At 57.5% G+C, this 80,951-nt stretch carries 54 protein-coding genes, 1 tRNA gene and 2 pseudogenes; 31 read left to right on the forward strand and 26 right to left on the reverse strand.

Annotated features, from left to right (window positions below; translation table 11 throughout):
- Nucleotides 1-491 precede the first annotated feature (491 nt).
- The 4 genes from BLT47_RS06575 to gatC all read right to left on the reverse strand — a co-directional run bounded on the left by BLT47_RS06575 (nucleotide 492) and on the right by gatC (nucleotide 5,782).
- Nucleotides 492-2,015 carry an NAD(P)-dependent malic enzyme gene (locus tag BLT47_RS06575; protein ID WP_083330140.1) on the reverse strand — a complete coding sequence of 508 codons (1,524 nt, stop codon included), beginning with the start codon at nucleotides 2,013-2,015 and terminating at the stop codon, nucleotides 492-494.
- A 348-nt stretch (nucleotides 2,016-2,363) separates the two neighbouring features.
- The gene (gatB, locus tag BLT47_RS06580) at nucleotides 2,364-3,866 is read right to left on the reverse strand and encodes an Asp-tRNA(Asn)/Glu-tRNA(Gln) amidotransferase subunit GatB (RefSeq protein ID WP_074663023.1); all 1,503 of its coding nucleotides are present in this window, start codon (nucleotides 3,864-3,866) and stop codon (nucleotides 2,364-2,366) included.
- Between the two features lie 3 nt (nucleotides 3,867-3,869).
- The gene (locus BLT47_RS06585; protein ID WP_074663026.1) at nucleotides 3,870-5,486 is read right to left on the reverse strand and encodes an amidase family protein; all 1,617 of its coding nucleotides are present in this window, start codon (nucleotides 5,484-5,486) and stop codon (nucleotides 3,870-3,872) included.
- Entirely contained in the window at nucleotides 5,486-5,782 is a 297-nt protein-coding gene (gene gatC / locus BLT47_RS06590) for an Asp-tRNA(Asn)/Glu-tRNA(Gln) amidotransferase subunit GatC (protein ID WP_049620467.1), read from the reverse strand. The genes BLT47_RS06585 and gatC overlap by 1 nt, the downstream gene beginning before the upstream one ends.
- 355 nt (nucleotides 5,783-6,137) lie before the next feature.
- Between gatC and BLT47_RS06595 the strand changes: the two genes are divergently transcribed.
- Entirely contained in the window at nucleotides 6,138-7,385 is a 1,248-nt protein-coding gene (locus tag BLT47_RS06595) for a phospholipase D-like domain-containing protein (protein WP_049620459.1), read from the forward strand.
- Nucleotides 7,386-7,586: 201 nt separating this feature from the next.
- On the opposite strand, the gene BLT47_RS06600 is transcribed toward BLT47_RS06595, so the two are convergent.
- On the reverse strand, nucleotides 7,587-10,298 hold the full coding sequence (locus tag BLT47_RS06600; RefSeq protein WP_083330135.1) for an NAD-dependent DNA ligase LigA: 2,712 nt from the start codon (nucleotides 10,296-10,298) through the stop codon (nucleotides 7,587-7,589).
- A 182-nt stretch (nucleotides 10,299-10,480) separates the two neighbouring features.
- Complete coding sequence (locus tag BLT47_RS06605; RefSeq protein ID WP_143021803.1) at nucleotides 10,481-11,377, reverse strand: SOS response-associated peptidase; 897 nt, start codon at nucleotides 11,375-11,377, stop codon at nucleotides 10,481-10,483.
- Nucleotides 11,378-11,665: 288 nt separating this feature from the next.
- Between BLT47_RS06605 and BLT47_RS06610 the strand changes: the two genes are divergently transcribed.
- The 3 genes from BLT47_RS06610 (at nucleotide 11,666) to BLT47_RS06620 (ending at nucleotide 14,613) form a co-directional block, all read left to right on the forward strand.
- On the forward strand, nucleotides 11,666-13,066 hold the full coding sequence (locus BLT47_RS06610) for a sensor histidine kinase (RefSeq protein ID WP_074663032.1): 1,401 nt from the start codon (nucleotides 11,666-11,668) through the stop codon (nucleotides 13,064-13,066).
- Between the two features lie 250 nt (nucleotides 13,067-13,316).
- A complete protein-coding gene (locus BLT47_RS06615; RefSeq protein WP_049620469.1) occupies nucleotides 13,317-14,015 on the forward strand; it encodes a response regulator in 699 nt (232 codons plus the stop codon).
- A 331-nt stretch (nucleotides 14,016-14,346) separates the two neighbouring features.
- Entirely contained in the window at nucleotides 14,347-14,613 is a 267-nt protein-coding gene (locus BLT47_RS06620) for a WhiB family transcriptional regulator (RefSeq protein ID WP_049620462.1), read from the forward strand.
- A gap of 286 nt (nucleotides 14,614-14,899) precedes the next feature.
- Here the strand turns inward: BLT47_RS06620 and BLT47_RS06625 are convergent, their stop codons facing one another.
- The 3 genes from BLT47_RS06625 to BLT47_RS06635 all read right to left on the reverse strand — a co-directional run bounded on the left by BLT47_RS06625 (nucleotide 14,900) and on the right by BLT47_RS06635 (nucleotide 20,043).
- Nucleotides 14,900-16,663, reverse strand: a complete 1,764-nt coding sequence (locus BLT47_RS06625; protein WP_074663035.1) for an MFS transporter — start codon at nucleotides 16,661-16,663, stop codon at nucleotides 14,900-14,902.
- A gap of 487 nt (nucleotides 16,664-17,150) precedes the next feature.
- Nucleotides 17,151-18,377 (reverse strand): amidohydrolase, encoded by a 1,227-nt coding sequence (locus BLT47_RS06630; protein ID WP_074663038.1) that lies wholly within the window; start codon nucleotides 18,375-18,377, stop codon nucleotides 17,151-17,153.
- 226 nt (nucleotides 18,378-18,603) lie between these two features.
- Nucleotides 18,604-20,043, reverse strand: a complete 1,440-nt coding sequence (locus BLT47_RS06635; protein ID WP_049620465.1) for a sensor histidine kinase — start codon at nucleotides 20,041-20,043, stop codon at nucleotides 18,604-18,606.
- A gap of 434 nt (nucleotides 20,044-20,477) precedes the next feature.
- Here BLT47_RS06635 and BLT47_RS06640 point away from each other — a divergent pair, with 434 nt between their 5' ends.
- The 4 genes from BLT47_RS06640 to BLT47_RS06655 all read left to right on the forward strand — a co-directional run bounded on the left by BLT47_RS06640 (nucleotide 20,478) and on the right by BLT47_RS06655 (nucleotide 24,358).
- On the forward strand, nucleotides 20,478-21,980 hold the full coding sequence (locus tag BLT47_RS06640; RefSeq protein ID WP_256332570.1) for an amino acid permease: 1,503 nt from the start codon (nucleotides 20,478-20,480) through the stop codon (nucleotides 21,978-21,980).
- Between the two features lie 63 nt (nucleotides 21,981-22,043).
- Nucleotides 22,044-22,511 carry a DUF2505 domain-containing protein gene (locus BLT47_RS06645; RefSeq protein WP_074663041.1) on the forward strand — a complete coding sequence of 156 codons (468 nt, stop codon included), beginning with the start codon at nucleotides 22,044-22,046 and terminating at the stop codon, nucleotides 22,509-22,511.
- Between the two features lie 416 nt (nucleotides 22,512-22,927).
- The gene (locus BLT47_RS06650) at nucleotides 22,928-23,734 is read left to right on the forward strand and encodes a thymidylate synthase (RefSeq protein ID WP_074663044.1); all 807 of its coding nucleotides are present in this window, start codon (nucleotides 22,928-22,930) and stop codon (nucleotides 23,732-23,734) included.
- Nucleotides 23,735-23,794: 60 nt separating this feature from the next.
- Entirely contained in the window at nucleotides 23,795-24,358 is a 564-nt protein-coding gene (locus BLT47_RS06655; RefSeq protein WP_074663047.1) for a dihydrofolate reductase, read from the forward strand.
- Between the two features lie 663 nt (nucleotides 24,359-25,021).
- On the opposite strand, the gene BLT47_RS06660 is transcribed toward BLT47_RS06655, so the two are convergent.
- Nucleotides 25,022-26,404 (reverse strand): class II fumarate hydratase, encoded by a 1,383-nt coding sequence (locus BLT47_RS06660; protein ID WP_074663050.1) that lies wholly within the window; start codon nucleotides 26,402-26,404, stop codon nucleotides 25,022-25,024.
- 677 nt (nucleotides 26,405-27,081) lie between these two features.
- Between BLT47_RS06660 and BLT47_RS06665 the strand changes: the two genes are divergently transcribed.
- Nucleotides 27,082-28,005: a coiled-coil domain-containing protein gene (locus tag BLT47_RS06665; RefSeq protein ID WP_074663053.1), complete on the forward strand. Its 924-nt coding sequence runs from the start codon at nucleotides 27,082-27,084 to the stop codon at nucleotides 28,003-28,005.
- 448 nt (nucleotides 28,006-28,453) lie between these two features.
- Here BLT47_RS06665 and BLT47_RS09335 read toward each other — a convergent pair whose 3' ends face one another.
- On the reverse strand, nucleotides 28,454-28,591 hold the full coding sequence (locus BLT47_RS09335; RefSeq protein WP_176764496.1) for a hypothetical protein: 138 nt from the start codon (nucleotides 28,589-28,591) through the stop codon (nucleotides 28,454-28,456).
- 80 nt (nucleotides 28,592-28,671) lie between these two features.
- Here BLT47_RS09335 and BLT47_RS06670 point away from each other — a divergent pair, with 80 nt between their 5' ends.
- The 5 genes from BLT47_RS06670 (at nucleotide 28,672) to BLT47_RS06680 (ending at nucleotide 33,194) form a co-directional block, all read left to right on the forward strand.
- Nucleotides 28,672-30,390: an OFA family MFS transporter gene (locus BLT47_RS06670; RefSeq protein ID WP_074663056.1), complete on the forward strand. Its 1,719-nt coding sequence runs from the start codon at nucleotides 28,672-28,674 to the stop codon at nucleotides 30,388-30,390.
- Nucleotides 30,383-30,550, forward strand: coding sequence for a hypothetical protein (locus tag BLT47_RS09340; protein WP_176764497.1), 168 nt, complete (start codon nucleotides 30,383-30,385; stop codon nucleotides 30,548-30,550). Before BLT47_RS06670 ends, BLT47_RS09340 begins: the two co-directional genes overlap by 8 nt.
- Before the next feature lie 22 nt (nucleotides 30,551-30,572).
- Entirely contained in the window at nucleotides 30,573-31,850 is a 1,278-nt protein-coding gene (locus tag BLT47_RS06675; RefSeq protein WP_074663059.1) for an MFS transporter, read from the forward strand.
- Nucleotides 31,851-32,154: 304 nt separating this feature from the next.
- Nucleotides 32,155-32,613, forward strand: a complete 459-nt coding sequence (locus BLT47_RS09435; RefSeq protein ID WP_218122552.1) for a Gfo/Idh/MocA family protein — start codon at nucleotides 32,155-32,157, stop codon at nucleotides 32,611-32,613.
- The gene (locus BLT47_RS06680; RefSeq protein ID WP_218122553.1) at nucleotides 32,511-33,194 is read left to right on the forward strand and encodes a Gfo/Idh/MocA family protein; all 684 of its coding nucleotides are present in this window, start codon (nucleotides 32,511-32,513) and stop codon (nucleotides 33,192-33,194) included. The genes BLT47_RS09435 and BLT47_RS06680 overlap by 103 nt, the downstream gene beginning before the upstream one ends.
- Before the next feature lie 210 nt (nucleotides 33,195-33,404).
- On the opposite strand, the gene tal is transcribed toward BLT47_RS06680, so the two are convergent.
- Nucleotides 33,405-34,514, reverse strand: a complete 1,110-nt coding sequence (tal, locus tag BLT47_RS06685) for a transaldolase (RefSeq protein ID WP_074663062.1) — start codon at nucleotides 34,512-34,514, stop codon at nucleotides 33,405-33,407.
- 461 nt (nucleotides 34,515-34,975) lie between these two features.
- Between tal and BLT47_RS06690 the strand changes: the two genes are divergently transcribed.
- The gene (locus tag BLT47_RS06690; protein WP_074663065.1) at nucleotides 34,976-35,941 is read left to right on the forward strand and encodes an alpha/beta hydrolase; all 966 of its coding nucleotides are present in this window, start codon (nucleotides 34,976-34,978) and stop codon (nucleotides 35,939-35,941) included.
- A gap of 225 nt (nucleotides 35,942-36,166) precedes the next feature.
- Entirely contained in the window at nucleotides 36,167-37,255 is a 1,089-nt protein-coding gene (locus tag BLT47_RS06695) for a hypothetical protein (protein ID WP_176764498.1), read from the forward strand.
- 43 nt (nucleotides 37,256-37,298) lie between these two features.
- Here the strand turns inward: BLT47_RS06695 and nrdG are convergent, their stop codons facing one another.
- The 3 genes from nrdG to BLT47_RS06710 form a co-directional block, all read right to left on the reverse strand.
- Complete coding sequence (gene nrdG / locus BLT47_RS06700; protein WP_256332571.1) at nucleotides 37,299-38,114, reverse strand: 4Fe-4S single cluster domain-containing protein; 816 nt, start codon at nucleotides 38,112-38,114, stop codon at nucleotides 37,299-37,301.
- A gap of 2 nt (nucleotides 38,115-38,116) precedes the next feature.
- On the reverse strand, nucleotides 38,117-40,318 hold the full coding sequence (nrdD, locus tag BLT47_RS06705) for an anaerobic ribonucleoside-triphosphate reductase (RefSeq protein ID WP_244924574.1): 2,202 nt from the start codon (nucleotides 40,316-40,318) through the stop codon (nucleotides 38,117-38,119).
- 420 nt (nucleotides 40,319-40,738) lie between these two features.
- Nucleotides 40,739-42,142: an OFA family MFS transporter gene (locus BLT47_RS06710; protein WP_083330136.1), complete on the reverse strand. Its 1,404-nt coding sequence runs from the start codon at nucleotides 42,140-42,142 to the stop codon at nucleotides 40,739-40,741.
- 226 nt (nucleotides 42,143-42,368) lie between these two features.
- Between BLT47_RS06710 and BLT47_RS06715 the strand changes: the two genes are divergently transcribed.
- Together BLT47_RS06715 and BLT47_RS06720 are read left to right on the forward strand one after the other, a co-directional pair.
- Nucleotides 42,369-43,250: a patatin-like phospholipase family protein gene (locus tag BLT47_RS06715; protein WP_049619448.1), complete on the forward strand. Its 882-nt coding sequence runs from the start codon at nucleotides 42,369-42,371 to the stop codon at nucleotides 43,248-43,250.
- Nucleotides 43,251-43,333: 83 nt separating this feature from the next.
- A tRNA-Ser gene (locus tag BLT47_RS06720) sits at nucleotides 43,334-43,418 on the forward strand.
- A gap of 578 nt (nucleotides 43,419-43,996) precedes the next feature.
- Here BLT47_RS06720 and BLT47_RS06725 read toward each other — a convergent pair.
- The 4 genes from BLT47_RS06725 to BLT47_RS06745 all read right to left on the reverse strand — a co-directional run bounded on the left by BLT47_RS06725 (nucleotide 43,997) and on the right by BLT47_RS06745 (nucleotide 48,505).
- Nucleotides 43,997-44,275 carry a hypothetical protein gene (locus BLT47_RS06725; protein ID WP_141670065.1) on the reverse strand — a complete coding sequence of 93 codons (279 nt, stop codon included), beginning with the start codon at nucleotides 44,273-44,275 and terminating at the stop codon, nucleotides 43,997-43,999.
- A 768-nt stretch (nucleotides 44,276-45,043) separates the two neighbouring features.
- On the reverse strand, nucleotides 45,044-45,730 hold the full coding sequence (locus BLT47_RS06735) for a response regulator transcription factor (RefSeq protein WP_049619450.1): 687 nt from the start codon (nucleotides 45,728-45,730) through the stop codon (nucleotides 45,044-45,046).
- Nucleotides 45,727-46,917, reverse strand: a complete 1,191-nt coding sequence (locus BLT47_RS06740) for a sensor histidine kinase (RefSeq protein WP_141670066.1) — start codon at nucleotides 46,915-46,917, stop codon at nucleotides 45,727-45,729. The genes BLT47_RS06735 and BLT47_RS06740 overlap by 4 nt, the downstream gene beginning before the upstream one ends.
- 388 nt (nucleotides 46,918-47,305) lie before the next feature.
- Nucleotides 47,306-48,505, reverse strand: a complete 1,200-nt coding sequence (locus BLT47_RS06745; RefSeq protein WP_049619452.1) for a GTP-binding protein — start codon at nucleotides 48,503-48,505, stop codon at nucleotides 47,306-47,308.
- A 524-nt stretch (nucleotides 48,506-49,029) separates the two neighbouring features.
- Between BLT47_RS06745 and rpsN the strand changes: the two genes are divergently transcribed.
- The 3 genes from rpsN (at nucleotide 49,030) to BLT47_RS06760 (ending at nucleotide 50,233) form a co-directional block, all read left to right on the forward strand.
- A complete protein-coding gene (gene rpsN, locus BLT47_RS06750; protein WP_049619453.1) occupies nucleotides 49,030-49,332 on the forward strand; it encodes a 30S ribosomal protein S14 in 303 nt (100 codons plus the stop codon).
- A 237-nt stretch (nucleotides 49,333-49,569) separates the two neighbouring features.
- A complete protein-coding gene (locus BLT47_RS06755) occupies nucleotides 49,570-49,950 on the forward strand; it encodes a carboxymuconolactone decarboxylase family protein (RefSeq protein ID WP_074663079.1) in 381 nt (126 codons plus the stop codon).
- Between the two features lie 34 nt (nucleotides 49,951-49,984).
- A complete protein-coding gene (locus tag BLT47_RS06760; protein WP_049619455.1) occupies nucleotides 49,985-50,233 on the forward strand; it encodes a mycoredoxin in 249 nt (82 codons plus the stop codon).
- Between the two features lie 195 nt (nucleotides 50,234-50,428).
- Here the strand turns inward: BLT47_RS06760 and nudC are convergent, their stop codons facing one another.
- Nucleotides 50,429-51,547 carry an NAD(+) diphosphatase gene (nudC, locus tag BLT47_RS06765; protein WP_053093604.1) on the reverse strand — a complete coding sequence of 373 codons (1,119 nt, stop codon included), beginning with the start codon at nucleotides 51,545-51,547 and terminating at the stop codon, nucleotides 50,429-50,431.
- A 134-nt stretch (nucleotides 51,548-51,681) separates the two neighbouring features.
- Between nudC and glgX the strand changes: the two genes are divergently transcribed.
- The 6 genes from glgX to glgB all read left to right on the forward strand — a co-directional run bounded on the left by glgX (nucleotide 51,682) and on the right by glgB (nucleotide 65,066).
- Entirely contained in the window at nucleotides 51,682-53,910 is a 2,229-nt protein-coding gene (glgX, locus tag BLT47_RS06770) for a glycogen debranching protein GlgX (RefSeq protein WP_231583088.1), read from the forward strand.
- Nucleotides 53,911-54,250: 340 nt separating this feature from the next.
- Nucleotides 54,251-55,351 (forward strand): tryptophan--tRNA ligase, encoded by a 1,101-nt coding sequence (gene trpS, locus BLT47_RS06775; RefSeq protein WP_074663083.1) that lies wholly within the window; start codon nucleotides 54,251-54,253, stop codon nucleotides 55,349-55,351.
- A 1,416-nt stretch (nucleotides 55,352-56,767) separates the two neighbouring features.
- On the forward strand, nucleotides 56,768-58,816 hold the full coding sequence (locus tag BLT47_RS06785) for a maltotransferase domain-containing protein (protein ID WP_420865595.1): 2,049 nt from the start codon (nucleotides 56,768-56,770) through the stop codon (nucleotides 58,814-58,816).
- A complete protein-coding gene (gene treS / locus BLT47_RS06790) occupies nucleotides 58,813-60,666 on the forward strand; it encodes a maltose alpha-D-glucosyltransferase (protein WP_083330137.1) in 1,854 nt (617 codons plus the stop codon). Before BLT47_RS06785 ends, treS begins: the two co-directional genes overlap by 4 nt.
- 7 nt (nucleotides 60,667-60,673) lie before the next feature.
- The gene (locus BLT47_RS06795; protein ID WP_074663095.1) at nucleotides 60,674-62,605 is read left to right on the forward strand and encodes a phosphotransferase; all 1,932 of its coding nucleotides are present in this window, start codon (nucleotides 60,674-60,676) and stop codon (nucleotides 62,603-62,605) included.
- Between the two features lie 103 nt (nucleotides 62,606-62,708).
- Nucleotides 62,709-65,066: a 1,4-alpha-glucan branching protein GlgB gene (gene glgB / locus BLT47_RS06800; RefSeq protein ID WP_083330138.1), complete on the forward strand. Its 2,358-nt coding sequence runs from the start codon at nucleotides 62,709-62,711 to the stop codon at nucleotides 65,064-65,066.
- 323 nt (nucleotides 65,067-65,389) lie between these two features.
- Here glgB and BLT47_RS06805 read toward each other — a convergent pair whose 3' ends face one another.
- The gene (locus BLT47_RS06805; protein WP_049619460.1) at nucleotides 65,390-66,271 is read right to left on the reverse strand and encodes a hypothetical protein; all 882 of its coding nucleotides are present in this window, start codon (nucleotides 66,269-66,271) and stop codon (nucleotides 65,390-65,392) included.
- A 375-nt stretch (nucleotides 66,272-66,646) separates the two neighbouring features.
- On the opposite strand from BLT47_RS06805, the gene chcB1 reads away from it, so the two are divergent.
- Nucleotides 66,647-67,399 carry a trans-4-hydroxycyclohexanecarboxylate dehydrogenase gene (chcB1, locus tag BLT47_RS06810; protein WP_074663099.1) on the forward strand — a complete coding sequence of 251 codons (753 nt, stop codon included), beginning with the start codon at nucleotides 66,647-66,649 and terminating at the stop codon, nucleotides 67,397-67,399.
- A gap of 205 nt (nucleotides 67,400-67,604) precedes the next feature.
- Nucleotides 67,605-68,945 carry an OFA family MFS transporter gene (locus tag BLT47_RS06815; protein WP_074663103.1) on the forward strand — a complete coding sequence of 447 codons (1,341 nt, stop codon included), beginning with the start codon at nucleotides 67,605-67,607 and terminating at the stop codon, nucleotides 68,943-68,945.
- A 129-nt stretch (nucleotides 68,946-69,074) separates the two neighbouring features.
- Here BLT47_RS06815 and BLT47_RS06820 read toward each other — a convergent pair whose 3' ends face one another.
- The 3 genes and pseudogenes from BLT47_RS06820 to BLT47_RS06830 form a co-directional block, all read right to left on the reverse strand.
- Entirely contained in the window at nucleotides 69,075-69,299 is a 225-nt protein-coding gene (locus tag BLT47_RS06820; protein ID WP_074663106.1) for a rhodanese-like domain-containing protein, read from the reverse strand.
- 203 nt (nucleotides 69,300-69,502) lie between these two features.
- The gene (locus BLT47_RS06825) at nucleotides 69,503-71,830 is read right to left on the reverse strand and encodes an ABC transporter permease (protein WP_143021804.1); all 2,328 of its coding nucleotides are present in this window, start codon (nucleotides 71,828-71,830) and stop codon (nucleotides 69,503-69,505) included.
- Between the two features lie 212 nt (nucleotides 71,831-72,042).
- Nucleotides 72,043-72,534 (reverse strand): annotated as a pseudogene (locus BLT47_RS06830) (ATP-binding cassette domain-containing protein); the annotation flags it as partial.
- A 535-nt stretch (nucleotides 72,535-73,069) separates the two neighbouring features.
- On the opposite strand from BLT47_RS06830, the gene BLT47_RS06835 reads away from it, so the two are divergent.
- Nucleotides 73,070-73,444, forward strand: a complete 375-nt coding sequence (locus tag BLT47_RS06835) for an SdpI family protein (protein WP_049619202.1) — start codon at nucleotides 73,070-73,072, stop codon at nucleotides 73,442-73,444.
- A gap of 355 nt (nucleotides 73,445-73,799) precedes the next feature.
- Here the strand turns inward: BLT47_RS06835 and BLT47_RS06840 are convergent, their stop codons facing one another.
- A complete protein-coding gene (locus tag BLT47_RS06840; protein ID WP_176764499.1) occupies nucleotides 73,800-79,493 on the reverse strand; it encodes a YPDG domain-containing protein in 5,694 nt (1,897 codons plus the stop codon).
- A 12-nt stretch (nucleotides 79,494-79,505) separates the two neighbouring features.
- On the opposite strand from BLT47_RS06840, the gene BLT47_RS09345 reads away from it, so the two are divergent.
- Nucleotides 79,506-80,201 (forward strand): hypothetical protein, encoded by a 696-nt coding sequence (locus tag BLT47_RS09345; protein WP_176764500.1) that lies wholly within the window; start codon nucleotides 79,506-79,508, stop codon nucleotides 80,199-80,201.
- A 505-nt stretch (nucleotides 80,202-80,706) separates the two neighbouring features.
- Here the strand turns inward: BLT47_RS09345 and BLT47_RS08985 are convergent.
- Nucleotides 80,707-80,855, reverse strand: a pseudogene (locus tag BLT47_RS08985) (IS256-like element ISAod1 family transposase); the annotation flags it as partial.
- Nucleotides 80,856-80,951 lie beyond the last annotated feature (96 nt).

Below are 80,951 nucleotides of genomic sequence, written 5' to 3' on the forward strand. Positions count from 1 at the left end.
GCAGAAAACAATACCCACCCCACCCCAAAAACACAAACCAAAACCCCAGTGACACCAAACACACACCCACAAAACCCCACCAACACAACAAAAACACAAACCAACCAGACTGATTTACTTCGGGTTCACCGGCCCGTAACCCAGTCTGACGGTCTCTTAGTCAGGCACAGGTTCATCTTTCTGCCTCCGCCCCACCCACACCCGCCGCTTCTTAGGGCAAAAGACTCTGCAAGCCCGAGGGGCCTGCAGAGTCTTCGTTATCTGGCAGCGACCGCTAATTTCGCTAGTACCAAGCTCCTTATAAACCTAGTAGTCGCTCATAACCGCCCAGTAACCTCCTATTGCATCCTCATCTTGCTGCTTTACTTCTACTTTGCCGGGGTGCGCTTCGCGTGATGTTCTCACTCTTTTAGTGGTATCCCAAGCCTCTCAGCTTTGTTGTATGCACTTTGCGACGCCCTTAGCGCGTTCGCATTTTCTAGGCCCAGCGCTTATCGTTCGCTCGCCGCTCCCGCGCTCTTTGGCGCAGCTCTTTCCACGCTGTCTTGCACAGCTTCAGCCACGGCGGGCGCAATACGCGAATCGAAGGCGGTCGGAATTACGTAGTCGGGCCGCACTTCATCGCCCACTACATCCGCGAGCGCGCGAGCCGCGGCGAGGAGCATGGCGTCGTCGATGGCGGCGGCGTCGGCATCAAGTAGGCCTCTAAACAGGCCGGGGAACACGAGAACGTTATTGATCTGATTCGGAAGGTCTGAGCGTCCGGTGGCAACTACCGCGGCGTAACGTCCCGCTTCTTCCGGGTCAACTTCGGGAACCGGATTGGCAAGCGCGAAGACGATCGCATTGGCGTTCATGGTGGCGATATCGGCACCGGTGAGCAGGTTCGGGGCGGAAACTCCGATAAAGACGTCGGCGCCGGCGATGGCTTCGCGCAAGGTTCCCGTAATGCCGGCGGGGTTTGTGGTGTGGGCGATTTCCTGCCACGCGGGGTTTTCGTAGGTAGCGTCGGTTTTCAGCACGCCCGCGCGGTCCACCGGCACGATATCGCGCGCACCCGCCACCGTGAGGAGCCGAATAATCGCACACCCGGCCGCCCCAATGCCGTTCACCACAATGCGAATATCGTCGATGTTTTTCCCGGTCACTTTCAGTGCGTTACGTAGTGCGGCGAGCACGACGACGGCGGTGCCATGCTGGTCGTCGTGGAATACCGGAATATCTAGTTCAGCACGGAGGCGTTTTTCGATTTCGAAGCAACGCGGCGCGGAAATGTCTTCCAGATTAATACCGCCGTATGCGGGAGCGATTGCTTTCACGATGCGGATTATTTCTTCCGGATCTTTGGTGTCGAGCACGACCGGCCAGGCATCTACCCCGGCGAAGCGCTTGAAAAGCGCGGCTTTCCCCTCCATCACGGGAAGCGCGGCGGCGGGCCCGATATCGCCAAGCCCGAGCACCGCCGTGCCATCAGAGACGATAGCGACCGTATTGCGCCGGATCGTATACCGGCGCGCGAGTGCAGGTTCGCGGTTAATGGCCGTGCATACCCGGGCCACGCCCGGCGAATAAACCCGGGCGAGGGTCGTCATATCTTCGAGTGGGGCACGCAACTCCGTGGTCAGTTTTCCGCCTTCGTGGAGGGCGAAGACTTCATCTTCGGTACCGCAAACTTCGGCCTTCGGGACGGCCTGCAAAGCTGCCACCACTTCCTCTTGGTGAGAGGCGGAAGCGCAGTCAACTGTGAGGAGCACCACGCGCTGGTCAGGATTCGGATCGGTGCAAGGTTGCTTTTCCGATTCGTCATCTGAGCTGCCTGCAGCATGCAGTTCGCGGCCTTCCGCATGCGGCAATTTCTCTGGGCTCTCTAGCTGCGTGTTTTTCTCTAGCCGTATATTCTCCAGCTGTGTGAGTTTCGCCCCGGTTTTTTCTACCGCGGTTGCGAGCGCGGCAGTGGTCACGGCCGCAGGGGACTTAACTGTAATTCGCAATGTGTAACTTACCGATACGCCCATCGGGCTTCCTTTCGTTTTCGTTTCCCCCGGCTCCGGTTTATCCCGCTTCCGGTCAATCCCGTTCCGGCCGCCGTGTTCCGGCCGCCCTGTTCCGGCCGCCATGTTCTGACAACCATGTTCCGGCCGCCCTGTTCTGGCTGACCCGTTCCGGCCACCCTGTGTAAAACTGTCTTACCTCATATAGAACCGGTCACTTTGTACAGAACGCGGCAAAGCCAGAAGGCCTTGCCGCGTTCATGTTTATCTCATCCGGGTCTGCCGGTATCTCATCCTGGCCTGCCGTTTCAGCTTTAGCGCCTGCAGATTCAGTTTTCGATACCGGCAGGTGCTGCTTTAGTGCCCGCAGGCTTAGCTTTCGATACCTGCTTTTTGCAGAATGATCTTATTTACCTGTGCGGCATCTGCCTTGCCCCGGGTGGCCTTCATTACGGCACCAACTATTGCACCAGCTGCCTTCACCTTTCCGTCCTTGATCTTCTCAAGCACGTCGGGCTGGGCGGCGAGGGCCTCGTCCACGATTCTTTCGATTTCTCCGGCGTCGGAAACCACCTCAAGGCCGCGCGCCTTTACCACCTCTTGCGGGCTGCCTTCTCCGGCGAGCACGCCGTCCAAGGCTTGGCGGGCAAGCTTATCGGTGAGCTTGCCGCTGGTTACTAGTTCGTCAAGTTCGGCCACAGCTTGCGGGGTGATAGGCGCATCTTCCAATTCGATCGCGTGATCCTTGGCATAGACGGCGATTTGCCCCATCCACCATTTGCGCGCCCCGGCCGGGCTGGCACCAGCTTGCACGGAAGCTTCGATCGGTTCGAGCGCACCGGCACTCACTACATCGCGCAATTCTTCATCCGAAAGCTCCCATTCCTTTTGCACGCGGGCCTTTTTCGCGGCCGGCAATTCCGGCATAGATTCGCGAATCTCAGCCACCATTTCTTCCGTGCAGATAACGGGCACCAAATCGGGATCCGGGAAATAGCGGTAGTCATCGGCGTCGGACTTGACCCGCCCGGGAAGCGTGCCGCTAATCGTATCGGAATAGTTACGGGTTTCCTGCTGTATTTCCCCACCTGCGGCCAAAATCGCAGCCTGCCGCTGAATTTCGTAGCGGATGGTGTTTTCGATCCCGCGGAAGGAATTGACGTTCTTCGTTTCGGTACGAGTGCCAAACGGAGCATCCGGGGATTCGCGTAGGGAAACGTTGACGTCGGCGCGGATATTACCGCGTTCCATGCGGCCTTCCGAAATGCCGAGTGCCCGCACAATCTCGCGGATCCCCCGCACATACGCCCCAGCAATTTCCGGCGCGTTCTTCCCCACCCCGGTAGCTGGTTCGGAAACGATTTCAATCAGCGGAACGCCGGCGCGGTTGTAATCAACGAGCGAATACTTAGCGCCCGCGAGCCGACCGTCCGCGGCGCCCACGTGCGTGTTCTTTCCGGCGTCTTCTTCCAGGTGCGCGTGTTCGATCGGGAACCGATACGGCGTGCCGTCAGCCAGTTCCACATCCAGATATCCACCCAAAATAATCGGGCTGAAGTTCTGGGTGATCTGATATGCCTTCGGTAAGTCCGGGTAGAAATAATTCTTGCGGTCGAAACGCGAACACGGGTTGATTTTCGAGTTCAGTGCCAGGCCGAGCCGTACCGCATATTCGACGGCGGCTTTATTCAGCACCGGGAGCGAGCCCGGCAACCCCACGGATACGGGCTGAATGTCCGTATTCGGTTCGTGGCCGAAAGCCACGGGCGCGGCGTCGAAAATTTTGGTTTCCGTGGACAGCTCCACGTGCACTTCCAGACCAATCACGGGATCGAACCGAGCAATGGCCTCGTCAAAATCCATCAATTCATCCATTACTTATTCCTCCCAGTTCTGTGCCGGCGAGGTGGCGGCCAAACGTCCGCACACCTTTTCCACGATTCCAGCCACCTTGTACATGAGTGCATCGGCCCGGGCTGGAGCCATTACCTGCAGGCCCACGGGCAAGCCGTCCGCCAGCCCGCTCGGCACGGACATGGCCGGCACGCCCGCCAGATTGGCGGGGATTGTCGAAGCATCATTGAGGTACATGGCCAACGGATCATCGGACTTCGCGCCGAATTCGAAAGCTACTTCCGGAGCGGTGGGCGAAAGAATCACATCAGCCTGCGTGAAGGCTTTCTCCAGGTCACGTTGCACGAGCGTGCGGACCTTGAGCGCGGCGCCGTAGAATTGGTCATAAGCACCGGCGGAAAGCACTTGCGTGCCCAAAATAATGCGCCGCTTCACCTCATGCCCAAAACCGGCCGCCCGGGTTGCTCGCATCACCGTTTCCGCAGTGACCGGGCCTTTCTTCGGTTCTACGCGAATTCCGTAACGCATCCCATCAAACCGCGCCAGGTTCGAAGAAACTTCAGCCGGCTGAATCAGGTAATAGGCTGGCAAAGCGTACGTAAATGACGGGCAGGAGATTTCCACGGTTTGTGCACCGAGCGCTTCGAGCTTCTCCACTGCGGCATGGAAGGAAGCCAAAACCCCTTCCTGGTACCCTTCGCCTTCCAGTTCTGCTACCAAGCCAATCCGCAAACCAGCAAGCGGTTGGGCGCTATCCGTGCCAGAAGCTGCGGCTGCAGACTCGGCATCCTCGGCGTCAGAAGTTCCGGCAGCTGCAACCGGCTCGGCGCCAGAAGTTCCGGATTCGGCAGAAGCTGCGGCAACAGACTGCGCGCCAGTGCGAGCAGCAGCTGCCAATTCTGCTACCGGATCAGGCAAGGACGTGGAATCGTGCGGGTCGTGCCCGGAGATGAGTTCTTGCAGGAGGGCGGCGTCTTCTACCGTGCGTGCCACCGGGCCGATCTGATCCAAGGACGAAGCCATGGCGATCAAACCGAAGCGCGAAACGGCTCCGTAAGTGGGTTTGGCCCCCACGGTTCCGGTTACCGCACCCGGTTGCCGGATGGAACCGCCCGTATCTGAACCGAGTGCCCAGGGCACCATAAATGCGCTGACCGCGGCCGCGCTACCTCCGCCGGACCCACCCGGAATACGGCTGGTATCCCAGGGGTTTTTCGTAGCCCCGAAAGCCGAATGTTCGGTGGAAGACCCCATGGCGAATTCGTCCAGATTAGTCTTTCCGACGATCGGCAACTTTGCCGCCTTGATCTTCTGAATCACCGTGGCATCGTACGGTGGTTTCCAGCCTTCCAGAATCTTGGAGGCCGCCGTCGTCGGCACACCACGCGTAACAATATTATCCTTAATGGCAATCGGAATGCCGGCCAGTGGATGCAGGGCTTCCCCTGCTTCCCGAGCGGCGTCAACCTCCCGCGCCGTGGCGAGAGCCCCTTCCCGATCTACATACAAAAAGGCATTGATTTTCGGGTCGACGGCGGCGATGCGCTCGAGCACTGCTTCGGTCAGCTCCACGGAGGTCAGTTCCCGCGCGCGGAGCAGCACCGAAAGCTCTGCCGCCGTTTTCTTCAGCACGTCTTTCACTATTCGCCTCCCAGAATTTGCGGAACCAGGAATTTACCGTCCTCTGCGGCGGGAGCGGCCGCGAGCAATTCGTCGCGATCGAGCGTTTCTCCCGGGACGTCCGGCCGCGTCACGTCTTCAATCGGAAGGGGGTTCACGGTTCCCGGAATATCCGGGCCGGCAACCTCAGAAACGGCTTTAACCCACTCTTCGACTGCTTCAAGTTCGGTGGACATCTGCCGAGCTTCGTCTTCCGTCAAGCTTATTCGTGCAAGGTCTGCGATATGCGCGACCCGTTCTTTGGAAAATGACGACATAACCCCAAGTGTAGATGACCGGGCGGCCCGTGGCGGAAACACACCGCATTGCGGCCGCACCAATTCCGCGGTTTGTGTTTTTGCAAATATCGCGGAATTAGCATTCGCAGGCACCAATTCCGCGAAACTGTTCCGCCCCAAAACCGGCACCCAAACTTCATCACGGCAACCAATTCCGCGAAATCTGCGGCGGCTCCGGCGGCTCCGGAAATAATCCCCAAACATTCTCCAAACATCTTCGGTGCTTCGGAAATACCATGAGCCCAGCTCAAACTGCCCTTCGGGCGAAAATCCAGGCCCGCCGATGTGAGGCATCTGTAGGCACAGAAAGCCGGCGGCGTCTAAAGTGAAGCCCATGGTCAAGCTAAACCCGCGAGCGCGGAAAGCTCTAAAGTGGGGCGCGATAGCCACGGCGGCAGCGCCAGTTATCGCTACCGGCGCTGTTGTAGCTATTGATGAAGCTCGTAAACGCCGCACGCCACCTACCGGTGAGTTTCCGCATTTGCCGCCGCAACCGGCAAACGTGGGCGAAAACGAGACCTTAATTTTCACTTACGGGCGCGATCTGTACGAAGCGATGCTGGCCGATATCGAAAAGGCCAAAGAATACGTGTACTTCGAAATGTTTATTTTGAAGGCAGACGCGTGGGGTTACCGTTTCCGAGAGGCTTTCCAGCGCGCGGCACGCCGCGGCGTACGCGTGCATGTGCTGCTAGACACCTGGGGAAACCTAAATCAAGATCCATGTTTCCGCCATCCCCCGGCGCAGAAAAATCTGCATTGGATGAACTTCCCGCTCGTGCGCACCGGAATCTTTACTGGACGTTCGCGCGATAAGGGCCGTGATCACCGCAAGATTATGGTGGTTGATGGCCGCGTGGGATACGTGGGCGGATACAACATCGGCACAATTTACGGCACCAAGTGGCGTGATACGCATATGAGGATTGCCGGGCCCGGGGTGTGGGAGCTAGAAGCGGCATTCACGGAAATGTGGAACTCCTATCGCCAACGCAAACACCCGCGTTTAGAAATCGAGCCGGGCCACAGATGGAATCCGGCGTTGCGGGCGGTGCATAACTCGCCCGCCCAAAATGTTTACCCCATAGCCGCGCTATACATTGACGCTCTAGCCAGGGCAAAGGATCGCGCGTGGATGACGATGGGCTATTTTATTCCGGACGATCCCATGCTCGATGCGCTTACTGGCGCTGCCCAGCGCGGTGTGGACGTGCGTATCCTCATCCCCCAATATTCAAACCATATTTATACAGATTGGGTGGGCCGGCCGCATTATGAGCGTCTTTTGGAATCCGGGGTGCGCATGTTCCTCTACCGAGAGGCGATGATTCACGCCAAAACGATGACGGTAGACGGACATTGGTCCACCATCGGCACCGCGAACATTGACCGCTTGTCCCTGCGCGGAAACTTCGAAATCAACATGTCGATCTTTTCCGACGATCTTGCGCGCGTGATGGAGAAACTCTTCCTGGTGGACCTCACAAACACCTTCGAACTTACCCTCGAAGAATGGAACAAGCGCGGCACGCTCGCACGCGTAACCGAATCGATTCTCCGCCCTCTCGCCCCACTCCTCTAGGTTTGGCTTTGCCTGGCCTGCCTACCCCGGAGCCAGCCCGGCCCCCTGGCACCTATTTCGCAGTGCCTTTTGCCGCGCCTTTTCGCAGTGCCTTTTGCAGTGCTTTTTTGCAGTGCCTTTTGCCGCGCCTTTTCACTGTGTCTTTTCGCAGTGCCTTTTAGCTGTGCCTTTTCGCTGTGCCTTTTTGCCGTGCCTTTTCGCTTAGTTTTCCGCGGCGGGTAATTCGCCGGTTTGCAAAAGCTCGTTGAACTGGGCTTCGGTAAGGATCGGGATTCCAAGTTTCCGGGCTTTATCCGCATTTGAACCTGGCTTTTCGCCAACGACTACCGCCGTCGTTCGCTTGGAAACCGAGCCGGGAGCACGCCCACCGTGCGCCTCGATAGTGGCCCGCACCGAATCGCGCGTGTAACCCTCCAGCCCGCCGGTAACCACAATCCGCATTCCCGCCAAAGTTTGCGCAACCGCACCGGTTGCGCTAGCACCGCTAGCACCAACACCGGTACTGCTAGCGCTAGCCCCACCGGTACCACCGACGTCCGTCCCGCTAACGCTAGCGGCGCTACCGGCTTCGGCCAACGCTGGTGCCGGTTCCGGATCTTGCCATACGACGCCCGCGGCCGTCCACCGCGCAATGATTTCGCGGTGCCAATCCACGGTAAACCAGTTGCGGAAGGATTCGGCAATAATCGTGCCTACACCTTCCACCTGTTCGAGTTCTTCTAGGCTGGCCGCCTGCAAGGCGTCTAAAGAGCCATACGCGCGGGCCAGTTCGCGAGCCGCGGTGGGCCCCACATGGCGGATCGAGAGTGCCACGAGCTTGCGCCATAGTTCTTTTGTTTTTGCGTTTTCGATTTCCTCGACCAAGGTCTCAATCGTTTTCCCAGGTTTGGAAGGAGTGGTTTGTTTATTTGGACCATTTTTCCGGTCGCTCCAGCGCGGGGCAAGCCACGCAGCGCGTTCATATTGCCAATCCCCCGCGCGTTTTATTTCTGTGCTGCCCTTCGCTTTGACATCCCGGGACAGTTCCCGCCAAATCCACACATCACGCACGGATTCCACGGTGATTTCAAAAAGTCCGGCCTCGTTTTTGAGAACTGGACTTTGCGGGGCTGGGATCCCCAGCTCGGCTTGTAGCGCGGGTGGAATTACCTCTTGGGAATCTTGCAGGGCACCTGTTTCATCGATCAATCCCATTTCGCGAGCGCCTTCGCGGCCAATATAAACGCGCCGGTCAGTACCGTCTTCCCCTTCGAACCAGAGGGCTTTGCCACGCGTCAGCGCGGTGAGAGCATCTTCACGGCGTGCCTCCGGATTAGTGAGCCACAACGCGGTTTCGGCGCCCAGGCGTTCGATATCTAGAGCGCCGCGCGAGCCAGCATGGGCAACGCGTTCAGTGAGCTGCGAAGGGCAGGATTTCGCGTTCGGACAGCGCAAGTCCACATCGCCTTCCTTGGCGGGCGCTAGTTTGTGCCCGCAAACCGGGCAGTTTTCCGGCATTTTCCAGGTGCGTTCATCGCCTTGCCGGCGCGCTTTTACCGGTCCGAGAATTTCCGGGATTATATCCCCAGCTTTTCGCAAAATTACAATGTCCCCAATTTTTACTTCTTTTCGGGCCACTTCTTCCTGGTTATGCAACGTAGCCTGGGAAACTGTGGAACCGTCCACAACCACGGGTTCCATAACTGCATACGGGGTGACGCGGCCGGTGCGGCCAACGTGAACGCGAATATCGAGGAGACGGGTTTCTACTTCCTCCGGTGGGTATTTGAAAGCGACGGCCCAGCGCGGCACGCGCGAAGTTTCGCCCAGGCTGCTTTGCAAGCTCCGCGTATTGACTTTCAGAACCGCGCCGTCGATACCGTGCAGTAAATCGCTACGGTGGGTGGCGAGGTTATTGACAAATTCTTCGATTTCTTCCCACGAATCAGCAAGTTGGTTATAGGGCGAAATCGGGATACCCCACTCAGAAAACGCCTGGTAGAGCCCCGTTTGTGTGGAAAGCTCGGTTTCCCGGGAAGCGGGAATACCGCGAATTTCGCCCACCCCGTGCGCAATAAAAGAAAGCGGGCGCGAGGCGGTGACAGAGGGATCTTTTTGCCGCAAGGACCCGGCCGCCGCGTTACGTGGATTCGCAAAGGGCTGCATATTTGCGATGACGGCGCGGGCGCGGCGGCGCTGCTCGAAACTTAGGCCTTCTTCGAGTTCCGCTTCCGCTTCTTCCACTGCGCGGCGCCGCTGCTCGTTGAGTTTTGCGAACTCGCGGAGGGGGAAAAACACTTCACCGCGCACTTCTATGAGTTCCGGCACGTCCGCACCGCGCAAACGTTTCGGAATGGCGCGGATCGTTTTGATGTTGGCGGTGGTGTCTTCACCGTTTACGCCGTCGCCGCGCGTAGCACCCACGGTAAGCTCACCATTTTCGTAACGCAGGTTGACGGCAAGGCCATCAATTTTTGCTTCCGTGGTTACTTCCAGGCTTTCGCCCGGTGTTTCTGCGGCGCGTTCTTCATACCATTCCCGCAGTTCCGCCAGCGAGAAAACATCTTCCAAGGAATACATTTGGGAAAGGTGCGGAATAGTTTTGAACGGCGAATCAGAAATCTTCGCGCCCACCCGCTGGGCCGGTGAGTCCGGACTGGACAGGTTTGGAAAAGCGGCTTCCAAGCGCCGCATTTCGTGGACCAGTTCGTCATAACGGGCATCCGTGAGCGGACTCTCGTTACTTTCTGCGTAATAGGCTTCCTGTGCACTTGCCGCAATCGGCGCGAGTTCGGCTAACCGCTGGCGCGCTGCTTCCTCCGTAAGATTTTCGGCCGGAGCTTCGCTAGCGGAACCGGTAGCAGAAGTGCTGCCACTACCAGGGGCAGCCGCAGGGCTATCAACGAACCGACGAGTATTACGCACTTTTTCCATCACGGGCCCTATTGTCCCTCATTTTCGTTCGCTTTTCCCTGCCGATTCCCGCTCGCACCAATTCCGCGGTTTGTGTTTTTGCAGATATCGCGGAATTAGCCCGCGCGGTAGGTACCAATTCCGCGGTTTGTGTACGTGGTGCTGCGCGCATACTCCCCCGCCCAGCGCCGCTAGATACTCACTCAATCGTGCAACGGACGCACATTTTCTGGCGAGTTATTTCGCACATTGTTCACTTCCTGCCGCACCGCTACCGCTTCCAAGAGCGGAGCCGGGCGCCGCAATAGTTCACGCGCGGCCGCGCCATCCTGCAAATTCGGATCTAGCCAAACCGCGTATTCCTCGGAGCGGAGCGCCACCGGTTCACGATGATGAATATGCCGCAGGTTTTCTTGCGTCGGCCGGGTCAAAATTGTGGCGGAAAGCAACCACGCACCGCCCGGCTTTCTCCACCAGGAATACAAACCTGCCATTCCCAAAAGTTCCGGTGTGGCTCCACTTCCCCGCTCTTGCACCTTTTCCGCGGTTTCGGTGCCAGGCTCTCCTACCTTTTCCGCGGTTTCGGTGCCATACTTCCGCACCAATTCCGCGGTTTCTGCTGCTCCCCCAAGTTTCGGAACCCCGCCGTTTTCCTCGGCCTCTCCGCGTAACGGCGTCGTAGGCACAGAAATATAAAACGGTTGTTTATCCCCTTGCCGTGTTTGCCATTCAAAATAGCCATTCATCGGGAAAATGCATCGCCGTTTTGCCATAGATTCCGCAAAACTCGGTTTCTCCGCTGCCGTTTCCAGCCGCGCGTTGAACAGCACCGGCCCGTTGCCACCCGCCCGTGCCCAGCCGGGCACCAAGCCCCAGCGGGATAGTAAAAGTTCACGCACCGCTCCCTGCGGTTCCGGTACGACGCCGCCGCGGGGCTCCCCCACCGGCCGCCCGTAATGTTCCACCACGATGGGGACATTCGCGGTCGGAGCAACGTTGTAATTCGGCGCAAGATTTGTGGCCGCAGGGTCCGCAAATTCGAATTGAAATTGGAGCTGCACGCCCTGCGTCGGCTGAAATAACGCATATCTGCCACACATACACCCAGCGTATCGCGCATGCCACGGGCCGGCCGGTACCGCGTACACAAACCGCGGAATTGGTGCCCAAGGAATACTAATTCCGCGAAATCCGCACCCACACAAACCGCGGAATTGGTACCTACGCGCGTGCTAATTCCGCGATATCTGCAAAAACACAAACCGCGGAATTAGTCCGCGCAGCGGCAAACCCCGCGCCCCTTACTACGACTTCGGGCCTACCTCTATCCGGCTACAGGCGGAGAAAACCTATCCATTCCGTACCCAAAAGCGCGTTACAGTAGCGGCGTGGAACGCGACAAAATTCTGCGGATCGCAGGTTTTAGCCCCTTGGATTTGGCCCTCGCCCTGTGCATTCTGATTTTCAAAATCGTGTTTGGGCCCATGGGGTTCTATCTGCTGGATACCGATATGCCGGCCTTCTCGCCGCTAGATTATGTTATGCAGGTACTGGTCTTCCTCGCGATTTTCACCTGCCTGCTCCTGCGCCGCACCCATCCGGAAATTGCGCTCATTATTATGACCGTTTCCTATAGCGCAAACTACCTATTGGGAACTTTTGCTTTCCCCGAACTGGACTATTTAGTTGCGGGAATGGTGCTCTACGGGGTTGGAGCCTACGGCAAATCTTGGACCCGCTACGGCGTAATAGTAAGCCTCGTCTGCATGATTCTTGCTTCCGCTTTTGCTTGGGGAAGGTCTTTGCAAGACGCCCAGGTTTTCTTCCTCTTAGAAGTAATCCTCTTCCTCACTTTCTCCTTAGCGGGTTTTATATTAGGGCGTTCCCGCGCGAACGATTTTGCGCGCTTGCGGCAGATCGATGCGGAAGCGGAAGCAGCTCGGCGTGAGGCTGAACAAAGCGCGCGGATCGCCGTCTTAGCGGAACGTAACCGGATTGCGCGGGACATGCACGACGTCGTTGCCCACACGCTTTCCGTAGTGATTGCGCAGGCGGACGGCGGCCGGTATGCCGCCCAGAAAGACCCCGCGGCGCCCGTGCAAGCACTCGAAAAGATCTCCAAAATAAGCCGCTCTGCCCTCTCCGATATTCGCACGATTATCGGAGTTTTACGGGAAGGAAATGATGGAGCACCGCTGGTACCCACCCCGGAGGTAAGCGATTTGGGCCAGCTGGTGGAAGACATTCGCGCTACGGGCCGCACTGTAGAATTCGCGGAAGTGGGCGATATTACAGTTTTGCCATCGGGCACTTCCGCTGCCCTGTATCGCATCTGCCAAGAAGCAGTGACGAATGTGCTCAAACATGCACCGCGCGATGCCCGGATTGCGATTACCCTCACCCAAACCTCGGAGGGGGTGACGCTCACCGTCGATAACGACCGCGGTGAGCACGCCCCCACCGCCGCTACTAGTTCCGACCCCGCTCCCCGCGCCGTCAAAAGCTCCGATTTAGTTACCCGCGCGGCCAAACGTTCCGATTCGACTCTCGCCTCCGCTGGTAACTCTTATTCGCCGCCCGCGCCCACTAATTCCGATTTAAATGCCCCTCACCTGCCCGGCAGAAATCGCGGAATTGGTAATTCTGCGGGTGGGAACGGGATTATTGGGATGCGAGAACGGGCCGCGGCCTTTGGCGGCACGCTTATGGCTGGCCCCTTAGGCGATTACGGGTGGCGCGTGCAAGCACACCTCCCCACCCCGGGGCAGAAAAGTACCGATTTCCGCTAACCTATTGGGCAGGGCACATGGCAGGCTAAACGCACACCAGGCTAAACACGTGCCAGGTTAAACGCACACCAGGCCAAACATATGGCAGGTTGAACACGAGCCTGGCAAGGGCATCTGGCAACCGGCGTGCATATTGCGCAAAGCACATAAACTGGCTGCCGTGTGAGGTTAGCGCGATACCGCCGGCGGAGGCGGTAAGGAGGTCACCGTGGGAACTGTAAAGGCGCAGGATCCGGCAGAAAGTTCGGAAATGGCCGCGCAAAAACCACTGATCCGCGTGGGAATTATCGATGATCAGCAGCTTGTTCGCACCGGTTTTTCCATGGTTATCGATTCCCAAGACGATATGAAAGTAGTTTTGGAAGCTCCCGATGGGGAACTCGCGCTGCAACGTCTTGAAGTTGTGCCCGTGGATGTAGTTCTCATGGATGTGCGCATGCCCAAACTCGACGGCTTAGAAGCCACCCGGCGCATCACGAGCACCGAATATTCTCACGGCGCACACCCTAAAGTTATCGTGCTCACCACCTTTGACCTCGATGAGTACATGATAGGCGCGGTTACCGCGGGCGCTTCCGGGTTCCTCGTCAAAGATGCACCGCCGGAAGAAATGTTGCGCGCCATTCGTACTGTCTTTTCCGGCGACGCCGTTATCGCGCCCACTTCCACCAAGCGCCTGCTGGCACATGTGGCCGCGCGGGAAGCCCAGGACCAACGCATCGATCCTTCCGTCCTAGACGGTTTGACCGAACGTGAGTTGGAGGTCTTGGCGCATATGGCCCGCGGGGAGTCAAACACGGAAATTGCAGAATGCCTCGATGTGGCCGAAGCAACCGTAAAAACACATGTGGGCCGCATTTTTGCGAAACTGCATGTGCGTGATCGGGTACAAGCAGTGGTCCTAGCCTTCGCCTCCGGGCTCGTAAACCCCGGCGACATGTCCTTCTAAGCATTGCGCATCGGCGCTTCCAACCACCGGCAATATTACGGGTGGGCTTGGAATATACGGGCGGGCTTGAAATATACGGGTGGGCTCGAGGAGGGTCCAGGAGTGCAGAATAAATTCTGCGGGAGGGTAACTACTTCCCTTATCACTAATTCCGCGCTTTCGGCGCTGTCAAAACCTCACACATTCCACCTCTTTACCTGGCCCGTGCCCTCTGCAATGATCGGTTGTTGCATTTTTGTTGACAGCGCCCCAACCGGGCGATGTGGCGCCGCGCGCCAGATAATAATCGCGCGGGTCAAACGAACGCCCACACGCGGGCGAAGGAGGCACTATGGATTGGCGCGTACGAGCAGCCTGTCTGAAAGAAGATCCCGAACTGTTTTTCCCAGTTGGAAGTTCGGCGTCCGCACTAGCACAGGCAGAGCGTGCCAAAGCAGTGTGTTCACGCTGCACGGTCCGCGAACAGTGCTTGGATTACGCCCTAGCCTCTTGCCAAGATTCGGGTGTGTGGGGCGGCGCTACAGAAGACGAGCGCAAAGCGCTGCGCCGGCGGCGCAGCCGGCAACTTCGAGCCGCAGCCGCTGCGGCACACGCGTAATACAGCTTTAGTACTAACAATGCGAGCCGTGGGAGCGTCTGCTCCCACGGCTCGCATCGCCATATTCACCGGTTTTTGTTTACAACCAATCCGGTAGTTACAACCAATCCGGTAGTTACAACCGCTCGGGCGTCCGCTATCAATCCAGCGTCCACAACCGATCCGGCGTCCACTACCAATCCAGTGTCCACTATCAATCCAGCGTCCACTATCAATCCGGCGTCCACAACCAATTCGTTGTTTACTACCAGCCCGGCTTGGCCTGGATAGTCAGAACCTCGCGGTTCTAACTCTGATATTCGTCCACTATTTTGACTAGCACTTCTCTATCTAGATCTTGAAGCCGGTTTGTCAAGACTTGCCGCTCCAGAGCTTCTAGTTCCGCCATAGAGAGTGTGGAGAGGTGGGCGATAATCTGCTGACGTTGTTCGTCGTCGGTAGGATGCGGTTCCGGTGCGGCGCTCGGTGCCACCACACCCAGATCCCGCGTGCCGCCACCCTTAGGTACCGTCACCGCAATCGAAATAATGGCGATCAAGGTGAGCAGGATATTGAAGAGCATCACCACCATGCCGGCAAACCGCAGCGAGGTATTGTCCTGCACGCCAGACATTTGCAGCGCATACGTAACCGACTGGCCTTCACCACCCTTGAGGGCGTTGAAGATAGAAAGAGAAAGCGCCAAACCGATTGCCCCGCCCAGCGAGGAAGCCATCTTGTAAATACCGGAACCAGAACCGGACTTTTCGGACGGCAAGTTGGACAGTGCGGCGTCGGTGGAAGGCGTGGCGTAGAAAGCCAAGCCCAAACCGAACAGACCATAACCAATAACGGCAAGAATCTTGTAGGTGCCCAGGTTGACGAAGGTCGGGGTGAGGCAGGCGCCAGCCAAAATCACGATGCACGAACCCCACAGCATGGGCTTGCGCGGGCCGAAACGCTGCAGGAGTTTTTCACCCACGCGAATGAAAGCAATAATCGTGATCGCGTAAGTGATCGTGAGCAGACCAGCATCCCAGGTGGTCATGAACTGGTCATGAATCCCATCGCCGTTCAGATCCACAAAGTTTTGCCGGCACAGTTCCGTACCGCAATCTTCGATCGTGCGCGGGCGTGCCCCCAGGAATACGAGTTGGGAAACATTGAGCAGGCCGATGGTCGCGTTGATCATAAAGTTCGAAATCGTCGCCCCGGTGAACGTGGTGTTCTTGAACAGCGAGAAATCAATGAAGGGGTTCGATTGGTGCATCTCCCAGCGCACAAAAATAATAATCCCCACCACGGCGATCGCGAACAGGGCCAGCGTAATCGGGCTGCCCCAACCGCCATTGGGCATTTGTGCGCCAAACATGAGCGCCACCATCAGGGCCAGCAAGGCGATCAGGAAGACCACGAGGCCAACGACGTCGAACTTCTTCTTCGTTACCACTTCGGCCTTCGATTCCGGGGTACCCAGAATCATGAAGAAGGCGAACACGCACACCACGATGGAAATAATGAAAATCCAGCGCCAGTTCAGTTGCTGGGATATGAGGCCGCCGAACAGCGCGGCCAGGCCCGAACCACCCCAGGAACCGATCGACCACATAGACACCGCGCGCTGGCGGGCCGGCCCATCCCAGTAGGCCTTCAACAGGGCCATGGTGGAAGGCATAATGCACGCCGTGGAAAGGCCCTGCAAGGCGCGGCCCACGAGCATCAGCGGGGTAGCCAATGGTCCCATCGCCAAAACCAGCATGAGCGAACCAATTGCGCTCAACACAATGCCAATAAGCGTGACCTTGACGCGCCCGATTTTATCGCCCAAACCGCCCATTACTACGATAAAGAGGCCGGAGAACAAACCGGCTAGCGGGGCAGCCAGCGAGACTACCGATTCGGAAATGTTTTCCGTGCCAATATCGGCAACTACAACGGTTACTAGGTTTCCGAGTGTCCCCGCAAACAGCCAGTAGGTGAGCACCGCGAGCACGATACCCCACAGAAGTTTTTCACTTCCTACAAATTTGGTTTCACCGCTACTAGCGGTGGTTTCTTTCGTTTTTGCCATTCTTTTTTGTATCTTTCCGTGGTGAGCAATACCAATTCCGCGATTTGTGCGGTTAAGTGAGGGGCATGGGTGCCGCGCGGCTCCCGCACTCGCCGGCCAGCGCGCGTTAGCGGGCACCGGCTGGTAATAGCGCGTCCAAGCAGGTTGTGTACCGTGCTCCAAGCAGCTGGTTACGTACCGTGTGTCAAACAGTAGGTTACGTACCGTGTGTCAAGCAGCTGGTTACGTACCGTGTGCCAAACAGTAGGTTACGTACCGTGTGTCAAGCAGCAGGTTACGTACCGTGCGTCAAGCAGCCGGTTGCATACCGTGCGTAGCGTGTGCGTGGTGAGCGATGCACAACGCCTAGCCCCTGGTGAGTGAAAGTCTTCCAAGCATCCGTAACTTGGTCTAGACCGAAGGGGCAAATCCCCAGTGCGCGCAAGTCTTCGGCTACGGGTGCCGGTTGCGGACCGGGCTTCCCGTTAGCCCCTAGTGTGCCGGAGCTTTACTTTCCGAGGAAGGAAAGGATGGATACCGCGGCAGCTTCCGCGCCGGTGCGCAGGGTTGGCTGCATAATCGGCCCAAAGTGCGGATTGTGGTTCGGGTAGACCTGCTGGTCCTTAGCAAATCCGCCAAAGCCCCAGTAGCAGTACGGCACGCCGAAAGCATCCGGCACGATCGAGAAGTCTTCAGAGGCAGTGACCGGGTCGAGGTGTTCTACGCGATCTGCACCGAAGTATTCGATGAAGCCGGCGCGCACGGTGCTGTGTACATCGGCGTCGTTATTGGTGAGCGGGAAAACGTCATAAACTTCGATTTCGGGAGCTTCTGGGGCATCCGATGCTTCGCATTCCGCGGTTACGATGCGCTTGATTGCGGCAATAATCTGTTCGCGCGTTTCGTTCGAGTACGCCCGCACGTTGAGTTGCAAGGTTGCGCTATTGGGGATGATATTTGCTTGCGTGCCCGCGTGGATGGAGCCTACGGTCACGACGCCGAACTCCGCCGGCGCGAGTTCGCGGGCCACAATTCCCTGCAAGCGGGTAACAATCGAAGCTGCCAGCAGGATCGGATCCACACCCAGGTGCGGCATGGAGCCGTGCGAGCCGCGCCCGGTTACGGTGATGCGAAGCGAGGCCGCGGTGGAAAGCGCCGGACCGGCCGTGGTTCCCACTTTGCCCGCTTCCGGATCGGTAAGGACGTGCTGGCCGAGGGCCACATCCAGCTTGCCAATCTTGGCATTCACCTTTTCAACCAGGCCATCGTTGACCATCGAGCGGGCCCCTTCCGCGGTTTCTTCCGCCGGTTGGAAGAGAGCCACATAAGTGCCGCTCCAGGCGTCCTTATTTTCTGCCATTACCCAAGCCGCGCCGATCGCGGCTGTCATATGCATATCGTGCCCGCAGGCGTGCATTACCGGTTGCACAGTGCCGGTGCGGTCTTTCATGGTTTTCGTAGATGCGTACGGCAAACCGGTTTCTTCTTTCACCGGCAAACCATCAATATCGGAACGGAAAAGGACCGCCGGGCCGTCCCCGTTACGGAGGATGCCTACTACGCCTCCGCCGATGCTCATTGTTTCGTATCCAAACTTATCCAACAGCCCTTGCAAGCGGGCCGCGGTTTCGGTTTCGAGCATAGAAAGTTCCGGATTCTGGTGGAGCTCTACATATAGCTCTTCCAGTTCCTTTTCCACTTTCGCAAGCGACGATACCGCGCTGAATCGGCTCATTCTTCCTCCTTAAGTGGCCACTTTGGCCACACACTACCGATTCTAGCGCCGTAAATAACCACGCTCAGCACTGTTTTTTCGGCTCCATTATTCGCCCAGTTCAAAAGCGTGTAAGCGCGCTATCTTGGGCGCCCTCCCGCAAACGTCGCGCACATAAATGGTGCTCGATTACACCGGTTAGCAGGGGGCATTTTTCCGGGAAATCCTGCTCAAAAAGCCCGCGCGGTCAATCCGTGACGTCCACATCAAAATCAATCAGGACTGAAGTCCCGCCACTGTCATTGCGTTTCCATTCGATATTGCCGCGCAGCTCGCCTTCTACCATGGTGCGCACAATCTTGGTGCCCAATCCTGGCCCGGGCCCTTCGCTGCCCATGCCCACGCCGTCGTCGCGCACTTCTACCGCCAGATGATCTCCGGTGCGTTCGACGATCACGTCGATGCTCCCACCCTCCGGTAGGCCGTGTTCGACGGCGTTCGAAACCAGCTCGTTGAGGACCACCGCTAAAGTGGTGGAACTGGAGGCACCCACGTTTCCGAAACTGCCGTGTTGGCAGGCTTTTACGGGTACACCGGTGGCTGCAATGTCAGTAGACATGGCAAGCAAAGGCGAAAAGATTTCGTCGAAATTCACCGATTCGGTGATCGACTGGGAAAGAATCTGGTGGACGAGGGCGATTGTTTCTACCCGCCGTTGGGCCTGCACGAGGTCTTCAATAACTTCCGGGTCGGTAGCGCGCCGGGCTTGCATCCGCAAAAGCGCGGAAACCGTTTGCAAATTGTTTTTGACGCGGTGGTTGATTTCCCGGATGGTGGCGTCTTTGGTAACCAGTTCCATTTCCCGACGCCGCAGCTCGGTAACGTCGCGAGAAAGAAGCACCGCGCCTATGCGTTTACCGTCTTCGATGAGCGGGACCGCGCGGAAAGTGACCACTACGCCGTGTAGTTCAAGTTCGGAAAGCCACGGCGCCCGGCCCATGAGCACAACGGGCAAAGATTCATCCAGAGTCGTCTTATCATCAATGACGGACACGATTTGTTCCGCCAGAATTTGGCCTTCTGCGGTGGCGCGCACGCCCAGCCGATGCAGATTAGAAGTGGCGTTCGGAGAGGAAAAAATAACCGCGCCTTCCGCATCAAGTTGGGTGAATCCGTCAGTGACGCGCGGCGTGCCGTGGCGGTACCCGGTAGGCGCATCCTCCAGCGGGAATTCCCCTTCGGTAACCATGCGCAGAAGTTTTTCTTCAATGTCTGCATATGAGGGATGTGGCAAAGAAACCCGCCGGCCCGGAATGTCCGAACTAAGTTCAGCCAAAACCGCGATCGGTTCCTGCCCCTTTTTTCGTACCGGGTAGCAGGAATAGGTTATTCCGTGCAGGTCAAATTCGCGGTGTTCCCCGGTTTCCAGAACCTCGAACAAAATCGCGGAAGGTTCCGGGGAGATATGGGTGCCCACGACGTCGTTATCCAGCACCGTAGAAGCCGTAGCCGGGCGCGCGACCGCACCGATCATAAATCTCCCATCCATCATGGGGACGAGGAGAGTCAAATCCACAAAAGCAAAATCGGCGATCAGTTGCCAATCCCCCACCAACTGGTGGAGCCATTCACGTTTTTCCGTATCCAGCTCGGTCGCGCGATCGAGGATGTTACTCAAAGACGGCATAAGTACACCTTACCGGCCCGCAACCAATTCCGCGGTTTGTGCTCCCCACGTTTTGTGCCCCAACCTCCGGATTTACCAATTCCGCGGTTTCGGTTCCCGCAACCTCGCGCCCACCTCCCGCCCAACTCCTGCCCAACTCCTGCCACCAAGCGCCACCCAATCACCAATTCCGCGGTTTGCGTTTTTGGGGCCCCATTTTTGGAGGCCCCATTTTTTAGGGCCACAAAAATTGGTGCTTCGGCATGCTTGGTGGACTATAAGCGCACGTTCCGGTACTTTTCACTAGTCTGGTCCGACCGGGGAAAGCGACGGGCTGGCGTAACATTGCCTTGCGAAATATCGTCACGCGCTTTCGCACAAACCTCGGAATTGGTAAAAAGACGCGCGTAGCAGCAGCTCGTAGCAGCAGCTGACGAGATGAGGGATAGGAAACAGTGGCGCAAAAGAATCTTGGCAACAAGAAAGCGGGCATGCACACCGAGCTCTCCCGCCAGCTCACCAGCCCGCAGATCGCGATGATCGCACTTTCCGGAGCACTGGGTACCGGACTGTTTTTGGGCGCGGGAAGCACCATTCAGCACGCCGGCCCGGCTACCGTTATTTCTTATATGCTCGCGGGCAGCCTGGCCCTCGCCGTCGTGTGGGCCCTGGCTGAACTCGTATCTGCGCACCCGGTACCGGGCGGGCACGGCACCGTAGCAGCGTCGTACCTGGGCCGATTTGGCGGTTACCTCACGCGCTGGAATTTCGCGGTGACGATGCTGGTCGCGGTGGGCGCGGAAGTGACCGCGAGCGCGAAATATCTGCATCGGTGGTTGCCCTGGCTGGATCAGGGGCTGGGCACGGTGCTGTGCTCGCTGTTTATTGTGAGTTTGAATCTTGCCACGGTGCGGCTGTATGGCACCTCCGAGTATTGGTTCTCGATGATCAAAGTGGTAGCAATCTCGGTCTTTATTTTGCTCGGCTTGGTTATCGTTTTCTTCGGTCTGCCGGAGCAAGAGCCGATTGGTTTTGTCAATTTGACCGGCCACGATGGGTTTATGCCTTACGGGGTGCCGGGTATTTTGGCGGCGGCGTGCATGGCCGTCTTTTCCTTTGGCGGGATTGAAAACGTTTCGGTTTCGGCGGCAGAATCGCAGCATCCGGAGCGCGATATTCCGCGCGCCGCGCACACCATGATTTGGCGGCTCTTGCTGTTTTATGTGGGCGCTATCTTGGTGGTGGTGATGATCCAGCCGTGGACGGTGACGGCCCAGCCACTGGCGAGTATTGAGCAGTCGCCTTTCGTAATCGCTTTGGATGCGGCGGGGATTCCGGGTGCGGGGCATATTATGAATGCGGTGCTGTTGGTGGCGGCGCTTTCGGCAGCGAATGGGTGTTTGTATTCTTCTTCCCGGATGATTCACGCGCTGGCAATCGATGGGATGGCACCGGCTTTTGCGGCGCGTTCCAGCGCGCATGGGGCCCCGCGCGGAGCGGTTTTGATCGCCACTTTGGGAATGGTGATTGCTTCCGTGCTGGCGATTGTTTCCCCGGATGCCGCTTTTTCCTATCTTTATGGTTGTGCCACGGTCGGCATTTTGGTGACCTGGGTGCTGACGATGCTCACGCATTTGGCTTTCCGCCGGCACCGCGCCCAGCTTGGTTTGCCGGATGCTCCGGCACGTTTGTGGGGTGCGCCGGTGGTACCGGTACTGGTGATTGTGGCTTCGATCGCGATTTTTGTGGCCCTGTTCTGGTTAATACCGGTGGCTTGGTATGCCGGGATTCCCTACCTGATTTTGTTGAGTGCTTCTTATTTGTTGGTACGACGCTCGCCGGCTTTGGCTCCGGTGCGAGACCTTGCCGCGGAGGAATACGCGGAACTGCACGGCCATAAACCCGGCCCTCTCTCACCTGGTGCCGCACAGGCGAATACCCAGAACACAAATGAGTAAGCGGTCAGCCAGATTTTTGGGCTTAGCTTGGCAGGCAGGGGGTAAATAGGGCACAGTAGTTTCATGCAAATTTCTCACACTTACACGGTAGAGGCAGAGCCCGCAGCCGTGTTGGACGCATTGCTTTCGACCGAATTGAATACTGCCCGGATGGAAAAGTTCTCCATCTCGGATTACGAATTTAACACTGATGGCGCCCAGGCCACTCTCGACATCACTGTGGCAGCCGACCGTTTGCCGAAAACCGTTGGCAAGCTGTTACGTAGCGGTGCACAAGCAACGCTGACGATGCGGCGCGAGGATGACGTTGTTCACCTCGAAGTTTCCACCAAGGTTCCGGTTAAGGTGGAGTTGACCTTGCGGGTTGCTCCCCAGGTGGATGGGACGACGTCGGCCGTACAGGCAACCGGCGAAGTCAGTGTTAATATGCCGTTGATCGGCTCGAAGATCGAGGATGCGGTTTCGCAACGGGCCGCCCGTGCTTTGGAGAGCGACGCCGCTCTCATCGCCAAGGTTGCTGCGAGCAAGTAAAAAATTCGGCACGCTACATGTGCAAACAATCAGCTCGCTACATGCGAATACGAATAGCTAGTAGCGGGTGGCGAGCATTCGCATACAAGTAGCAAGTAATAATAAAATAGCAAATAATCCGCAAGGAACCGGCTGGTACTCGCAATGATGCGAATTCCAAATAGCAACTAGCTATGGTCGAGGCCTTGCGGATTATGCATGTGCGCTATCACGTTACATATGCGTGCTATCACGGTCGCGGGGCGGATAATACGGCGCTGGCGGGCAAGACGACTCCCCCGGCAACCGGTCCCCCGGCAACCGCTCCCCCAGCAACCGGCGGAATGCCTATCACGGTGGCGGGCAAAACGATACGGTAGCGGGCAGCGCGCTGGTACGGCGTCGATCTTCTTCCCAAAAACTTCTACACTGGCGGCATGGCAAAAGTGAACCGACAGTATGAAGACCTGCTTGCTTACACCCTGCGGGAGGGGACGCGAAAGGGTGACCGCACAGGAACCGGCACACTTTCGGTGTTTGGGCAACAGTTGCGTTATAACTTGGCGGAGGGATTCCCGCGCGTTACCACGAAATTTGTGCCCATGAAATCCGTGAAGGGCGAGTTGCTGTGGTTCCTTTCGGGTTCGACGAATATTGCTTGGCTCCAAGAAAACGGGATTTCTATCTGGGATGAATGGGCGGATAGCGAAGGCGAACTCGGGCCGATTTACGGGTATCAGTGGCGGAGTTGGCCCACGCCCAATGGCGGTCATATTGACCAGATCGCGAACCTGATTTCGGAGCTGCGGGAAAACCCGGATTCGCGCCGCCTCATTGTTTCGGCATGGAATGTGAGCGATTTGGAGGCGATGGCGCTACAGCCGTGCCACGCGCTGTTCCAGTTTTATGTGGCAGATGGAAAGCTTTCTTGCCAGCTGTATCAGCGTTCGGCCGATTTGTTCTTGGGAGTTCCTTTCAATATTTCCTCGTATGCCTTGCTGACGCATATGGTGGCGCAACAGGTTGACCTAGAAGTGGGCGAGTTTATTTGGACCGGCGGGGATTGCCATATTTATTCGAACCACGTGGAGCAGGTGCGGGAGCAGCTTTCCCGCGAACCGTACCCCTTCCCCACTTTGCACCTGCGCAAAGCCCCTTCAATTTTCGAATACGAAATGGATGATATTGACGCTTCTGACGGGTACCGGCACCATCCAAAGATTTCCGCACCGGTGGCCGTATAGGGAGACGCCGTTGCCGCTAAGGCTGTTGCGATATAAGGCTGTTACTGCTTAGGAGGTGCCGTGCGCATTGGCATGATTTGGGCGCAGTCCGCGAATGGGGCGCTCGCGCAGGGAATGGATTTGCCCTGGGATATCCCGGAAGACCGTTCCTTCTTCCGGGAAAGTGTACGCGGCCGGCCGCTCGTTATGGGCCGGCGTACCTGGCTGGCTACCGGGGCGCGCGTAATTAAAGGCTCCCCCACTTTTGTGCTAACTACGAATCCGGATTTTGACGCGGGAAAAGCCCGGGTGGTTACGAGCTTCCCGCAAGCGCTTAGCGAAGCGGCGGCGCTGGGCACAGATTTGTTGTGGGTAGCGGGAGGTGCCCGGATTTATGCGGAGGCAGAACCGCTAGCCGATATTTTGGTACGTACCGCGGTAGATATGAAGGTGGACGACGCCGATGTGTTCGCGCCGCCGCTATCGGGAACCTGGCTTTTGCGGGCCGCAGCGCCTAGCTCGGAAAGCTGGCAGTTTTCCAAAACTGGCACCCGCTACCGCTACGAACTGCTAACCCGGCCCGGCGTGCAGCTCCCCTCCGGAGTTCCCTTCGACCCACCCGAAACAGCTTTTCGTACGAACTAAGCGCATGCCTTCCACATGTGGCTAAGCGCACGTCCTTCCGCCTGAGCTAAACATGCATTTCCGCCTGAACTAAACACGCAGTGAGATATTGCGCTAAACCAGCGGCTCTCGCACCCCTCAGAACTAATTCCGCGGTTTGTGCGAAAGGTATCGAACCACCAATTCCGCGTTTTCTGCGCTGGTTACCACGCCACTAAACCGCGGAATTGGTGCGTGCCACAACCCAAAAAAACAGAAACCGCGGAATTAGTGAAATCGATGGGGATTTTTGGACGGGTCTTGACTCTCTGTTGAGAATGATTATCATTTAGCTAAGTGGGTTCTCCGCACAACCTGCTTTACGTGTGGCGCCACGCGCGTCAGTTGCGCCTTTCGCTGAGTGAACACCGGCGCGCGGGGCGTAGTGTTTTTGTTTTCGCAATATAGGCCTGCCGCGCATTTGCGCTGGCCAGCCTCGGTGATTCGAAGCAACTTGTGGTTTGTTTGCTTCGAAAATACGGGTCTCGAGGCTGCTTCCCGCGGCGCTAGCACCCTCCGGTTAGCACCGCACCCGCCCGGTGGGGTTCTGCCCCGCCGGGCTAAGCTTTCTCTCAGTCCCGCCGCCGGGTGGCCCGGGCGCTACCCCGTCCTGCGGTTCGCTAATTACCTACGGTTTGGTAATTCTTAGACCATGGCCTGCGGGTCTACCCAGCGGTCGAAATCATCTGCACTTATCCCGGCCGCCAGCGCCGCCTCGCGTAAAGACTGCCCGGATGCTTCGGCGTCGCGCGCGATTTTTGCGGCGGCCTCGTAACCAATATGTGGCGAAAGCGCTGTTACGAGCATGAGATTATCGGCTAGATGCGCGGCGATATTCTCCTTTTGCGGAGTAATTCCCACCACGCACCGCTGTGTGAAGGACGCGATTGCCTCCCCGAGCAAAGAAATCGACTCCAATGTGCACCACGCCATTACTGGCTTATACACATTGAGCTGGAAATTCCCCTGCGACCCCGCAAATGCCACCGTGGCGTCGTTGCCATAAACCTTCACGCACACCATCGTCAACGCCTCGGCCTGCGTCGGATTCACCTTTCCCGGCATAATCGAACTGCCCGGCTCATTTGCCGGAATATGCAACTCCCCGATGCCCGTGCGCGGCCCGGAAGCATACCAGCGAATATCGTTCGCAATTTTCAGTAAGGCACCTGCCAAGGTGCGTAGCGAAGCAGAAAGTTCGACGACGGCGTCGTGCGCGGAAAGGGCGAAGAAAAGATTATCTTCTCGCCGGAACTCGATCCCGGTTTCTTGAGCAATCACGCTTGTCACTCGGGCCCCAAAGTCCGGGTGCGTATTTAGCCCGGTTCCCACGGCAGTGCCGCCGATTGCCAGCGCCAACACTGCTTTTTCTGCCTGCCGGATGGCGGCGAGTGCGAAATCGACCTGCTGTGCCCACCCGGAAAACACTTGGCCCAAGGTGACCGGAGTCGCGTCTTCCAAATGGGTGCGCCCCGTCATCACAAGGTTGGCATACTCTTTTTCTTTAGCGCGCAATGCTTCCGCCAGCTGGGTAGCGGCCGGATACAGTTTTTCCCGCAGCTGTTCGGCGATTGCCACATGCATGGCCGTGGGGAAAGTGTCATTGGAAGATTGGCCGCGATTCACGTGATCATTGGGATGTACCGGCGTGTAGGTGCCCGCACTCCCGCCGGCCAGAATATTGGCCCGGTTCGCAATCACTTCATTGGCATTCATATTGGTTTGCGTGCCCGAACCGGTTTGGAAAGCCACGAGCGGAAATTCGGCGTCGTGCTCGCCAGCAGCTACTTCGCGGGCGGCACGGCTAATAAGTTCTCCTCGAGTTGTGTCTAGGCGCCCCAGTTCCATATTGACCTGCGCGGCCGCGTATTTGAGGAGCCCGAAAGCACGAATGAGCGGCCCGCCCCATACGAAACCGGGCCGCCCGATCGGAAAGTTCTCCAAACTTCGCTCGGTTTGTGCACCCCACAGGCGGTTGGCGGGAACCTTTACGGTTCCCAACGAATCATGTTCCTCACGTGTACCCATGCCTCCTAGCATAGGAGGTAGGCGCAAACGCAGCGGGAGGCATCTGTGCCAAGCGCGCCGCAAACGCAGCGGGAGGGCACTTTGCTGGAGCGGCGCGCAGCCGGAGAAAAGGCGCGACGCGGGGACAGCGCGAAACCAGCAAAAGGCACGACGCTAGCTATCCCAAAGCCGCTCGCGATGCTAGGCGCAGCGCACGCGCCACAGGCGGGCGTGAAGTTGCACGCGGCGCATGTGCCTCCGAGGAAAACGGGCCGGCCGGTTCGTACTTTCGCCCCGCGCAGGGGAAATCACTAGCTGGTAAGTTGAGCTAGTCGATTTTTTGGCAAATAAGGAACGGTAGGTTAGCCGGAGCCCTGGCGGCGAAATCCGCACCGCGCGAGCAGTGCTTTGCCGCGCGAGCTGGGATTAGCCGCGCGAGCAACGGCTCCCAAACTAGCTCCGCAACATGCGTGGTAACCGGTTCTCCGGGCACATAGCCAGGCCGATGCCACATTGACGCTCCAGCCGCGAAGCCGGTGCGTCAAGTAAAGTCGGACCTAACTAGCGGCGCTCGGGGCGAGACCGGTTGAGTTCGGGGTAAGTCCCGGGCGAACGAGTTCGGGGCAAGTCCGGTAATAACTTAATCAAGCCGGTGCGCCACCTGAGGTGTGCGAGGTTTTATCCGTAGAGGAGGAAAGATGGCTGAACGGGAAGTTTCTGGCAGGCGTGCCCGCAGATCCCGTAGCTATGCGTCTGCGCAAGCCAGCGAAGAGCCGCGGGCAGTTCCCGGGCATACGCGTTTGCGTGAACAACTCAATGCGGAACGCCAGGCCCGCGCCAACGCGGAAGCAGCCGCGGCGCAACTCGAAGAAAACCATCGCATACTCAAACAGCAAGCCACAGATTCGGCGCAACGGGCTTCCCAGTTGACAGTCGAACTGGCCCGGGTCCGCGCCCAAGAACAACAACGCACCCAAGAACTCGCGATTGCGCAAGAAAGGGAACGCCAAGCTCGCGCCGCCGCAGCTTCGGCCCAAACTCGGGCAGAAACCGCCGAACACCGCGCCCGTGATTTTGAGGCCGAACTCAATCGCGTCACCTCCGAACTTTCGGCTGCCACCGAAAAGTTTCAAGACTCTTCTGACGAGGCCGATGTTTTGCGTGGCCAAGTAGCGCAACTGGTTGCCGTCCAAGATTTCCGGCAAGGCGAACGTAGCGCCCTCGAACACGCCCAGCAACGGCTTGATGATGCCAATAAGCGCGCCGCCGAACTTTATACTCGCACTACCCAGCTCGAAAAACTCTTGCAAGAAGAAGAGGAGAGGACGGCGCTCCTGGAACGCGAACGCGATGCTTCCGCTTCCAAGTCCACGGTTCTCACCGCTGATCTTTCCCAGTCGATCCGCAACCTAGAAGAACGCGAGAGGATTGCCCAAGAACGCACCGAGCAAGTAGCCGGTTTGGAAGCCAGTCTTGCTGACGTACGGAGTGAACTGGCCGCCGCCCGGCGCAGCCTCACCACTGAAAAGGAACGCAGCGCCGCTCAGCGTCGCATTATGGTGCTCCTCGGTATCGGCTTTGCGTGTGCGGTAATCGCCCTGGTGCTTCTGGTTGTCTTGTAATTAGGTATCGCGCAGTTTCGTACCCGTGCACCGCGCTGATTATCTTAGGTATAGCGCAGTTTTACAAAATTTCACGCCGCGCCGATGACGCCACCAGCACTTCCATAAAAGTGACACAACGCAAAGGAATACCTCTAGAATCCACCCCGCCCTGGGTGATTAGAATGGCATCGTCCATCCAATGTTGTATTCGGATGGGCTTTTTCTTGTCTGCACAAGCATCTTGTTTACACAAGGCTCTTGTCCGAACATGTTTCCTGTCTGAACAGACTTCTTGTCTGTACAAGTTTCTTGTTCATACAAGGCTTTCTTGTTTATACAGGGCAAACTAATCGTCACAAAAAGTCGAGGTCAGCTCCGCAAGACGGATCCACAACTTCCGTTTCAGTGGCTCACGGCTCGCAACTCCCGGTTCTGGGGTAAGGGTTCCTGGGTAACGGTTCTACAACTATCGTTCCGCGTCTAATAGCTCCGGAGCGGCTGTTTTCACAACCTCCGGTTCCATTATTTCCGGTTCCGCAATTTCGTATTCCAGTACGACGATCCGCGTTAGGCGTACATAAAACGCCAGCCCGGTCCGCATCATTCATCTTTTCGATTACAACCAGCGTTTTCATTGGTTACAACCAGCGCTTTCACACCTATTAGTTATGTTAGGAGGCCTTCGTGGCACGTTTTGGCACTCCCGTGGCACCTCTACGCACGGGTCTAAATCGCGTCGGACGGGGCGGCATCGTCACCGGCGCCAGCTTCGTCATCTTCTGTCTGTCCGCGGTCAGCGTGCTTTCCGTCGTCATCCCGGCACTGGCGGAATCCCACGGTTGGGACGTGGCCGCTACCGGTTGGATTTACCCGGTCTTCCAAACTTTCCAGGTGGCCGCTGGACTTCTTGCCGGGAGCCTTTCTGACCGTGTAGGCCCGCGCCCGGTACTGTTCTGGGGCGGCGTGTTGTACGGGGCGGGGTGGATTCTCACCGGGTTCGCTAACTCAGTACCGGCCGTATATTTCGCCTTCTGTGTGCTTGGTGGCATCGGTAACGGTTTCGCCTACTCGCCCTCTCTTTCGACGGCGCAACGCTGGTACCCCGATAAGCGGGGCGCAATTTCTGGACTGCTCATTGCCATTTCTAACCTGGCTACCGCGGCATTTTCGCTGGTTTCGGCTTCCCTTTTGCTGCCGCTAGTAGGCGCGGCCGCGACCTTCAAGATTATTGGCGTTTTCGCGCTGATCTTCACCTGTGGTGGAGCCCTGCTCACCCGCAATCCGCAACCCGGATGGCAGCCCGAAAACTGGCAGGCCCCGCAGGGAAGTAGCGCGACTGTAGGTTCTTACGGCGATCTGAGCCCCCGGCAAATGCTGCGTACCCGGCGCTTCTACTTCCTCTTCGTCATCTTTGCCTGCGCCTCCACCGCCGGCGCCATGATGATCAGCGCCTCCTCCCTAATCGCTCGCACCCAGCTTTTCCCCGACCCTTCCGCGCCCAGCGCGATTGCGGCCGGCGGGCTCGTCGTCTCTCTCACTACCATTGCTGGAGCGGTAGGTTCTTTCCTGGGTGGTACGATTTTCGATCGCATTGGCGGGCACCGTTCTTTGGTGATTATTTTTACGACGACGATCATCGCTCTCATCGGGCTGTCGATGGCACCCGTGCTGGGGTTTTATATTTGTGCTGCGGTCCTGCTCGGCATGGCGAATGGGGCACTCGGGGCTATCTACCCGCCTTTTACCGGGCAGACTTTCGGTACCACGCATCTGGGTTCGAACTGGGCCACCATGTATTGGGGGTATGCCGTGGCCACGTGGGTTTCCGCCCCGCTTTCCACAGCGCTCTACGACGAAAGCGCGGGCCGCTGGGCCTACCAAAATACTTTCTACGGCGCGGCGCTGATCAGCTTGGCAGGTCTGCTACTGACCCTGTACTTGATGCTCGCTGCCCGCTTGCATAATGCCACCCGGCGTCTGCTTTCTATTCTGCGGGTCTGGGACTACGCGCGCAGCCGGCGCAGCGAAACGCGCGCGGAATCGCGCCGTGAATCTCGGGGTTCACGTCAACTGCCCGGTACCTCGATAGCTCGGCGCTGGCGGCAGGCAACCACATGGCTACTTCAGCAAGCTGTGCCCGCCCGAATGCAAAAGCCCGGCGCCCAAGCGGGGCCAGAACCGTGGCCGGCGGTCGAACCGCGGACGGCCACAAAGCCGATCGCAAAGCCTACCGCTATGCCAACCACAAAGCCGGCTACGCGGCCCGATGCTTTGCCGGCAACGCAACCCGCAGCCCGGCAACAGCCCGCACCGCCGGCAGCTCTGCCCGAAACACAATCTGCCGCGTATTTTGACGCGCAGCCCGCCCGCGAAACTAAGGAACCATGCCTTTCGTGTGAGTGACCTCAAAACGGATTTTCTGCGAGTAACCAAGCTCCAGGCCGCGCGCGAAGCCGGTGGCTTCTCCCCTATGATGGGCGGCATTGCACCCAAACCGGGCGCAATGGATCCGTTTATGGCACGTGCGGTCCACGCTTTATTACTAAACACTTCGCTCACATAGAGCGGGCTATAGAGAAAGAAAAATGGCAGAAACACATACTGAGCACCGGCATACTAACCGCGCGCTCATTATTGGCGCCGCGTGCGTCATTATGTTCTTCAGTTCTTCAATCGCCCTATACTCGATCATCCAACAGGCAATAACTGCTATCCATCCGGAATGGGAAAAATCTTTGGCCTATGCCTTCCCCATGTTCCAAACCGCAATGGCCGTGACAGGAATTTTTGCGGGCCGGATCTCCGATAAACTCGGCCCGCGCAATGTCGTTTTCGTGGCTGGGATTAGCTACGGCCTCGGCTTTGGCCTTTCCGGCTTCATCACCGCGCCCTGGCAGTTCTACCTCACTTTCTCGCTGCTTGGCGGCATCGGTAACGGGCTGGCTTATACCCCGGCACTCACCACCGGGCAACGGTGGTTCCCCGATAAGCGCGGAACCATTGCGGGTATAACTTTGGCCGCTGCCACGCTTGGGCCGGCCGCCCTCTCCCCATTCCTTTCTTCCTTGCTAATCCCGCACCTAGGCATCTTCAATGCCTTGAAGTTCCTAGGGGTACTCTTCTTCATTACTATTTCTGTTCCGGCGCTGTTTATGCGCAAGCCGGCCGATGGCTGGCTACCCGAAGGCTACACGCCGCCGCAAACGGCCACGGGCTCGGTTACCGCGGGCGTGTACGGCGATTTGGGCCCGGGTGCCATGATCAAAACCGGCCAGTTCTGGCTTATGGTTGTCACTTTTGCGTTTGCTGCAATCGCTGGCACCATGATGGTGGGCAATATGTCTACCATTGGCGGACTGCAGATCTTTGGGGATCCGAAAATTACCGCCGCCGTAGCCTTCTCCGGCACGATCGTGATGACAAATACGATCGCCAACTTCTTTGGCCGGCTCTGCTTCGGCTGGCTTATCGACAGAATTGGCGGTTTCAAGGCTCTCTTAGGCATGCTCGTAATTACTACGGCAGCCCTGCTGTTGATGACAGTCTCTCACAGCCAAGCCCTCTTCCTGTTCTCCGTGGCTCTGTTCGGGTTTTCTTTCGGAGCGCTCATGGTAATCTACCCGCCGCTCACCTCCTCCCAATTTGGCACCACGAACTCCGGGGTGAACTACGGAATCATGTTCCTCGGCTACGCCACCTCCACCTGGATTCAGTCACTTTTGGTAGCCACTTTCCATGATCCGACCGCCGGGCAAAAGGCTTACCAGCCGGTGTTCCACGCCGCGATTGCCATCATGATCGTTGCCTTCGTATTGGTATTGATCATGATGCGTAACGAAACTCGCGAAAAGGCACGGGCCTGAGATATGGCCGGCCTAAGAAGGCACGGCCCTGAATTAAGGCCGGCCTAAAAAAACGCGGGCCTAAAGCCAACCGCAAGGGGCTACATAAACCAATACTCGCGAACCTAGAAGGAAAACGGTAACAAGCCTAAAACCACCGCCGCGTATGCGGCCCCAGCCTCGTACGCGGCGGTGGCAGGGCGAGCGGGGCAAGCCGGACGATCTCAACGAGCCGAACGAGCCGCTATTTATAGCCCACAACCTGGCAAACACCACACAATTGATCTAATGTTGAATTACTTCACAGAGCCAAAGGAGACTTCTGATGAATAACCCTGTACGTATTGCAGTTATTGGCGCTGGCGCCATGGGCCGAAACCACATTCGCTTCGTGCAAGAAGAACCTGAAGCGGAATTGGTAGCTATTGCAGATGCTTTTGAGGCTGCCCGCCCGGTAGCCGAAGCCGCCGGCGTTCCTTTCTATTTGGATAATGAAGAGATGTTCAAGGAGGCGAAGCCGGACGGCGTCATTATCGTCACGCCGAATCACCTCCACTTGCCGGTAGCGCGTCAGGCGCTCGCGTACGGCGTCGTACCCCTGGTAGAAAAACCGATTTCGGATGATTTGGACGATGCGCTCCGCTTCGCGGAAGAAGCTGAAAAGCCGGGATTCCGGTGCTCGTGGGTCAGCACCGCCGCCACAACCCGAAGGTCAATAAGGCGAAGGAGATTATTGCTTCGGGAGTTTTGGGGACGCTCACAGTTTCGTCGTTCCACTACCTGATTTACAAGAATGATGAGTATTACGACTTCGAATGGCGGCGCAAGAAGGGCGCCGGGCCGATTCTCGTAAACCTCGTCCACGATGTGGATCTGATGCGTTACCTGATCGGAGAAATCTCCGAGGTGCAAGGCATGCAGTCTTCGAACGGGCGTGGTTTCGAAACGGAAGATTCGGCCGTCCTGACGGTGCGCTTCGAAAACGAAGCACTCGCCGCGGTTTCCATTTCGGATGCCACTGCCTCCCCGTGGAACTGGGAAGCTACCGCACGGGAAGATCCCCAGTACCGCCCCTTCGACGCCGATGCTTACTTCATTGGCGGCACCAAGGGTGCGCTGTCCTTGCCGCGTTTGCATCACTTCTCTTACGACGGCGCTTCCAGCTGGCACAAGCCGCTGAATATGGACATCCCGGGTGTGGATGAAGCGCTCCCGCACAAGATGCAACTCAAGCACTTCGTGCAGGTAGTGCGCCGCGAAGTCGCGCCGATCGTCACCCCGGCCGACAACGTCAAGACCTTGCGGGCAATCACGGCCATCAAGGAAGCTACCGAAACCGGCAAGCTCGTCAAGATCGAAAACTAGCGAGCGGCCGGCTAGCGGGTGCGGCTGCGGCTGCCAGTTAGTAACCCGCACTCGCATACGGCCACAGTACTAACAAATAAAACGGCGGCTGGGCTACACCTGCGTTCTGTTTTCACGCATGTATAGCTCAGCCGCCGTTTTGTATTAATTCCAGCTCTGCCGCGGTGGGGAGCAGCCCGGGTTAAGCCCGGGCGCCCCGCCGCTAAAAATCTAGGCTTGTGCCTTATCGATGGCAGTGTTCACAGTGTTTTGCAGTTCCTTCCAAGACACGATGAACTTTTCCACGCCTTCCTTTTCCAGCAGGTCGGTTACGTCCTTCATATCCACGCCTACCGCGGTGAGGGCGTCGAATACTTCATGGGCGTCCGTGAAATTCGCGGTAATGGTGTCCCCGGTTACTTCGCCGTGGTCATATACCGCTTCGAGCGTTTTCTCCGGCATCGTGTTGACCGTTTCGGCAGCCACGAGTTCCGTCACGTACAAAGTATCCGGATAAGCGGGGTTCTTGACCCCGGTGGAAGCCCAGAGCGGCCGCTGGAGATGCGCACCGGCGTCGGCAAGTTTCTCCCACCGTTCGCCCGAGAACTTGCGCTGGAACAGTTCGTAAGCAAGCCGAGCATTTGCCACCCCGGCCTTGCCGGCCAAAGCCTGCGCGGCGGGCGTACCCAGAGCTTCCAACCGCTTATCAACTTCCGTATCCACGCGGGAAACGAAGAAGGAAGCCACGGAACGAATTTCCGCGAGCGCTTTACCATTGCGCTGTGCCTTTTCGAGGCCTTCCAGGTAGGCCTCGATGACTTCCGCATACCGTTCCAGGGAGAAAATGAGGGTGACGTTTACCGAGATGCCCTCCCCGATGGCTTCCGTGATTGCCGGTAGGCCTTCGCGCGTGGCCGGAATTTTGATCATCGCGTTCGGGCGGTCCACCTTGGCCCACAGTTCTTTGGCCTGCGCGGCAGTTGCCTCGGTTTCGAAAGCTAGATCCGGAGAAACTTCGATCGACACCCGGCCGTCTTCGCCCGAGGTCGTATCGTAGATCGGCCGCATAATCGTGCACGCGTTACGCACATCTTCCGTAATGATTTCGAAAATTGCGGCGTCCCCGCGCAGTCCTTGCGCGGCAACTCCTTGCACCTGCTGGGCATAGGATTCGCCGTCGGTTAGCGCGGCGGCGAAAATTGTTGGATTCGTAGTAACGCCAGAAATATCCCGCGTTTCGATGAGCTCAGCCAAATTGCCGGAAGTGATCCGCTCCCGAGAAAGGTCATCCAACCAGATGCTGACGCCCTGTTCGGCAAGTTTTTGTGTACGCCGTACCATGTATGCTCCTCACTGCGCGCCGCGCGCGCTTCAGGCTTAGTCTTCCCGGCGCCGTGAAAAAGTGCGCCACCCCCATCGTAGTTCGCCGCGCCCCGAAAATGCGGCCCTCCCAATCAGCGGCCAGCGGCGAGCCCTGCGAGCGGGCAACTTGGTGGCACCAATTCCGCGGTTTTGGTCGCTGGCGCGGCGGGGTTGGCAGACACGTTTCGGGCACACGTTTCGGTTACACGTCCTGGGCACACGTTTTGGTTACATGTTTTCGGCGCACCTTCTGCAGGCCTACTTTAGGAGGCACGCTTTGGACGCCTGTTCCTGTGTTTCTGCTACCGCATGTTTTGGGTGCACGTTCCTGCTACGCGGTACCAGCTGCCGGTTCCTGCTACGCGGTACCAGGCCGCTGGCTCGCAAACCGAGTAGCCTAGAAACCAAATGCTAAGCCAGGCAAACGATCGAGGGGAAAGATGACGCAAGAGCAGACGCCTTATTCCGTTAGCAACGCGAAGTATCCGGAAGGTGCGCAGGTGCGCGGGCAGGAACTACGCCGCCGCAAAGTCATTTCTTACGGAAAGGTGACTTACCGGCAGTGGTTCGATACGCATTGGCCCCGCCAGCTCACGATGGACATTCTTACTCCCGATGAGGTTGGCCCGCACCCGGCCCTGATTTTCTTTACGGGCGGTTCTTTTGTGCGTTCTCACACCGGTAATTTTCAGCAGTTGCGCACGGCTTTCGCGGAAGCGGGGTTCGTGGTGGCGTCTGCCGAATACTCCACGATTCCGCATCCTTTCCCCGCCCAGATTGAGGACGGTAAGGCCGCCGTCGCTTTCTTGCGCACGCACGCCACCGATTTCCAGATTGATCCGGAACGTATCGCGGTGCTTGGCGATAGTGCTGGTGGGTACCTGGTGCAGATGCTGACGACGACGAACGGCACCGCCGAGTTTCTGCCCGCCGGAACTAGCGCGGCCCAGGCCTGGATTGGGGCCGCGGTTTCCCTCTACGGGGTGTCATATTTCATGGATCCGGCTGCCTCTGATGCGGACGTGCAAAAGGCCGCGCTTTCCGATTCGGAATTAGCCGCGATCGGGTTGGCTTTGGTGCGCGGGGTGGAATCTCCGCTTCCCTATGCGGGTTTGGCTGAGGCTGGCCATCGGGCCGCGCCAATTTTGCATGTACATGCGGACCAGCCGCCGCTGTTCTTGTTACATGGTGGGAAGGATGATTTGGTTTCGGTACGGCAGTCCACGGATATGTATCAAGCTTGCCGGCGGGTCGGGGCCGCGGCGGATTTGCGCATTATTCCGGAGGCCGGGCACGGGGATGCCTACTGGTATCAGGATGAAATAATTCAGGAAATTATTGCGTGGACGGCAGAGCGGCTCGGCTATGACCCGAGTTTCCGGCCGGGCGTACCAGTAATTTCCTAGGGCGCGGCCGTGCAAATTTTCGGTGGCGAATTTTTCGCTCCCTTGGACGCCGCGTTTCTGCGTACGAACTCTGCAACCTGTGCGGATTCTGCACTCTGCGCGGACTTTACACCCCGCACGGACGCGGTGACCCACGCGGACCCGGCGCCGCGCACAGACCAGGTGCCCCACATAAACCCGACGCCCCACACAAATACGGCGCCGCGCACAAATCGCGGAATTGGTGTGGCGGGGGTGGCTTCGGGCCGGCAGGGCATTTCTCTGCTCGCACAGACCCTGCGGGATCTGGGTGTGCGCCGGGTGGGGATCGCCAGTTTTGCGTGCTGGACGATGGTCGAACCCTGGGAACTGGAAGGAATCGGAATAGATTTCCTGCCCGTGGGGGCCGATTTGCTCCCCTGCCCGCGTGCCCTTGCCGAGTATCCGGGGCCCGCCCATGCCCTGTTTTTTGCCACGGTTTTCGGGATCCAACCCGGCTCCGCACTGCGCCGCGAACTGGCGGCTTTTCGCTCCCGCGGCGGGGCCATTGCCCTCGACCTCACCCACGAAGCACTCACCCACAAACCGCTCATGTACGAAGCACTCACCCACGAAGTTCTCACGAGCGAAACGTTCACCACCGCAGCACCACCCCACGAAGCACCCGCCCACGAAGTTCTCACGAGCGAAACACCTGCTCCGAAACAGCTCACGCACAAAGCTTTGCAGCCGCAGCTTCCTGATTATGCGGATTTTGCGGTGGCTTCTTTACGGAAGTGGTTACCGATTCCAGATGGCGCCTGGGTGGCCGGGCCGGGTATAACACAACCGCTTTCCCGGAGCTCGCACGACGCCGCCGTCACTTCCCGCACCTGGCAGCAAATCTGCACGGGGCAAGATTGCGGCGCGGAGGCCTTGGTAGATCAGGCGCTTACCCCAGCTCCACTGAGCGAGATCAGCCGTGGCATACTCCGCCGGTTGGATACGCGTGCGCTATTAGAGCGACGCCTGGAAAACAGCCGCGCCTTGCGCGCAGCTTTAAAGGCACGAATCGCGGAATTGGTAAATCCGGGGGCACGCGGCGCTTTGCGTTTTCTGGGAGATGGCCGGTTTGCTGTGGTTATAGATTTGCCGGTGCCGGCCACCAGAGCCTTGCAATATGCGCAAACGCTAGCCGCGCAGGGGGTTTATTCGCCGGCTTTTTGGCCGCCGGTGCGCAACTCGTTAGCGGACACTTGGCCGGCAGTGCTGGCCTTGCCTATCGATCAGCGCTATACGCCGGCTGACATGCAAGTTTTAGCGCGCCGCGTGGTGCGCGCCCTGCATGATAGCTAGGCATCTCGGTTATATGCGCGCATGCGCCCTTGGCGCAATTGGGTTAGGCATAGTCGCCGCCGCGCCAGAGGCGGATGCTGCCGGCTTCCCGGGTGGCGGGCACGTCAATGATCCGCTGGTTTTTGGAGCCGCGGAAAGTTAGTTCGCGCACGAAAAGATTTTTGATGAATGGCCCATCTACCAGCACGTCTACCAGGGAAAGCAGTTCCTGTTTGTCTGGGGTTTCCCCTTCTGCCATTAACTGTTCGTAGGTGTAACCCGTCCAGCACCAAATGGTTTTGGTATTGCCAAAACGTTCCCGGAAAGCTTTGGCCAAAGGTAGCAGCACCGGAGTGTTGAGCATAGGCTCACCGCCCACGAAGGATATGCCAGCCACGTAACTGTGGGCGCAGTCTGCCAGGATGCGTGCTTCTAGTTCGGGCGTATAGGGCGTGCCGTAGCGGAAGTTTTGGGCCGCCTTGTTGTAGCAGCTGGGGCATTTGAAGGGGCAGCCGGAAACATAGAGCGCGCAACGCACTCCTTCCCCATCCACCATGACGAAGGGTTTGTAGTCCGCCACATAGCTTTGACTCATGCGCCGGCCATCCCAAGCCCCGGGCTGGCGCGGTTGGCGCACCCCGTGCTCGCTGGCAGCCTGGGCCGGGTGCACTACTTCCTCTTGGTGGGCGGCCGTTAAATCCGCCCGGTATTCAAAAGCGCTTTGGAGCTGCTTACCGCTATCAGAAACCGAAAGCCCGGGCCGTTCCCCCTGTGCGAATGCTTGTGCCGCACTGGAATACTGCCCGGCAGGCCGGGGCGCCCCGGAAGTTTCCGGGGCGCCCCCAGCGGCGTCGTCAATTAAATTCAAGTGCCGTGCCACGGCTACTCCATGAGCTCCTGTGCTTCCGAAAGCGGGCCGTCCATGTGCTTGACGCGGTGCACGATTTCTTCGTGCCGGCCGTGAACCATTGGGCGCTTCTGCGGGTTACCCAGGTAACCGCAGGTCCGCTTCACCACATCGCAACGATCCGGATCATCATTGCCGCATTCGGGGCACTTGAAACCTTCTGCGGTAGGCGCGAATTCGCCGTTGTAACCGCATTCGTAGCACCTATCAATCGGCGTATTCGTACCCAGGTAAGCCACCCGGTCGTAGGCATAGTCCCACACGGCTTCCAAAGCCTTGAGGTTATGCGTCAACTTCGGGTATTCGCAGTAGTGGATGAAACCACCGGCCGCGTACTGCGGGTAGTCCTTTTCGAAGTCGATCTTTTCGAAAGGCGTGATCTTCTTCCGCACGTCATAGTGGAAGGAGTTCGTGTAGTAATCCTTATCCGTAATATCGGGAATGGAACCGAACTTTTCCTTATCCATGGAGCAGAACCGGTTGGTCAACGATTCGGCCGGGGTGGAGTAGACGGAGAACCAGTACGGGTACTCCTGCTTCCACTCATCTGCTTTCTCCTTGAGCGACTTCACAATATCGATCGTGAACTGCTTCGCCTCCGGGTTGTGTTCCCAAGCCGGCCCATAGAAAGCGGTAGCGGCTTCGTAGAGCCCGATGTAACCGATCGAAAGCGTGGCCCGCTGGTTACGGAAGAACTTGGTGACGTCTTGATCGTCATCGGCCTCCCGAATTCCGAAAGCTCCGTGCCGGTACAGAATCGGCGCGTTATCTGCCACCGCTTCCTCGCACCGCTGCGCCCGGTAAACCAGTGCCTTCTTCACGATCTCCATGCGTTCGTTGAAGATCTTCCAGAAGTTTTCTTGGGAACCATTCGCCTCAATAGCAATACGCGGCACGTTCAAGGTAACGACGCCGAGGTTCATCCGGCCCGCGTTCACCGCTTCGCCCGTGGAAGGATCCACCCACTTGGGCAGGAAGGAACGGCACCCCATGGGAGCCTTGTAATCACCTTCCAGCTCCACGAGCTTGTCATAGCTGAGCACGTCCGGGTACATGCGCTTGGCCGAACATTCCAGAGCCAGCTGCTTAATGTCATAGTTCGGGTCTTGCGGTTCCAGGTTCACGCCCCGGCGCAAACCGAATACCAGCTTCGGGAAGATCGCGGTGTGGTGATCGCGCCCAATCCCTTCGATCCGGATCTGCAAAATCGCCTTCTGAATTTCGCGTTCCAGCGGCTTGGTTCCCATCCCAAAACCGAGGGTCACGAACGGCGTTTGCCCATTCGAGGAATACAGGGTGTTGATCTCGTATTCCAGCGACTGCATGGCGTCATAAATATCCTTGCGCGTCTTTTCCTGGGCGTATTCCACGCGGTTTTCTTCCGGCACCCAGCGGTTCGCGTCCGCCATGTGCTTTTCAAAGTTGATCTGCGCGTACGGGGCCAGCACTTCATCAATGCGATCCACCGAGCACCCGCCGTACTGGCTGGAAGCTACATTGGCAATAATCTGCGCGATTTGCGCCGTGGCAGTGTTGATCGACCGCGGCGATTCCACCCGTGCGTTACCGATCTGGAAGCCGTCTTTGAGCATGCCCTTGATGTCAATCAGGCAGCAATTGGTCATCGGCTGGAAGGGGTTGTAGTCCAGATCGTGGAAGTGAATATCGCCTTTGAGGTGAGCGTTGGCAACTTCCGGGGGCAGCATGTGCTTGAGCGCATAGGCCTTGGCTACCGAACCGGCGGTGAGATCACGCTGGGTGTTGAAAACTCCCGAATCCTTGTTCGCGTTCTCATTCACCACGTTCTTATCGCGGCCGAGTAGCTTCTCCACGGCAACTTCCACGTCCATGGAACGTTCCCGCGCCTGATCACGATCATGCCGGTATTCGATGTATGCCCGGGCAACTTCCGGATACTCCGACTTCATGAGCACGTTTTCCACGTGGTCCTGGATGGTCGGAATGTCCAGTTCGCCACCGCCCAAGGAGGCGACGACGGCGCGCGTAGCTTCTTCCTGGAAGGTCACGTTTTCTACGCCTTGCGAATTCATCGCCTTACCGATGGCGCGATAAATCTTCGCGGCATCGAATTCGACAACGCGCCCATCCCGCTTGCGCACGCTCCCGCTCTGCTGCGTGAGTTTCGCCGGGTCTTCCACCATTCTCCGCTCTGTCACTGACATGCGATCTCCAACCCCTTAAACTCTTACCTACTCCCCGCTTGGCGGCACCACCCGCGGGGCAAAACTATTCGTACTTGGGTGCGACATACGGTTTCTAACGCATCCCACACGCCCGAAGTAAAGCGTTAGCAACATTCTGGTAACGCCCAATTGACTACATATTGTGGTCGATCCTCCGCGTGAACACAAGATAGCGTAGCGCAGAGAAATGACAAAGGTGTAACTTCATTGCGTTACCGGCGTGCCCGGCGCGTCGCCACGCACTCCCCCGCGGCCATGCCAATGTTTGCGCGGAAAGAGCGACTACTGCCAAAAAACTTCGGCGTCGTCATAAAAACACCAGCAGCCAAACTGTGCCATTACGCACAATAAGACCGCTAGCCAGTTTGCTCCCTTTTAGTGAGCTTTCCAGGTTTACCGGGCTTTGCCGCGCGCAGCTTCCACAGTTTCGCCGCGGCTGGCAGGTTGCGGAGCCAGGCGGTAGAGAATCGTTAGCCCCAGGCCTACCGCTGCCAAGATCATGCACACGATCAGCGCGCCGGTGAAATCTCCGCCGGCGGTGGCGGCCATGCTCGCACCCCACCGCGGGGCCAAGAAGCTTGCCAAGCAGAAGGCGATGAAAACGATACCGTAGTTGACGCCGTTAAATTTAGGGCCGAAGTTTTCCACGGTGAGCGGGGCGAAGAGGCTCATAATCCCGCCGAAAGCGCAGGAAATGATCACCACGCCCACTGGGGACACCCAGGTACCGGTACCAAATGCGAGGATCGCGAGCGCGAGCACCCCCAGGCTGAAAACCGCGGCGAGAGTATTGATAATGCCCCAGCGGTCGGCGATACTGCCCCACACAATCCGGGCCGCGGCATTGCAACCGGCGAAGAGCGAAACGTAGAGCGCGGCGGTGGCTGGCGCCAGGCCAAACATGTTTTGCCCAATGCTCGCCAGGCTAGACATAATCACCGCACCAAAGCATCCACCCAGGAAGAACATGCCGGCAATAATCCAGAACCTGGCCGTGCGCAGTATTTCCCGCCACTGCAAATTTTGCGGGGCGCTCGCTCTGGCGCTCGCCCTGGCTCTCGCCTTGGCGCTCCCCCTGTTGGCGGCAGGGTTTTTAGCGGCCGGTTTTTGGGCGGCCTTACCTTCCACATTCTTAGCCGCAGCCTTTGCCGGCCCGGTGTAACCGGCGGGTACGTATCCGGCCGGGCAGGAACGTACGAGGAAAAGAGCTGCCCCGAGGTTTAGCACCGCAAATGCCAGGCCTAGGGCAATGAAGGTGGCCGAAACTCCCATCTTCGCGATGAGGCTCACGGCAAGCGGGGCCACCAAAACCGCGCCCAGACCCATGCCGGCAGTAATCAGCCCGGATACTTGCCCGCGCCGATCCGGGAAATAACGCATGGTATTGGTGAGCGCCGAAGAATAGAGCAAACCTTGGCCGGTACCCGTAACGAGTCCGTAGCCGAGTACAAAGAGCGGCAAGTTCGGGGCCAGCCCGGCCACAATATGCCCCAGTCCGAACAGGCCGCCACCGATGAGCATCAGCGTGCGGGCATAGCCGGCGTCGAGCCACTTGCCGGAAAGGATCATAACCACCGGAACCAACAGGGAAGTAAAACCGAAGGCGAGCATAACGTCTGGCAATGCCCACCCCTGCGTGGCGGAAACCGGCGGTGCGAACACGGAGAAGGCCTGCAATGCCCCGGTGGTCAGCATCATGAGAACGGTACCCACGAGCACCGCCCAACGGTTGCCAGCCAGCGCCGCAGTGCCTTCTTTCCGCCCTCCGGCTGTTACTAGAGTCGAGGCTTTGTTCATAACTTCCCCCCCCCCCTTTGAACTCGCACAATTCGGATAGCAATGGGTCCCAAGGTACAAAACCGGGCAGTTACTTCCTAGTAGGCACCTCTCTGTTTTTAACTTGCATTTTGGCCGGCGCTGTGAATTTGGCGCGGCCGGTGGGCTTGTGTGCAAATGCGCGAGACTGGGACGGCCGAAATAAGCAGATCATTGATAGCGTTGATGCGAACAAGATTGGGGAGACATGCCGAAAGTAGAAGAAACTGCGGTCATATTTGAAGGTGGGGCGTTTCGGGCTGTGGCCACGGCGCCCGTCGTCGAAAAGCTAATTGCGCTGGGCATTGAGTTTCCGTACGCGGCGGGTATTTCCGCGGGAGCCACGCATACCGCAAACTATATTTCCAAGGATGCGGGCCGCTCGCGTGCCTCGTTCATTAACCTAGCTGCCGACAAGCGTGCCGGTTCCTGGCAGAGTTTCTTACAGGGACGCGGGCTTTTTGATTCCGAGTACATCTACCACCATACTTCCGCGCCGGGCGAGCTCCTGCCTTTTGACTATCCGGCGTTGGAAAACTCTTCGCAGGACTACCGCATCCTGGCTTTCCGCATTGCCGACGGGCAAACCGTGGCCTGGGGGCGCGAGGATGTGCATTCGAAAGAAGATTTTTTGGTGCGGGTGCAAGCTTCTTCTTCGATGCCCGGGCTGATGCCTTTCACAGCGGTTGATGGGGAGTTTTATGCCGACGGCGGGATCGGGGCCACGGGCGGGATTGCCATCGATGCGGCGGAAGCGGACGGGTATGAGAATTTCTTCGTGGTGATGACGCGCAGCCGGGACTACGTGAAAACTTCCAACCCGGTTTCCGATCACCTCATGCGCACGCTATTCCGCAACGCTCCCAAGGTGGCCGAAGCGATTGTGGAACGGCCCGAACGTTACAACCGCACGCGGGAACACCTGTTTGAACTTGAACGCCAAGGGCGGGCCTATCTTTACTTCCCCGAACATGCACTTCCGGCCAACCGGGAACGCGATCCGGAAAAGCTCACCGTCGCCTATGAAGCTGCACAGGCCCAGGTAGAAGCCGAATACCCGCGCTGGCTGCGTTTCTTGGAACTGGACTGAATTTGAAATGTGCCCGACGGCTCACATCTAAAAACTCGCCAAAACTGCCTGTTATCGGTTATCCTATTGGGGCGCTAATGCGTGGAGGATTCGCCTAGTGGCCTATGGCGCTCGCCTGGAACGCGGGTTGGGTTAACGCCCTCGGGGGTTCGAATCCCCCATCCTCCGCAGTAAGCCGCTCCTAGAATTTCTGGGAGCGGCTTTTTCATGCGGTTTACGGCGAGACAGCGCGGGAAACTTGGGTCAGTCATCCAATTCGCGAATATGCTTCCATATTGCTCTATGCACTCCTGTGTACATAGTGAGGGATACGTCCAGGGACACACGCAAGGGATACAAAATTCGAACACCCCTCCCACCAAAAGGTTATGACCCTATTTTTATTGGAGCGCCAGGCGGAGCAATGGTCCAAATATGGTTGCCAGCTAAGAACCTTACCCAGGCCTTAACAAAGGCTATCGCACTATTAGAGCCCCGCGTGCCCATGGTCGGGCTATCAGCGTTGTCTAAAGCCATTGCTGACGCGGGCTAGCCCATGCCCACCAACAAGGGCTCAGGCCCCGATTTATGTTAATAAGACAAATCGATGTTTTACGTATAGAAGGCGTTCCCTTTGGTTTTGCGGCAAAAGTGCCGGCGAGGAGATGATTAACCTCGCCGGCACTTTCGTAGTAACTATCATACAATCTCTTGTTACGAGTTTTTATACATGCAGCATTCCGCAAACGGCACTTACCTTATGAGGACTACTCAGTGGGAGTAGCTTCGGAGAGCAGCATCTTGGTGGTAGTGAAATGGGTCGCCCACGTTTTCCCGACCCCAAGTCTTACAGCCTCTTGTAAGTAATTCGAAACTACATCGAAGTGTCCGGTAGTGGGGTAGTGGATCCCGCGCATACCGTGCGATTCCGGGATCAGCAATTCTCCGCGTTCCCATTTGCCGCCGAAGGCTCGTCTCAATCCTTCACCCAAAAACATGGTGTATTTTTCTTGCACCCATGCCGATGCTGGATCTTGAGTTTGCAAGAATAGCTTCTCGCACTCGTGCAAAGAGCTCGTGGACCAGGGTGAATCGTGGTCCGCACCGGGGATTACGTACTTAAAATCTCCCGAGTCTATAAACGTTTGAGCTATGTTAGCGAACTGTTCCATGTTTTACCTCGTTAGGACCCACACCTTGCCCCTTTTTCTGCACTTTAGCTTAGGCTTGTCAGGGAACTGGTTATTGTAAAAGGCACGTGCAGCCTCGCAGGCGGGCTTTGAAAGAAGAACTCTAAATACTGCACCCCAGGCAAAATTAGGCTGTACACGAGATGATTCTAGGTCAAATCTTTCGCCATGATGTAAGCTGCCTGGTTCATGTACGGGGTACAGCTTAGCGAATTCGAGAAGAAGATCATCGCTTTGAGAGCTTATGGCGTTCGAAACGATTGGCGAAGGTTGCGATTCCACCTCTATGTGAGCGTCGGTAGACGCAACAGCGGGGGTGATATTCACGGTGGTGGCAAATAGCGCAGATGCGACTGCAGTAGCTACCGAGGCTTTCGTTAATTTTCTTTTCATATCCAGAATGTTCCTTGCCATCGTGCCGCTCCTACGGCGGCTCGGTTGCGTTTGTGTATCTAACGTTACGGCCGGAATTATCCGAGCGATATAGATGTTTTATAGAGTCTCATACCGATTTTCTTCGGTACGGAAAAGTGCCTGGCGGGCGGGTGCGGAGCCGACGATGTAAATAAAAAGGCTAGGGGGCCGGACTAAGGGGAGCTCGTGCATCTACTTTCTGCTTGTGTACTACTTGTGTAATCCAGCCTTCAAAGCGGTCACTACCAGTTCGACGCGCGTATTACAACTCATATGCGCAAGGATGTCGGAAACGTATGAACGTACAGTTGTTTCCTTGAGATTTAGCCGGCGCGCAATCGTCTTATTAGTGGCTGCTTCCAAAAGGAGATTGAAGGTGGGCTGCAATCGAGCCGGTAAGGACTGCACGGCGGCAATGAAATCGGCATATTTTCCCTGGCTAACGTGTGACTGAAAATACGCTTCGGCTAAGATTTCTGTGGGCCGCGCAGACATTATTTTTTCGCCCTTATATGCTTTTCTAATGGCCTGCACAAGATCTGGTATTAGAACGTCTTTCGTTAGGAAGCCGCGTACGCCCGCTCCGATAGACTGGGCAAGAGATTCTTCCTGATGAAAAGCTGTGAGCATAATGATCGCGATATTCGGATATTGAAAACTCACTTCTCGAGCAGTCTCAACTCCGTCTTTTATGGGCATATCAACGTCTAAGAGTAATACGTCTACGCTTTGCGTACATAAAAGGCGGAGGGCTTCTGCGCCATCCTGCGCCACCCAGGCGATCTCAATACCTTCCTCGTGTGCCAAGAGTCGTTGCAAACCCTCACGCATGATGTGGTCATCGTCGGCGATCGCAATTTTTAAAGTAATCTTTTCTTGTTTCGCTTCGACATTCATTGTGGCTCCACATTCCTAAGTATCATTTTCCTAAGCGAAATGCTGCATGGCTGCCAGTTGTTTGGCAAGCCAGTTTTCACGGTATTCTCTGCGGAGATGGGCAGAGTTATGTAGGTGAGCCATTTCTCTCCGGGGAGTGCTCCCGCTTCTAATGTTCCACCTTGCGATTCCACTAGTTCCCGCAAATTACTCAAACCGAAACCACTTGTTACCCCGGGCGCGGGCTTACCGTCCGCCACGTCATTGCTGATCGAGAGAATAAGTTCTCTAGAAACAGGATGGAACTTTATCACGAGGTCCGCTTTGGAATGCTTAGGAGCATATTTCAGAATATTGGAGCCGCACTCCCTTAGTACAAGGATGCCCCCTTTTAATTGTGCAGGGCTGATTTTATTCTCGATATTCTCGGGCAGCGTGTATTTGAGGGTGATTTTACGCGTCGCGAGCATTTTCTGGATTTGCCTTACTACCCGGTTAATATTTTTTTCGGATGGAGGAGAAGAAGCGTGTTGGGCTGAAATGATGGATCGCACTCGGCGTGAAGCGTGAGTTGCGATATTCCCCAGAGCCTCCATTCTCGGAGCTGTTTCCGGGTGTTCCCGCGCGATATCTTGCGTCAGGAGAATTATGTGGGCGAGGTCTTTGGCCGTGTTGTCATGCAGTTCTTGGATTAGTTCTCGGGTATTTTGTGCGTTTGCTTCGCGAGCGTTTTCGAGTTCCTCTTCTGCACTGAGGAGCCGCGCGCTTTGCCATCGCAGCAATAATCCGATAGATACAGCAAGCAGCCCAAGAAAAACGGAGATAAACATCTGCGCTGTTGGGTTAGAAGTGAGCAGTAACTTCGTTACCTCTACAGTCAACAAGAGAATCGCAGCACCTAGCATCCAAGCACGCACTATCCATATGATAATGACGAGATAAACACCTAAGGGAAGCATTCCTGGTTCGGACGGAGTGCTCAGCTTCAGGTGCAGTACGCATAAGCAAAAAGTAATCTCGAACAGTATTGAGCGTGAGGCCAAGGCCAGCAGTAGGGCAAGGGTGATCTCAATGCCAGCCTGTACACGGGAAAGGTCAACCAGGCCGAGGATGTGTCCATATATGTCAAAACCGATCAGCAATACGGCACCTACGGCATAGATTGGCGCATATCGCGTCCGGGTTAGCTTTGGTAACCACTCACTCATGGAGTCAGTATGACATTCGTGCAGTTGGAGAGTCAGGCGGTCCACTATGGAAGATGCTGTCCAGAGCGGGCGAGTCATTAGAGAAGCCTTTCGGTAACGGAGGTGGATGCCGTATTCTTGCCGGCTTTGTGGCTAGTTGAAGATGCGTGCAAAGCCGGCCAGGCAGCCGCCGCGGGAGGCCGCGAAATCACCGGAGGAACTGTTTCGATCTGCACGTCCAAAAGATTGCGCACGATTCGTCGATCGGGGTGCTCAGTTCACCTCTTATACTCCGCAGTCAGCCGCTCCTTGATTTCCTGGGAGCGGCTTTTTCATGCGGTTTACGGCCATTCCCCCACTTCCCGTATTCGGTTCCCTGCTTCCCGCAGCCATTCCCCGCTTCCCGCAGCTAGTCTCCACTTCCCGTATTCGGTTCCTCGCTCCCAGTAACGGGCCCGAGCCAGGTTTCAAAACCGTCTTCGTTCACGTCCCAGCTAGTTCCGCACACGTCCATTTCGGTATCGGTGAGCAGTGTTTCCGTAAAGACTTGCTTGATTTCTTCACGCCCCGGCCCGCGGCCCACAAATTGTAGACGCGTATAAGGTGCCTGCGTGGTAGACCCCATGCCAATTGCTAGGCCGCCGCCCACACCATCCCAATATCCGATCTGACCGTGCCGGGTGGGAAGCCAAAAGTTGCCACGGGCCCGCACCTGCCAATGGGCGAGGGAGGCCAGGTTCCGCAAAAGCCGTTGCGGGTGGAAGGGACGTTCCGATTCCAGCCGCAACGTCCAGATTTCCCCGCTGCATGCCTCGCCATATTCGCCGTTGCCGAATTCCAACCAGTTTTCAGTGGCCTCGGAATTAAAGCCGTCCGTGAGCACCTCCGGCATTAGGGCGAGCGGAGTGGCAGCGTCGGCAGTATCGAGCGGGGCGTGGATAACGGCGTCGGGCCGGGAAAGGATTTCCAATAGTTCCTTCGCACCGGTACTGAGGGAACCGTGGACGTCGATCACATCCGCTCCTTCCACCAGGGCCGTTACCACTTCGGCAACCCCGCGCTCATCGTGGCCGAACCGCTCCTCCGGATACTCTTCCGCCAATAGGTTGTACCCGAGCGCGTCTTCGAGTACGCGGGGGCCCGCCACCGCAACTACCACGGAACCTATCCGCACGTGCGGCGCGGCCTGCGGCTCCGCCATCAGTGAATAGCAAAGCGGTACCGCTTCAATGGTAGGCGGCATCTCCACAATAATTGCCGGCCAATTACCCAGCCGTGCCAGCTCTTCCAGCACGCCCGAAATATCGGCACGTACGGTACACGCCACACACCCGTGCTCCAGAAAACGTTCCGTTTCATCAAGCACGCCGGTCAGTTCGATGATGCTGCGCACCAGCAACTCGCGCTCAGCGTCCAGGTGATAGCGCACCACTACCGCTTCCGGCATCAGCAACTGCGCGCGCGTACTCGTTTGCGCGAGTTCTGTTTCTCCCATCCCGCACACGAAAACCACCGGTACCGTTGCGTTCCACTGGCCTTGCGCGCGTTCTATTTTCGACGCCGCCGCGCGCCGCTGGCGCCCGGCCGAACCGGAAGGATTTGCACTCATCTACTACCTCACCTCATACCCGTACATTACATATCCGGGCTACTGGATACAGCGGCCGCCGTATACCGGCCGCGCGCCCCGACCGTCGCACGCTCCCGGGCATCACAACTGTATGCCCAAGCCGCTGTAGCTGTTATATCCGGGACTCTGACTGCCTGTTTATCTAAAACACTCCGCGCGGCTTCCCGCCTCACCAACTAGCTAGTCACAAGTTGGCTCGTAACCGCGCGGTGGTCTTTTCCATTCCTCGCACCCTACTTGAGAATGATTCTCACTCTCAAGTAGAGTTCGGGTGAAGTTGCGCCCGGGCCGCGAATCGCTATCGAAAAACACGGAACTATTCGCGGTGCGTGTACGCAATATTGTCCACTACCTGGGGGTATAGCGCGCTCTCGCGTCCGCGTAGCGGGCACGAGCCAAAGTGGCTAGAACTTGGTAGCGGGCGCGAGTCGGGGCCGAACAGCCAGAAAGGCATGCACCGACCAAAAAGAATCACTAGTTAGATAGGTAAACGTAGAGGAATAATGGCTAAGAAGTCGAAGATTGTTGCCAATGAGCGGCGCCGGGCTACGGTAGCGAAGTACGCAGAAAAACGGCGGGAATTGAAAGAAAAGGCACGTACCGCGAAAACTGTGGCCGAGGCAATGGATTTCCATCGCCAACTTTCCCTATTGCCACGCGATGCTTCGCCCACGCGGGTGCGAAATCGCGATCGGATTGATGGGCGCCCGCGCGGATATATTGGCAAGGCCGGCCTTTCCCGGGTCCGTTTCCGGGAACTAGCACTGCGCGGCGAACTACCCGGAATCAAGAAGTCTTCCTGGTAAAACTGCCGGCCAGAGGCATCCGCCGGCTACTCGCAGAACCAATTCCGCGATTTATGCGGGCGCGGGCGCCTTTCGCGATACCAATTCCGCGGTTTGTGTTTTCACGCCGGTGGGACCAATTCCGCGGTTTGTGCCCTTGCACCCGCAGGGCCGTTTTCGCGCAAACCGCGGAATTGGCTGCACCCGCAAGTTATGCACGACCTCGACACTTCTTCGCTTTCTGGATAGCCTGAACTCATGTATGACGTTGCAAAAGGACGCCAGTTTGAAGAAGAAACCGCAACCCCGGAAGGTACCGCTACCTGGAAAGGGCAACTTGATAAGTATGCTGCCGGCAATCCTTCCGAATGGGTAACGGGAGCAGTTTTCGGTGGTACTTATGAGCGCCCGGGCCTCGAGTTGCGTGACCGCCAAATGCTAACCATGGCCGCGCTGGCCGCTATGGGCGGCGTGGAGCCACAACTCACCGGCCATATTGCTACCGCTTATAAGCACGCCGGGATGAGTAAAGAAGAAATCGCGGAATGCTTCGTGCACCTAATGCCATATATCGGGGTGCCCAAAACCTTGGCCGCTATGCGGTGCATGGATGCGGCCTTGAAAGATATTGACGAGTAGCCCGGCCCATCTGCTCCCGGGCTAGACTAGCCGCATGGCCAATATGAAGATGTATACCACCACTTGGTGCGGGTACTGCAAAGTTTTGAAGCGGCAGCTCGAACGGGCTGGCATCACCTGGGAAGAAATCAACATCGAAGAAGCTCCCGGGGCCGCAGAGCATGTTGCCCGCATCAATGGTGGTGATCAAATCGTTCCTACCCTGGAGTTTGCGGACGGTAGCACGCTAACTAATCCCAGCCTCAAAGAAGTGCAAGAGCGCCTCGCGAGCCTCGGCGAATAACCGCCCCGCTTTGCCAGCCACTTGCCGGCCAACCTACCGTCCAACCGCCGGTACACCCGCCGGCCGTTTTTTTGCCGCCTTACCGGTCAGCTTGCCGCCTTACCGGTCAGTTTGCCAATAGCCTTACCGGTCAGTTTGCCAATAGCCTTACCGGTCAGTTTGCCAATAGCCTTACCGGTCAGTTTGCCAATAGCCTTACCAACCGAAGAGTTCGGCGTAGGGCAAGGTTAGGCCAGAACCGGTGCCGCCGGCGCCGGTTCCTGCGGCGGCGTCGTTCCCGGCGCTTCCCGCACCGTAGCGCGAGAACCCGGCACCGCCACTACTCATTCGCGTGCTGCCTCCAGGGAACTCCGTATTTTCTCCGACCAGCCATTGGGAAATCATGAGCGCAGCAATCGAAGTGCGGCCCGGTAGGCTGATCCGCCCCGCGCGGGCGGCGTCGAGGAGAGCTTCGCGGCTATAGAACCCTGCGCTTTTGATTTCGCGATCGTCAACGCGAATATCGGCCGTGCTCTGTTCGGTGCGCGCAAAGAAAGCCACCATGAGCGAGCGCGGGAACGGCCAGGGCTGCGAACCAAAGTAGCGCACGCCCGTCACCTCGATACCAACCTCTTCGGCCACTTCGCGGCGCACGGCTGACTCCAGGGGCTCCCCGGCTTCCACAAAACCTGCGAGTACCGAATGCCGATTTCCCTCCCACCGCGCATTGTGGGCGAGCAAAATCCGATCCTGGGCATCGAGCACTGCCATAATCACCGCCGCGTCCGTACGCGGATAAGTTGGATGCGAATCCGGGCACACAGCGAGCCACCCGGATTCGAGGATGCGCAGCGGCCTCCCACACATTTCACAAAAACGTTGCTGGCGCCAAGCCGCGCACAAAGCCACCGCTTCCGTAGCCAGAGCCACGTCGGAATCTTGCCAAAGGCCACCGTAAGAAATCAGCGCACACCATTCGACGCCGTCTACCGTGCGGCGCGGGCGCTCCCGGTTCACCCCGGTTGCGAAACTATCCGTAAGATCCAAGGCGAAAAAGGCCGGTGTAGTGTTCGCCGCCGGCACCGTGCTTTCTTGCGCCGCCACCGTCCCTAAATAGTAGGCATCTTCGAGGTTGTATCCGCGCGCGCGAAGCTCGCTCACCGAGTAGAAAACCGGCCCGGCCTCCCCCGCGGCAGCCACGGCTTGGCCGCTCACTAACAGGTAACGAGCTTGCGCAGATTCTCGTAGCTCCGCCACCCGGGTGGGGTGCAGGCGCGCATTTTCGTCACGATCTATAAAACCTCGCGAGAGCGCAGGTACAGGCAGTTCTGGCATAGTTCAAACTTTAGCTTTTGTGCGCATTTCATGTAGCAGATGTTCACCGCAAGCCGTGCACTTGTGGGCCACCTACACCGTTCATAGAGAGCCCCGGCGTTCACTTTGGAGAGGTTCTCTGGAATAATTGGACGGTGACTTCTTTCCAATCTTTACCGCTGACTTCCACGCGTTACGTGGCCCGCGCCTCCGAGCGAGCTTTTCCGCCTCGGAATGCTCCAGTGCGCCTCGGCGCCCACATCGCGGATAGCGGTGTAGATTTTGCGGTCACCGCGCCCAATGCCACAGCCGTGGACCTGTGCCTGTTTACCATGTCTGCCGGGCGGCTGCAGGAAACCCGGTACGCTTTGCACCGCACGGGTGAAGTGTGGGCTGGGCACGTGGCAAATGCGCGGGCCGGCCAGGAGTATGGCTACCGCGTCCACGGCCCGTGGGAACCGGAACGCGGCATGTGTTTCAACCCGGCCAAGCTCCTCCTCGATCCGTACGGCCGCGCGGTCACCGGCACGCCAAAGCTGTGCCGGGAGCTATACGCACATAAAGTAGACGATACTTTAAAACCAGCCAGTTACCCGCTAGCGCGCGACGACGCCGATTCAGCCCCCTATCAGGCGCGCAGCGTGGTGATGGCCCCGCGAGCCTCGGAGCCGCATCACCCGTACACGCCCTGGGATGAAACGGTTATTTACGAAGCTCATGTGAAAGGTTTTACCGCACAGCTGGATTGCATTCCGGAACCTTTGCGCGGCACCTATTCGGGTTTCGCCCATCCCGCGGTAACGGACTATTTAAGAGCAATCGGGGTAACCGCCGTCGAACTTCTTCCTATTCATGCCAAGATGAGCGAACCGTTTTTGACCCAAAAAGGCATGACCAACTATTGGGGTTATTCCACGCTTTCCTATTTTGCGCCCGAACCTAGTTACGCCACAGAAACCGCGCAACTTGCCGGCCCGGTCGCGGTAGTGCAAGAAGTGAAGGATATGGTGGCGCGCTTGCACGACGCCGGCCTTGAGGTCATTTTGGACGTGGTATATAACCACACCTGTGAGGGTGGGGTGTACGGTCCGGCGATTTCGTGGCGCGGTTTTGGGCAGACGTCGTACTACATGCAGGCCCCCGATAATGCGGGCGCTTTTTACGACACTACCGGCACCGGGAACTCTTTAGATTTCCGCCGCCAAACGGTTTTGCGGATGACGCTCGATTCTTTGCGCTATTGGGTGCAGGAAATCGGCGTAGATGGTTTCCGTTTCGACCTGGCGGCCACGATGGCTCGCAAGGGCGAACAGTTTGATCCGCACCACCCGTTCTATATGGCCCTGGCTACCGATCCGGTACTCAGCAACGTAAAGCTAATTAACGAACCTTGGGATTTGGGGCCCAATGGCTGGCAGACGGGTAATTTCCCGCGCCCTACCGCGGATTGGAATGATCGTTTCCGCGATACCGTGCGTTCTTTCTGGGTGAGCGATCAGCGGGCTATTGCCCACGGCGGCTTGGGTGGAGATTTGCGTGATCTAGCTACACGGCTCTCCGGTTCGGCCGATATGTTCGGGCAGGGGCGTTGGCCGGGTGGCCGCGGCCCGAATGCTTCCATCAATTTCATTACCGCCCATGATGGTTTTACCATGCGCGATCTAGTTTCCTACGATCGCAAACATAATGACGCCAATGCGGAAGATAACCGCGATGGAACGGATAATAACCGTTCCTGGAATCACGGTTTTGAAGGCGATGGGACGGCCGAAAACCCGGTACCGCCAACAGTTCTGCAGGCCCGCGCGCAAACTTGCCGCAATCTGATTGGCACCTTGCTTTTCTCTGCGGGCACTCCGATGCTTCTCGCCGGAGACGAATTTGGCAACACCCAGCACGGCAATAACAATACATATTGCCAAGACAACGAGATTTCTTGGCTGAATTGGGATCTTACGGAAGAACAGCGTAATTCGCAGGCAACCGTTGCCTATTTGCTGCGTTTGCGGGCGGAGCATCGGGTTTTACGGCCGGCAGATTTCTTCACCCAAACGCCCTCGCGCAGCGATTCCCTCCCGGATCTCACCTGGTATGCCGATACCGGGGAGCCCATGCCCGAACATCGCTGGTTCGATCCCGCTAACCGAGTTCTGCAAATGCTCCGTTCCGGGCGTGACCGCGACGCCGACGCCCTCATTGTCATTAATGGTTCGGCCCAGGAAGTACGGATTGTGCTCCCGGAAGGCCGCGGGAATCCATACAACTTGGCTTGGGATTCAACTTGGGAAAAGCCGCGCGAATCCGAGCAGGCCTACCGGCCCGGAGCGGCCACGGTAATCGCCCCGAATTCCATGCGGCTGTACTTCGCCAACCCCGTCCGCTAGCACTACTTCCGCAAGGTGGCGGTAGCGCGGCAGGTAACGACGCCGCAGCCGGTAACTGTTTCCCCGCCGGCGCCACAGCGGGCAGCTGATTCCCCGCTGGGTGGCTGTCTTCCCACCGGGTGAGGCACAGCTGGTAGCGGTGCCACGGCGGGCACCGGCGCCACAGCGGGCAGCTGCTTCCCCGCCGGGCGGCGGCACGGCCGGCAGTTGCTACCGCCGCCCAGAATGTGATGCGTTCGCCGGCGGGCACGGAGCCGCGCGGGCGGCGTCGGCAATATAGTTACTGATAGTTACTAGGCGCTAGCACGCACTAGTGGGAAAAGAAGAACGAAAGGTAGTCATGGCGGTTGAAGATACGCTCGCACCGGCAACATCGGACGCTTCCTTGCGGCACGCACTGGAGGTAAGCGCGAAAATCGACCAAAAGATCGATGCAGATCCAAGTGAGTTCCGCGTGCTCACGGGTGATCGTCCCACCGGGAATCTGCATTTGGGGCACTACTTTGGGAGCCTGCGCAACCGGGTGAAGTTGCAGCGGCGCGGCGTGGAAACCTGGCTGGTGATTGCTGATTTCCAGGTGATTACTGACCGCGATGGCACCGGCCCGATCACGGAACGCGTAATGTCTTTGGCCACCGATTATTTGGCGGTGGGAATGGACCCGGAAAAGAGCGTGATCTTCACCCATTCGGCCGTGCCAGCGCTCAATGAGCTCATGCTCCCCTTCCTTTCTTTGGTTACCGATTCGGAGCTGTACCGCAATCCCACGGTGAAGGCGGAACATGATGCTACGGGTGGGCGGCCTATGTCTGGCCTTTTGCTGACCTACCCGGTACACCAGGCTGCAGATATTCTTTTCTGCAAGGCCAATGTGGTACCGGTAGGTAAAGACCAGTTGCCGCATTTGGAACAAGCCCGCGTAATTGCCGACCGTTTCGAAGCCCGTTACGGCCATCCCGAAGGCACTAGCGAACCCGTGTTCCCGCGCCCGCAAGCGTTACTTTCAGGTGGTGCCTCTATTCTGGGCCTGGATGGGCAGAAGATGAGCAAATCGCGTGGCAACACGATCGAACTGGGGATGAGCGCGGATGAAACCGCAAAGCGGCTGAAGAAGGCCGTTACCGATTCGGAGCGCCACATTACTTACGATCCGGATAATCGCCCGGAAGTTTCCAATTTGGTACTCTTAGCCGCCCTCGCGCAAGACCGCGAACCAGAAGCCGTGGCAGCAGAAATTGGCGACGCCGGTTCTGGTGCCCTGAAGAAGCAGGTTACGGAAGCAATCAACGAAATGTTGGCACCGATCCGGGCACGGCGTGCAGAACTTGCGGCAGATCCTGGCTATATCGAAGGTATCGTCAAGCGCGGCAACGAAATTGCTAATGCGCGCGCGGAAGAAACCCTGCGCGAAGTCCGCGCCGCGATGAATATGAACTACTAAATACTTGTGTGTTAGCCCCTGCGTCCGTGCGAAACGAAGGAATTCGCGCGGACGCAGGGGCTAACGCGTAGCAATGGCTCGCGCGCATTTTTATCCCGCGCATTCCGCGAAGGCACTTTCCGCAAAACTTCTCGCGCCCAAATCCCACTACTTGTGCACCGGTAGCCACTAGCTCGCGCCCGGCCCGGCCTGCCGGTGGGTTGCGCGGCAGGCCGTGGGTTCCGCGGCGGGCTAGTGGATTGCGCGGCGGGCTAGTGGATTGCGCGGCGGGCTAGTGGATTGCGCGGCAGCCTAGTGGATTGCGCGGCGGGCCGGCGTGCAGGAAAATCTCAAACCGTTTAGGCTAGTACCTGTGAGCACTGCAACACCTTCGCGGGCGGTTCTGAGTAGTGCCGTTGTGCCTGCTCCTTCCGCTTTTGTGCTTCGCGTAGCCACCTACCTCACTCTGTTTTTAGGGCGAGATGGCGGACGTACCTGTGGCGGGCGGGAATGTAATGCCCACCCGTTTCCGCAGCACGCTTCTGCCACGCAACGGGCGCGAAGTAGCGAAACAGCGCAGTGGAAACCCCGGTTAGAAAGGATTTAGCCATGGATGCCTCGGGAGCTAAGAAGGAACCGTCAACCACAGGCAGCGCCGCGAAGGGCGCGGCAAGCCCCGCTGCAAAGGCCGGGGATTTACCGCAGGCCGCGACCGCCAAGGCCACTACTGCCAAAACCGCTGCTGCCAAAACCGCTGCTGTCAAGACTACGGCCACCGCCAAGGCCGCTACAGCTAAGACCTCGACCACGCGGCCCGCGGCTGCGAAGGAAGCGGACACCAAGCCAGAGGCCACGCAGACCACAGCTAGGAAGACGGCGGGTACCAGGACCGCGAGCGCAAAGACCGCGGCGAGCAAGAGTACTACTACCGCGAAGAAGCCCGCTGCTACCAAGACGGCTACAGCGAAGACCGCCACCACCAAGGCCCCCGCTACCAAGGCCCCCGCTACCAAGACCACCGCGAAAGCTGCCACGACCACGGCCGCCGCGAAGTCGGCAGATACCAAGGCTGCAGATACCAAGTCCACGGCGGCAACGACTACAGCGGCAACGAAGACTACAGCCGCAAAGAGCACAACAGCTAAGACCGCAGCCGCCAAGACTACCGCCGCGAAAGCTGCTACCGCCAAGGGCGCCACCGCGAAGGCTGCTACCGCTAAGTCGGCGGCGGCGCCGGCGGCCACTAAGACTACCGGCCGGCGGGCGACAGCTAAGACCACCGCCAAGGCCACCACCAAGACCGCTACTAAGGCCACCGCCAAGACCGCGGCGAAGCCGGCTGCCAAAACCGCAGCAAAACCGGCCACCAAGACGGCAGCAAAATCGAGCACCCGGACGGCCGCAAAAACCGCGGCTTCTCCGCACTTTGGGGAGCGGATTCAGGCTGCGGCCGCCAATGATCCGGCCGCCCCAACCGCGCCGATTCCGGCGCCTTATGCGGCGATTGGTCGCATTCCGATTATGGATGTGATGCCGCAGGTGCAAAATGGGTCCTGGCCGGCTAAGGCCACGGAACGGGAAGCGTTCCCCGTGCAGGCCACGGTGTGGCGCGATGGTCATGATCTGTTTGCGTGCGAAGCCGTACTCGTTGGCCCGGACGGTACGGAAGTGCAGGCCTCCCCGATGGAGCTCATCCGCCCCGGGCTAGGCCGCTACCAGGGTTGGCTCACACCGCCAACCACCGGCAACTATGGGTTCTTTGTGCGTTCCTGGTCTGATCCGCTGGCCACGTGGAAGCACAATGCGGAAGCCAAGTTGCCGCTCGATCAAGATGTGGCACTCGTTTTCTTGGAAGCTGAGCAGCTTCTGCACCGGGTTTTGGAACGCATTCCGGAAGATACCCCAGAGCACACGGTAATTAGTGACGCGCTGGGCGTGCTAACTTTGCAGACCGTTCCCAAGGAAGTGCGTTATGCCGCGGCTACTTCCAGCGCGGTGGAAGATGTTATCCGCCGCTATCCCCTGCGCGATATGCTCACCGAATCGGCGGTGTTCCCGTTGGAAGTGGATCGCGAACGCGCGCTGGTGGGTTCCTGGTACGAAATGTTCCCGCGTTCTGTGGAAGCCTGGCAAGACGACGAAGGCGAATGGCATTCGGGCACTTTGCGCAGTGCCGCAGAAGATTTGCCGCGTATCGCCGGCCTGGGCTTCGACGTCGTCTACCTCACCCCGATTAGCCCTATCGGGCTTACGGCACGCAAGGGGAAGAACAACTCTTTGACCGCGCAACCGGGCGAACCGGGCTCGCCGTACGCGATCGGTAGCGAGGCAGGCGGCCACGATGCGATCCACCCGGACCTCGGTACTTTCGAAGATTTCGATTACTTTGTGGAGCAGGCCCGCAAGGAAGGCCTCGAAGTTGCGCTCGACCTGGCTTTGCAGTGTTCCCCAGACCATCCGTGGCTGAAGGAACACCCGGAGTGGTTCTTGCACCGCCCCGATGGGACTATCGCTTACGCGGAAAACCCGCCGAAGAAATATCAGGATATTTACCCGCTGAACTTCGATGATGATCCGGAAGGTATCTATCAGGAAATCAAGCGCGTGCTGGAAGTGTGGGTGAGCCACGGGGTGACGATTTTCCGGGTCGATAATCCGCATACGAAACCCCTCCCCTTCTGGCAACGGCTCTTGGCCGAATTCCGGATTGAACATCCCGAGGTTATTTTCTTGTCGGAGGCTTTCACAGCCCCGCCCATGATGCAAGGTTTGGCAGCGATTGGTTTCCACCAGTCGTACTGCTACTTCGCCTGGCGTAACGAAAAGGAAGAGATCGAAGAATACCTGCTGGAGTTGGGGCGGGAAACCGCGCACGTACTACGGCCCGCATTCTGGCCCACCACGCACGATATTCTCACGCCGTACATGCAAACCGGCGGGCCGAACGCGTGGAAGATCCGCGCAATTTTGGCGGCCACGGGATCTCCCACCTGGGGTATTTACTCCGGGTATGAATTTGTGGAAGATGTGCCGCGGCCTGGTTTCGAAGAAATGATCGATAACGAAAAGTACGAATATCGGCCACGTGATTACAGCCAGGATCCACACGGCATACAGGCGCTCTTCGCGCGCTTGAACAAAATCCGCCGGGAACACACGGCACTGCAACGTTTGCGTGGAATCAATATTAACGAGACCACTAACGACCAAGTGCTTTCCTTCACCAAGCACGCACGGGCGGAAGAAACCCCGGATGGGGTGGCCGATTCGGTGATCGTGGTCCTCAATTTGGATCCGCATAACACCCAGGAAGCCGTTCTCCATCTGGATCTGACCCCGCTCGAGGTAGAACCGCGCAATGGTGCTCCAATTATCGAGGTGACGGATGAGCTTACGGGTAACACCTTCTATTGGAATGAAGAGCCCTTCGTGCGGCTTGACCCGTCGGCACCAGCACATATTCTGTCCGTGAAAGTGTTGAAGTGAGTTTCCTGCCAAATATAAATCCCGCCAAATCCCAGCCGCATCTACAACCGGGCACCGCCCGCGGGCTTTCTGCCGATCCCGAATGGTACAAGCACGCCGTGTTTTACCAGGTATTGCTGAAAGCCTTTGGAGATTCGGATGGCGATGGGGTGGGCGATATTCGCGGCCTGATTTCACATTTGGATTACATCCAATGGTTGGGAATCGACTGCATCTGGATCCCGCCGTTCTATCCCTCCCCGGGCCGGGACGGCGGGTACGATGTAGCCGATTACACCGCGATCGATCCGCGCTACGGCACCATGGACGATTTCCGCGAATTGGTGGAACAGGCCCATGCCCGCGGCATCCGCATCATCATTGACATCGTTATCAACCACACTTCGGTTGACCATCCGTGGTTCCAATCCTCGCGCTCTAATCCGGACGGACCATACGGGGATTTCTACGTTTGGGCCGATGATGATTCTGGCTACAGTGACGCCCGGATCATCTTCGTGGATACAGAAACTTCGAATTGGGCTTTTGACCCGGTTCGCAAACAGTATTACTGGCATCGTTTCTTCTCCCACCAACCGGATCTGAACTTCGAGAACCCGAAAGTGCATGAGGCCGTGCTCGACGTAGTGCGGTTCTGGTGCCAAATCGGGGTGGATGGTTTACGGCTAGACGCTATCCCCTATCTTTACGAGGAAGAGGGAACAAATTGCGAAAACCTGCCGCAAACCCACGCTTTTATTGCGAAGATTCGCCGGCTTTTGGATACCGAGTTTCCGGGCACCATTTTGGTGGCGGAAGCTAACCAGTGGCCGGAAGACGTCGTCGCCTATTTTGGTACTCCGGAAGCCCCGGAATGCCATATGTGTTTCCACTTCCCGGTAATGCCACGTATTTTCTATGCTTTGCGGGACCAGCGGGCGAACGCGATCGTCGATATTTTGCGGAAGACGCCGGACATTCCGGAAGGTGCCCAGTGGGCCACGTTCCTACGCAATCACGATGAGCTCACCCTCGAAATGGTGACCACGGAAGAGCGGGCCGCCATGTATGGCTGGTATGCGGAAGATTCGCGGATGCGGGCCAATGTGGGGATTCGGCGCCGTTTGGCACCGCTCCTGGGAAACTCGCGGGCGGAAATCGAACTCGCGCACGCCCTCCTGCTTTCCCTTCCCGGTTCACCTTTCCTGTATTACGGGGACGAAATCGGCATGGGGGATAACATTTGGTTGGCAGATCGCGACGGCGTCCGCACCCCAATGCAGTGGACCCCGGATAGAAATGCCGGTTTTTCCACGGCTGACCCCGGCAAGCTTTATCTGCCGGTAGTTTCCTCCCTGGCATTTAATTACCAGGCGGTGAACGTGGAATCCCAGCTTTCCCAGCCGGCTTCCCTCCTGCATTGGATTCACGGAATCTTGGACGTGCGAAGCCAACATTCGGCCCTGGGGAACGGCGATTTCGCTTTGCTGGAAACCGATAATGAAGCAGTTTTGGCTTTCCTGCGGAGCGATGAAACGGAAGTTATTCTCTGTTTGGCGAATTTGGCGAACACGGCCCGGGCGGCCCGCGTGAAGGTGCCGGTGCGATATGCCGGTTGGCATGCCACCGACGTGTTCGGCGGGGCTGGATTCCCAAATATTGGCCCCGGCGGTGCATACACGGTAACGCTCGGCCCGCGCGATTTCTTCTGGTTGCAATTGCAAGCCCCGCGCACGGCCACACCGGCCCCGCGCGAGGGGGCTCGCGCGGATAACCGCGAAACTCGCCCGGTCGATTACACCGCACTTTCCCGGCCCGATCCGCAGCCCACGAATCTGGCCGCGGCCACTCCCCCTGCGAAAGAAAGCTGAACTGCGCATGCTCGAAAACACCGACCAGGCCGGCTGCGCCGACCACACAGACCCCGCAGACCATACAGACCACGCAGGTTACGTTGGCCCCACCGGCCGCGCAGACTATTCCAGCCCGCAGATTCACCGCGCGCTGGCCCTGGCGATCACGCCGTGGGTACACGCGGCCCGTTGGTATCGCGGTAGTCCGCAAGAACTGCAAATCCGCGAGGCCATTTGGCTCGCCCGCGAACCGGCTCGCACAGCCCAGACGGCTTGCCCGGCCCCGGTAGCTACTCCGGCCCCGGCAACTAGCCCGACCCCAATGGCTCATACTTGCCCGGCCCCAATTGCTAATACTGGGCAGTCGGAGGCCGCGAGCGCGGCATCGCCGGATGCGGGTGGACGGGATCTGCTGTGGTTGCTCGTGGCGGCGGGCGAAGTGGTGTACAACGTGCCGGTAGTGGTTGATTTTGCCCGGCTGGCGGCTGCGTGCCCGCAGTGCTCCGCCTTGCCCGCAAACGCAACCGGTGTTCCTGCCGCGGGCCTGGCCCACTCGGCCCTGGTGCATTCGGACGCAGCAGATTCGGGCCAAGCATATTCGCACCCGGCTAACGCAGAGCCAGGCCGTTCGCACCCGGCTAACGCAGACACGGCCAGCCCAGACTTAGCCCGTGATGCCTGCCAAGACAGTTTTGGCCAAGACTATATTTTCCGGGTAGCTACCTCTGGGGCCCGCACTATTGCGGCCCCCAGCATTCCAGTAGCGCAATCCCCGGCAGCTGAAGGGCCGCACTCAGACTTAGTCCCGGGGCCAACAATCCCGCAGGCGGCAAATTCGGACGCAACCCAGCAGGTCGCAAGCCGAACGGCTGTATCTTACTCGCCCGCAACCAAGCCGGCTCTAATCCAGCCAGCCACAACCCAGCCGTCCACAAGCCAGGCGGTCGGATCTGCGGCGGGAGTTATTCGCGGCCGGGTGCTGAGTGGCGAACAGTCGAATACTTCCATTGTGTACGAGGCAGACGGCGTCGAAAAACCCACTATTGTGAAGCTCTTTCGTGTTTTCTTACCCGGCACCAACCCCGACGTCGAACTCACTGCGGCACTGAGCGCGAGCGGTACCGTACCGCACCAGTATGGCGCGGCGGCGCTGGTAACGAGTACCGGGCAGCGGGCGGATGTGTTGGTAGCGCAAGAGTATTTAGCTACTGGGCGCGATGGGTGGAAGCTTTTTACCGCGCGCCTCGCGCAAGCCACTGCACCCGCCAACCTTGCAGAGCCCGCCAACCTTACAGAGCCCACCGACCTTACAGAACTCACCGAACTAATCCGGCAATTGGGCACGCTCACCGCAACTTTCCACCGGCAACTCGCCCGCACTTTGGGAACCACACCGGCCACGGCCGCGGCAATCCGTGCGCAACGCGAGTCCTGGGATAACCGGGCCCGCCGCGCTTTGCAAGACGCACCCGCACTCGCCCGGTATCGTGCCCAAATTGCCGCGGTTTTTGATGCTGGAGAACAGGCTACTTGGCCGGCCTTGCAACGCGTGCACGGCGATTACCATTTAGGGCAAGTTCTCTACGTGCCGGGCCGGGGTTGGGTGGCTCTCGATTTTGAAGGTGAACCTTTGCGTCCGCTAGCAGAAAGGCAGGAAGTAGATACGCCTTTGCGGGATGTTGCCGGAATGCTGCGTTCCTTTGGTTATGCCGCCGGGCAGGTAGCGCGGGAAGGCGGAGACCAGCAAATGCTGGAGCGGTGGGAGGCGACCGCCACGGAAACTTTCCTGGCCGGCTACGGGCAGATACCGCAGGACCAACGTCCACTCCTTTCTGCCCTACTTTTAGATAAAGCGCTCTACGAAGTTAGTTACGAAATGGCGCAACGCCCAGATTGGGTGGACATACCACTAAACGGGGTCGCGCAAGCACTTAAACTAAGCGAGAATAGAGGGTAACGGAATACCTAAAGCTGGCGGGGTCCTCACCGTCGAAGATCCTCCGGCCACGGGCACGCCGTAACTCACGCTCTTAGAGCACGAAAAGGTAAGGGGTACACGTATGGCGGATTACATCATGGTTGACGAGGATACTCTCGACGCCGTATCGAAAGGATGGTATTACGCACCTCACGACGTTCTCGGGCCGCATTCGGATGGCCAGAATGTGACCGTCCGGGTATTACGCCGGCTTGCGGATGAGGTCTACATTGAGACTCTCGCGCACGGGCGTATCCGGGCCGAACATGAATACAACGGAATTTGGCGGGCCGTGGTACCGGGGGCGGAAGTTCCGGACTACCGGGTAGTTGCCCTGTATGGCGGGGTAGAAAACCGGACCGACGATCCCTACCGTTTCCTCCCCACCCTGGGCGAACTCGATATTTACCTATTCTCTGAGGGCCGGCACGAAGAGCTGTGGAAAGTTATGGGCGCACACGTCCACACTTTCGAATCTGAACTGGGTGATACCCAAGGTACGTCCTTCAGCGTCTGGGCGCCCAATGCGCTCGCGGTGCGAGTGGTTGGCGATTTCAACGGCTGGGACGGCTCCCTGCACGCAATGCGTTCCCTAGGCGAATCCGGAATTTGGGAGATTTTCATTCCCGGTGCTGGGGAAGGTTCGCGCTACAAGTTCGAAATCCAATATAAGGATCTGTCTTGGCATCAGAAGGCCGATCCGATGGCCCGCCAATCCGAAGAACCGCCTTCTACCGCTTCTATCGTCACGGTTTCGCGTTACGAATGGAACGACGCCGAATGGGTTGCGAACCGGCGCGGAATCGACCAACCTATTTCAATTTACGAGGTACACCTAGGCTCCTGGCGGAAGGGACTTTCCTATCGCGAAGCCGCCGACCAGCTGATTGGGCACGTGAAGTACATGGGCTTCACGCACGTGGAATTCATGCCTTTGGCGGAGCATCCGTATGGCCCTTCCTGGGGTTACCAGGTGACGGGTTATTATTCGCCCACGGCGCGTTTCGGTCATCCGGATGATTTGCGCTATCTTATTGACCGCTTGCATCAGGCCGGGATCGGTGTGATTACCGATTGGGTGCCCGCTCATTTCGCTACCGATGCTTGGGCATTGGCAAACTTCGATGGTGAACCGCTGTATGAAGATCCCAATCCTTCCCGCGGTTCCCAACCCGATTGGGGCACGCTCGTATTCAATTACGGGCGCCGCCAGGTACGGAACTTCCTCGTCGCAAATGCGCTGTATTGGATTGAAGAGTTCCATTTCGATGGTATCCGGGCAGACGCCGTCGCCTCCATGCTGTACCTGGACTACTCACGCCAAGATGGCCAGTGGCAACCGAATATTTACGGCGGGCGGGAAAACCTGGAAGCGATTGCCTTCCTGCAAGAAACGAACGCTACCGCCTACCGGCGTAACCCGGGCATTATGATGATCGCGGAAGAATCGACTTCTTGGCCAGGCGTAACCGCGATGACGGATACCGGCGGGCTGGGCTTCGGGCTGAAATGGAATATGGGGTGGATGAATGACACCCTCTCCTACCTGGAAGAAAAGCCAATCAACCGGCGCTGGCATCACGGAGAGATCACTTTCTCCATGGTTTATGCCTTCTCCGAAAACTATCTGCTCCCCCTCTCCCATGACGAAGTGGTGCATGGTAAGGGCTCGCTGTATGCGAAGATGCCGGGCGATGATTGGCAAAAGCGCGCGGGCTTGCGCGGACTGTATGCGTATATGTGGTCGCATCCGGGTAAGAAGCTTTTGTTCATGGGCCAAGAGTTTGCGCAGATGGCGGAGTGGAATCATGATGCTTCCCTCGACTGGTGGCTCACCGACCAACCCGAACATAACGGCGTGATGAGTTTGGTGAAGCGGCTCAATGAGTTGCTGGTGGAGCATCCGGCGCTGTGGTCGGATGATTTCTCGCCGCACGGTTTTGAATGGATTGACGGTTCGGACGCCGATTCTAATGTGCTTACGTATATGCGTCACTCGCGAGATGATGACGATACGATTGCGGTAGCAGTCAATTTCTCCGGGGTACCGCGCCTGAACTACCGGGTCGGGTTGCCGCAAGGTGGGCGCTGGATCGAAATTCTCAATACCGACGCCGTTGAATATGGCGGTTCGGGAGTTGGAAACCTCGGTGCGGTTGAGGCTAGCGGGGAGGGCTGGAATGGCCAACCCTATTCGGCCCTAGTGCAAATCCCGCCCTTCGGAGCCGTCTATCTAACTCCGGAAAATCAGCTCCGGGCCCTGCAAGAAGCACGCGCCACCGAAGTGGCAGAAGCCGCAGAAGCAGCGGCCGAAGAAGCGACGGCGGAAGCTGCGCCCGCACAAGCTGTGCCCGCAGAAGGAGAAGTTACTACGGCGGAAACGGCAACGGGCGCCGGTGAAAACGGCGCCAGTGGAAACGGCGCCGGCGCAAGCCGCTGATGCTACGCAAGCTACGGAAGCAGCAGCTGACTGAACGGAAACGGCGGCTGCCGTTTAGCAAGCTAAAGCACGCTAAGCGGCAGCCGCGGTCAGAAGCACACTAAGCGGGAACCGCGGTCAGAAGCGCGCTAAGCGACAGGCTCAGTGGCCATTAAAAACCGTACGGGGGTCGGTACCGATTACTGCAGATCAAGTAGATCTATGCGTGTAATCGAAGCCGGCCCCCGTACGGGCTCGTGACCGCGAAAAACCAATAAAAACAGTCACGATTTCTGGGTTCTGCAGGCCTTGCCTACGAGGCCCTAAGGCCTGCAGAACACCTTTTAGAACTGGACGTGCTGCTTGATGAAATCAAGCGGCATATCCTGCCCAGTCCAAATCTTGAATCCAGCCGCACCCTGCTGGTACAGCATTTCTTTACCGTTCACCGCGGCAATTCCCGCCGCCTGGCAATCCCCAACCAGCTTGGTTACCGGCGGGTTGTAAGGAATGTGGAGGACGAAGATGTCCTTCGGCAAAATCGATACGTCCGGGATATTCGTCAGGCCTTCCAGCTTGCCCATACCCACACTCGTGGCGTCAATCAAAACGCTCGATTCGGCTAGCGAAGCTGCCAACGCGTCCGCATCGGCCAGATCCGTGAGGGAAGTTTCCGCGCCCGTCTTGGCAATACGTGCCACGTTTTCTTCCGCATGCGGCCAGAAGGCATCCTTGCGGTTGAAAACATTGATCTTGGAAGCGCCGTCGAGCCCAGCCTGCACTGCGATAGCGGTACCGGCACCACCGGCACCAATAATCGTGATCGTGCGGCCCTTCGGATCGCGCCCGTTCACGCGCAGAGTTTCCATCGCGCCCACGCCGTCGGTGTTGTGGGCAATCAACTTGCCATCTTCGTTCACAACCGTATTGCACGAACCGATCAGCTGTACCGCTTCAGACTGCTCATCCACGTATTCGAGCACCTTCAGCTTATTCGGCATGGAAAGGTTAAAGCCCCGCGCGTCAAGGGCCCGCATTGCGGCCACCGCTTCGCCCAGATTATCTTCATTGACGTCGAAAGCGAGGTACACATAATCAAGCCCCAGCTTGGCCGCCGCTAGCGTGTGCATACGCGGCGAAGAAGAATGCCGGGCAGGATCCGCCAATAGGGCGAGCAAACGAGTGTGCCCCGTAACATTTGGGGTAGGTAATGTTTCTTCAGACATGTTTTCAGTACCCTTCATTCAAATCTGCGAGCTGTCGGACAGCATAGGACAATTCCCCACCCGGAGGAGCTCACATCTCACTTTTGCACCCCTTCTTCGGAGCGCAACCTCACGATAACACGACTCGGTTGAAACTTCACCTGCACCTTTCGTACAAGACATAAATAGTGTAGCATTCAATCGCAGGGCAAAAAGAGGACCTTGGTTACAGCACCGGATTTTCCCCCGTTTTGGTGAGCGCGATCGCTCTCAATCGCATTTGCCCGCCAACCGCCCTTGCCCTGCTTCCATGTCAATTTACTCAGGATTATCACTCTAGCTACTAGTTTCGGCTGCTAGTTTCAGCCACTAGCTCCAGAAGAAAGAGGTTTGTTCATGGCACAAGGACGTGTTGCGAATAAAGTAGCGGTCATTACCGGGGGTGCTTCCGGCATGGGCGCCTCCCACGCGAAAGTCTTGGCGCAGGAAGGCGCCCGCGTGGCAATTGCCGACATTTCAGAAGAGGCCGGCAAGGCGCTCGCCACTGAAATTGGCGAAGACAAAGCCATGTTTGTTCAGCTCGATGTCACCAGCTTCGATTCTTGGGAAAAAGCGCTCGCCACCGTGAAGGAAAAGTTTGGAAAGATCGACATGCTCGTGAATAACGCGGGCATTTTTTCCCGCGGTTCTGTTCTCGAGGCTGATGTTGCCGAATTCCGCCGCACGATTGATATTGATTTGGTAGGCGTGTTCTTAGGCATGAAGGCGGCAATTCCTTACCTGCAGGAAGCGGGCGGCGGCTCGATCATCAACGTCTCTTCGATTGCGGGCGTGCAGGCTATTAAGAACCGCGCGGCTTATGCGGCCGCCAAGTTTGGCGTGCGGGGTCTAACCAAGGAAGCTGCACTCTCCTTCGGCAAAGACGGCATTCGCACCAATGCAATTTTGCCGGGCTCGGTAGAAACTCCCCTCACGGCCGGCCTGAAGCGCGGAATTGGCCAGATTCCTGCGGGCCGCGTTGCCAAGCCTGAAGAAATCTCTTATTTGGTGGTTTACCTGGCCTCTGATGAATCAAAGTTCGTCAATGGCGCAGATATTCTCATCGACGGTGGTGAAGTAGCCGGTAACAATCTTCGCGAAGACGCCTAGGAGTAGAAGCACGTGCACACCGACCTCCGGGCCGGTGTGCACGCTTTCTGCACGGCGGCGAGGTATTTTGTTCACGTATTCACCTGCCGACATAAAACTTTTCGGGAACGCACTTTTCGGAAACACAAGTCTTTGAAGCTACACTTTTTTGCAGCTACACTTTTCCGAACGTTTAAGTTTCACGCAGCTAGGAGGTTGTGTAGTAGTGTCACACGCACAAAAAGTTGCCAATAGAAACATAGTTTTCATTGGTGCTTTCATAGTCGTTTGGGTGGTCTCCGCCGCAAACGTCTTCACTGTTTTTGATGTCCCCCTCCAGGAAGCAACCGGTGGCAGTGGCGCCCAAATCGCGCTGGCACTCACGATTTACCAAACGGTAATGGCGCTTTTCGGCATTCTTTCCGGGCGGATCGTTGATAAGTCCGGGCCGAAGATGCTCATGTTTGTGGGCGGGGCTATTTTTGGTCTCGGATATCTGCTCACGGGCTTCGTTACCTCGGTGCCATTGGTTTACATTACTTACGGTCTGATGGCCGGGGCCGGCAACGGCCTCATGTACAACCCGGCGATTAACACCTCTTTGCGGTGGTTCCCGGAGAAGCGCGCCACCATGAACGGCGTGCTTCTGGCAGCTGCATCTATCGGCGGCATTATACTCTCCCAAATCGCCACGCAGCTCAACCACCACTTCGGGCAAAAGGGCTTCGTCTACCTCGGTATCGGCTTCTGGGTGCTGGCGTGGCTCGCCGGTGCAATTATGAGCCCGGCTCCCGCCAATTGGCGCCCGGCGGGCTACAACCCGGATGCTGGCCCTACCGGCCGCGTGGAGAAAGATTTCACCCCCGGCCAGATGATCAAGACGCCTACCTTCTGGCTCATGATCGTTATTCTTGCATTCTGTTGCACGGCCGGAATCATGATGATCGGCAAGCTGACTTCGATCGCCGGATCCCAGCTTTACGGCGCTCCGGTTGGTGATGTGAGTGCCTTGAGCGCAATCGCGACGACGACGTCTATCTACGTCATCGTCAATACCGCCGCAAATCTGGTCGGCCGTCTTTCCACCGGTGTTTTCGCGGATAAATTCGGGGAAATCAAGGTGCTAGCAGCTATTTTGATTCTGACGATTGTGAGCCTGCTGGGGCTTTCGGTTTCGACTAGCCCCCTACTCTTTGGCATTTTCCTTTGCTTGCTCGGGGCTTCCTTCGGCGGTGTGCTCGTCGTATTCCCGCCGCTAACCTCGCGGCAGTTCGGGCTGAAGAATAACGGCGTGAACTACGGAATTATGTTCTTCGGCTACGCCATTGCCTCGCTAGTGGGCCCGCAGATCGCCTCGCTCCTGGCCGTACCTGGAGCCACCGGGCTGGAAGCGTACCGCACCGTGTACTTCACCGCCGCGGCCGTGGCCGCGGTAGGCCTGGTTCTAGTTGGCTTCTTGTTCCGCATCGATAAGAAGCACCAGGAACGTCTACACGCCCTGCAGCGCCAGCAGGCAGCAGACCAAGCCGAGCCGACACAAAACCAAGCCGAACCAGCACAAAGCTAGGCCGAACCGGCACAAAAGTAGGTCGTAGCTAGCTACGATAACAAGCCGTTACTGGCTACGATAACGGGCCGGGGGTAAAGGGGTTGTTGAACCCCTTTACCCCCGGCCCGTGGCTTGCAATTGCTCCTGTTAGCACGCGTTTACTTTTCTTGGTGGGCGCTGGCGCCGGCCGCTTATTCGGCCTGCCAGGGTCATATATCCGCCGGCCGGGTTCTTTGCAGAGCGGCCATGCTGGTGCACAATCCCGGCCGCTAAATAACCGCGCAAACCCACTTGGCAGGTAGAAATAAGCTCACCTTCCGGAAGTTCGGCGAGGCGTCCGCGCAATTCGTCAAGGGGGAATATTGAGTGCACCTGGAATCTCCTTCCCCACTATTTCTTGTGGATTGCGCACGTCTACTCGATGTGCGCCGGCGTCGAACAAGCTGTATCGGTACACGAGTGGCCGCGGGCGAACCGGAGATGCGGCGCGCCCTGTGTATTAAAGGCAGAGGCGCTTGCCCGCCAGAAGATATCGTTTGGAAGAGTTTTCATCACCTGTGCTACCCGTTTGTAATTTACCGGCCCGTCCGGGGCCGGCGCGGGCGGGCACCAATAATGAGCGCAGGTACCACAAATAGCAGTCCGGCTAGTCCGAACGTCCACACAACGCCGTAATTATGCACGGCAGCAGAGTCGAGGAATGTGAAGGGAATGCGGTCCATAGCGGCCAAGCGCCCCAAAATTACCGCGCTTCCCACGGTAACCGAGTAAGAGAAAACGAGGGGCTTTAGCAATCTCAGGCGCACGCGCCTACCACCTCCAAACAGCTCGATAAGGCAGCGCTCTATCCGCTGATCAGAAACCAAAGTAACGGCTAGGGCAAGTAATATCGCGCCAGAGACAAACACGGCAAATATCTGACGTGCTACTGCTTGTGCGCGTAGTTGCCTAATTTCAGGATCATCAGAGTCGCTAAGCGACGCGAACGGGGCTTCCAAAAGTATGGTTGCGCGCACCCCGTCCCGCACTTCATCCGGCATACTTCCAAATCCAGTAACAATCACGGTGTACGACCGTGGTTTGCTGATACCGAGCTGTTTGAGTAGCGCCGAATCACTCGGTAAAACCAACCCGCGCAGGATATTATTCTCTAAATCCCTATCTCCAATGATTCCCTCCACGTTAATAACCTCGGTAACGGCTGAATCACCCATCCCAATACCAATGAGGGTAACTGCCCCCTTCTTAGTGACGTAAGATTCAGGGGCGTGATTAATATATTTTCGATCAACTAATCCGCCGGATGCTATATAGACCAGATCCAGATTCGGTTGCGGGCAATCAGCCACAGTTTTCGCCGTAGCGAAACACGCCGCGCTTTCGCTATCGGTAATGCGAAATACTCGCTCATTTGTGGCGACATCTCCGAATACGGCCGTGTAAGGTTTTATTTCTGGAAATCTCTTCAGTAAGTTGTCAACAGCTTGTTCATTAGCATTACTGACTTCCAGGTAGCTGTCCGCACCTTCGATCTGCCGTCCTAACCAGTTAGTCAAGTCCGCCACCCCGCTTGCATAAAGTGCCCCGTAATAGTTCAAAGCAAAAACAGCTACAAGCGCACCCAAAGTAAGCTTTTGTAAACGGTTTCCTAGCCTGCCAGTCACCTTCCGTTGCCGCGTAATTAATGCTATTGCGTAAGCGAACGCGGGAACGCTCACCGCACCCACAACCATCGCGGCCCGATGGCCTTGCGGGAAAATGTATAACTGCCTGCTTATTATCAACAGCATTGTTATCGCCGTACCCGCAACACCCACACCCATCAGCAAACGAACCGAAAAGCCGTCACTATGCGCGCGCATCTGATGTTTGCGAGCTGCAACCGTTAACCCCGCCGCGAGAATTCCACCGAGCAGTATCACGGCCAGCATTGCTGTAGCCGCAATAACTACCGCACTCCACACAAGCTGTTGCCAGCGCTGCTCGAAATAGGTTCCCAGCCATGCAGATAGATTCGGTAGCGAAATCACGGCTATAAGCACTCCAACCGCGCCACCCAGCAAAGCCAGCAAAATAGTCTGTGTACAGGTGGTCAGTGCCGCTTTTCCTGGACTATCGCCTAATGCAGTCAAAACTCTATAAACGCCCTGCCGCCGCTGCCGATCAGCCGCATAAATTGCAGTTACAAAAGCGACCACCATTAGCCCGCCAAACAAAAATGCCATTTGTGGCGATACCGCCTGGTAGCTCACCGCATTAGCAGTAGATCGATTAACCACAGAAGTTACTGTGGCAACATCTCCGCCACCGTGACTCAGCGCCCCATTTATAGGAGCTAAGTCCTCGTTGGTTAACCACACTTCCGCGGATGAGAAAACAGTTTCATCGTCAGTTATAGCAATCGCGCTAATCTCGTTAATCGAAGCGGGATTTTCGGTCACTCCTACCAATGTAAATGTTTTTTGCTTTCCAGCGTTATCGGCGTCTACCATTTCGAAGCGGGCACCCAGTTCGGCCTGCAATTGCTTGGCTACTGCGCTACTAACCGAAAATTCTCCGGTATGTATGGGATAGCGTCCGGCTATCACCACACCAATATCAGCCGGCCCACTAGTCGATGTTACATCCACGCTGGCAGCTTTTTGAGTATCGGTGCTAAGAATATTTTGTCGCGAATGAGCGATTGCAACAGCCTCACGTTTTTCCTGCAAATACCGCATATAGGCGACGACGTCGTCGTTACCCGTTACCTGGCGACTATAGACCCCAAAATTACTTTTTGCCCCGCGCTCTACGGCGCGACTATACGCAGAAATAAAACCTGCCACGCTTACGCACGTAAGAACCAACACCAGCGCGAGCATCACAGTGCCCAAGGCCCCTACCGGTCTATGCAGAGCCATTTTGCGAATCAAACGTAACCGTTGTCTGCCCATGGGACTCACTCCGCGACTAGATCGTAATTGCGAATCCGCACCACACCGTCCGCGTAGCTCGCGAACTCCCCGTCATGCGTACCGGCAATCACAATCATTTCTTCGTCGTGAGCCAAGCCGGCCAGCAACTGCGCAATCTGTACCGTATTATCCCGATCCAGAGCGCCAGTAGGCTCATCTGCAAGAAGAACCCCAGCCTTGCCCATCAACGCTCTGGCTATCGCCACGCGTTGCTGCTCCCCACCAGATAGCAACTCGACCGCCCGCGTGGAGTAACCTTCTAGCCCAACCCGCGCAAGCAACCATTTTGCGCGGTCGTGGTCACTTTTAACAGCGCGACCATCAGTAATCTCTCGTGCCAGTAGCAAATTTTCTAGCGGGCTCAAAAATGGAACCAGTACATAATCTTGAAAGATTTGCCCTACTATAGAAGAACGCAATTCACGCACGGAGATAGTCGATAAATCCCTGCCCCCAATTCGTATCTGCCCACCAACTGGTTCCACTTCGCGCGTCAACAACCGAAACAATGTGGTCTTCCCGGAACCGGAAGGTCCCATAAGCGCATAAAACCGGCCAGTTCGGAAGCATGTGGACGCGTTATCAAAAATTTTGCGAGCCTCGCCTACGCCGCCATACTCAAATTGAAGATTATCTATTTCAACCCGCATTTGCACCCCTCCCGGTTAGCACTGCAACGCTGTGGCTATGCGGAGGCGTGGTGCCGACAATTACACCACGCCTTCCTTATTGCAAACAATCATCGTGGAGCGTGATCCACTCTCGCAGCACGCGGCCACGCCGCGCAGTTTCCACCCAATGCGTTTGCGCCAGGGATGGTCATCGCGAGAGATCCCACCACTAGCGCAACGCCCAATGCTACAGTGCCCCCAGCTTTTCGAATCCTTCGTGTCGTTTTCATTGTCTTCTCCTTAAAAATCGCCATTGACTTTTCACACCCCCGGCAGACACTACGACCGAACCGAGTGTCTGTTAAATGTATCACACGCATTCTTGTCAGTGGGGTGCGAAGGTCTTTTAGAGCACTTCGCGCTTGACAGATTGCACACCTGGTGCAATTACCAGGCCCCAAACGCCTTCGAAAAACACGCGTCAGCTACACTTGACCTTGCGGCATAAACACCACCCCTATGTCCACTTTCCGGGGGTCGGGCCCAAGCTGGGGATTTCGCGGAGGTTGGTATTATGTATCAAGCCATAGCAATTGGTCTTGGACTTTTAGTACTAGCGACAGCAATTGCCCTGCTGGTTCTTGGCGGTGCAATGCGAAAAGACAAGTTGCCGCCAAACTCGTGGGCTGGTATTAGAACAAAGGCTGCATTCAACTCCAAGTTCGAGTGGTATCGGATTCAACGCGCGGGTTCTTTGCCAATCACTGGCTTGGGAATTGCCTATGCAGATTCATCGATCTTGTTTGTTCTTCAAGGGATTTATTACGAGACTATTTCTGCATTCATTCCAATAACTGTGCTGACCGTACAAAGCATTATTGGAATTATTTGGACTTACCGAGCGACTCAGAATACACGCACGCAAGATGCGTTAAAACAAGAGCTCTGATGCTCTCGAGAGAGTTGAAGAAAAATAAAATCGGCTACTGTATCAACATCTCAGGCCAGAGTATTTCCCCCATCCCTCAATTCGAACCGACTCCCAACCCTACTTTCGCCCGTAATAGGAACAAAAAACCCGGGTAAAAACAACACGAAATGGCCAACCAAAAAGTCGAGTCAAAACGAGTTTTTAGCCACAAACTCGCTTCCTATCAACGAAAGATGCCCGCCCCAGCAACACGAAATGGCCAATGCGCCGGCTTAACGCCCTTAACGGTTCTGGCATGACGAAGGGCGGCTGGTGCGGGGTGTTCCCGTACCAGCCGCCCTCGTGCGCTAGTTAGCGCTTAGCAGCTTTCAGCTTACCGGTTGCGACGACGCACGAGGAGCGCGCCAACACCAGTGAGCAGACCTGCGATGCCCAGTGTGCCGAGCACCGAAGCGCCGGTGAACGACAGCTTCTTGACTCGCGACTTAGCCTTGGCAGCCGCTGGACCTTCCGGTTCAACGATCTTGACTGTGAATTCGTCAATCACGTTGCCGTCCTTATCCTTGATGGTCACCTTGATAACATCACCAGGCTTCGCATCCCGATTCGGGGTTACCGTGATCGAACCATCCGAGTTCAACGTACCCTCGCCCGGGCCCTCGGCTTCAACCGTGGTACCCGCCGGGACGTCGCCACCCTTATTCGGGATGGTCACATCCTTGCCTGGATGCGTGGTCGCGTCGTCCCAGTTCGGGTTCGGAGCGATGGTCACCGTGATCTCGTCGATCGGCTCACCGTCCTTATCCTTGATGGTCACCTTGATGACATCACCAGGCTTCGCATCCGGATTCGGCGTTACCGTGATCGAACCATCCGGGTTCAGGGTAGACGTACCAGGACCCTCGGTTTCAACCGTGGTACCCGCCGGGACGTCGCCACCCGTGTTCGGAATAGTCACGTCCTTACCAGGACGCGTGGTCGCGTCGTCCCAGTTCGGGTTCGGAGCGATGGTCACCGTGATCTCGTCGATCGGCTCACCGTCCTTATCCTTGATGGTCACCTTGATGACATCACCAGGCTTCGCATCCGGATTCGGCGTTACCGTGATCGAACCATCCGGGTTCAGGGTAGACGTACCAGGACCCTCGGTTTCAACCGTGGTACCCGCCGGGATGTCACCACCCGTGTTCGGAATGGTCACGTCCTTGCCTGGACGCGTGGTCGTGTCGTCCCAGTTCGGGTTCGGAACGATGGTCACCGTGACCTCGTCAATCACGTTGCCGTCCTTATCCTTGATGGTCACCTTGATGACATCACCAGGCTTCGCATCCGGATTTGGCGTTACCGTGATCGAACCATCCGGGTTCAGGGTAGACGTACCAGGGCCAGTAACCTCGGTAGTGGTACCTTCCGGAATCTCGCCACCCTTATTCGGGATAGTCACGCCCTTGCCTGGACGCGTGGTCGTATCGTCCCAGTTCGGGTTCGGAACCACGGCCACGTTGACGGTTTCGATGTCCTCGGAACCATCCGGGTATGTCACCTTCACCTTCACCTTACCGATTGCACCAGCAGGCGCGTCCGCAGGAGGCGTCACGACGAGCTCGTCGCCGTTCTGCACGGCGCACTTCCAACCAGTCGGGCATTCCTCGATGGCCACTACCGAGCCGGACGGCAGACCGTCACCCGCGTTCGGGATAACGACCGGCACGCCTGGGCGGGACTTGGAATCGTCCCACTTCGGAGTGGTTACCGCGGCGTATGTGTCACCCACGTTGAACTGGGCGGTGGTCTCATCGACGCCACCATTGTTCGGATAGGTCACCACGACTGGGATGTTGAGCGTCTGGTTAGCCTGCTCGACCGTCGGTGTCATCGTGATGACGCCCGTATTCGCATCTATCTTCGCGTTTGCCGGAGCATCAGAACCCAGCGCGAACTTCGTGCCCGTGGGGGCAGCGTTCGTTTCGACGTCGGCCGTCTTCGGGTTATCGAAGGTCGGAGCTGCGGAGGAAACCTCAACGCCAACCGACGCGTTCGTCGGCTTGTAGTTCGGATCGTTCAGATCGTTGAGGGAGCAGCCTTCTTCGTTAACCTTTTCGCCCGGCTTGGTGCCCGGACACTTGTCGTCACCCGGCTTCGGATCGTCCGGGTTCACCGGATCCGGGTATCCATCACCGTCGGTATCGGTACGAACATTGACCGTGGCGTTCACGTCGTCGTACGTGTCGTCACTGTAGGTGACGCGCACCGGAACGTTGATGATCTGACCGTTAGTCGCACCATTATCGATGACAACTGTGATGGAACCATCAGGGTTGATGGTCACACCTGCAGGTGCCTTCGTTCCTTCAGGAGAACCGTAGGTAACGCCGGTCGGGTTGGCCGACTTACCATCCGTGTCGGTGAACGTCGGCGAAGCAACGGTGACCGTTTCGCCAGGCTTACCCGTCACCGGAGTGTAAGCAGGATCGTACTTCGCACGCTCCGTCGGGTTACCAGGCACGATGATGGCAGCCCTCAACGAGATGTTCGCAGACGTCGATCCTTCGATCGTCCCAGCAGGATTGTGCGTGTCGTGCTTATCAACCGGCTCATAGGAGACGGTGATCTTCACGTCAGGGGTCTTACCAGTCGCGGTCGGCGTACCCTTGATCACGCATGCGCTCTGGGCGTCATCGTAAGCGATCTCAAGCCCAGCAGGCAGGTTTTCTGCCGTGCAAGCGGTAATCGTGGCCTTGCCATCGTTGGTTACCGGAATAACGATCGGGGTGATCGCTTCGTCCTTGACGCCTTCAATCACGTCGATCGGGCCGAGAACAGGTGCAACGGAGCAGCCATTCTCATTTACCTTGGCATCGGCCGGTGTGTTCAGGCACTTATCAAGATAGTTCGGAACGCCGTCGCCGTCGTCATCCCCAGCCGGGTTAATCGTGGCCGTAGTAGTCACAACAACCGGATCGGTATTCGGGTTATCCGTCTCCGGAGCCTTGTGCTCAACCGTGATCTTCACAGGCTGATCAGTAGCTTCCGCAGTCGGAGTACCGGTGATAACACAACCACCCTTGGCCTCATCGTAAACGATATCAAGGCCAGCAGGCAGACCTTCAGCCTTGCAAACCAGCTCGGTGTGCTTGCCCGGGTTATCAACCTTCACCACGATCTCGTTGATCGGTGTACCAACCGTACCCGTAATCGGACCAGGCTGTTCAACCGTCGGAGCAACAGAGCAACCATTGCTATCTACCGTCGCACCAGAAGGAGTGTTCGGGCAGAGATCGTCGCCCGGCTGCGGGTTCTTCGGATCGAGCGGATCCAGCTTGCCGTCGCCGTCGTCATCGGTGCGCACCGTGACGGTGGCGGTGACGTCATCGTGGGTTCCATCCTCGTAGGTTACGCGGACTGGAACGTCGATCTTTTCACCGTTGGTCGCCGTATCCGGAATCGGAACATCGATCGAACCATCTTCTGCGATAGCTACACCGGACGGTACAGGGTTCTCGGGTTGCTCACCGTAGGTCACCTTAGCCGGGGTGGCAGGGTTGCCTTCCTTATCGGTGAACGTCGGCTTGTCGATGGTGACGGTGTCACCCGGCTTGCCTTCCTTGCCCTCGTAGGCCGGCTGGTACTTCTCGTTATCGCCAAAGTCCAGAACAGTTACGGTAACCGTAACCTCATCCTTCGAGCCATCCGAGTACGTTACAACAACCGGAACTTCGATCGTGTCGCCAGGGGTTGCATCGGTCGGAACAGGAACCGTGATGGCGCCCGTGTTCTCATCGATGTTTACGCCAGCCGGTGGGTTGGGGCCAAGCTCAAACTTGGTTCCAGTCGGCGGACCTTCCTTCTCAACATCCGCGGTCTTCGGGTTATCGAAGGTCGGAGCCGGGATGTTCACCTCGGAACCGGGCTTGCCCGAACCGTTCTCGTAAACCGGCTGGGTGACGCTCGTGATCGCACCAACGTTGAACACCGCATTCACGTTGTCCTCCGTGGTGTCGTCGTAGGTCACGACAACAGGCAACTCAACGGACTTGCCAGCCTGATCGGTGCTCGGGCTGAAGGTTACTTCGCCAGTCTCCGGATCGATGTATGCCTTACCTGGAGTCACATCGGCCGGATTAGCTACTTCCTCCACACCGGCAGGCAACGTGCCGAAACTGAATTTGACCTGACCGATTTCTGCTGGGTTCTTCGAATAAGGATCAGGGAGGGTAACGCCTGCGCCGTCCTTGTCGGTGAAGGTCGGGCTCACCGAAGCGGATTCGTTCGGATCAACGTCGGTTGGTTCGTATGCAGGCTCGTAATCATGAGCCTTCGAGGTCACCTTGACATTGACACGCAGTTCATCAGTGGTGTTGTCCGGGTAGGTCACCTTGACCGGAACCGTGAAGTCACCGGAAGGAGCATTGTTCGGAATCGTTACCACACCGGTATTCGCATCGATGGTGGCGCCTGCGGGCACGTTAGCATCCGGAGCGGTCGGATCGATAGCGAAAGTGGTACCCGCAAGCGGACTGTTCGGAGCAGTCGGATCCAGGGATTCCTTAGCCGGAGTCTTCGCGTTGTCGAAGGTGATCGGATCCGACTTCGCTTCCACGCCGTGGTTCGTCTCTACCGGATTAACCGGATTCGGTTCGAAACGCTCGTTGAAAGGTTCGTCGACGTCGGCAATACCGTTGTTATCCGCGTCGAAACCGAAGGTTACGAACTGCGTGGGGGTGTTGCCGGTAACGTCAAGGAAGCCACCGTCGGTGAGCTGCGAATCGCGCGTCACAGCCCAGTAGTCGATGTTGTCGGTAATACCAACGCTGTAGGTACCCTTGCCGAACTTCGCCATACCGAAGTTACGAACAACCGGGAAACCGGAGGCACCGCGCCATGCCGAAACCGTTGCGGTTTCTTCGGCGCTTGCCTTAGCGGAGCGACCCTGCGCGTCAGTCAGCGTCACATCGAACTTCGAAAGATCGGAACGCTGACCACCGTAGGTAATCTGCAGTTCGTCATTCGAGAGCGTGCGGAAACCATCGGAGAGGATAACGCCCTGAGCATTCACATTGGAGTGCCGCACGGGCTCACCGTACTCATCAACGATTTTCACACCGTGAACGATTTCCTGATCATTTTGGGTGCGCGGCCTATCGACTTCGCCATCATTGTTGATATCGGGATCGCGCTCATCGTCGTCGACGCCGTCACCATCATCATCGGGGTACACGCGAACACTGAGCGAATCCGCTGCCACATCGTTACCACCAGTGACGAGAACGGCCGTGTAGACGTCCTTATCTTTTGCGTCCTCCGGAATGGTGAAGGTGCAGTTCTTCGCATCGTTGAGCTTACTAATCGGGCAATCCTCGCCAACCTTGTGGCCGTTCTTATCACGCCATTCGATATGGGTGCGCAGCGGGGAGAGTGTTCCACTGAGTTCAACTTCGGCGACGTCGCCGCGCATAGCGGGCTTATCCGTCAGGTTGAAGTTGGTGATATCGAGGCGGATGAGCTCGAACGGCACCAGCGCGATATTGACGTTGTAGCTGGAGTTCACCTCCTTGCCGTAGCGCGGAGTATCAATATCCTCAACACGCGAGGTAACCGTGGTGTTATGCGCGGGCACCGCCTGCGGTGTCCAGGTGGTGTTTGCCGAGGGGCTACGGAAAAGGTTGGCCGTGTAACTCGAGTAGTTCTGCACGACGTCGCCCTGGGGATTTTCTACCCAGATGTACATGTTGTTGACATCGTAGAAATCCTTGGGCCGCTGGCTCTCATCGATGTAGTCACCCCAACGAATCGTGTAGCGACCGTCACGGTCCGTCTTCGCCGAACGCGTCTTTACGTAGTGCGGATTTTCCTCTAGCAGCCGCTTCGTCTCCGCGAGCTGCTCGCTCTGCGGAAGCTCCTTGATGCGGGCATTTGCCGCCGCACCTTCCTCCGTCAGCGTGGACATGTAGACCGTGTAACCTTCGGCCGGGGTGTCCTGGGTGGTTGCCGGATCGAAATTCGGGCCGGTGGCAGAGTTGGCACGATCCGCGCCACCACCGGTTTCCAGCCAGACCTGACCGGACACGGTATTCGAGGTATGAAGCTGAGCGCCCGGCGCGTCGATTGGGCCCTTGTCATCGTGGATGACGTTCTGGGCCTTCATCCACTCGCCCGGATGTTCATACATGAAGACACCCGTGCGCTGCATATTGGTGCCATCGGTCGTAAAACCACCAATATTGGATCCCGTTGTGGTGTTGACGAAGGTGCCCGGGAAGAAGCCGTTAGCCTGACGAAGAATCGTCATCAGGTTGCCGGTCTTTTCATTCCGGTAGGGCTCAATCCACAGACGGTAGGCTTCGCTATTCAACGAGGAACTGGAGAACTTGTACTCGGTTCCCGCAGCGTCCTTAAAACCCTGCCGAAGATCAAAAGCGTAGGCACCCGGACCGGCTTGACTGCCGTCCACCTGGGTGATCTTGTTGGTGGTACGCGCCATGTAAATCGGCGAGGCCACGCCCTTCGAAAGGAACTGCATATACACAGGAGTTCCTTCCGGGACCGGGCTCAGACCATTCGCCATGGTGGCGGGTGTACCGGTATCTACTTCCCAGGCACGGCCCGAGAGAGTATGAGGCGCATTGGTCATATCCGTTTGGCTGTCGACATAACCATTTTTAATGGCGTCGGCCTCAATGGCGCCCGTCACGGGATCAGGCTGCGGCCCTTCGGGCTGAACAATCTCACCGGTGGGCGCTGCTTGTGCAGTATTCGCGTGGAAAAGTCCCGTTAAAATACCGCCAAATGCTAGCGCCAACGCCGTAATAACGGCTAAGACCTTACGTGATCTCCCCCCCCCTCAACTACTTGAGAAAAGGCCTTACTTTTCGGCATTCCTTGCCTCCTAAATTAACCACATCGCGAGTAAATTACCCACGCGACATTTCCAACACGGGCACACAAGGAGCGCACCCGCGGCCAGTGTACATTATACTGAGCACTAGAAACTATCGTTGCCAGATACTGCAAGAACAGCACCACGTCGCGGAAGAGCGGTCACCGTTCCGCAAGTAAAACCCGGCTTTACGTAAACTAGCAGGGAAAACGCCCAAAACACCAGCTGGAAAACGAGTGCACCGGCGTCGTCAAAATGTTGATCCAGCCAACCAGCTCGATAGATATTATTCACTTCTCAGGCTGATGAGAACCCCCGTCCACTGCCCTGATTTCTTGCCCGGATGGCCGACCACTGTCTTCTGTTTGACCGCATCGTCCCATCAGCTAGGTGTAGGTGCAGTCCAGCCAAGCACGTGAGTTTTAGTGCAAGCAATAAGAACCACAAGCTTGCCAGACAGGTAAATCCCGTCCACAAACACCACGTGATAAACCTCGTCAACCAGCGGAGAAACCGGCTATAAACGCCAAAAGGTTCGCTACGGCGCCGTAGAATGAAGTGCCCCAGGTTTTGTTCCGTTTGAGTAGATGGGAAAATTTGGAACATGCCGAGGAAATTTGACCAGGATGCGAAGGACCGCGTTGTCCG

It is taken from the genome of Actinobaculum suis (genome assembly GCF_900102025.1).
Classification (GTDB): Bacteria; Actinomycetota; Actinomycetes; order Actinomycetales; family Actinomycetaceae; genus Actinobaculum; species Actinobaculum suis.

Bases quoted from the DNA above. Each gene is read 5' to 3' on its own strand.
- BLT47_RS06575 (WP_083330140.1), bottom strand. From the start codon at position 2,015: ATGGGCGTATCGGTAAGTTACACATTGCGAATTACAGTTAAGTCCCCT.
- gatB (WP_074663023.1), bottom strand. From the start codon at position 3,866: ATGGATGAATTGATGGATTTTGACGAGGCCATTGCTCGGTTCGATCCC.
- gatC (WP_049620467.1), bottom strand. From the start codon at position 5,782: ATGTCGTCATTTTCCAAAGAACGGGTCGCGCATATCGCAGACCTTGCA.
- BLT47_RS06595 (WP_049620459.1), top strand. From the start codon at position 6,138: ATGGTCAAGCTAAACCCGCGAGCGCGGAAAGCTCTAAAGTGGGGCGCG.
- BLT47_RS06600 (WP_083330135.1), bottom strand. From the start codon at position 10,298: ATGGAAAAAGTGCGTAATACTCGTCGGTTCGTTGATAGCCCTGCGGCT.
- BLT47_RS06605 (WP_143021803.1), bottom strand. From the start codon at position 11,377: ATGTGTGGCAGATATGCGTTATTTCAGCCGACGCAGGGCGTGCAGCTC.
- BLT47_RS06615 (WP_049620469.1), top strand. From the start codon at position 13,317: ATGGCCGCGCAAAAACCACTGATCCGCGTGGGAATTATCGATGATCAG.
- BLT47_RS06620 (WP_049620462.1), top strand. From the start codon at position 14,347: ATGGATTGGCGCGTACGAGCAGCCTGTCTGAAAGAAGATCCCGAACTG.
- BLT47_RS06625 (WP_074663035.1), bottom strand. From the start codon at position 16,663: ATGGCAAAAACGAAAGAAACCACCGCTAGTAGCGGTGAAACCAAATTT.
- BLT47_RS06630 (WP_074663038.1), bottom strand. From the start codon at position 18,377: ATGAGCCGATTCAGCGCGGTATCGTCGCTTGCGAAAGTGGAAAAGGAA.
- BLT47_RS06635 (WP_049620465.1), bottom strand. From the start codon at position 20,043: ATGCCGTCTTTGAGTAACATCCTCGATCGCGCGACCGAGCTGGATACG.
- BLT47_RS06645 (WP_074663041.1), top strand. From the start codon at position 22,044: ATGCAAATTTCTCACACTTACACGGTAGAGGCAGAGCCCGCAGCCGTG.
- BLT47_RS06650 (WP_074663044.1), top strand. From the start codon at position 22,928: ATGGCAAAAGTGAACCGACAGTATGAAGACCTGCTTGCTTACACCCTG.
- BLT47_RS06660 (WP_074663050.1), bottom strand. From the start codon at position 26,404: ATGGGTACACGTGAGGAACATGATTCGTTGGGAACCGTAAAGGTTCCC.
- BLT47_RS06665 (WP_074663053.1), top strand. From the start codon at position 27,082: ATGGCTGAACGGGAAGTTTCTGGCAGGCGTGCCCGCAGATCCCGTAGC.
- BLT47_RS09335 (WP_176764496.1), bottom strand. From the start codon at position 28,591: ATGATGCGGACCGGGCTGGCGTTTTATGTACGCCTAACGCGGATCGTC.
- BLT47_RS06675 (WP_074663059.1), top strand. From the start codon at position 30,573: ATGGCAGAAACACATACTGAGCACCGGCATACTAACCGCGCGCTCATT.
- BLT47_RS09435 (WP_218122552.1), top strand. From the start codon at position 32,155: ATGAATAACCCTGTACGTATTGCAGTTATTGGCGCTGGCGCCATGGGC.
- tal (WP_074663062.1), bottom strand. From the start codon at position 34,514: ATGGTACGGCGTACACAAAAACTTGCCGAACAGGGCGTCAGCATCTGG.
- BLT47_RS06690 (WP_074663065.1), top strand. From the start codon at position 34,976: ATGACGCAAGAGCAGACGCCTTATTCCGTTAGCAACGCGAAGTATCCG.
- BLT47_RS06710 (WP_083330136.1), bottom strand. From the start codon at position 42,142: ATGAACAAAGCCTCGACTCTAGTAACAGCCGGAGGGCGGAAAGAAGGC.
- BLT47_RS06715 (WP_049619448.1), top strand. From the start codon at position 42,369: ATGCCGAAAGTAGAAGAAACTGCGGTCATATTTGAAGGTGGGGCGTTT.
- BLT47_RS06735 (WP_049619450.1), bottom strand. From the start codon at position 45,730: ATGAATGTCGAAGCGAAACAAGAAAAGATTACTTTAAAAATTGCGATC.
- BLT47_RS06740 (WP_141670066.1), bottom strand. From the start codon at position 46,917: ATGAGTGAGTGGTTACCAAAGCTAACCCGGACGCGATATGCGCCAATC.
- BLT47_RS06745 (WP_049619452.1), bottom strand. From the start codon at position 48,505: ATGAGTGCAAATCCTTCCGGTTCGGCCGGGCGCCAGCGGCGCGCGGCG.
- rpsN (WP_049619453.1), top strand. From the start codon at position 49,030: ATGGCTAAGAAGTCGAAGATTGTTGCCAATGAGCGGCGCCGGGCTACG.
- BLT47_RS06755 (WP_074663079.1), top strand. From the start codon at position 49,570: ATGTATGACGTTGCAAAAGGACGCCAGTTTGAAGAAGAAACCGCAACC.
- BLT47_RS06760 (WP_049619455.1), top strand. From the start codon at position 49,985: ATGGCCAATATGAAGATGTATACCACCACTTGGTGCGGGTACTGCAAA.
- nudC (WP_053093604.1), bottom strand. From the start codon at position 51,547: ATGCCAGAACTGCCTGTACCTGCGCTCTCGCGAGGTTTTATAGATCGT.
- trpS (WP_074663083.1), top strand. From the start codon at position 54,251: ATGGCGGTTGAAGATACGCTCGCACCGGCAACATCGGACGCTTCCTTG.
- BLT47_RS06795 (WP_074663095.1), top strand. From the start codon at position 60,674: ATGCTCGAAAACACCGACCAGGCCGGCTGCGCCGACCACACAGACCCC.
- glgB (WP_083330138.1), top strand. From the start codon at position 62,709: ATGGCGGATTACATCATGGTTGACGAGGATACTCTCGACGCCGTATCG.
- BLT47_RS06805 (WP_049619460.1), bottom strand. From the start codon at position 66,271: ATGTCTGAAGAAACATTACCTACCCCAAATGTTACGGGGCACACTCGT.
- chcB1 (WP_074663099.1), top strand. From the start codon at position 66,647: ATGGCACAAGGACGTGTTGCGAATAAAGTAGCGGTCATTACCGGGGGT.
- BLT47_RS06825 (WP_143021804.1), bottom strand. From the start codon at position 71,830: ATGGCTCTGCATAGACCGGTAGGGGCCTTGGGCACTGTGATGCTCGCG.
- BLT47_RS06835 (WP_049619202.1), top strand. From the start codon at position 73,070: ATGTATCAAGCCATAGCAATTGGTCTTGGACTTTTAGTACTAGCGACA.
- BLT47_RS09345 (WP_176764500.1), top strand. From the start codon at position 79,506: ATGAAGCTGAGCGCCCGGCGCGTCGATTGGGCCCTTGTCATCGTGGAT.